This is a genomic window from Pradoshia sp. TA40_28, assembly GCF_059694525.1.
The window spans coordinates 1-115343 of sequence record NZ_JCATZO010000001.1; the positions used below are offsets into that span (position 1 = coordinate 1).

Here is a 115343-nt window from a genome sequence, read left to right on the forward strand (position 1 = left end):
CTTGCATGTATTAGGCACGCCGCCAGCGTTCGTCCTGAGCCAGGATCAAACTCTCCATAAGATGTTTGATCTAGCTATTTTTTAAAGCAAATTGACGAGATTTTAAAAATCTCTTATTTTAGACTTGCTTGGCGTTTCGTTTTGTTTAGTTTTCAAAGAACAATCTGTTTTGTTGTCGTTTCGGCGACTTAACTATCATATCAAGTTAGCAACCTTTTGTCAACAACTTTTTTTAATTTGTTTTTTATCTTTCTTTGCTTCCCTGTGTTTCTCGGTCAGCTAAATTAGTATATCAACTTATAATCGAGAATGCAATACTTTTTTATAAAAAATATAAAACAAATATAAACAGGCTTATAACCAACTATGATTAGCGGCATTCTCTCAGTTACAGTTACTATAATCTACACATTTTTATAACTCATTCTCACACTTCCATAAACAGGCCAAGTTTTATGCCCCAATGCTAAATAAACAATAATTGACGCAAATAATCTATAAAAAAACAACACCTCTTTCTATATGAAAGAGGTGTTATCAGTAAAAAACCTATTTAATACAAACGTAATGTAGTAAGTTTTTATTCTTCATCTTCTTCAGTTGGTTCCTGTAAATCAATATCTGTACTTAGTTCTGATTCTTCTCCTGATAATTCCTGTTCGTCATCCTCAGGAGATTCTTCTTCTTTTTGTACTTTGGCCACTGTGGATACAAACTGATCATCACCTGCTTCAAGTCTGATCAATTTAACTCCCATTGTATTTCTTCCTAAACGGGAAATTTGACCTACATCCATACGGATGATAACACCAGCAGCTGTAATAACCATTAGATCTTCTTCACCTGTAACAGTTTTTACAGATACTAAAGAACCTGTTTTATCCGTTATATTACACGTCTTGATTCCTTTACCGCCACGGCTTTGAATTCTATATTCTTCTTCGCCGGTCCGCTTCCCATAACCATTGCGAGTAACAATTAATATATCATCGTTTTCTTCAAGTATATCCATACCGACTACTTCATCATTCTCGCTTAAGGTAATACCCTTAACCCCGGTTGCTGTACGTCCCATTGAACGGACATCAGTTTCTGGGAAACGAATCAATTGACCTTCTTTTGTTCCAATGATAATGTTTCGAGTTCCATCGGTTAGTTTAACGGAAATCAATTCATCGTTCTCACGTAAACCAACTGCAATCAATCCGTTATTTCTTATATTGGCAAATGAAGATAATGGAGAACGTTTGGATATCCCTTGTTTAGTTGTAAAGAATAAGAACCAATCATCCACAAATTCTTCAACCGGAATAATCGCATTAACCCACTCGTCTTTATCAATTTCGAGTAAGTTTATTATCGGAAGACCTTTAGCAGTCCGTCCATATTCAGGGATTTCGTACCCCTTCGAACGATATACTTTCCCTTTATTCGTGAAGAAAAGGATCGTATCATGCGTGGAAGTTGTAAGCAGGTGTTCAACGAAATCATCCTCATTGGTGCCCATTCCCTGAATACCACGTCCTCCACGACGCTGACTTCTATATGTTGAGGCTGGAAGACGCTTAATATATCCTTTATTTGTTAAAGAGATTACGATATTTTCTTGAGGAATTAAATCTTCATCCTCAATATGCTCCAAGCCGGTCAGAACAATTTCTGTTCTTCTCTCGTCATTAAAACGTTCTTTAATCTCAGATAACTCTTCACGAATTAAGTCTAGAAGCTTTTCTTCATCGGCAAGGATTGCTCTTAACTCACCAATCAATGTCATAAGCTCATTATATTCATTTTCGATTTTATCTCTTTCTAGACCTGTTAATCGTTGTAGACGCATATCAAGGATTGCCTGAGCTTGCTTTTCAGACAATTCGAATTTAGTCATTAATCCTTCTCGGGCAATATCAGTAGTTTGAGAACCACGGATTAAGGCTATAATTTCATCAATATGATCTAGGGCAATTCGTAGTCCTTCTAAAATATGCGCTCTTGCTTCTGCTTTTCGAAGTTCAAATTGCGTTCTTCTGCGAATAATTACCTTCTGATGTTCCAAATAGTAATAAAGCATTTGTTTTAGATTCAGAACCTTCGGCTGATCATCAACAAGAGAGAGCATGTTAATACCAAAGGTCGTTTGCATAGCTGTGTGCTTATACAAATTATTTAAAAGTACATTGGCATTTGTGTCTCTTCTTAATTCAATTACGATACGCATTCCATTACGGTCTGACTCATCTCGTAAGTCTGTAATACCTTCGATTTTCTTATCACGTACCAACTCTGCAATACGCTCAACCAACTTGGCTTTGTTCACTTGGTATGGAAGTTCCGTTACAATAATGACCTGTTTGCCGTTTGATTTCTCTTCAATAAACGATCTTGCTCTTAGCGTGATAGAACCACGGCCAGTTTCGTAAGCTTTGCGAATACCGCTTCTTCCTAAAATTTGACCAGCAGTTGGAAAATCTGGTCCAGGGATAATTTCCATCAATTCCTGTATGGTGATTTCAGGGTCTTTACTTAAAGCAAGCACCCCATCAATTACCTCTCCCAACTGATGTGGAGGGATATTCGTAGCCATACCAACTGCAATTCCGGAAGAACCATTTACAAGTAGGTTAGGAAAACGTGATGGAAGTACGACAGGTTCCTTTTCTGAACCATCATAATTGTCTCGGTAATCAATTGTATCTTTGTTTAAGTCTCTAACTAGTTCCATTGATATTTTAGACATACGGGCTTCTGTATAACGCATCGCCGCAGCTGAATCACCATCAACAGACCCAAAGTTACCATGTCCCTCAACCAGCATATATCTAAGGTTGAAATCCTGAGCCATACGAACCATCGTGTCATAGACTGCCGTATCACCATGAGGATGGTACTTACCGATAACTTCACCAACGATACGTGCTGATTTCTTAAATGCTTTATCGGATGTCATACCTAAATCATTCATAGCATACAAAACACGTCTATGAACAGGTTTCAACCCGTCACGAACATCTGGAAGTGCTCTGGCTACGATAACACTCATAGCATAATCCAAGAATGATGTTCTCATTTCATGACTTATATTTATTTCTTTTACTCTCGAGTTTTCCATTTCCGCCATGGAATTACCTCCTCTTATCCGCAAAATCCAGTTATACATGTAAAAAGACAGGATAGATGTTGTCTATCCTGCAGAGAAAATGTATGGATCGCTATTCCCCAAACTCATAACAATCCCATTAAAGCCTTACTGAAAAAATTATATATCCAGATTCTTAACATGCAGAGCATTGTCTTCAATGAAATTACGACGAGGTTCTACCTTGTCACCCATTAGCATTTCAAATGTTTCATCTGCATCAATTGCATCTTCCAGGGTAACCTGCAACAACGTTCTGTGTTCCGGATCCATTGTTGTATCCCATAGTTGGGTTGCATTCATTTCTCCCAAACCTTTATAACGCTGCAGACCAGGTTTTGGCTGGCTCGGAAGTTCCTTCATGATAGTTTCCAGCTCTCGGTCATTATAGGCATATTGTATACGTTTGCCTTGCTGTATTTTGTATAAAGGCGGCTGCGCAATATAAATATAACCATTTTCAATAATCGGTCGCATATAACGATAGAAGAACGTCAGCAATAAAGTTCTGATATGGGCACCATCGACATCGGCATCAGTCATGATGACAACTTTATGATATCGCGCCTTCGTAATATCAAAATCTTCGCCAATTCCTGTTCCTAAAGCCGTTACAATCATTCTGATCTCCTGATTGCCAAGAATTCTGTCCAGACGCGCTTTCTCTACATTCAATATTTTTCCGCGCAATGGCAAGATGGCTTGGAAGTGACGATCACGGCCGGATTTTGCCGATCCACCGGCAGAGTCACCCTCAACGATATAAATCTCGCTGATGGATGGATCTTTTGAAGAACAGTCAGCTAACTTCCCTGGTAAATTGGAAATTTCCAATGCACTCTTTCTTCTTGTCAGCTCTCTAGCCTTCTTAGCCGCCGCTCTCGCTCTGGCTGCCATTAAACCTTTATCAATAATTTTTCTTGCAACACTTGGATTTTCAAGCATAAATTTCTCCATTTTTTCAGAGAAAACGGAATCTGTGATTGTCCGTGCCTCAGAATTACCAAGTTTGGTTTTCGTTTGTCCTTCAAACTGTGGATTCGGATGTTTGATTGATACAATCGCCGTTAAGCCTTCACGGACATCTTCACCGGTTAAATTCAAATCATTTTCCTTGAAAATGCCATATTTCCTTGCATAATCATTGATTACACGTGTTAAGGCTGTTTTAAATCCAGATTCGTGTGTTCCACCTTCATAGGTATGAATGTTGTTGGCAAATGAATAAATATTACTTGTAAAACTATCATTGTATTGCAAAGCAATCTCGACAGAAATACCGTCTCTTGAGCCTTCAACAAAGATCGGCTCTTCATGAAGTACCTCTCTTGTGCGGTTGAGGTGTTCAACATAGGATTTAATGCCGCCTTCATAGTAATATTCATTTTCTTTTCCATCTTCACGTTCATCCTTAATCGTAATCTTAATGCCACGATTTAAGAAGGCTAATTCTCTTAACCTAACTGCGAGAATCTCATATTCATAAATAAGAGTTTCCGTAAAAATCTCACCATCTGGTTTAAACGTAATGGTTGTACCAGTACGATCGGACTCACCTAAGATCTCAAGCTCACCTTTTGGTACGCCTCTTTCAAATCGTTGAAGATGTATCTTTCCTTCACGCTCTACTTGAACAGACAATTCCGTTGAAAGGGCATTAACAACTGAAGCCCCTACACCATGAAGACCGCCTGAGACCTTGTAGCCTCCACCGCCAAATTTACCGCCGGCATGTAAGGTAGTCATAATAACCTCTACTGCAGGACGACCTACTTTTTCATGTATACCAACAGGAATACCACGCCCGTTATCCTTTACCGTAATACTGTTATCTTTATTGATGAATACATTGATTTCATCACAATATCCTGCCAAAGCTTCATCGATACTGTTATCAACAATTTCCCAGACCAAATGATGGAGTCCTCTGGAACTTGTGGAACCAATATACATACCGGGTCTTTTACGTACTGCTTCTAGCCCTTCAAGTATTTGTATCTGGTTTTCATCATAGGATTCTTTTTGTATTTCTTTTTGCTCCATTGTCAAACCATTTCACCTACACTTTTCATGCTTTTATTTCGTATCTTATCGGTTGTGTTACAACGTAGACATTTTTGCGGATTTTCTTTTCAAAGCAGTTGATCCAATTGGTGAGAGATAGATGTGATGTGTGGTAACCACAATTGATTTTGCATTACCTTCTGTCAGATCAATGACCTTATTTTCATCTAAAAATTTTTGCAAACCAGGTGAAGCAGTTAGCATCTTGGCATCAAGTACAGTAACTAGTTCACTGATTTTAATTACAGTATCGTTTCCGACATGAAGATACATCCTAACCACCTCATTTCACTCTGGACATTGCTCCGCTTTTCACTTGAAAGGTCGCAGCTTCTCTCAATGTTCGATGATCTATTCCGTCAACACTTGTGGTCGTAACAAATGTTTGTACCTTACCTTGAATGGTATTCAGCAAATGAGATTGTCTGTAGTCATCCAATTCAGACAGAACATCATCAAGTAAAAGAATTGGATATTCATTAATTTCCGAATGGATCAGTTCAATTTCAGCTAATTTCAAAGACAATGCCGTAGTTCTTTGCTGCCCTTGTGATCCAAACGTTTGAACATCATGTCCATTTACGAAAAATTGCAGGTCATCTCTGTGTGGACCAATTAAGGTTGTGCCACGTTCTTTTTCTCTTGAACCTATTTTATCAAATTTTTCCTGAAATCTTTCTACTATTTTCGACAAATCCATAGATTCTGATACCTCTATGGATGGTTTATATTGAATATCCAATACTTCAAGTCCTCTTGAAATACCATTATGGATAGGTTTTGCCCAACTTTTAAGCAATTCAAGAAACTCAAATCTCTTCAAAAGAATTCTTGCAGCATAATGAATGAATTGTTCGTTTAGAACAGCAAGCATGGCATCATCTGATTTTTTACTCAGTTGTACTTGTCTCAAAAATGCATTACGCTGATTTAGAATTTTTTGGTATTGGTTAATGTCATGTAAATAAACAGGTGATACTTGTCCTATCTCCATATCTATAAATCGTCTTCTGATTAAAGGGCTGCCCTTAACAAGGTTTAAATCCTCAGGAGCAAACATAATGACATTCATATTGCCAATATACTGGCTTAAACGCTTTTGCTCTATATGATTACTTTTGGCCTTTTTCCCCTTTTTGGAAATAGTCAGTTCCAAAGGAAGTGATCCTCTGGTTTTTAGCACTCTTCCCTCTATTCTAGCATATTCTTTATCCCACAGAATAAGATCTTTATCATTTGAGGTGCGGTGAGACTTAGCCATTGCCAATACATACATAGCTTCCATCACGTTTGTTTTTCCCTGAGCATTCTCCCCCAGTATAACGTTCACTTTATTTTCAAACTCTGCAGTCAGATTTTCATAGTTTCTGTAATGTTGAAGACTAATCTTTTCAAGATACATATCTCAGATCCTTTACTTTAATCCGTAATAATATAGGAACCGACGTCCGGGATTTCAATACGGTCTCCAACCCGGAGTTTTTTGCCTCTGCGAACATCCAGTTCACCATTCACATATACTTCATATTCTGAAAGAAACCATTTTGCACTTCCTCCAGTGTCGATGATACTCGCTAATTTTAAAAATTGTCCGAGGGTTATATACTCGGTTTGAATACGTATTGATTCCATCATAAAATCCCACCTGTAAAAGTCTCTAAAAGTTTATTTTACTAAATAATTTGGTTTTGCACAAAAAGAACCTGTTTCGATGCTTATCTACAAACAGGTTCTTTGGATCAATAAAATTAATATGTTCTTACAGGCAATATAAGCTGCAGCATGCTGTCATCTTCTACACCTTTAAGAACAAATGGTCTCATGGCCCCGGTAAAATTAATCGTCACTTCAGTTACATCCAATGCTTTTAAAGCATCCATCATATATTTCGCACTAAAGGAGATTTTTAATTCCTCACCTTCAATCATTTGAGTAACAATTTCTTCCGTAACCGTTCCAACTTCTGGTGTATGGGAGGAAATTTCAATATAAGAATCTTCAATCGTGGAAAGCTTAACAACATTATTTCGGCTTTCTCGTGCTAATAAAGATGCACGATCAATGGCATGGAGCAGTTCTTTAGTATTGATTTTAACATCTGTTTTACTCTCGTTTGGAATTAATCGAGAAGTGTCAGGGTAATTTCCTTCTAATAATCTTGAGAAGAACAATAAATTCTTTGATTTAAACAGAACTTGATTTTCTGTAAATATAATTTTGATTTCATCATCCGTATCATCAAGAATTTTGCTTAGTTCACTTAAGCTTTTTCCAGGAACTACTACACTATAGCTGTCACCATTTCCATTAATCACTGTTTTCCTCATAGCCAGTCGATGACTGTCTGTTGCAATACAGATAAGTTGCCCATCTTCAATACGCCAGTTTACACCTGTCAACACAGGGCGTGTTTCTGAGGTGGACACTGCAAAGATTGTTTGACGAATGATATTTTTTAACAAATCGATTGGCATGGAATACATATGCTGTTCTTCCATTTGAGGAAGCTGTGGATAATCTTCAGCGTTTAATCCATTTAGTTTATATTCAGCTTTTCCTGAACGAATAATTGTTTGTAAATGTGCATATACTTCCAAATCTACTGTGCTTTCAGGAAGTTTTTTTACGATATCAGCAAAGAAACGGGCTGGTAAAACAATAGATCCAGATTCTTTTACTTCAACTAATTCATTACCGTCTTCTTCTGCTGGAATGAAAGATTCAATTGAAATATCAGAATCACTTCCAGTTAAGGTGACTCCTTCTTCATTGGCTTTAATTTTTATTCCAGTAAGAATCGGTATAGTTGTTCGAGTTGAAACGGCTTTTAGAACATCCGTTACGCTTTGGACCAGACGGTCACGCTGAATCGTAATTTTCATATGAAATCCTCCCAGTAATGATGATTGATTTTAGATACATATTTATTAATTTATTTATAAAAATAAAAGAAGAAGTAATAGTAGGTCCTGTGGAAATGTGGATAACTATACTTTTTGACTGAAAAACAGTCTATCCACATGTGGACAGACTGTGAGTAATCTTGATAGAAACTTGATTGATTATCAACAGTTAATAACTTCTTTGTTGATTAGTGACTGTTCAGTTTTAAGGTAATTTCTTTAATATGATCCTGCATCTGAGGATCGCTTTGTAGTAGCTTAGATATTTTTTCATGAGCATGTATAACGGTTGTATGATCGCGTCCTCCAAACTCTTCGCCAATCTTCGGAAGAGAATAGTCTGTCATTTCTCTGGAGAGATACATAGCAATCTGTCTTGGAAAAGCAATCGATTTTGTCCGCTTTTTAGCTTTGAAGTCATCTAATTTTATATTAAAGTATTCTCCAACCACCTTCTGAATATCCGAAATAGAAATAATTTTTGGTTTCGAATTAGGAATAATATCTTTCAGAGCTTCAGCGGCTAAATCAGCGTTTATATCCTTATTTATTAAAGAAGAATAAGCTACAACCCGTATGAGTGCACCTTCGAGCTCACGAATATTTGAATCGATTTGATTTGCGATATAAATCATGACTTCATTTGAAATATCCAAACGTTCAGCCTTTGCTTTTTTTCGCAAAATCGCAATTCTTGTTTCTAGATCCGGAGGAGTAATATCTGTAATCAAACCCCATTCGAAACGAGATCGCAACCGGTCTTCAAGCGTTGGAATCTCCTTCGGAGGGCGGTCACTTGAGATTACGATTTGCTTACTTTCCTCATGAAGCGCATTAAATGTGTGGAAAAATTCCTCCTGAGTCGATTCTTTTCCAGCAAGGAATTGAATATCATCAATTAGCAGTACATCCACACTGCGATACTTATTTCGGAAATCTTCAGCTCGATTGTCCCTGATTGAGTTAATAAACTCATTTGTAAACTTCTCAGAAGACAAATAAACGACCTTAGCTGACGGGTTGTGCTCTAATACATAGTGGCCGATTGCATGCATTAAGTGCGTCTTGCCAAGCCCAACTCCACCATAAATAAATAATGGATTATATGCTTTAGCAGGAGCTTCAGCTACCGCCAAAGAAGCAGCATGGGCAAAACGGTTTCCGGACCCGATTACAAAAGTATCAAACGTATACTTTGGTATTAATAAGGTTGATGGAATATCATGTTGCTCTTCATCTGATCTTCTAACCCTTTTAGCAGGAGCCGGTAAATCGTATTCTTCTTCCGTTTGATTATGAGGAATAATGAACTTAACTTCCAATTGCTCACCTGTAATCTCGTATAATACCTCACCTATTACATCTGAATAACGTTCTTCCAGCCAATCGCGGGCAAATTCGTTTGGTGCCACTACAGTGAGTGTATCCTTTTTTAAGGAATGAGCTTTTGTTGATTTTAGCCAGGTTTCAAAGCTTGGCTTGCTTATTTTCTTTTCTAATATTGATAATGAGTGCTTCCATAGTTCATCTATATTTTTCACTCGTCGATCCTCCTTCAAAGACAGCCAAACCACCATAAACTCGAATTAAAACAATATAAAATAGGAAATGTATAAATATAAAAAACCATGCATAAGGAATATTATGGGGATTATAAGTTTTCGACAATATCCACTCCCTGTGGACAAAGTTATACGATACTGTGCAAAATCCTATCCACATGTTATTAACACTCTGTGGATAATTATTTCTGTGGATAAGTTATTAAGAATGAAAACAAAAAATATGATATCAAAAATTCGCAGGAGTTGCAACGTTTTTTGTTGTTTATCCACAAGAAGCAGTGAATGGGGATTAAAGTTTTCCACAAGAAGTTGATTTGTGCAAAACCTGTCGAAAAGGGGTGTGGATTGTTAAAATTGACTAAGTTAATTATCCACAACCTATCCATAGACGGCAAGTTTAATTTATAAAAAGGATTTGAGTTTATGTTCATGCGTTCGTCATTATGATGAAATGAATGAGAACTTTTAGGAGTGTATGTGGTGTTTCCAAAGTATGAGTTGACAATTTGGTATCCTCATCTATATAATTGTAAAGACTGTCTTTAACTGTAATCCTCAGGGAGGTGTACTAATATGAAAAGAACGTACCAACCAAATAAACGTAAACACAGCAAAGTTCATGGGTTCCGTGCCCGTATGAGCACTAAAAACGGACGTCGTGTTCTTGCAGCTCGTCGTCGTAAAGGAAGAAAAGTTTTATCTGCCTAGACCACTGACCATTCAGTGGTCTTTTTTTAAGTTTAAGGCGGTTTTGGATGGAAATAGATCCAAAGATAATAATGGATAGATGTAAATTGATGTATTAATAAGGTGAAAATTTGTTAATGATGTACAATGGAAATATAATGGGTGTAGGGAGAAGTTGAAACCCATTTAAAAGTTGAACGTATTTGTTAAGTGCAGGTGGATAAATGAACAAAGAGCGCAGGATAAAAAAGAATAAAGAATTCCAGGAAGTATTTAAAAAGGGGAAGTCTTTTGCAAACAGACAATTTGTTATTTACGTATTTAAAAAGAGGGAACAGGCAGAATTTCGCCTTGGCCTTTCAGTAAGTAAGAAGATTGGTAACGCAGTGACACGAAACCGTGTTAAACGCCATGTAAGACAAACTTTCTTAGAACTAGAAGATCGAATCATGAAGGGAAATGACTATATTATAGTGGCCAGAAAGCCAACTTCAGAAATGGATTTTCATGAATCGAAAGCAAGCCTTATTCATGTTTTAAAACGTGCAGGAGTTTTAAAAAAAATGTAAGCGTGGCTTTTTTGTCATAAAAAGCCTAAAAACATGATAGGCATGGACATCTAAAAGATGTTAAAATACATTCATTGCATATAAGAGGTTAAAACCTTTTAAGTAGTTAGGAGGAAATAAGGCTTGAAGAAGAAACATATGCTTCTCTTTGGTTCGGTTATTTTTCTCATCGCTGTGCTGTCTGGGTGTAGCGAGGTTAATCAGCCGATCACTTCAGAGAGTTCAGGTATTTGGAATCAATACTTTGTTTATCCGCTTTCCTGGCTGATAATCAAAATGGCTGAGTTATTAGGTAATAAATATGGAATATCAATTATTATAGTCACAGTATTGGTTAGATTATTGATTTTACCATTGATGATTAAACAAATTAAAAGTACAAAAGCGATGCAAGCTATTCAACCGGAAATGAATAGATTAAAAGAGAAATATAGCTCTAAAGATGCTGAAACTCAGCAAAAGCTGCAACAGGAAACAATGGCACTGTTCCAAAAACATGGTGTAAATCCTTTAGCGGGATGTTTACCAATTTTTGTTCAAATGCCGATTTTGATTGCGTTCTATCATGCGATCATGAGAACGACTGAAATAGCTAATCATAGTTTCCTTTGGTTTGATTTAGGAGACAAGGATCCTTACTTTATTCTTCCGCTAATTGCAGGAGCGACTACCTTTATACAACAAAAAATATCCATGGTTGGACAAGAAAACAATCCACAAATGCAAATGATGCTATATATTATGCCGATTATGATTATTGTATTCGCAATTAACTTCCCGGCAGCATTATCTTTATACTGGGTTGTTGGTAATATATTCTCCATTGCCCAAACTTACTTCATTAAAGGGCCTGATTTAAAGCAAGCAAAAGCTGATAAATCAACCGGAAATGCTGGAGGTAAGAAAAAGTGAAACAAGTAACCGCTACAGCCCAGTCAGTTAATCAAGCTGTTGAAACTGCTCTTAAAGAATTAAATACAACGAAAGATAAGATTGACATCCAAGTTGTTGATGAAGGTAAAAAAGGGTTTTTAGGCCTATTCGGCTCAAGACCAGCTATTGTGAAGGTGACGGTTAAGCCTGATCCTTTGGCAGAAGCAAAACAATTCATCGAGAGAGTAGCAGAGAAAATGGGTGCGCAGGTACATGTTCATTATAAGCAAGCAGGTAAAATGGTTACATTTGAGTTATCCGGCGAGAAAATTGCTATGTTGATTGGGAAAAGAGGACAAACCTTAAATTCCCTTCAATACCTGACCCAACTTGTAGCCAATAAAAACTCTACTCAATATTTAACAGTTATGCTGGATGCAGAGGATTATCGGAGCCGAAGAAATGAAGTTTTAGCCAATCTTGCAGAGAAAATGGCAAACAAAGCTATTTATACCAAAAAAGAAGTGGCCTTGGAGCCGATGCCATCCTTTGAAAGAAAAGTAATTCATGCGGCATTGATGAATAATAAAAAAGTCAAAACGTACTCTGCCGGATCCGAACCTAATCGCCATATTGTGATTGCTTCAAAATAAATAGAGTGATTAAAATCTCCGAATGCTTTCGGAGATTTTTTTTAATGGAGCGGTTTAGGCATGAATGGATTATCTGTTTTTTTGAACTTTTATAGAGGCAGGTGTATAGATAGTCGAACGTTGTGTTAAGAAAACGCCTTAGCATAAATCGATCAACCTGCAAATCTAACTGCTGGATTAGATATTGAGGTCAAGAAAAGGAAGAATGTGCTTAGATTCTTGTTATTCACATGTGGATAAGTTAAAATTATACGTACTGCATTTTAATGATTGTGGATAATAACGGCGGATACAAAATGTCGGCCGATTTATAATAGTACTGATGATTTTTTTTGAAAGGAGTATACTTCATGGATTTTGATACAATTGCTGCGATATCGACTCCAATGGGAGAGGGAGCGATTGGGATCGTTCGTATTAGTGGCAATGAAGCAATCAATATTGCCGATACGGTCTATCGCAGTCCAAAAGGAAAAAGATTGACTGAAGTCCCAAGCCATACGATCCATTATGGGAATATTATAGACCCTAAAACGAATTCCATAATAGAAGAAGTAATGGTGACCGTTCTAAAAGCTCCAAATACGTTCACACGTGAAGATATCGTTGAGATCAATTGCCACGGTGGCTTAGTTTCCGTGAATAGGGTACTTCAACTGATTTTAAGACAGGGAGCTACTTTAGCTGAACCTGGTGAGTTTACAAAACGGGCATTTCTAAATGGACGGATTGATTTATCTCAGGCAGAAGCGGTCATGGACTTAATCAGGGCCAAAACAGATAAAGCAATGAATGTAGCTTTAGGGCAAATAGAGGGTAAACTATCAAGATTAATAAAAAACCTGCGCCAGGATATTCTTGAAACATTGGCACAGGTCGAAGTGAATATAGATTATCCAGAATATGATGATGTAGAGGAAATGACCCATCACTTATTTAAAGAACGCTGTGAAAATGTCAGTGTAGAAATAGAAAAATTACTGCAAACCAGCCATCAAGGGAAAATTTTAAGAGAAGGTATTTCAACTGTTATTGTTGGAAGACCAAATGTAGGGAAATCTTCTTTATTAAATAGTTTGGTCCATGAAAATAAAGCGATTGTTACAGATATTCCAGGAACAACAAGGGATGTAATTGAAGAATATGTTAATGTAAGAGGAGTACCGCTGCGTTTAGTGGATACTGCCGGGATTCGTGAAACTGAAGATATTGTTGAACGTATCGGAGTGGAACGTTCCAGAGAAGTATTAAAAAAAGCTGATTTGATTTTACTGGTGTTAAACCATGCAGAAGAGTTTACTGAAGAAGATCAACGATTGTTTGAAGCGGTAGATGGAATGGATGTCATCGTGCTGATTAACAAAACGGATCTTCCTGGCAAACTAGATATAAATAAAGTAAAAGCTGTCGCAAAGAACTATTCGATTATTTTAACATCGTTAAAAGAAGATAAAGGCGTTGATGACTTAGAAGAAGCCATTTCTGGCCTTTTCTTTGAAGGAAATTTAAATTCCGGCGATGCGACATATGTATCTAACGCACGTCATATTGCCCTTTTGAATCAAGCTAAAGAGGCAATTGATGATGCACTGGCTGGCATTAACGAAGGTGTGCCAATTGACCTGGTTCAAATTGATTTAACAAAATCATGGGAACTATTAGGGGAAGTTATTGGAGAAAGTGTCCATGAAAGTTTAATCAATCAGTTGTTTTCGCAGTTTTGTCTTGGGAAATAAGGAGGTAAAACAATGGCATATCATGCTGGTGAATATGATGTAATAGTAATAGGGGCAGGACATGCAGGCTGTGAAGCAGGCCTGGCCGCAGCCAGACAAGGGGCTAAAACACTTGTATTAACAATTAATTTAGATATGGTTGCGTTCATGCCCTGCAATCCTTCAGTGGGAGGACCTGCAAAAGGGATTGTAGTCAGAGAGATTGATGCTTTGGGCGGTGAGATGGGTAAGAATATTGATAAGACCCATGTACAGATGAGAATGCTCAATACAGGTAAAGGACCGGCTGTTCGTGCGTTAAGAGCGCAGGCAGATAAGTTCGCTTACCAAAATGAAATGAAAAGAACCCTTGAAAACGAAAAAAACCTAACCTTAATGCAAGGAATGGTAGACCGTTTATTAATTGAGGACGGAGAATGTAAAGGCGTCATTACGCAGACAGGTGCCATTTATCATTCAAAAGCAGTTGTTATCACAACAGGTACTTTTTTACGTGGAGAAATTATTTTAGGAGAACTAAAATACTCCAGCGGTCCAAACAATCAGCAGCCATCCATCAAGCTTTCCGAGCACCTGGAAGAACTCGGTCTTGATTTAGTTCGTTTTAAAACAGGTACACCACCAAGGGTAAACGGTGATACAATTGACTATAATAAAACGGAAATACAGCCAGGCGATGATATACCAAGAGCCTTTTCTTACGAAACAACAGCCTATATCACAGACCAATTGCCATGCTGGCTTACGTATACGAATGAAGGAACACATACAATTATAGATAATAATCTACACCGATCTCCTATGTATTCAGGAATGATTAAGGGTACGGGACCGCGTTATTGCCCATCAATAGAAGATAAAGTGGTTCGTTTTAATGATAAGCCTAGACATCAAATCTTCCTTGAGCCTGAAGGCAGGAATACAAATGAAGTATATGTCCAAGGACTCTCTACAAGTTTGCCGGAAGACGTGCAAAAAGAAATACTTGCGACTATACCAGGACTCGAAAATGTACAAATGATGCGAGCTGGTTATGCAATTGAATATGATGCTATTGTACCGACACAATTATGGCCAACCTTAGAAACGAAGAAAATTAAAAATTTATATACAGCTGGGCAGATCAATGGTACTTCAGGTTATGAAGAAGCTGCCGGTCAGGGATTAATGGCAGGTATTAACGCGGGCCGAAGAGCTCTAAACGAAGAAGAGATCATTCTGAGCCGTTCGGACGCTTATATAGGGGTTCTGATCGATGACTTAGTAACGAAAGGAACAAATGAACCTTATAGACTGCTGACATCCCGCGCTGAGTATCGTTTATTGCTGAGACATGATAATGCTGACTTGAGATTAACAGAAATAGGCTATCGTATTGGGTTGATCAGTAGTGACCGTTATGAACGCTTCTTAACTAAAAAACAAGCGATTCAGAATGAAATCGAAAGGCTTGCTACTACTATTATTAAGCCGAATGAAACGACTCAATCCTATTTGAGAGAATGGAGTAGCAGTGAGCTGAAGGATGGAATACGCGGCAATGAACTGTTACGACGGACTGAATTGACATACAAACATATCAGCCAATTAATCCCGTCTGATAATGAAGTGCCAGACGATGTAGCTGAACAAGTCGAGATACAGGTTAAATATGAGGGATACATTGAAAAATCTATTCAGCAAGTTGAAAAGCTGAAAAAGATGGAAAATAAGAGAATCCCTGATTTCATTGATTATGATGCGATCACGGGCTTGGCTTCAGAAGCACGCCAGAAGTTGAAAGAGGTCCGTCCTTTATCAATGGCACAGGCATCTCGTATATCAGGAGTCAATCCAGCCGATATTTCTATATTGCTTGTTTATATTGAACAAGGTAAAATCGCAAAAATACCCCATAACTAAGAGGTAATTAAATGAATATATCTGAATTTAAATATGCATTGGAGGAGAAGGGGATTGCTCTTTCTCCCTCTCAGCTTGAGCAATTTGAAACTTATTTTAAATTGTTGGTAGAATGGAATGAAAAAGTTAACCTGACAGCTATTACAGATAAAGAAGAAGTTTATTTAAAACACTTCTATGATTCTATTTCGCCATCATTTTTTATCGATTTTAATCAAGATATTACTTTATGTGATGTTGGAGCAGGAGCAGGATTTCCTAGCATTCCGCTGAAAATATGCTTTCCATCTATAAAATTATCCATTGTAGATTCTCTGAATAAGCGAATTACTTTCCTAAAAACGTTAACAGATGAATTGGGTCTACAGGATGTAAGTCTATATCATGATCGCGCAGAGACTTTCGGGAAATTAGCAGAACACCGCGAAAAATACGACTTTGTAACAGCTAGAGCGGTTGCCAGATTATCCGTATTGAGTGAGCTATGCCTTCCTTTAGTAAAAAAAGGAGGAAAGTTCATCGCCTTAAAAGGGGCAGGTGCTGATGATGAAGTATTGGCAGGAAAAAAAGCCCTGACCATTTTAGGTGGTAAAATGAATAAAGACTTCTATTTCCAACTTCCTAAAGAAGATAGCAAACGTCATATTATTATGATTGATAAAGTAAAGGAAACACCAAAAAAATATCCACGTAAACCAGGGACACCGAATAAGCAGCCATTAGAATAAACTTTATTGAGACGGATATTCTAAAAGACGGTATAATAAAGATAGTCATTGCCAAATTATGAGACAGTTGGAATTCATATTAATATGATTTTTGCCAATATAATTAAGCTAGTTGGAAGTTTTTTAAAGGTGGTGTAGGGATGACAAAACATCCTTTTTCACGTTTTTTTGGACTTGGAGATAAAGAAGAAAATGTAGATAGAGAACCCGAAACTGAGGCTTTAAAAGAAGAAATAAACCACGATGAAATCCATAAATTACCAATCTCTTCCATCGTTCCAAATCGTTTTCAGCCAAGAAGCATTTTCGACGATGAAAAAATTGAAGAACTGGCTCTGACTATAGAGACACATGGCATTATTCAGCCGATTGTAGTCAGGGAGATTCATGATGGCCAATTTGAAATTATAGCGGGTGAACGCCGATACCGTGCTATAAGCAAATTAGGGTGGGAAAAAATACCTGCCATTATAAATAATCTTTCAGATACTGAAACAGCTTCCGTAGCTTTAATAGAGAACCTTCAACGTGAAGAATTATCACCTATTGAAGAAGCTGTAGCATACAGCAAGTTGATTGAACTGCATCAATTAACCCAGGAAGGTCTGGCAAACAGGCTTGGAATAGGACAATCTACGGTTGCTAATAAAATTAGGTTATTAAAATTGCCGAAGGTAGTTCAGGAAGCGGTCATGCAAAAGACCATTACAGAAAGACATGCACGTTCCTTAATTCCTCTGAAGGATCCCGAAAAACAGGCAAAGCTTGTTGAAGAAATCATCGGTAAAGGATTGAATGTGAAACAGACAGAAGAGCGAGTCAGCAAACTGCTCTCAGCAGATGAAGACAAAAAGCCTCGTGCGATTCGAAAAGCATTCAGTAAGGATATGCGAATAGCTGTTAATACAATCCGTCAATCAATGAGCATGGTTAAGGATAATGGAATTAATTTAGACTCAGAAGAAGCGGAGTATGATGATTTTTACCAAATCACGATTCGCATTCCGAAAAAAAAGAAATAATAGATTCATTTATTGATAAAATGGCAATCCAGTAGGTTGCCATTTTTTTTATAATCTTACAAGAATCGATATTTCTTTTATGATATTTTAAATTATATGAACTGTGAAAAAAAGAAACATGTTAAAATAGAAACGTTATAAGTCTGAATGTAAAGTGAGGCAGGTGACAACATGGGAAAAGTAATATCTATTGCAAACCAAAAAGGAGGAGTTGGTAAAACAACAACTTCCGTTAATTTGGGGGCCTGCTTGGCGTACATAGGAAAGAAAGTTTTGCTAGTCGATGTTGATCCGCAAGGAAATGCGACCAGCGGAGTAGGGATTGAGAAAGCTGATGTAGAACAATGCATTTATGATGTGCTTATCGATGATGTTGATGTTGCAGATGTTATTAAAGCAACAAAAGTTGAAAATTTAGATGTGATACCAGCTACTATTCAACTTGCAGGTGCTGAGATAGAATTGGTGCCTACAATATCCAGAGAAGTACGCCTGAAAAGAGCGTTAGAAGCAGTCACTGATCAGTATGATTATATTATTATTGATTGTCCTCCATCTTTAGGTTTATTGACTCTCAATTCCCTGACAGCATCTGATGCTGTACTTATACCTGTGCAATGTGAATACTACGCCCTTGAAGGCCTCAGTCAATTACTTAATACAGTTAGATTAGTTCAGAAGCACTTGAACCATGATTTAAAAATAGAGGGAGTATTATTAACGATGCTTGATGCCCGTACAAACCTGGGTATACAAGTCATAGAAGAGGTTAAGAAGTACTTCCAGGATAAAGTATATAAAACAATCATACCGCGTACTGTACGTTTAAGCGAAGCACCAAGTCATGGTGAACCGATTATTATTTATGATCCTAAGTCACGTGGAGCGGAAGTATATATAGATTTGGCAAAGGAAGTGGTTGCGAATGGGTAAAGGACTGGGAAAAGGCCTTGATGCCCTTATTGCTAATATGGAAGTCAGCAAAGAAGAAGTAGTACAAGAGATTTCAATTAAAAGTTTGCGGCCAAATCCATACCAACCAAGAAAATCATTCCAACCTGAAGCCATTGAGGAGTTGAAAAATTCCATTATACAGCACGGAATTCTTCAGCCTCTTATTGTACGAAAGAGCATTATAAAAGGCTATGAAATCGTTGCAGGAGAAAGGCGCTTTCGCGCAGCTAAAGAAGCAAAATTAAAATCAGTACCTGCTGTAGTTCGTGAATTCGATGACCGACAGATGATGGAACTGGCTTTACTGGAAAATCTGCAAAGGGAAGATTTAAATCCAGTGGAGGAGGGTGCTGCTTATCAGTCCTTGCTGAGAAATCTTGATATCACACAAGAAGAATTAGCAAGGAGAATGGGAAAAAGCCGTCCGCATATAGCCAATCATATTCGTTTATTATCATTGCCTGTACAGGTTCAGGATTATATCTCTCAAGGTAAATTATCAATGGGACACGGAAGAGCCTTGCTGGGTTTAAAAGAAAAAAAGGAAATTAAGCCTTTAGCAGATAAGGTTATAAAGGATAACCTCAATGTTAGGCAATTAGAGGGGATTATTCAAAATCTAAATGAGAGTGTTCCACGTGAAACAAAACGAGTACCTTCCAAGGATCTATTTATCCAAGAAAGGGAAAATCTATTAAGAGAACGGTTCGGAACATCTGTAACTATTAAACAGAATAAAAAGAGAGGGAAAATAGAAATAGAATTTTTCTCTCAGGAAGATTTAGAAAGACTTCTGGAAATTTTAGATAAATAAAAAACCATTTTTAATGGTTTTTTATTTATAACTATAGATTTTTATCGGGTATCTTTTCTTCTTCAAAGCTCCAGTTAAAGGTAGTAGTTAAGGGATTGGCATGATTATAGGCCAATCCAGCTAAATAGATTCCTTTTGTAATTGCTTTAGCCATTTTTAAAACTAAATTTAAACGAGTGTTCTGTAGAACAAAGTACTCCATAAATCCACTAACGTTTACAATTCCCGTAATATGAGCTTCTCCAACATCAGGTAATTCTTTATTTACACCGGCACCAGGCTTTACGGGACCTTTACCAATCTGGATGATTCCTACACTTTTAACTCTACCAAGACAAGCATCTATTCCAATAATAAATGGATCTTCATGTGTACGGTGAATGTAATCAAGTTTTTCCTTTAAATTAACAGCATGGATTGGATCTTCTAATGTACCATATATATAAAAGTTGGCCAGAGTTTTTTCACTTAATAATGTTCCAATTAAAGGACCGAGTGAATCGCCAGTTGAACGGTCAGTGCCGATACAAACAATGACAACAGGACGAATTTGTTGAGAAGGGAGGATTGTTAGTAATTCTCTAGAAATAACATGGTGGGCATTCTCTTCCTCATAAGATATTCGATTTGTTGGATTGCGTTGTTCAAAAAAAGAAGGCCTCATGTTCATAATTACCACTCCTCTGCAAAAGTACTATCAGTATACGGAAAAAAAGGGGTTTTTATACACCTAACTTTAAGGTTAATCGCATCATGACAATTCCAATGTCCATTTTAACCTGGAAGGGATATAATAAATTCTTCTTTACTACACACCAAAGTATTTGATTAAACTATATTTAAAAAAGAGATAACATCTCTTTTATTATGTTGATTTATCATCTGTATACCCAACAGATAGGATTAAGGAAACATTGTGAATGATTATGTAAATAGGTATATTTGAGTATTTATATACCTATTATGAGTGAATATATTATATTTAAATAATTTGCCCATCTGTATGTTTTAAAAAACAAATACTTGTCTCTTAATAAGGTACTATGGAAGTTTCTGCAGAACTACATCTCAATAGACGCATGAACGGAAAGGTAAAAAAGTGGGGTTTATTTGGTTGTTGGTTTTAATTGGAGGTCTGGCCATATGCTGATATAATTCATTGGTATAATGGGTAAAGTTTAGATATTGGAGGATTAAAAACTATGGATGATAAGGATTTTGGATTAAATGATATAGTTGAAATGAAAAAACCTCATCCATGTGGTGTTAACCGCTGGAAGATTATTAGACTAGGCATGGATGTCCGGATAAAATGTGAGGGATGCGGCCACAGTGTCATGTTGCCTCGTAAAGACTTCGTACGGAAGATGAAAAAGGTAGTGGAAAAGCACGAAGCATAACTTCCATAAGCTTATTACGCAGCACGTGTGCTATTATATAAAGGGTCAAGGAAGTACTGAATTGAATAAGAGCGGCTTGTCTTTTAGGGGACTTGTCACTATAATTGGTAAAGGTTTATCACAATATAGTTTATTGATATATACATTTAATATGTTTTCACATAAGGAGTGAATGATGTGGCATTAACAGCTGGAATTGTAGGATTGCCTAACGTAGGAAAGTCTACTCTCTTTAATGCAATAACACAGGCTGGCGCAGAATCCGCCAACTATCCATTTTGTACAATCGATCCCAATGTAGGGATTGTTGAGGTACCGGATCATAGATTACAAAAGCTGACTGAGCTTGTAGTACCTAAAAAAACAGTACCGACTGCTTTTGAATTTACAGATATTGCAGGTATTGTTAAAGGGGCAAGCAAAGGAGAAGGGTTAGGAAATAAATTCCTCTCTCATATCCGACAGGTAGATGCGATTTGTCATGTAGTGAGATGTTTTGCAGATGAAAATATTACCCATGTTGCAGGTAAGGTAGATCCAATTGATGATATTGAAACCATTAATCTGGAATTAATCCTTGCAGATATGGAAACTGTTGAGAAACGGATTGACCGTGTTGGTAAATTAGCCAAACAAAAAGATAAAGAAGCTGTTGTTGAGTATGAGGTTCTTTCCTTACTGAAAGAAGCATTTGAAGCTGAAAAACCAGCAAGGGCACTAGAATTCACTGATGAACAGCTGAAAATAGTAAAAGGACTACATCTTCTTACTATCAAACCAGTTTTATATGTTGCTAATGTTGATGAAGATGAAGTGGCGGATGCTTCAAATAATGAATACGTAAAACAAGTACGTGAATTTGCAGCCACAGAAAATGCTCAAGTGATCGTAATCTGTGCCAAAATTGAATCTGAAATTGCAGAGCTTGATGGAGAGGAAAAAGCAATGTTCCTTGAAGAGCTTGGTATAGAAGAGTCTGGATTGGATCAGTTGATTCGCGCTTCCTATCAATTGCTTGGACTGGCCACATATTTTACGGCAGGTGTACAAGAAGTACGTGCTTGGACTTTCCGAAAAGGAATGAAGGCTCCACAGTGTGCTGGAATTATTCACTCTGACTTTGAACGTGGATTTATTCGTGCAGAAATTGTTTCCTATGATGATCTTATGGCAGCAGGTTCAATGAATGCCGCTAAAGAAGCAGGTAAAGTTAGACTAGAAGGTAAAGAATATGAAGTGAAAGATGGAGATATTATCCACTTCCGTTTCAATGTATAAAATAAGAGGACTGGTTATCAAAACCAGTCCTTTTCCCGTTATTGCAAATATAGCACTTATATGATATACTTTTAACTTGTGAGTAATTGTAAATAATTGCTCCTTGCCCAATAGGGCCGTTTAGACCAAAAGGAGGTGACAGTGATGACAAAATACGAAATTATGTATATCATCCGTCCAAACATTGAGGAAGATAGCAAAAAAGCTTTAATCGAGCGTTTTAACGGAGTTTTAGCTGACAAAGGTGCTGAAGTTCTTGAAACAAAAGAATGGGGCAAACGCCGTCTTGCTTATGAAATCAATGATTTCCGTGATGGATATTACATGATCAACAAAATCCAAGCTGAAAATGCTGAGGCTGTTCAAGAATTTGACCGTCTTGCTAAAATCAGCGAAGATATCATCCGTCATATTGTAGTTAAAGAAGAAGAGTAATAAAGACTGAACATAAATTGTTTCACATGGAACAATTTTCTAATATTAGGAGTTGATTCTGTTGATAAACCGTGTCATTTTGGTAGGTCGTTTAACGAAGGATCCTGATCTCCGCTATACTCCGAATGGTGTTCCTGTTGCAACCTTCACATTAGCAGTGAATCGTCCATTTTCAAATCAACAAGGTGAACGGGAAACAGACTTTATTAACTGTGTTGTTTGGCGCCGTCAGGCAGAAAACGCAGCTAATTTTCTGAAGAAGGGTAATCTTGCTGGAGTGGATGGACGTATTCAAACTCGTAATTATGAAGGTCAGGATGGAAAACGTGTATATGTAACAGAAGTGTTGGCAGAAAGCGTACAATTCTTAGAACCAAAAGGTGCATCTTCTGGTGACAGAAGCGGCGGAAGCCAATATGGTGGTAATGATACTAATCCATTTGGCCAGGGGAATAGCAACCAAAACCAGAATCAACGGAAGGATAGTAATTATACGAAAATAGATGATGATCCATTCAGCAGCAATGGACAAACCATCGACATTTCGGATGATGACCTTCCATTCTAACATTGATAATTTGAACGGACATATATATATAATGAAAAGGAGTGATTAATATGGCAGGCGGACGCAGAGGCGGACGTGCAAAACGCCGTAAAGTTTGTTATTTCACAGCAAACGGCATTACGCACATCGACTATAAAGATGTAGATCTTCTTAAAAAGTTTATCTCTGAGCGTGGAAAAATTCTTCCACGTCGTGTAACTGGAACAAGCGCTAAGTACCAACGTAGATTGACTATCGCAATCAAACGTGCTCGTACTATGGCTCTTTTACCATTCGTAGCAGAGGAAAAATAAGATATAATAAACAAAACGGAAAGGAGTATCCTTTCCGTTTTTTTAATTGCATGAAGGATCTTTGAGGATTGAAATGACATTTTATTGGAATATTATTCTTATATATTAAATACTGTAAATTGAGTGTCTTGTTTTTTAGATATCATTTTATTTATACTTAATAATAGTCTTTATTTTTATTTTTAGTTTTAAACAGATACAATGAAGGGTATTAATTCTTCGCTACGTGAAGGTAATTTATTACCATGTTGGTCATAATGAAGTTTTATCAAGTATAATGATAAGTAATACATAAATTGATCCACTTTGTTTAGGAGCTGAATCTATGCCATCTTATTTAAACAGGCAAGTGATCCGTTATCCCATCTATGCTTTATTAGGTGTATCTTTACTAATTATCGGAGTTCTTGCTTATTATAATTGGATATTTGCGATAGTAGCTTCTTTGCTTTTTGGCTTATTTTTCTTTCTAATATTAAAAATCGAATTTGGGATACAAAGAGAAACGGAAATCTATATTTCTACTCTCTCCTATCGATTAAAAAAAGTAGGGGAAGAAGCTCTTCTAGAAATGCCAATAGGTATTTTGCTTTTCAATGAGGATCATGTAATTGAATGGGCTAATCCCTATATGGCAAGATGCCTTCAGGAGGACACACTGGTTGGTAAGGATCTATCAGAGGTTGCCGAGCCATTAATACCTTTGGTAAAAAGAGAAGAAAGCGAAGATATTGTAGCTATTTATAATCGTAAATTTCGAATCGTTCATAAACCGGAGGAGAGATTATTATATTTCTTTGACGTTACGGAACAAACAGAAATTGAAAAAATGTATGAAGAAGAACGGACTGTTATCGGGATTATCTACTTGGATAATTATGATGATGTAACACAAGGAATGGATGACCAACGTAAAAGTAGCTTAAATAGTTTTGTAACCTCTTTGTTAAATAATTGGGCTAAAGACTATGGAGTATTTTTAAAGAGAATTTCTTCTGATCGCTTTATTGCTATTTTTAGTGAAAGCATCTTGGATCAGTTAGAAAAAACGAAATTCTCTATATTAGATGATGTACGGGAAACGACAGCTAAACAAAATGTACCATTAACACTAAGTATAGGAGTGGGCAGTGGAGTATCTGCATTACCTGATCTTGGCAGCATCGCTCAATCAAGCTTGGATTTGGCCTTGGGAAGAGGTGGCGACCAGGTTGCTATAAAACTCCCGAATGGGAAGGTCAAATTCTATGGCGGCAAAACGAACCCTATGGAAAAACGAACCAGAGTGCGTGCGCGGGTTATCTCACATGCATTGCGTGATTTAATTGCTGATAGTGATAAAGTGATTATCATGGGGCATAAGTTCCCGGATATGGATGCTATCGGGTCTTCGCTAGGAATATTGAAAATTGCTGAAATGAATAATCGCGAGGGATATATTATTCTTGATAGAAATGAACTCGATTCCAGCGTCAAGCGGCTTCTTTCTGAAGTGAAGCAAAAGCCTGAATTGGATTCTAGATTCATTTCACCTGAAAGTGGCGTTGAGTTAGTAACCGATAAAACATTACTTGTTGTCGTGGATACACATAAACCAAGCATGGTTATTGAAGAAAGACTGGTTTCCCGCACAGAAAAAATAGTTGTAATTGATCACCATAGACGCGGTGAGGAGTTTATTGATAACTCTCTCCTTGTTTATATGGAGCCATATGCATCATCAACAGCTGAATTAGTAACAGAGCTAATTGAATATCAGCCTAAGCGTGTGAAAGTTGGTATGTTGGAAGCGACGGCTTTGCTGGCGGGCATCATAGTAGATACAAAATCTTTTACCTTTAGAACAGGTTCCAGAACGTTTGATGCAGCTTCATTTTTAAGAGGGCATGGTGCAGACACAATCTTGGTGCAAAATCTTCTTAGAGAAGATGTAGATACTTACTTGAAACGTGCTAAGCTGATAGAGGATGTGTATTTCTATCATGAAGGTATTGCGATTGCTCATGGTGAAATCAATGACTATGCCGATCAGGTTTTAATTGCCCAAGCTGCTGATACATTGTTGTCAATGGATGGAGTAATCGCATCATTCGTTATATCAAGGAAATCAGAAACAAGTATTGGAATCAGTGCAAGGTCTCTTGGCGAATTAAATGTTCAGGTCATTATGGAACGCTTAGGAGGCGGAGGACACTTAACCAATGCGGCAACGCAGCTGGATGAAATATCAATGGAACAAGCAGAAGAACTGCTGAAAAATGCTATTGATGAGCTATATGAAGGAGGCATAAATACATGAAAGTAATATTTTTGAAAGATGTCAAAGGAAAAGGCAAAAAAGGTGAAATTAAAAATGTAGCAGATGGGTATGCGCATAATTTCCTTTTGAAACAGGGCTTAGCAGTAGAAGCAACTGGAAGTAACATGAAAGCATTAGAGAATCAGAAGAATAAAGAAGTACAACTGGCAACTGAAGAATTGGAAAATGCAAAAAAATTAAAAGAGCAATTAGAAAAGCTTACAATTGAATTGAAAGCAAAAACTGGTGAGGGCGGCCGAATATTTGGCTCCATTACCAGCAAACAGATTGCTGATGAGTTGCAAAAACAACATAAACATAAAATTGACAAACGTAAGATTGAATTAGAAGATGCCATTCGCTCTCTGGGACATACTAAGGTTCCAGTTAAGCTGCACCCTGAGGTAACTGCTACTTTAAATGTTCATGTGAAAGAACAATAAAACAAAATATTTTCCCAGGAAATAATTTTACCGAAAAAGTGATGAAAAGCTTATTAGCTGATTTCATCACTTTTTTTTAGTATGATAGGGATTACAATGTAAACGGCAAAAAATTTCCTATACCTATTCTCGTCATTTCCATATACAATAGAAGAGCAATTGATTTTATTTGATGAGATAAATACACGATTACGTTTAAATAGATAAAGGAGGTTTGCCGAATGAATGAGCTCTTTACTGATTTGGTTCCACCGCAAAATGTGGAGGCGGAACAAGCGGTTTTAGGAGCAATTTTTCTTGTGCCTTCCTCTTTAATACTTGCTTCTGAGATTTTACTACCAGAGGATTTTTATAGAAGTGCACATCAAAAAATCTTCCTCGTTATGTTAAAGCTAAATGATAAAGGAAAGGCTGTTGATTTAGTTACCGTAACAGAGGAACTGAGTGCAACGAAGCAACTTGAAGAGGTAGGGGGAGTTCCCTACTTAACTGAATTGGCATCATCTGTACCTACTGCTGCCAATATTGAATATTATGCCCGAATTGTAGAAGAAAAGTCTGTCTTAAGAAGATTGATTAATACAGCAACCGGCATTGTCCAGGATGGTTATACTCGTGAAGATGAAGTGGAGAATCTTTTGGGCGAAGCTGAAAAAAGTATTATGGAGGTTGCCTCCCGTAAAAATGCAGGAGCCTTCCATAATATCAAGGACGTTTTAGTTCGCACCTACGATAATATTGAGCTGCTGCATAACCGTGTAGGGGATGTAACTGGTATCCCGACAGGTTTTAATGATTTAGATCGAATGACGGCAGGTTTTCAGCGAAATGATTTGATTATCGTAGCAGCCCGTCCATCTGTAGGTAAGACAGCTTTTGCCCTTAATATTGCTCAAAATGTCGCGACTAAGACGGATGAAAATGTTGCGATTTTCAGTTTGGAGATGGGGGCAGAGCAATTAGTTATGCGTATGCTTTGTGCTGAGGGCAATATTAATGCCCAAAACCTTAGAACAGGTTCCCTGACAGATGAAGATTGGCGTAAATTAACGTTAGCGATGGGTAGCTTATCGAATACAGGGATATATATTGATGATACCCCGGGCGTTAGAATTAGTGAGATTCGTTCAAAATGCCGACGTTTAAAACAGGAACATGGCCTTGGTATGATTTTGATCGACTATCTCCAGCTTATTCAGGGGAATGGAAGATCAGGCGAAAACAGACAACAGGAAGTATCGGAAATCTCCCGTTCTCTTAAAGCCCTTGCCAGGGAGCTTGAGGTTCCGGTAATCGCTCTTTCTCAGCTTTCTCGTGGTGTTGAGCAACGTCAAGATAAGCGCCCAATGATGTCTGATATTCGTGAGTCAGGAAGTATTGAGCAAGATGCGGATATTGTTGCTTTCCTTTACAGGGAAGACTACTATGATAAAGAAACTGAAAACCAGAATGTCATCGAAATCATTATTGCGAAACAGAGGAATGGCCCAGTTGGAACGGTTCAGCTGGCATTCGTAAAAGAATATAATAAATTCGTTAACTTAGAACGAAGATTCCAGGATGATGCTATCCCATCTGGAGCATAATAAATAGACCCACCTTCATAAAGGTGGGTCTATTTATTTTACTATAATATACGAACGTAAATTGATTTTTATATATAAATGTTCGTGGTTTACTTGAAATTACCTATTATAATTGATACACTTAATTTGTTTGTTAAGCCAAAGTGCAAGATGTTGGTAAATTATTGGAGGTGTACAGAATGTCTTCAGTCGTAGTAGTAGGTACACAGTGGGGAGACGAAGGTAAAGGAAAGATTACTGATTTCCTTTCAGAAAATGCAGAAGTAATTGCCAGATATCAAGGCGGAAATAATGCAGGACATACAATAAAATTTAATGGTGAAACATATAAGCTTCATTTGATTCCATCCGGTATTTTCTATAAGGATAAAATATCGGTAATTGGAAATGGTATGGTCGTTGACCCAAAAGCACTTATTAAAGAACTTACTTATCTGCACGATCGTGGAATATCCACAGATAATTTACGTATTAGTAACAGAGCCCATGTCATTCTTCCCTATCATCTTAAACTAGATGAAGTAGAAGAAGATAGAAAAGGAAATAATAAAATAGGGACAACTAAAAAAGGTATTGGCCCTGCTTACATGGATAAAGCAGCCCGTATCGGAATCCGAATTGCCGATTTATTGGATAAAGAAGTATTTGAAGAGAAACTAACAAGAAACCTAGAAGAAAAAAATAGGATGCTGGAACGTTTCTATGAAACAGAAGGCTTTACCATGGATGATTTCTTCGAGGAATATTATGAATATGGACAGCAAATCAAACATTATGTATGTGATACATCTGTGGTATTAAATGATGCCTTAGATGAAGGACGCCGTGTTTTATTTGAAGGAGCACAAGGGGTAATGCTTGATATTGATCAGGGAACATACCCATTTGTAACATCCTCTAACCCGGTTGCCGGTGGTGTGACAATCGGTTCCGGAGTTGGGCCGTCTAAAATCAATCATGTTGTCGGTGTATGTAAAGCCTACACAACACGTGTGGGTGATGGACCATTCCCAACCGAGCTTGATGACGAGATTGGTCATCAAATTCGTGAAGTAGGAAGAGAGTATGGCACTACAACGGGCCGTCCAAGAAGGGTAGGCTGGTTTGATAGCGTGGTTGTTCGCCATGCACGTCGTGTCAGTGGAATCACTGATCTTTCCCTTAACTCTATTGACGTTTTAACAGGCATTGAGACATTAAAAATTTGTGTTGCTTATCGTCACAAGGGGAAAGTAATGGAGGAGTTCCCGGCAAGCCTTAAAGTATTGGCAGAATGTGAACCTGTCTATGAAGAGCTTCCAGGCTGGACAGAGGATATTACAGGAGTGAAGACATTGTCTGAGCTGCCTGCTAATGCAAGGACCTATTTAGAAAGGGTATCGCAATTAACGGGTATTCCATTATCCATCTTTTCAGTAGGACCAGATCGTAATCAAACGAATATATTACGCAACCCATACGGTATTTAAGAATGAATGGCTGGCAGACGAAGTGTTTGTCAGCCTTTTTACGAAATGAATCATTTTGTGAGTGTAAATTATATATGGAATTAAAGGGGTTAGACACCAGTCTAATCCTTTTTAGTATGCATCATTGTCTATATTTGGGATTTTATTTTAAAAAGATGACCTGTTTAAATAGAAATGGTAAAGTAGATTTAAGATAGGTTAACAAGCATATGACATTTTGATGTCTATCATATATATATTTTATTTTTATAAGGGAGAAACGGACTATGGATAAGAAGATATTAGTTGTAGATGATGAAAAGCCCATTGCAGATATATTACAGTTCAATTTAAAAAAAGAAGGGTTTGATGTGTATTGTGCCTATGATGGTAATGATGCCATTAAGCTGGTAGAAGAGCTGCAGCCTGATTTGATTTTATTGGATATCATGCTTCCTCAACAGGACGGAATGGAAGTTTGCAGAGAAGTACGGAAAAAATATGATATGCCAATTATTATGTTGACGGCGAAAGACTCTGAAATAGATAAGGTGCTGGGTCTTGAGCTGGGTGCAGACGATTATGTAACAAAGCCTTTCAGTACACGTGAATTAATTGCACGGGTTAAAGCAAATTTACGCAGACAAAAGCATGCTGCCAATCAACAGGAAGATAATGAAGAAACAAATGAAATTACGATTGGCAATCTGGTTATACACCCTGATTCCTATATGGTATCTAAAAGAGGAGAAACGATTGAATTAACCCATAGAGAGTTTGAGTTGCTCTTTTATCTCGCTAAACATATTGGACAGGTCATGACAAGGGAGCATCTTTTGCAGACAGTATGGGGATATGATTACTATGGTGATGTCAGAACAGTCGATGTAACGGTCAGACGTTTACGCGAGAAAATAGAAGATAATCCAAGTCATCCTGCATGGATTGTTACAAGAAGAGGAGTTGGATACTACCTCCGTCATCCTGAACAGGAGTAAAAGTTATGAGAAAAGTAGGTTTCTTTAAATCGATTTATTTTAAGTTTGTACTGATTTATGTATTGCTCATATTAGTTGCTATGCAAATTATCGGAGTTTATTTTGCACAGGGACTTGAGCAGCAGTTATTGGATAATTTTAAGAGTTCCATCCAGGAGCGGGTAACCATTTTATCCTATAGCTTGGAGAAAGAAATAACAGAAACTCGTAAAGTCGGCGAGCCTACCTTAATAGAAGATATTAAGACAACATTAGAGGGCTATTCATCCGGTGACATTACCGAGATACGGGTAATGGATCAGGACTCCAAAATCATCGGTACTTCTGATCCAGAGAAGCAGAATATTATTGGGAGCCGTTCGACCGAAAAATTAGTCATTAGTGCTTTTAATCAAGGAACTCCCCAAAAGGAAATTAGATTTGACTCACAGACGGGAAAAAGGATTCTAATTTGGTCTGAACCTATTGTGAGTGATGGACAAATTATCGGGAGTTTATATCTCAATACAAAAATAGAAAATGTCTATGCCCAATTAAAACAAATTAACACCATAATGGCGAGAGGAACCATTATATCTCTTATTGTTACAGCCTTTTTGGGTGTTTTATTGGCACAGACGATAACACGACCAATATCCGATATGCGTAAGCAAGCGTTAGCTATGTCACGGGGTAACTTTTCAAGAAAAGTTAAGATATATGGATATGATGAAATTGGTCAATTGGCAATTACATTTAATAATTTGACGAAAAAGCTTCAGGACGCACAAGCGACAACCGACGCAGAGAAAAGAAAGCTGTCTTCTGTCTTGACTAACATGACCGATGGCGTACTTACAACAGATCGCAGAGGCCGAGTTATTTTGATTAACGATACGGCATTGTCCATGTTGAAGGTTTCACGTGAAACATCCTTGTCAAAGCCAATCACAGAGGTTTTGGGTCTGGAGGACACCTACACCTTTGATCAATTGCTGAGTGAGAAGGAATCCATTATTCTTAACTACAGTAATGAGAAAAAATTGCTTTATTTAAGAGCAAATTTCTCCGTCATTCAAAGAGAAACAGGATTTATTAATGGATTAATTGTGGTTCTTCACGATATTACTGAGCAGGAGAAAATCGATGAGGAAAGAAGAGAGTTTGTTGCGAACGTTTCACATGAATTGAGAACGCCGCTAACGACGATGAGAAGTTATTTGGAGGCTTTAGCAGATGGTGCCATGGATGATAAAGAATTGGCTCCACGCTTCCTGAATATAGCTCAAACTGAAACAGAGCGTATGATTAGATTAGTCAATGATCTATTGCAGTTGTCGAAGCTGGATAATACAGATTACAAGCTGTCCACAACTTGGGTTGATTTTGGCCGCTATTTCCACAGAATTATAGATCGGTTTGAAATGTCCAAATCTCGAAATGTAACCTTCAAGCGTCTAATTCCATCAGAGCCAATAGGCGTTGAAATAGATGAAGATAAAATCACTCAGGTGCTTGATAATATTATTTCAAATGCATTGAAATATTCACCTGAGGGTGGTCAGATTACCTTCAAGCTGCAAGTGATCGGACAATTTGTTGAAATCAGTGTTAGAGATGAAGGAATGGGAATACCGAAAGAGAATGTAGCTAAGATATTTGAAAGATTCTACCGTGTAGATAAGGCTAGATCAAGAAAAATGGGCGGAACAGGTTTAGGCCTTGCTATAGCAAAAGAAATGATTGAAGCACATAAAGGTCATATTTGGGCTTCCAGTGAGGAAGGGAAAGGGACAACCATCTTCTTTACCCTCCCATATGAAACATTACAAGAGGATGATTGGGAATGAGCTGGGAAGGATTTAAAAATATCTTATTGGTGTCCCTCATTTTGATAAGCGGTCTACTGACCTGGTCCTATTGGTTTTACCAGCCAAGCTATGATGTGGCTGAAAAGGATAATTATGTACAAGAGAAAATCATCAGTAATCTTGAACCAGATGAAGTCGTAAAGCCAACAAAAATGATTTATCATAAAGATGGTTTATCCTATGGCACTAACTCAGAGGATATGATTGCACTTGCAACAAGTTCATTAAAAAAGTGGAACATGTTTAACTTTCAGGATCAATCAACAAAATATAAAAGTGCTGCGGATATCCAATCGTTCAGCGAAAAGGATGGAATCATTGAGTTGATTTTTAATGATATCGTCCCGCTAGCTTTTTATAAAAACTATTTAAAAATAGAAGACGATGAGTTGCCGGATGTCAGTTTTGACCGTATCCTTGTTCATACTGATCGGGATTCTATCTACTTTGTTTCCAATAAAAAGAAAATGGTACTGGAAACATCAGTTGATAAAAGTTTGGTTGAAACCTTTAAAAAGGAATTTGCAAGAGTGGATCTTTTGAAGCCATATAAAAAGGTAAGACTATCGAAAACGAACTCCATCTTTGTTCCATCTGGACAAGTAAAGGTAAAAGGATATGATTTTCTTACCAAAACCTCGGATGTGAATAGCTATAAAGAAGCTTTGTTTATAAGACCAAGCAGTGTCAAACAGGAAGGCGATATTTATACGGATGGATTGAGTATATTGAAAAAGAACTCAAAAACATCGATGATAGAATATAAAAATCTTGTAGTCGGAGCAAAAGAAGAGACGACGCTGGAAACTCATATCTTACAAAGAAGTATTGAATTTATTAATAATCATGCAGGATGGGATAGACGCCATCGTTACGCTTCAATGGATGAGAATAGCCGCGAAATATCTTTTCGATTGTATATCGACGGTCTTCCAGTCTTCAATGATGATGGAATGACAGAAATCAAGTTGGAATATGGGACTCAAAATGTTAAGAGATATGAACGATCCTATGTCAATCCAGCTGATGATCCTTTGGATCAAAAAGAGTTCACACTTCCTACGTCTGAAGAAGCTTTAAAGGCATTTAAGGATGATAGGAGTAAACAATTTGATGCAGATAAACTTACGGATATGACCGTTGGATATAGGTTGAATCAGTATGATAACTCAGGCACGACTCTTTTAGGATTAACACCTGTCTGGTACTATCATTATGATGGGAACTGGGTCGGAATCTCCGAAGAAGATATAGGAGGCAGTATGGATGGATTGGAATAAGACAAAAGGGCTCTTCATTGTTGTGTTTCTCATCCTAGATGTATTCCTCTTATATCAGTTCCTTGATTTTAGAGCGGCAAAGCTTGAGGTGAACAAGGAATCAACCATTGAAGAAAGGCTAAAGGCTGAGGGAATCTCTTATCATGTGGGTACTCAGGAAAGACTTAGTGAAAAGACAATAAGTGCTAAGCCTAAAGAATTCAATAAAGAGGAATTAAATACTCTTAAAGATCAAACCTTTATCATTGATAATAAAAGTATCATTCGATCGACACTTCATAAACCAATACCAATCGGTACCGGCGAAGGAAAATATTTTGAGCTTGAAAGTTTCATTAATAAAAAAGTATATTCAGGTAGTGAGTATAAATTTTGGCGTAAAGAAGATGGAAAAATAACTTATTACCAAACCTATAAGGGCCGCTTGCTTTTTAACAATAAAAACGGGGCCTTAGTATTTACGCTGAATGAAAAGGATGAAGTAGTTTCATATGTTCAAACCCTTCTAGACGATATCGAGGAATTTAATGAAAACCAAGAGATTAAACCACCCATTCAAGCAGTAGAAAGTTTATTGAATGGAGGATACCTGGCACAAGGCAGTGCGGTTTCAAAGGGAGAACTTGGTTTTTATACATTAATAGAGGTATCGGAATCGAAGGTGTTGGTTCTTGTACCCACATGGCATTTTACAGTAAATAAACAAGAGGATTATTTCGTAAAAGGCACTGATGGACAAGTATTGAATACAGAAGAAGGAAATGTAACGGAGTGAGGGAGAATGTCGATGAAATTTAGCGTTCTGGCCAGTGGAAGCACAGGAAATTCACTTTATGTAGAGTCAGGAGAACATTCCTTCCTAGTGGACGCTGGTTTAAGCGGCAAAAAAATGACCGAGCTATTAAATAAAATCAATAAAAAACCTGAAGACTTATCAGGAATTTTTGTCACACATGAGCACAGTGATCATATTAAAGGACTAGGAATCCTGGCTCGTAAATATCAGCTGCCTATTTATGCAAATGCCAACACATGGAGAGCGATGGATGGGTTAATTGGAGAAATTCCTACAGATTTAAAATTTGAATTTGGAATGGAGACCGTTAAAACATTTGGCAACCTTGATGTAGAGTCTTTTGGTGTTTCACACGATGCGGCAGAGCCAATGTTTTATGTATTCCATCAGGATGGCAAGAAGCTGGTGACAATTACAGATACAGGGTATGTAAGTGATCGGATGAAGGGCATAATTAAAAATGCCGATGTGTACATCTTTGAGAGCAATCATGATGTGAGTATGCTACGGATGGGGAGATATCCATGGAGCGTAAAGCGCCGGATACTAAGCGATGTAGGACATGTTTGCAATGAAGATGCAGCCATTGCTATGAGTGAAGTGGCGGGTGACCGGACGAAGCGCTTTTATCTTGCCCATTTAAGTAAAGATAATAATATGAAGGACCTGGCTCGTATGTCAGTCAGTCAAACGCTTGAAACAAAAGGAATCAGAGCCGGTGAACAATTTAGCCTATACGATACTGATCCAAACGAACCAACAGAATTAGTACTTATTTAACAGGGGATGTTTCCCCTGTTATTTTTTTAGGTATTAAATAAATGTTGGAAAAGCTTAGAGAATATTCATTAGTTGCCAATCATATGATTAAACGCTGCAACAAGAGTGTTCCTTTCGTTTCTGTTTGTGTTTATAAAATGGAAAACGACAAATACTAGATACGTATCGTATATAAGTAATTAGTGAAGGGAATGTTGGATATTGGGCTATTATGATCAAGATGATAATCAGTCAGAGCAACGGCAGACTAAAAGGAAAGACAACAAAGCAGGTTATTTTATTTCAGCTTTAATTGGTTCGATTATTGGGGCATTATTGGTCCTTCTAATGACAGGCAACATGAATAATAATAGTTTTAATCAGAATCATACAAACAACGGAGATAGATCATCAAAATTGACTCAAAATGTTTCGATGGATGTAACCACTGACGTGACAAAGGCAGTTGAAAAAACAGGAGATGCCGTAATAGGAATCACGAATATCCAAGGGTCCAATTTTTTTAATGAAACTCAGGAAGCAGGTACAGGCTCAGGAGTCATTTATAAAAAGGAAAATGGAAAAGCGTTTATTGTAACCAATAATCACGTGGTGGAGGGTGCCTCTTCTTTAGAAGTAACACTCGCTGATGGCACGAAAACACAAGCAACACCTCTAGGCAGCGATATATGGACAGATTTAGCAGTCATTCAAATTGCTGATAAAGGCATTGATACAGTTGCTGACTTTGGAGATTCTGATAAATTAAAGGTCGGAGAACCTGTCATTGCAATCGGAAATCCATTGGGATTAAATTTCTCAGGATCTGTGACTCAGGGAATTATCTCAGGTTTGAATAGAACGATCCCCATTGATGTGAATTCGGATGGCGTGGAGGACTGGAATGCAGAGGTTCTCCAAACAGATGCTGCGATTAATCCTGGTAATAGCGGGGGAGCGTTGGTTAATATAAGCGGCCAAGTAATTGGGATCAACTCCATGAAAATTGCAGAATCATCAGTTGAGGGAATTGGCTTATCCATCCCAATCAATTATGCCATACCGATTATTGAGGATTTAGAGGCGCATGGTAAAGTAAAACGTGCTTATATGGGAACGAGTCTGCGTTCTTTAAATGAAGTCACCAACTATCAGCGGCAAGAAACGTTAAAATTGCCTACGGATGTTACAGAAGGTGTGGTCATAACGAGTGTAGAAACAGGTTCTCCAGCTGCTAAGGCAGGTTTAAAGGAATTTGACGTCATCGTAGAGCTGGATGGAAAAAAAATTGCTAATGTACCTGAGCTCCGTAAACACTTATATGTAAATAAGCAAATTGGCGATAAAATGAAAGTAACGTACTATCGGAACGGGAACAAAGCTTCAACCGAAATGACATTGATTGAAGCCCAAATGTGATATAGTAGGTAGGGAAGCAGGGGATTCTAAAATTCCCTGCTTTAAATATGCTGTTCCATAATCGACTAGGAATTTAATCAAAAATAACAATAGAAATGGAGAATAGATATGAAAATTTATTGCTGTAAAGAACATGTAGAAATTGGACTGGATACAATCGTAGATGAGGCAGAAGTCCCGCCATTTATAAATGAGATTTCAGAGGAAGAAAATAAAGAAGTTACTAACAATTCTAAGGAATTCACCTGTGAATACTGTGGACAACCTGCTATATATATTGTGGCGAACTAATATTCGGGCACAATATGTGGATATGGGTTGTGCATATGTGGATAACTCCTGTGGATAAAATGTTTGTAAAGTGAGGGTAACATGTGAATATCTCGATTATAACTGTAGGTAAATTGAAGGAGAAATATTTAAAACAGGGAATCGAAGAGTATGTAAAAAGATTATCGGCCTATGCCAAAATAGATATTATTGAAATACCTGATGAAAAAGCTCCAGAAACATTAAGCGATTTGGAAATGCTGCAGGTTAAAGCAAAAGAAGGTGAGCGAATCCTCTCCAAAATTTCAGATGACACTCATGTCATTGCTCTCGCTATTGAGGGAAAAATGAAGTCATCGGAGGAACTGGCAGACACGATCGATAAACTCGCCACCTACGGAAAAAGTAAGGTAGCCTTTGTCATTGGCGGTTCGCTCGGCTTAAGTAAAGATGTGATGAAACGAGCAAATGATACCCTGTCCTTTTCAAAAATGACTTTTCCCCACCAATTGATGAGGTTAATCTTGGTGGAGCAAATATATAGGGCATTTCGGATTAACCGTGGGGAACCGTATCATAAGTAAGGTGTTTTATCTTAATATGTTTTTCTTCTGGAACGTATTTGAAAGAGGCTTAGTCATAGATAAAGTCCAAGTGAATTCCTGTAGAGTTGGCGTATGGCAGTTAGGGAATTAAGATTCATTTTAGGATCGTATCTTTTTCAGAAAATATAGATTACAATTTCTGTCCCAATTTAATGGTATAGTAAAAAAATAAAATATACGTTAGAGGGACAGTTATGAAAAGGAAATGGATGTTACGCTGGGCTTTTTTTATTTTTGGATTAATGGTATTGGCATTTGGGATATCGCTAACAATTAAAGGGAAGTTTTTAGGGATTGGACCATGGGATGTTTTTCATTATGGACTATTTACTAAATTCGGATTTACTATTGGGACTTGGTCGATCATAAGTGGACTATTACTTTTGTTTATCAGTTCAGCTTTCAATAAAGCATGGCCACAAATAGGATCATTTCTGAATATGATGTTGCTTGGACTATTTATTGATCTTTTTAATTGGATGATACCTAGTATTGATAATTTGATAGGAGCAACAATTGCCTTTATTATAGGTGTTGGTTTAATGGGATATGGTATTGGATTATACGTTTCTGCTGATCTTGGAGCAGGACCTAGAGATAGCTTTATGTTTTTAATTGTTGAAAAAATGGGCTGGAGTATCCCATTAGTCAGAAATGGAATTGAAGTAATCGTTTTTCTCGTTGGTTGGATGTTAGGAGGTCCTGTTGGTGTTGGAACCGTGCTCATTGCGTTTGGGTTGGGTCCGATTTTGGGCTATTCTATTCCTCAATGTAAGAAGTTGATGGCCTATTTTCTTGATCAAAAGGATCACCTGATAACGTCTTGAGTATATAAACAGATGGATTTTTTCATAAGGTGGATTTTGCAATTTTAGTACCTGATTGTTGATACCTTGTCTTACTAAATTACAAATCAAGCAAAAAGGATGTCCTGGCTTTAAGGACATCCTTTTTGTATTTATCTGATCATAATAGATAGAAGTAATCGGATATTGATTTTTGATATGTCTTTGTTCACACTACTCAAGGTCATATCAAATAATGAAACAATTAGATTATGATGTCTGATAAAAAGTATATTAAATAACTCCCTGTGCAATCATGGCATCGGCTACTTTTTTAAAGCCTGCGATATTAGCGCCTACAACCAAGTTGCCTGGGTGGCCATAGTCCTCAGCAGCTTTGACGCTGTTTTTATAAATGCTAATCATAATATCCTTCAATTTCGCATCAACTTCTTCAAATGTCCAGGATAATCGAGCGCTGTTTTGTGCCATTTCTAAAGCAGATACTGCTACACCGCCTGCATTGGCAGCTTTTGCTGGACCAAAAAGGATATGGTTATTCAAAAACACTTCAATAGCTTCAGAGGTAGATGGCATATTAGCGCCTTCACCGATGGCTTTTAGTCCATTTGCAACGAGCATTTCCGCTGATTTTTTATTAATTTCATTTTGTGTGGCACATGGCAAGGCAATGTCACATGGGATGGACCAAATGCCGGAGCATCCTTCCGTATATTGTGCCTGTGGATGTTCTTCTATATAAGCCGAGATTCTTTTCCGTTCAACTTCCTTTAGACGTTTTACGGTTTCTAGGTTAATACCGTTTGGGTCGTGTATATAGCCGTTAGAATCACTGCAGGCGACAACCTTTGCGCCTAGTTGTGCAGCTTTTTCGATTGCATAGATGGAAACATTACCTGAACCGGATACCACAACTGTACTTCCGTTAAAGCTAAGCCCTTGTTCCTTAAGCATTTCCTGTACAAAGTAAACAGTGCCATATCCAGTAGCTTCTGTTCGAGTTAAGCTTCCACCGTACCCAAGCCCTTTTCCTGTCAGGATACCCGCCTCATAGCCACCGCATATTCTTTTGTACTGTCCAAATAGGAATCCAATTTCTCTGGCTCCAACGCCAATATCACCAGCTGGTACATCTATATCCGGCCCGATATGTCTACTCAGTTCCGTCATAAAGCTTTGAGTGAATCTCATGATTTCTCCATCAGATTTCCCTTTAGGGTCGAAGTCGGCGCCACCTTTGCCTCCTCCAATCGGCTGACCGGTAAGAGCGTTTTTAAAAATCTGCTCAAAGCCGAGAAATTTAATAATACTTGCATTAACAGTGGGGTGGAATCTCAAGCCGCCTTTATAGGGACCGATGGCACTGTTATATTGTACACGGAAGCCGCGGTTTATCTGAACCTTGCCCTGATCGTCGACCCAGGGGACTCGAAAGGTAATCATTCTTTCTGGCTCTACAATCCTTTCAAGGATATTTTGCTCCATATATTCTGGATGTCTAGCCAGTATAGGGACGAGTGAATCAAAGATTTCTTTAACAACCTGATGGAATTCCTTTTCATTAGGATTTCGCTTTTTGACTGTTTCAAATACTTCATCAACATAATTTTTTGCTATAATCGCTTCTCTGTCTTTAAGATCTGTTAATACAGTCATGCTGTTTTAAGCCCTCCCTTAGGTGAACAATAAATTAGTATGTACACTTTAGCCTAATAAAGAAATGATATACCAAATTATCTGATTTTTCAAATTCATGACTAAAAATCAATCTAAACAATATAAAAATAATAGTGAAATATAACAAATGGAGCTGGAGTAGGTTATCTTAGAGTGTAAGTGGAGTTTTATGAAGTAATGAAAAGCTGGAATACACATAACCACCAAATTGGCTATGTGTATTCCAGTTTTTTTGACTTTTTACCAGGTTACTTTTCTGGTTTTAACAGGTTTAACAGTTTTCTCATTCGTAATTTATAAACTTTCATTCACTCCCAATTTGTATGAAAGACGCCTTCTAAATCCCGCCGTTCATAGGTATGGGCACCGAAGAAGTCACGTTGTGCTTGCAGAAGAGAAGCGCTGGATGTTCCGGTCCGATAACTATCGTAGTAGGTGAGGGAAGCATTTAAACATGGGAAAGAGATACCTGATTGAATGCCCTCGCACACGATTTTGCGCAAACCTTTTTGATAGTCTTGGATCTTTTTCGTAAAGTAGGGAGAGATTAATAAGTTTGCCAGGCCAGGCTGTTCTTGATAGGCCTCACTTATGGCATTTAAAAATTCTGCGCGGATGATACAGCCGCCGCGGAAAATTAACGCAATGTCCTTCAAAGGCAAATTCCAATCGTAAAGTTCAGAAGTCATTTTATACTGTGTAAATCCTTGTGCGTAGGCACAGATTTTCCCCATATATAAGGCTTGTCGAACATATTCAATCCACACATCTTTATCAAGATTATGCTGTCCCTTTTCTGGTCCTGTTAAAATAGTCTCTGCCTTTACTCGTTCCTCTTTTAAAGAAGAAATATAACGGGCAAATAAAGACTCAGTTATAATCGAGGTAGGTATGCCGTTGTCGATAGATTGAATGCTTGTCCATTTACCTGTCCCTTTTTGTCCTGCTTTATCGAGAATGACATCGACCATTGGCAAGTTGGTTAAATCATCTTTTTTCTTCAAGATTTTTGCCGTAATTTCAATTAAGTAACTCTTCAGTTCTCCTTGGTTCCAGGTTTCAAAGATATCCGCTATTTCCTCAACAGATAAGTCTAAGCTCTCTCTTAAAAACGTATAAGCCTCTGCAATTAGCTGCATATCTGCGTACTCGATTCCGTTATGCACCATTTTTACAAAGTGACCAGCCCCTTTAGGACCAATATATACACAGCAAGGTTCACCTTTAACTTGTGCAGCTATTTTCGTAAGGATAGGTGCCACTTTTTCATAGGTGCTTTTATCACCGCCAGGCATAATGGAAGGACCAGTTAGAGCACCGACTGCTCCACCTGAAACCCCAATTCCTAAGTAACTGATACCTTTTAACTTCAGTTCCTCGTATCGGCGTTCCGTATCTTCATAATGAGCGTTACCGCCGTCCATAATAATATCGCCTTCTTCAAGAAAGGGGACTAAGGAACTGATGATTGAATCAGTGGCCTTGCCTGCAGTAACCATAAGAAAGATTTTCCTCGGAGTTTCTAAGGATTGTACAAAAGCTTCTAGCTTGTAGTAGGGCTTAATTGTTTCCCCATCAAGTTTTTGTACAAGTTTATCGGTTAAATCACTTGTGTAATTATATACAGCCACTTGTTCGCCTCGACTAGCCATATTTAAAGCGATATTACTGCCCATAACGCCTAAACCAATAACACCAATTGTATTGACCATTTTTCCTGCTCCTTTTCTAAATCAATAGGCAGTAACCCTTTAAAGTGAGGTGTTACTGCCTAGAAAGAGATTACACGAATAAGCTTATCAAAAGAATAAATCCTAATCCAGCTACGGATATAATGGTTTCGAGTAAGGTCCAGGTTGCAAATGTTTCCTTCATGCTTAATCCAAAGTATTCTTTGAACATCCAGAAACCGGCGTCATTAACATGAGAGGCGATAACACTGCCTGCGCCTGTCGCAAGAACAACCAGAGCCAGGTTGACATCCGTTTGTCCCAACATCGGAATCACGAGTCCAGCTGTTGTTAATGCAGCCACTGTTGCAGATCCCAATGAAATACGTAGAATGGCAGCAATAATCCAAGCTAGCAGGATAGGGGATAAGGAAGTTCCATTGAATAATTCAGCTACATAATCGCCCACACCGCCATCAATTAAGACTTGTTTGAAGGCACCGCCGCCTCCAATAATTAGGAGCATCATTCCAATATGTGTGATCGCAACTGTACAGGATTCCATTACATTTTTAATTGGGATTTTTCTTGCCAACCCCATTGAATAAATGGCAAATAATAAAGAGATGAGCATAGAAGTGCCAGCTTCACCAATAAATCGAATAGTTGCCAGGAAACTATTATCTTCAAATCCTATCGTTTTTTGAAGAAGGGTAACAATCGTAGCAATAGACATTAGGATAACTGGAAATAAAGCAGTAAATACACTGATTCCAAATCCAGGTGTCTCTTCCAACTTGAATTCCTTGTGTTCTCCTAAAGAAGCAATATCACCGGTTTTTGTAAATGAATTTGGTACCATCTTTTTAGCAAGTTTCGTGAATACAGGTCCGGCTAAAATAACCGTCGGAACAGCCACAATAAAACCATAGAGTAATACTTCGCCAATGTTTGCGCCATATTCACCCGCAATAACAGTAGGCCCCGGATGTGGAGGTAAGAATCCATGAGTAACAGATAAAGCGGCTACCATTGGAATACCAAGATACAAAATAGAAATCTTTAATTCTCTTGAAATCGCAAAGACGATTGGAATTAATAAGACTAATCCCACTTCAAAAAAGAGGGCAACCCCGATAATAAAGGAGGCCACAACGACAGCCCATTGAATATTTTTCTCGCCAAATTTATTAACAAGAGTCATCGCAATACGTTGGGCGCCCCCTGAATCGGCAATCAACTTACCTAACATAGCTCCAAGTCCAAAGACTAATGCCAAGTGGCCGAGCGTTCCGCCTAATCCGGCTTCAATCGTAGCGACAATTTGTTCTACAGGCATTCCAAGTGCTAAAGCAACGCCGAAAGATACAATGATTAATGAGATAAAGGTGTTTAGTTTTAAGCCCATAATTAATATCAATAAAGCAACAATTCCGATTGCAACAATAACTAATGGCATTTTCAGTTCCCCCTAGTGCTGTTTGATTAAACTTCTTTGGTAGCTGGCGATACGTGAATAATCTTCTTCTAATAATCTGGATAAGCTAATAAAAATCGGCAGTAATTGTCTGTACTCTTTTGTTGCTTCTTCCTTAGGTGTGTGTTTAAAGGTGTTGCCAACCATTTCAGAAACAATTTCAAATGAGTCAATTTTTCCGGTAGCATATAAGCCCAAAATACAGGCACCTAAACATGAACTTTCATAACTTTCAGGTACGACTACCTCTGATGCAAAGATGTCGGCCATCATTTGTCTCCAAACCTCTGATCTGGCAAAGCCTCCTGTTGCTTGAATACGTGTAACTGGGCCATCCATGCATTCAATCAACGCTAGAAATACGGTGTATAGATTGTAAATAACACCTTCTAAAGCTGCCCGAATCATATGTTCTTTTTTATGTGACATGGTTAAACCGAAGAAAGATCCACGTACATCAGGATTCCATAATGGTGCACGTTCACCTGCAAGGTATGGGTGGAATAAAAGCCCATCTGAACCTGGTCTTACTCGTTCGGCAATCTTGGTTAGTACTTCATAAGGGTCAATTCCCAGTCTTTTAGCTGTTTCTACTTCTGAAGATGCAAGCTCATCCCGAATCCAGCGCAGGACCATCCCGCCATTATTTACTGGCCCGCCAATGACCCAATGTTTTTCCGTTAGGGCATAACAGAAGATGCGTCCTTTTTCATCTGTTTGCGGCTTATCAATAATCGTTCGAATAGCACCGCTTGTCCCAATCGTTACGGCCACTTCACCTTTGCGGATTGCATTTACACCTAAATTCGACAACACTCCATCACTGGCCCCAATCACAAATGGGGTTTGTGGATCGATCCCTAATTGTTTTGCTAAATCTGGATTACAGTTGCTGAAAACCCTGGTTGTGGGTACGAGTTCGGATAATAGGGAAGGGGTAATACCAGCAATTTTTAATGCTTCTTCATCCCAATCCAGTTTTTCAAGATTCATCATTCCCATGCATGAAGCAATAGAATGATCGACAACATATTGATTAAAGAATCTCTTGAAGATAAATTCTTTAATTCCAATATATTTTTTCGTTTTGGCAGCAATTTCAGGGCGTTCATTTACAATCCAGGCGATTTTACTTAATGGTGACATGGGATGAATCGGTGTTCCGGTGCGTTTATAGACTTCATGTCCATTCAACTCATCTTTAATTTTATGAGCCCATGCTTCACTGCGATTATCTGCCCACGAGATGACCGGCGTAAGCGGTTGGTCATTCTCATCCATAGCGATGACACTGTGCATGGCACTGCTAAAAGAAATAATTGATAGTTCTTTATCTGAATGGAGTTTCATAATGTTCGTTATAACCTGTAGGACAGCCTGGAAAATCTCTTCTGGATTTTGTTCAGCTGTAGAGATATCCGGTGTATAGAGCGGGTACCCACTATTTTCATACTGGATGACTTCACCTTGTTCACTAAATAACACGGCCTTGGTACTTGTGGTACCAATATCAATGCCTAACATATAGCTGCTCATTTTGTTATTCAACCCCTTTAGCTAGTATTTGTTGTGACCTCCACAGGTCATCCACTTTCCCTTAAACATCATCAAAGTTTTCATGTAAAGACTTAATCATGAGATTTCTATCTTTTGCTTTTATCGCATCAATATAGAGATCATGGTTTTTAACAATCCTAGTAAAGTCCTCATATTCTTCCTTGAATCGCATACGCATCGATAAAAGAATGAAACTTTCCATTACAGGCTTTAAATTATTCCAGATCATCAGAATGTAGGAGTGATCAATGGAGCGGATGATGGTTTCGTGGAAGAGAACGTCCTGGTAAGAAAATTCATCAGCATCCTGATATTTAATCGCAACCTTCATCATTTCTAGTATTTTGCTAAGTTCCATTGCTAGTTCAGTTGTGTCCATTCTTGCTAGACGTTCAAATACGAATGTTTCGATTAGTAGACGAACATCATATATTTCTTTGATTTCTTTTTCTGTTAAACCAATTACAACAGCACCCATTTTTTCTAAACGGATAATATTTTCAGATGCTAGTATTTTTAACGCATCACGGATAGGTGAACGGCTTACAGCAAAATCTGCAGCTAATTTATTTTCTGAAAGGGTGGTACCGCTTTCAATTATGCCGGCAATAATACGCATTCTGAGCTCATAGGCTACATGGTCTCCGGTTGAAGCTTTGGAAAGCCATTTTTTTGGATATAAAAATTCCTTCGTTTCATTCATATATTTTCACCTTTTAGAAAAATATTCAAGTATACCTGTATACATGTATTATAGTGGAAATTAATAGTAATGCAAGCGCTTTATGTAAACCACTATCAAAATTTTGAATGATTGATAAAAAGTAGATGGAGTATTCAGCAGGGGTTTTATAAAAATAATTTGTCCTTTTTTAGATAAAATTTCCCATAATCATTTTATTTTGTAAGTAATTACCTGTAAATTTATTGTATTATGATGAATGGAGAATATAAATATTCAATAGTCGGACGCAGATATTATGTCTTCCGTCTATATTTAAGGAGAACATCATGGGCTTTAAAGATGAATTTAAGCGTGAAATGAGTAACGCAATGAAAGACGTAGAAAAAGAGGTACATAGAACGTGGAAGATAGACTATAAGGGTCATTCTATTGAAATTATCAACCACATGAATGAAGAACAGCTTGTCATTGATGGAATAACCGTTGATCGGAATAGAAGGAAAAATATTATTTCACATATTATACCGTATCGAAAATTATCAGGGATCCTTGTTTTGCGGGATGGCACAAAGTGCAATATTTCCGTAAAAATTGGAGGTTATGTACGCATTAATTGTATTGTAAAAGTCGGTAAGGAAACGATTCTGGAAGAATCGCTGAAGTTAGACTTTCTTCCTTGGGAGCATAAAGAAAAGATTGTTCCGTTTATTCAACAACAAATTCAATCCCATAATAAAATAGTGGATGACCGATTACCGGATGAAGAATATTTGTATAGTGAAAACGAGCCGCGATTGGCTGCGGGTTTATCCGATCATATTGCGGATGCTAATCCTACGCCATTTTATGCGAAAAAATTGGTGAAGCTTTTTGAGGAACAAGTCAATCACCCTTCAAACAAAACAAGAAAAAACACATATGAACAAATCATTTTTGATACGATTGTCAGCTGCCAGGATGAGTTAATAGAACGGTTCCGACAGGCTCAACTGGACGAATACCTTGTACAACAAGAAGCATTATGGCTTCTTGAGCATGCAGCACATAGAGAGGTTGTGAAATTTGCAATCATCATACTCGGATGTACGAATTGCGAAGAATATAAAGATCTATTATTTTCATTAGGAAGGCACGAAGAGTTTACGTCATATGTAGTAGTTGCATTAAAAAATGGCACAATTCGGGCAAACAGCCAAATTTGGAAGCTTGCTCAGTCCGTCCATGGCTGGGGTAAAATCGCGGCTGTCGAACAATTGGAAGCTCCAACACCGGAAATTAAACATTGGTTGCTGACAAAGGGTCCTATTAACAACGTTATGGATGAATACTTAGCTTATACATGTGCTATAAAAGGCGAACTCGATGTGGCTCTATACGAAGAAACAATCACAAAAGAAGTGTATGAAGGAGCCGCTTTTATCATACAAGCACTTCTAAATGAGCAGGATCACCAAGGCATTGAAGAATATCCATATGCAAGTACGGTTCTTACACGCTTTATTCACCATGCTCGTGTACATTGCAAGACACTTGATGATTTCTATCCAGTTATTTTGATAAATGAATTTTTAGATGAATTTAAAGAAGATCAGGAAGAATACCCTAATGTCATATGGAAACAACATGAGTACTCATCTATTCAACAAGCCATTCAACTATTGATCAATGACCCTGCTTGGCCAAAGCTTGCAATGGATGAAATCCAACATGAGATCAATTTTAAAGTACTTGATATTGCTCGCTTTTATCATTTAGACGTCACTCAGCATTTGTTTGATTGGCTGGAGCAATCCCCCACAAACTGTGAAGTGTATCTAGCTATTATGGATACGGATGATCAACAGCATATTAAAAACCTCTGCACATTTGCAGAAGATCATTTATCCTTATCAAATCTTTCAAATGATGAACAAGACTGTCTGCAATTTATTATTCAAGATTTAGAAGAGCACGAAGGCGTGGGACTACCATTGCTTCAAGCTGCTCTTAGATCAGATAATGGAGCTTTACAGTACCAAGCATTAAGTGTTCTTAAAGAGTGGTCTTCTTCATTTTCGCAGCAACCTGCCGTGCAGGAAAGTATTAAACAAATCGTAAATACGACGAAGGATAAAGAGGATCGCCAGCTGGCAAAATCCCTGCTAATGAAATAAAAAGGAATACTATTCTATTTATTTAGTTTGTTTCAACTATGGGTTTGGAATAGGCAGGAGGGTGGGGAACTGCCTTAATAATTTCGTAGTATATCTATAATATAGGGTCCCAGAAGTCAGATTTAAGTTGCCTTTTGGGGTCCTATATTTATAAACTTATTTCTTCTAATAAAAAGTAGGATTAGTATCTTTGCATCGTGGCATTCAGATTATCAGCTATATTTGCTACCCGTGAACCGGCTTCGCCTATTTCCTTTAATACATCTGTGAATTTAATCATTTCCTGGTTATTTCGTTCATTTTGTTCTTTACTTGCTATGCTTGCTGCTAAAATTTCATTGAAACTTTCCGCAGTATCCTGGACATTTTGATTGGCTAATACCGTTTTAGAATTGACGTTATTTATTTGTTCGACTACCCCAGCAATTTGCTTCGTTGTGGAAACAACCAATTCCGTAATATTACTTGATGACGACTTTGTTTGCTCAGCTAACTTTCTTACCTCAGCGGCTACAACTGAAAATCCCTTTCCGTGTTCTCCAGCTCTTGCTGCTTCGATTGCAGCATTTAAAGCTAAATTCAGACAACTTAGCAATAATCCGGCCGAACTAAGACGGAATCCAGCCAAACTCCGCAATAATCCAGCCGAATTGGTTCATAATCCAGCTAATCTATATTTTAGAGATAAAAAGAGGACCCAGCTAAAGTCGTCTTCTTTAAGAGTTGTAAAGCTGATCTAAAGATGAAAAAGCTCTCCGCATTATTAACACCAAACAATGATCTTATAAGGTGTGGTTTGAGCAGGGATGCTTTTCGTAGTTGGTCCATAGATGACGATGAGGTTTCGGTTACCAATATAGTTTGAAAAGGGTTGACCATTTCTTAATAAAATAGGGGTGTACGGTGAAAGGTTTACTTGTAATTGGCCATCGCGGCTTACCAATTGGTTGTTAAAATAGTCTACTTTAATAGTTTGGTCACTACGCTCCATTACAATAATCAATGCGCGATATTGAGGAGGGTAGATTAAAGGTACAGGTGCGTCTCCATCATAATAACCGGTTATTCTATCGCTAATGTTTACAATTGCCTGATCTACGAAATAAGTGGTAGGTGAAACGATGAAATGAACGATTCCGCCATGCCCATCTTCAACTGTCATTTGTTTAAAACAGCCTTCTGCTTCTCCATTCTGCCCCATCATAAAATCATTTATCTCAGTCACGATGCCTTGAAAAGGTAGTAAATTCATCTCTAAATTCCTTCCAAATAGAGTTCTAATGCTATATGTGCCTCAGGTTTATAGTTGTTATCATTCGGGAAATTTCATTGAGTTTACAGCACCCATACAATTTATGTAACATTGCCTATAAAGGTGAATAAGTGGAGTTCTAGATTTCTAATTTGGTCAATAAGCGAGCCTTTATTTACATAGTAGGAAAATTAGCTTGGTGCAGATTAGCAAGCTCGGGTGCATACCTTTAGTCTTATTTCTGCCTAGCTATTATACTTAAGGAGTATTTCAAGATGATTTAGAAGGGAGCTTCTTAAAATGGCACAGACATTAAAAGGAAAAGTAGCGTTTATAACAGGTGGGGCCAGAGGAATCGGGAGAGCAACAGCGATAGCACTGGCAAAAGAAGGAGTAAACGTTGGATTGCTTGCGAGAACAGAGGAGACTCTTAAAAAGGCAGCTGCTGAAATAGAAAGCTTCGGCGTTAAAGCAGCGTATGCAGCTGCTGATATTTCATCAAAGGATCAAGTGGAAGCAGCGATTGAAAAGCTAACCAATGAGTTGGGAACGGCTGATATCCTCATTAATAATGCAGGGATTGCTTCATTTGGAACAATCTCAGAGATGGACCCGGAAGAATGGAAACGAATCATTGATATAAACCTAATGGGCACATATTATGTGACAAGGGCTGTGCTGCCTCAATTAATTGAAAAAAATGGTGGAGATATCATCAATGTATCTTCGACTAGTGGATTAAACGGAGCAGCTACATCAAGCGCCTACAGTGCATCGAAGTTTGCTGTCATTGGCTTTACGGAATCTCTTGCGCAGGAAGTTCGCCGTAACAATATCCGTGTATCGGCTTTAACACCTAGCACAGTGGCAACAGATTTGGCTATGGACCTGGATTTAATTAAAGAAAATAATGATTCGAAATTTATACAGCCTGAGGATCTTGCGGAATTTATAGTGGATCAATTAAAGCTGAACCCACGTGTATATGTGAAAACAGCAAGCTTTATTGCCACAAATCCATTTTAAACAAACATAGACTGGCTACGGATTAGCTACTAATCTTCTATATATTAATAGGAAATTGCGGATGTATATGAATAGAAAATAAAAAGAAGGCACCGAGTTGCCTTCTTTTTATTTTTGTAAAGAGTATGAAACTATTAAAGTACATCAATAAACCTTTGGAAAGCTTGTTTTCCTGTCAGGGTTCGTTTAAATACACCAGCGTCCTCTAAACATCTCAGGAATTTGGAGCCAACTGCTTGAGAAACGATAGTCTTTGTGGAATCTGAATCTAGTACCTTACCATGTGCTGCTTTTAGTTCATCAGCCCAAGCTTGATGATAGTCTGCCATTTCGTTTGGCTTATCAAGCAGATATTTTTCTACCTCAATGAGTTCTTTTTGCAAACGGGCCGGCAATACAGCAAGTCCCATTACTTCAATTAAACCAATATTCTCTTTTTTGATATGATGAACATCCTGATGAGGATGAAAAATGCCTAATGGATGCTCCTCACTAGTTCGATTATTACGAAGGACAAGATCAAGTTCAAACTGGCCATCCCGCATTCTGGCAATCGGTGTAATGGTGTTGTGACGAATATCTCCGGAATAGGCAACGAGATTAATAGAAGGATCGCTATAGTGAATCCATTTATTGAGTATCCGATCAGCTGCACCTGCAACTTCCTTCAGACGGACTCCTTTTATACGAATCACGGACATTGGCCATTTCACGATTTGTGCAGATATAGAAGGGAACCCTTGTATGGAGAAAGGTATTTCTTCTTCCGCACGGGCCATGGCAAATTCATATCGTCCACCTTGATAATGGTCATGAGTTAATATCGATCCGCCTACTATAGGAATATCTGCATTTGAACCCATGAAATAATGCGGAAATTTTTGAACAAATGTCAGCAGGTTGGTGAATGTTTGAAAACTGATTTTCATATCACGATGTTCACCCGATAGCAGAATACAATGCTCGTTATAGTATAAGTAAGGCGAGTATTGTAAATACCAAGCCTCATTCCCTAACGGAATACGAACCATTCGGTGATTAGAACGAGCAGGATGATTGACTCGGCCTGCATATCCTTCATTCTCGATACAAAGTAAACAAGTTGGGTAGTTAGAGGAAACAGGCTTCATTTCGCGTTCCAATGCAATTTGTTTAGGATCTTTTTCAGGCTTTGATAAATTGATAGTAATGTCGAGTTCCCCATAATCCGTCTCGACGGTATAGCTAATGTTTTTTGCGATCTGTTTCGTTTGGATGTAGTTACTATTTTTGCTTAGTTCATAAAAATGATTGGTTGCCTGATTTGGATGCTCTTTGTATTTTTGATAAAAGGTATTGTTTAACTCGGATGGCTTTGGAATAAACACATCCATTAGCTGTGCCTTTAAAATATCTTTTTCGGCCATTAAATCATCAATTATTCCAGTATTAACAGCATAATCAGTTAAAAGATCCAATAAATCTGGGATCGGCAGTTCATTCTCTGTTAGGTGTTGATAATAGCCATCTAAGTGAAGCAATGAAAGTATCTGATTTCTGGCGTATATTTCATCTACAGAATCAAGCATCTGAAGCCTTTTCGCTTGATTCAAAAGTTGCTGAACTGCTACATAGATCTCCATGATATCTTCTCCTTTTAATCTATTTATCCAAGTTACATTGTTACTTATCTCCATAACCGGCTGGGTGGGACTGATGCCATTTCCATGCATCCTCAATAATGTTTTGGATGGATGTCCGTTTTGGTTTCCAGCCTAAAATACGGTTGGCTTTCTTGGATGAGGCAATCAATGTGCTGGGATCTCCAGCTCTCTTCGGTGCTAGTTTGGCGGGAAGTTCATGGCCTGTAACCGTTCTGGCTGCTTCCACAATCTCCTTGACTGAAAAACCTGTACTGCTGCCGAGGTTAAAAATCGTACTTTCACCACCGCTTTGAAGATACTTCAAGGCTAAAATATGCGCATCAATTAAGTCCTCAACATGTATATAATCGCGGACGCAAGTGCCATCCTCCGTAGGATAATCTTCTCCGAAAATAGAAATAGACTCTCGTTGTCCTAGAGCAACTTGTAATACGACGGGTATTAAATGTGTTTCCGGATGATGGTCTTCACCAATTTCCCCGGTTGAACGGGCGCCAGCAACGTTAAAATAACGCAGCGCTACATATTTCATGTCATATGCCTTGTCACACCATTTCATCAGTTTTTCCATCGTAAGTTTTGTTTCGCCATAGGCATTTGTCGGGTTCGTCGTCATTTCTTCCGTGATCGGCATCTGCTCTTGCTCTCCATATGTAGCAGCAGTAGAGGAGAAGACGATATGCTTAACATGGAATTCGTTCATCACTTCAAGCAGTACTTGCGTACCATAGACATTATTACGGAAATACTCGAGCGGTTTTTCCATGGATTCGCCAACCAGTGAAAAGGCAGCGAAGTGAAGGACAGCGTCTACTTGTTCTTTCGTAAACACTTCTCTTAGAAAGTCCTTCTCACGGATATCGCCTTGATAAAATCTCGCATTAGGATGTATGGCATCCTTATGACCGGTTTGCAGATTATCGACCACTACTGTGTCGTAGCCTTCGTCTATTAATTGATATACAGCATGTGAGCCAATATAGCCGGCTCCCCCAAGAACTACTATACTCATACGATCGCCTCCTCGATAACTTCTTTAGTTCCATCCCCAATACTGGCAACGTAAAAATCTGCCTCATATCCAATAGCTTGCTTATAAGCTGCTCCAACTTCTTCAATGAATTTTTCGATATGGGCTGATTTAACCAATGCAATGGCGCAGCCGCCAAACCCTGCTCCAGTCATTCTGGCTCCAACTGTCCCATTCTGTTGCCATGCTGCTTCCACTAACGCGTCCAATTCTGGTCCGGTCACTTCGTAATCGTCCCGAAGTGAGATGTGCGATTCATTCATATAAAGGCCAAATTGAGTTAAATCACCAGCCTGTAATGCTTGAAAGGCTTTCTTTGTCCGTTCATTTTCATAAACCGCATGACGTGCCCGTTTTTCAATAATGGGGTCGCCAATGAGATCTTTATGCTGATTAAAAAGATTCATAGACAGTTCACCAAGAGAGGATATGTCAGTCACTTTTTGCAGGATTTCTAATGCTGCTTCACATTCGCTGCGTCGTTCATTATATTTTGAATCCGCAAGTTCTCTACGTTTATTTGTATTCATAATCACGATTTGGTGATCGTCTATATCAAAAGGGGCATATTCGTAGTGAAGAGTCTGACAGTCAAGTAGAATAGCAGATTTCTCTTTCCCCATCCCAATCGCAAACTGGTCCATTATACCGGAGTTTACTCCGATGAATTCGTTTTCTACTTTCTGTCCAATCTTTACTAACTGTACGCGATCAATCCCTAATTGAAAGACCTCATTTATCATTACGCCAATCAAAATTTCGAGTGAGGCGGAAGAAGAAAGGCCAGCTCCATTCGGAATGTTGCCATATATGAGGATATCAAGGCCATTGGGTAGTTCGTGTCCATCCTCGCTAATATACCGGATGACTCCTTTAGGATAGTTCGCCCATAAATGGGATGGTTCATACGTTAATTCATCTAAAGAGAACTCAATCATTCCTACTTCTTCGAAATTCAATGAGTATAATCGAATGGTTCTGTCTCTACGCTGTCTTGTTAACCCGTATGTGCCATAGGTGATGGCTGCTGGGAATACATAGCCGCCGTTATAATCTGTATGCTCACCAATTAAGTTAATCCGTCCAGGTGAAAAAAAAGTTCGAATGTTATCATGTATACTGCCTAAGAAAACACGTTGAAATGTTGATAATAATTGTTGATGATCCATCAGGTCACTTCCCTTTGTCATTTAAATAAAGCGTTTTGTATTATTTAGATCCTTACTCTTTGGCTTTTATACAATAATATTTCCTTTTTTTGAAAGCGTATCCAATATCATTGTATAAAAACTGGTAAAGTGAGTCAACAATTTTACTAAAAATTTTACTAGTGGTTTTTCTATATAAAAAAGCGCACAAAAATGTGCGCTTTATTTAGAGCTTTCGCGAATTTTTAGTTGAGTGGCAAGGGTAACCTTTTTTGCAATTTGTCTCCCGGTAAACTGCTCAAGCAACAAATCAACAGCGGTTTCACCCATTAATTCGGTATATACTTTAACGGTGCTTAAGGGAGGGGACATGTATTTTGAAATGCTAATATCATTTACTCCGATAATACTAACCTGATTAGGAACTTGAATGCCTGTTTCTTGAAGTGCGCGTAATGCACCAACAGCGATAGAATCATTTCCGGCAAAAAAGGCAGTGGGGAGATCTTCCTTATGATCTTTGATTGCTTGTTTCATCAGATGATAGCCATCATCGACTGAAAACTTACCTTCATAGACATAAGCATCTTGGTAAAGGCCTTTTTTCGTTAAAAATTGTTCAAAACTAACTCTTCTGAGATCATCAATCTCTGATGTTTGATCTTTATAAATTTCTCGACCACCTAAATAACCAATTTTTCTGTGTCCTTGTTCCAGAAAATAGTGTAGGACGTTTCGTGTGGCTTTTTCGAAATCAACCGTCACAGAATCGAATTGGCTGTCGTTGGGTGAACTATCTACAAACACAATTTTGTTTGTGACGTTCTTTAGTTCCTCAGCTTGATTTTCGCTAAATTTCCCGATAGCGATAATCCCCTGAATTCCTTCGTTTTGAAGGGAACGTAAAGAATCGACGGGAAAGTTAGTAGATTGAATCTTATGATACTCCAATCGCTTTTCTACACCGAGTCTGATAGCCATATAATAAAGGTCGTCCAATTCTTCTTTTTCGGTATACCAATTGACGATCCCTACTTTATAGGCGAGTGCTTTGCGCTTAGGCTTTTTTTGATAGTCTAATTCTTCTGCTGCTTCAAAAATTCGTTTTTTTGTTTCATTACTGACCGATAAAGAGTCATCGTAATTCAGAACCCTTGAAACCGTCGCTAGTGAAACTCCTACTTTATTTGCGATGTCTTTAATCGTTGCCATTGAACCGCTGCCTCCTTTCCTTACATTTAATTTAAAAATGAACTTCACATTTTGTAAGATTCACTATCCGTTTAATACAGCGCTTTCAGTATACTATACTTTTTAGTAAATTTCTTTAAGAATATATTCGTTTTATTGTATAAGAATGGGAAAGAGAATGTAATTGAAATCCCCTTAGAATAAAAGGTAAATTGGATCTAAATAGAAAGGTTCATCTAAAAAATCTAGAAGATTTCTTTTGGAAGGACTTAGCACTTTTTAAAATTATTTAGTAAAATAAATTGATTAATTTACTAAAATTTATTATGATACCCCTGAAAGCGTTTTTATTTTGAACAGCAGGGGGAGTTTACGTGCAGTGGTATATCATTCTATCATTCATCCTTTTTACAGGTGTAGTTGCCTACTATACATTTTCTAAACTTAGAAAAGAAAAAGTTGGAACGGACATATCTAAGGACAGCTATTTCTTAGGTGGAAGAAGTTTGACTTGGGGCGTTATCGGAATGTCCTTACTACTGACAAACTTAAATGCCACCCAGTTCGTGGGCATGAGCGGCCAATCTTTTGCGGGAAATATGAGTAATATGGCCTATGAAGTAACATCCGGATTTGTATTGGCGTTAGTGGCCATTTATCTGCTACCTCGCTATTTAAAACAAGGAATTACAACCATTCCTGAATTCCTAGAAGACAGATATGACAGTCAAGTTAAATCCTTTGTCTCTATTTTGTTTTTATTGGGGTATGTGTTAAACATGCTGCCGACAACACTCTATTCAGGTGCAATTGCGTTAAGCCAAATGTTCGATATTGAAAGTACGTTTCATATCAGCTACGGGGCAGGCATCTGGATTATGGTCTGGTTAATTGGAATCATCGGCTTCTTCTATGCCGTTCTGGGTGGATTGAAAGCGGTTGCGATTTCCGATACATTTAATGGAATTGCCTTGGCTATAGGTGGTTTATTAGTTCCAATCTTTGCTTTGCTTACTTTAGGAGATGGTAGCATGTCTCAAGGATTTTCTGAGTTTGTTGCGGCAACACCTGAAAAGTTTAATGCAATCGGTACCAATCAAGATGTTGTCCCATTTGGGGCAGCTTTAACCGGCCTTTTGCTGGTTAACTTCTATTATTGGGGAACGGACCAATCTATTATTCAGCGTGCTTTGGCTGCAAAGAGTTTAAAAGAAGGGCAAAAAGGGATCATGTTTGTCGGTTTATTGAAGATTTTTACGCCGATTATTGTCATTATTCCTGGTATCATGGCGTTTCAGATTATAGGTAATACAGGGGCTAACCCAGACACTATGTATTCAGCCTTGGTAACAGAAGTTATGCCAAAACCATTGATCGGCTTGTTTGCCGCCGCAATGTTTGGATCTGTATTAAGTGTATTTAATGGAATTTTAAACAGTGCTTCAACTCTTTTTGCTATCAATGTGTATGCACCAACTTTAGGAAAGAATAAATCTGACGAGGAAATTGTCAGGAAAGGTAAATGGTTCGGTGTTTTCATTGCTTTGATTTCCATGTTTATCGCGCCACTGATTATGTATGCACCAAGTGGGTTGTTTCAATATTTACAAGTCATTAACGGCTTTTTCAATGTACCGATTTTCACCATTATCTTCATCGGCTATGTAACAAAGAGGGTTCCAGCGATTGCAGCGAAAATCTCCATTACTTTCTTTATTGCAACGTATGCAATCCTACAATTGGTTATTAAACCGGAAATGAGTTTCTTATATCAATTGGCAATCCTGTTTGTCATCAGCTGTCTGCTTATGTTGGTGATCGGTAAAATAAAACCAAGAGAAGAGGTGTATGTACTCCCTAGCCGTAATCTTGTAAATCTGGAGCCATGGAGATACCGTCAGGAAGCTGCTTGGGGAATGATTTTCTGTGTCATTTCTTTCTATATCGTATTCTCAAAAATCGGCTTAGCTAGTGATCAAGGATTCGGGGTACATACTTGGAGTTGGCTAGCCGGTGCTGCTGTCATTTGTTTAATCGGTTTATTCATCACTAAGAAAATTGGAAGTAGAACAAATACAGCTAAACCTTTAGAAAAAACTACTGTTAATAAAAACGTACTGTAGTATCTTTTTAACCCATTAATCTAAAATCACTTTCCTGCGTAAGGAAGGTGATTTTTTTGCGGTCGTATAATCCTATTGGTCTGCGATCATGGATTATCCATGTTATGTAATGGGTGAGATGATAATTTGGTACAGCCATACTAGTAAGATAAATTCATAGTATTGTAAATTTATGATTTATAAACCTGTACATATGGTAATACATATTAAATGATACAAATCGTAATTTTTAGTACATAAGCATTTTAATGAGGATAAATATGATCTAATCGGATATGCAATTAAAAATTGTTAATGGAGTGAAAAACAAAGGTTTTTCAATTAAAAAGGAGACTATCGGTTTTTATGAAAAGTAATTTTTTGTTGGTCTTTTTTTGTAGTACTTTTGTTTATGAACAAAAGTAGATGGGCTTATGATGGTGACGCTTCCTTGATTTTCAATATCATTCAAAGTGGAATTTTAATTCTGTTTTTATCGTTCTTTGCAAAGACTACAGAAATTGCTTCTAAGACTTCCGAGTTTTAGAGGCTTTTTTATTATTTAGAATTGGTGGGTATGTAAGTTTAATGGAGGTGGCTGGTCTTTTAGATCTGTGATGAGATGACGGAGATCAGAAAGCTGCTCTAAATAGGTAGGCTGAAATGATGCGTAAGCATGTATTCCTTACTGGGCCATATAACATAGAAAACTTAAGTCAATTTTCATATTTTGCACATTTTATTGTAAATATTTTGTAAAATATAATAAAAAAGGAAGTGGGGTGATAACTTTGAATAAAACCAAGAAAATCATGATTGGTGTGACTGCAACTGCACTTACGATTGGCCTGGTTAGATGTGGAACGACAAATGCTGACCTTCCTCCAAAACCAACGGATCAAAGCTGTGGGGATTGGGACTGGGATGATGAGGATGGCGTGTGGGAATGTGATGATTATAGCTCGGGTCATTATGGCCATTATTATTATGGCGGTACATACTATAGGGATAAAAGTTCGCTTCTGAATAATAACGCCTATAAATCTTATAAAAATAGTTCTTCTTTTAAAGGAGGAATTAAGGCAAGTTCAGGATTTGGGAGCGGGACGAAAGTTTTTGGAGGTTAGTTTTTGGAAAGGGAGGATTTATATGAATTTATATCTTAATTTCTTATCATACATGGGAGTAGCATTGTTATTACTTGCTGCAGGAATCGCGCTATTTATTATTACTACACCTAAGCTGAGGGAGTTCAAGTTGATTGCTGAAAAGAATTCAACCGCAGCCATGTCACTCGGCGGTAAAATCGTCGGGTTAGCTATTGTGCTTGGGTCCGCAGTCGAATATTCAGTATCACTAGTGGATATGTTGATCTGGGGAGTTATAGGAATCGTCTCACAAATTGTTGTATTCTTGCTCGCGGAAGTTCTTACGATCCGTTTTAGTATCCATCAGGCAATTGAAGAGGATAATCAGGCAGTTGGTATTATGCTGATCTCATTGTCACTTGCTGTTGGGTTAATATTGGCGAAATGTCTATCCTATTAAATGAGGAAGGGAAGTAGAGATGAAGCAATTAACATATTATCTTGATAAAGGGCATGGACTGTATGAACCATTTTACCAATACAGTCTCCCAGCCATTGGTGTAGATGAGTGTTATGCCAGACAGCTATGCGCTTATTTCATTATAAGGGGAACACAATACGAGCTTACATCAACTGAAATGGCTGGTGAAGAGGAAATCCTTGTGGTTAAAGAAATGGGCAGGAATTTGCAAGGGGAGAATGAAAAAAACTACCGTGGTCAAGGAATTCATATAGAGTTTCGAAACCCTGAATTACGAGAAAACTATAGGCTGCTTTCCTGCATCCCCTGCGATACTCATTATGATGTCCTGCGTTATCTTTTGAAGGATACTGTGGATGTACCGGGATTCGGTCAGATGAATGTGACATCTACTGAGGTGGATGAGGATCGAGGCGTATATGTGATTTATGTTAAGGAGATCAATGATGTTGACGAATAGCTATCATGAAAGACGACAACAGTTTTATAGAAACATAGAAAGTTTTTGGGCAGATCTTTATGGCGAGGAATATGCCCTGTATGATATGCAGTTGGTAAGCCGACAAGAGGAGGCTACTATTCGCCAGATCACTGAACGGATCGGCAAGGTATTTACGAAAACAGCCTCGCTGTTGCGTGAAGTTCCGGATGAAACATTTCTTGAGATGGGATTTCCGAAAGAGACACTTTCCTTTTTAAGGCTTAAAACCCTTCCAGTCGAGAGCGTCATTGCGCGGCTGGATCTTATTCCGTTTGGGGATGGATATAAGTGCATTGAGATTAATTCTGATACGCCGACATTTATTAAAGAATTGTTTCATGTGAACGGCAGGGTTTGCAACGAGTTTGGTGTAAAGAATCCAAATGAAGGATTGAATGAGCAGTTGTTTAAGGCGGTCCAATATAGTATCAGCCAAAGTAGTAAAGAGGTACCTCCACATATCGTGTTCACTGCTCATGAGGATAATCTGGAGGATCGAGAGACAGTTCAGTATCTTAAACAGGCTGTACCGTCATCTAAGTTCACTCCCTTACATAAGCTGCAAATTCAAAGAGGTGTGGGACTGTTCGATGAGAGTGGAGTCAGGATTGACATCCTCTATCGGCAGACTTTTCCGATTGAAAACGCCATTATGGATCAGGACGAAGAGGAGAATCCAATTGGCTTATGGTTGCTTGAATTGGTCGAAGAAGGGAAACTGTCTATCCTGAATCCACCATCAGCTTTCTTACTGCAAAACAAAGCCGTTCAGGCTGTTATTTGGGGGTTGCATGAAGAAATGCATCCTTTTTTTACAGATCAGGAGCACCAATGGATTGAAGATTATTTCCTGCCTTCGTATCTTGAAGCCACCCCTTTTTTAGATAGACGGTTGCCTTATGTGAAAAAGCCTGTTTTTGGGCGTGAGGGAGACACGGTAGAAATTTTTCATGAGGATGGCCGATTAAACTACGCCGATAGTCAAAAATCATACACAGCATACCCTTCGGTTTACCAACTTTATGTTGAGCAGCCTGTGGTACATTTTCAAAGCGAAAAGGGGCAGCAAAAGGGGAGACTTCTCTTAGGAAGCTTCCTGCTAAACGGGGAATCATCTGCTTTCGGCTACAGAGTTGGCGGTATGATTACCGATAATCTTTCCTATTACCTTCCTGTTGGAATCGGTGTTTGATCGAATATGTGACTATCTTTTTTAGCCACTGAGGAATGCCTTTTGGGAGGGATTCCTTAGTTTGTTAATTCCAATGTTATTATAATCTGATATCTCCTGATGGATAAATACCATACCACTGACAGGGGGGAAAGGTTAAAATAGGTGGGAGGAGGGATTTAGCATGGAATATCGAAAATACGAAAAGAGGAAAAACTGGATCTTTAGAGTAGTTCTTCTGTTACTCGCGGTATCAGTCATTTATGCCATATATATGATGGTTAACGCCCCGTCAGGCGTTGCTAAAAATGAATATGACCGAGTAAAAAGCGACTATGTACTGATGATTTTGCAATGCTTAGTAGGATGTATAGTCATCTTCCTGCCATCTAAACTCGAACATCGTTTCCGCATTGATATACCGAATATCATGGAAATTATGTACTTTATATTTTTATTTTGTGCAATCTATCTTGGCGAGGTTCGCAATTTTTATTATAAGATTCCATACTGGGATTTAATCTTACATTGCTTTAGTGCGGGTATGTTAGGAGCTTTAGGATTTGTCATTGTCAATTTCCTTAATGATACTAAGAAAACGATTGATTTAAGTCCTTTTTTTGTGGCCTTATTCGCCTTTTGTTTTGCCATAACTTGTGGAGCCATTTGGGAAATTTACGAGTTTTTTGCAGATGGAGTATTGGGAACAAACATGCAAAAATTCATCACAGGAGAAGGGGCTGTGCTGATTGGCAGGGATGCTGTCACGGATACGATGGGAGATATCATTGTAGATGCCCTTGGTGCCTTTACGGTCACAACAATTGGGTATATTAATCTGAAAAAGCGGTATAAAAGCGAAGCTGAAAGTAATGAAGATGAGCAGCTATTGGATAAATCAATAAAGACTGGCTCCTGATATCATAGTATGATCAATTGATCTACGGATACGGTACTCAGCAGTCTATGGAAGAACGGGGAGAGATTATTTATATCTTTCCCTTATTTTATGGTTAATTTTTGAATAGAGGCACATAGATGAAATCATCTTTATCACCCAAAGAACATCCACTGGTTTGAATACGAAGGAAGTGGGGTTGGAAAGATAGTAGGGCATCTTTTCCCCATAAAATATAACAGAGCAAGGAGTGAGCTGAATGGGTAACCAGTTGGAAGTTGCAACATTCGCAGGAGGTTGCTTTTGGTGTATGGTATCACCATTCGATGAACAGCCTGGCATTATAAAAGTGGTATCGGGTTATACCGGTGGTCATACAGAGAACCCCACTTACGAAGAGGTTTGCAGTGATACAACGGGCCATTATGAGGCTGTCCAAATCACATATGACCCTGATAAAATGTCATATGAAACATTGCTTAAACAGTATTGGCAGCAAATCGATCCGACCGATGCCGGAGGGCAATTTAATGACCGGGGCCATTCTTATCGGACCGCGATCTTTTATCATACTGAAGAGCAGCATCATTTAGCTATCAGCTCAAAGAAAGAGCTGGCCGAAAGCGGGCGCTTCCAGAAAGAAATTGTGACGGAAATTCTCCCAGCTGGTCCGTTTTACAGAGCAGAAGAGAAGCACCAGCATTATTATAAGAAGAATCCTTTTCACTACAATCTATATAAAGAAGGGTCCGGAAGAGCTCGTTTTATCAGGGAGAATTGGAAGAATACAAAAAGTGATGAACAGCTACGAAAAGAATTAACACCTATTCAATATGAGGTCACAAGAAATAATGCGACAGAGCCACCATTTCAGAATGAGTATTGGGATAATAAGCAAGAGGGAATTTATGTGGATATCATCTCGGGTGAACCTTTATTTAGCTCACTCGATCAATATGATGCCGGCTGTGGTTGGCCTAGTTTTACGAAACCAATCCAAAGAAACGAAATGGAAGAAAAGCTTGATACTTCGTATGGGATGAGGAGAATTGAAGTAAGGTCTAAAACATCAGATTCACATCTGGGCCATGTTTTTGATGATGGGCCTGGTCCGGACCGAGCTCGTTATTGTATTAATTCTGCAGCACTCCGATTTGTGCCTAAAGACCAGTTGGAAGAGAAGGGGTATGGGCAGTACAGAAGTTTATTTGAAAAGTAAAAAAAGGACTGATTTAAATAGTAAGGACCCCTAAAAATAAGATTCAAACTCTAATTTTTAGGGGTCACTTTTTTCTGTTAAGGATTTCGCAGACCTTTTATTTTCTTAATTTACTTTTTGAATTCTGCCTTCTATTTTATATTCGAAAGGAGAAGGTAAGGTTTTTACATAATCAACGGTCGCATCTAAATCAACTGGACCAACTTCCATATCTGTCGATAGCTTACCAAAGCTCGTGCTGATATTTCCATACATATAGTTATTAATGACTGCTGTATATTCCTTAGTAGGATCCACTTTACTGCCATCAGGTAAGAGGATATCGATGACTTTACCGGTTTTCGCTTGGTCATCATACGTGTACGTATATTTAAAACCGGATACATGATAATCTAAACCTCTTGCTGTAATTTGCTCATTTAAAACAATTTCTAAATCAGCTCCGCTAAGCTTTACTTTGTTTAATACATTACCAAATGGCTGGATGGCGAATAAATCACCAAATGTCACTTCGCCTGCGTCTAATGGAGAACGTACACCGCCGCCATTCATTAAGGCGAAATCTGAATCCATGGCTACCTTCATACCATCAGCAATCAAGTTTCCTAAGGCAATATCACTGAGCTCTCTTGTTGTAGTTGGATAACTTTTTTCAAGAGAAGAGGTATTTTGACCAATTATTTGCGCCTTAATAGGTTCCACTCGATCAGCGTATTTTTTTAAGATGGATGTTACTTCAGGATCAGGAGTAACATCTTTTTGATAAACGGTTTTAATTTCTCCTATTTTGCTGATGATATCGCCTGTTAGTGGATCAATCGTGACATCTACATCAGAAAAAGCATTTCCGTAGGAATAAGCTTGAACAATTAATTTTTGATCAACAACGCGGTTCACATTTACATGGTTATGCGCTGCGAAAATAACATCAACTTCATCATTAATCTGCTCTGCAATCCGGCTCGCATCGAAGGAATCGGTATAGCCAGTTTGCGTTGCGGGATTATGGGCAAGTACGATAATGGCCTCAATTCCTTGTTTCATAAGTTCGTCCGTATATTTATTGATGGCCGCTACTTCATCTGTGATTTTTAATGTTTCATTCCCTTTAGTAACGATCATCGTAGGAGTTTCCTGTGTCACAACGCCAATGACGCCAATCTTCTCACCCTCAGCCTCTAAAACTGTATAGGGTTGAGTGATTAATTTGCCATCCCTGGTATCAAAAGCATTGGCTGCAACTAACGGAAAGTTCATTCCGTCATAGTCAGCGTTTCCTTTAGGGTGATCACCGCCATTCATCATCCTTTTTAGTTCATCAATTCCCTCATCAAACTCATGGTTGCCGAATGTTCCTGCATCAAATCCAATTGCTTCTAGAATTTCAATGGTAGGCTCGTCTTGAAACAAGGCAGAGACTAATGGGCTTCCGCCAATCATATCTCCTGCATGCACCAAAAAGGTGTTAGGATTTTTAGCTTCTTCTTGCTTTAATGCTGCAGCCGTATATTGTATCGGCCCTGTGGGTAAGTCCCCAACTTTAGTGACTGTATCCAATTGTCCATGTAAATCATTTAAACCCAGTAACTGAACATTGACTCCGCGATTTAGATCAATTTTAAAGATTCCAAAGCCTTTAGCGTCTGTTTTACCACTGTAAGTGAATGGTGTTTGATCCGTAATATATTCTTCTGCCTTTGGTGAGGTCGTAAATGTGACATTCACATCAGAAGAAATCGGAGCAATAGACCAGTTGCGGTCAGCTGTTGGTGTGATTTCTTTTACTTCAGAAATATAATCCATTAGAACTTGGCGGTTTTCATCTGCAGAATCAATGACAAGTTCACTGCCTTTTAATCCTGGGAAGTTACCTCCGCCACCTGCACGATAGTTGTTAGTGACAACGACAAATTCCTGATTCGGATCAACCGGACTGCCATTGTACTCCAGGTTGATAACACGGCTTGAATCTGGATTGATAAGAGTGCCGTTTGCCGAATATTTTGGAGCCTTTGTTACATCAATTTGATAATTGACGCCATCAATAACATCAAAATTATAGACCGCAAAGGATGGATTCAATAGTTCTTGTTCACTTGTTTTGGCAGGATCTATTGTATTAAACTTACCTGCGGACATTTCAATCCATTCTTTTACAACGGAGCCTTTGATTTTAACGGCCTTTAATGTATTGTCATAAAGATATAAATCACCAGCGCTTCGGATGGTTAAATCACCTTTTTTAATATCTGTAAACTCATCAACACCGTTTCGGCCAGCTTTAAATGGAGCTCCAACCGATAAAATAGGAAGGTCTTTTAATTCTGGCTTATTTAATTCGATGTATTTTTCTGCGTACCATTTTTGTGCGTTCGTAACGACCTGAACAGATGGATCATCTTGAACCAGTGCGAAATAGCTGTAAATGTCGTCAGTGGTTGTACCGATAGGTGTATTTATATATTTCAACGTACCTTCGTGATCCTTTTGGATAGCACGAACGATGGATTTATCAGGTTGTACGGACTCGTCGACACCCCTTGTGGATGATTGAGATTGGGACACTTCCCACTCACTCTTTACTTGTTTTAATGTTAAATCAATAATCCCAAGTGCAGCACCGCCATATCCTGCTTGAACAGCCGGTACGCCGTTGATGGTTCCTTTCGTATTATCAACACCAGGAAGTGGGCTTCCTTTAGAATCTTTAAATAAGGCATCTAAATCAGCAACTGTCTTTGCTGGGAACACTTTATGTGTGTGTGAAAAAGTAATGGCATCAATACCAGATACTTTACTTAAAGCATATACAGTATCTTCGGTATTATCGCTAGTTCCGCTAAAGCCGGAGTGAGCCATAGCAATAATGACATCAGCTCCTCTTTTCTCCATGATCGGAATATATTTTTTAGCAGTTGCTACAATATCCTTTGTAATGACCTTGCCATCAAGATTAACCTTGTCCCATTCATTGATTTGCGGTGGAACAAATCCAATATAGCCAATTTTGATGATTTTGGTTTTTCCAGATTGATCTTTTACTTTTTTGTTAACGATTTTATAGGGCAGAAATTTATTAATATCATTACGTGGGTTATTATCATGATCATCAATGTATACGTTTGCATTTATGACCGAAAAATCAGCGTCATTATATACTTCATTCAGATATTTCAACCCATAGTTAAACTCATGATTTCCAAGAGTTGCTATATCGTAATCCATGATATTCATAGCCTTTATGGCTGGATGTGTTTCTCTTTTTTCTAACGGATCGATTTTTGCTTTATATGTGCCAAGAGGTGTCCCTTGAATAAGATCACCATTATCAACTAATACTGAGTTTTTAACTTCTGAACGTGCCTTTTTTACAAGAGTAGCTGTTTTGGCTAATCCTATCTTAGGAGCAGAGCTATCTTTATAATAATCGTAGCTTAGAAGATTAGTATGAATATCTGTCGTTTCCATAATACGAAGTTCAACTTGTGGTTGTTCCTTAGGTTTATGTGGTTTGTGCTTAGTGGCTTCTGCTTCACTTGTCATAAAAGAGGTTGCTGCTAAGCCGATTGCCAATGTACTTGATAAAACGATACGACCTTTAATACTGCTCCATAGTTTCATACGAGGCACCTATCCTTTGTATTTTTTGAGAGTTTTAGGCTCCACTTACAAATATATCAAATTTCTTATAACTTAAGGATAGGTAATGGAAATAACAGGATAAAAATACCACTAAATAAAAGTGATAAGGTGAAAAAACCAGGTAGTATGACTTAGTGGATTTTAAATTTATAGGTAATTTGGAAGTGCTTACATTTTGCTAGTGAGAGAAGAGAAAGAGTGATAGATAGTAAATACTAGAAGATATAGAACTGTCTATTGTTAGATTGTGATCAACACATAAAAAGGAATCGTAGCTAGTAAACCTGATCTCTGTTTTACCAAGGTTGTACTCAAGTTTACATGGAGATAGAAAAGAATGTACCTGTCATTTACTCCATGTGTATATCGGAAGCCTCCGAATGATAGGTTCCGAAAACCCACTTTATTGGAAGTGTCGTTAGTAATATTCTTGATTACGGAACAGCTTCGGAGGCTTATAGGGAGATACATTCTTAGTCTATGTAGTCTCTCCGACCCTCTTTTTTATGCTCCTCGAAAGTTACAGAAAGTGGTTGATGAATATGTCCTTTACTATATTATATAGTCTGTTCTTTTCCTTAATAATGGGAATATGACGTTTACGTCAAAAGAGCTACATATTCATAGAAATACGTTGCAATACGCAATACTGTTTGAACAAAATTAAGGAGATCACGAATATGGATTCAAAACGACTATTCGAATTGCTTTTAGTTGATTTGGATCTTGTTGAGAATGTAAAATTGCTCTTTTTTAAAGCCTAACAGACCTGTTAGATTTTTTTAGTTGGATAATAAATTAGTAAAGAAAATAGAATGCCAGTCATGAAAAGTTTGTGAATTCATAGTGAAAAAAATTAACCTAGATAACAAAACTGTTATAGTTTTGTTTTTAGACAGGTGATACAGTTTGTGAAAAATATCACATGTTTTTGAAAGTGTTTTCATTGCTTTCACAATCGTATTTCATTAAGTATACTTGTATACAACTATATATATCAACGGATTAATTCGGTCCGTCGAGGATTAAATAGTGAATTATTTCACAAAGTTTTTTTGAAATTTCCACTAGACTGTTATAGTGTTTTTGTTCTATACTGTATCTGTGAGTTGAATATATAACTAAAAAAAGATTGCTCATTTTTGAAAAGGAGTGTGTGAAAAATGAAAAGTGTAGTATCAACTTTTGCTCTTAAATCAGCTACATTATTGGTCGTTTATGCAGCTATGCATATCTTCATGTAATAAGGCATCAGATAATAATAAAAAGATAGGAGGAAGAAAAGAATGAAAGCATTAGGAATTGTTTTTGGATTTAAATTTGTAACAATGGCTGTTATGTTGTTTGTTTAATTTAGTCAACCAAAGCAGCTATTTACTAAACCTAAAACAAGGGAGGCTCTTATATGAAAGCAATCGTGATAACCTTTGTCTCTAAAGTTGCTACTTTAGGAACGGTGTATACTGCATTACATGCCTTCATCTAAATAGAGTAGACGAAGGCGCTTAGGGTATACACCATAATCTTCATAAACAAAATACAAGCAAGTGTAAAAAATTCTTCGATATATTATCTTCATAAAAAAGCTCCCGCTATTCAAAGCAAGAGCTTCAAAATCCTTACTATAAAGATTCTTTTATGATTTTCTTATAATATGAAACGGATAGGATCCCAAATATTGAATAGAGTGCAGTATATAAAATCATTACGACCAGCATGGGTGTCCAAATCTTAGTCCCAAAGAAAAACCAGCCTGACTTAACTGCATAATAGCTATGGCAAAGGCCCAAAACCAGTGGTATTCCAAAATTGAATAATTGTTTCAGCTGAATCCCTTCTAAAAGATCCTGTTGAGTATATCCGAGCTTTCGTAAAATAGAGAAGTTTAACTTTTCATCTTCACTTTCACCCATTTGTTTAAAGTAAAGAATGCAACCCGATGTGATTAGGAATGTTAATCCTAAAAAGCCGACAATGAACATTACTAATCCCATTGATTTTTTATTATCCTGAGTGTTATTAAGACGAGATTCATGTGTGTCATCCTGAGTAACTAATTGGTTGAATAGTCTATTTGCTTCAGAAAGTTGTTCATGATCCGTTATATGAATCCCAATATAGATTGATTCATCACCATGGATAGCCGGGCCTATATCGTTCTTTAGCCTATGAAAAACGGATTCATCTACAACGACAGCAGGTAATCCCCCACTTGAAAAATTCCAGGAGATCACATAATCTCTCTTTAGGCCCCTGAATTTTTGATCAATCTTGATAGTTTTCCCTGTTAATTGTATATTTCCCTCATCCTTAAAACCGATCATGTTTTTCAGCATATCGCTATAACCGGTGAAATAAGCTTCATTGGCAGATAAATTTACATGATCAATTGCCTTTTCGCTGATAACAGGCATTGGCATGGCATCCGGTTGATAATCAAGGATATCAAGATTGGTTTTTAAAATGTGTTTAACATTAATTCTCGCTTGAATAACCTCAATTTTCTTTTCATTAAAGGTAACGCCACTGTCATGAAGGACATTTGTAAAATGATCGGCATCTTTTTCATTCGTGAATGAGAAGTCTGCTGGAACATTATTCTTTGCTGTTTTCTCTGTTGAATAGAAGGAGATATAGCATAATGAGAGTAAGCCAATTGCAAGTGCTGATACGGTTGTAATAATCGTTAATAACAGAGCATTCGATTTCATCCGGAACATGATAGATGAGAGAGATACAACCTCATACACATTTAAATAACCATCTTTCTTTTTACGAATACTATTTAAAATAAAGGTCACAGAGCCTTTATAAAACAAATAGGTTCCACCTATTACAGCCCCAAGAATGTAAGCCATTACTCCAAATAACTCATTGCTAGTAGTAAAATCACCATCTAAAAGTTGAGTTGAAAGATAGTAGCCAGAACCTACTAATAAAATACCAAGCATACCAATGATAATTTCAAATTTAGATATTTTTTTGACTTTCACTTCAGCGGAAGAAGTTACTCTAAATAATGATAATATAGTTTGTCTTTTAATGAAGAGATAATTTGATAACATGATTAGTAGATAAATCACACTGAACACAATAATGGTTTGGATTAGCGCTTCTCCTGAAAAACGAAGAGTAGCTATATCCTCGACACCAGTTAATTTAATGAGTATAAGCATAATCAGCTTTGAAATGGAGAATCCAATAAAAATACCTACCACCAATGAACCAAAGTAGAGAATCGTATTTTCCATATTCAAAATACGGAATATTTTCGATTTCGTCATACCGATTAACTGGAATAGACCAATTTCTTTGCCCCGCCGTTTAATAAAAATACTATTGGCAAAGAGCAGGAATACAAGTACGATGCTAATGAGCAAAATAGATCCTACTTGAAGTGCAGCTCCGCCTTTTATCGAACCTTTGGCAGCATCCATTGCTGGGTCATACTGCAGAGTAACAAATGAAAAGTAAAGGGCAACACTGAAAACCAAGGCAAATACATAAAGATAATAGTTATTTATATTTTTTTTGAGGTTTCTCCATATGAGTGTTTTAACGCTCATCCTTAACACCGCCTAAGATCCCTTGTGTTTTGATAATTCCTTTGAAGAAGGATTCACGATCTTCCTGGCCCTTTGTTAGCTGTGTATAGATCTGTCCATCCTTGATAAAAACAACTCGATTGCAATAACTGGCTGCTACAGGGTCATGTGTAACCATAACAATTGTTGCATTCCTTTTTTGATTTAATTGACTTAGTTTATTTAACAGGTCGGATGCTGATTTAGAATCAAGAGCACCTGTAGGTTCATCGGCAAAAATAATACTTGGTTCATGGATAAACGCTCTTGCTGCAGATGTTCGCTGCTTTTGGCCTCCGGAGAGTTCATTTGGGTATTTATCCTTCAGGTCAAGGATGCTAAGGTCCTTTGCTACTTCATCAAACTTCTTAATAGCTTCTTTTTTCGATAAGCCGCTAATGGATAACGGTAAAAGAATATTTTCCTTAACGGTTAAGGTATCTAATAGATTATATTCCTGAAAGATAAAGCCAAGATGGTGCTTACGGAATTCGGCCAATTTCTTTTCCTTCATTGCTGTCATCTCTGTTTTATTTATCATGATGGTTCCTTTGCTGACTGTATCAATTGACGATAATACATTCAGTAATGTCGTTTTTCCTGAGCCAGAAGCGCCCATTATTCCAACAAATTCCCCCGTTTTTATAGAAAGATCAATCCCTTTCAAAACCTCTTGTTTAGTAAATTTACTGCCGAATAATTTATAGACTTTATGTGCCTCTAATATATTCATATGGAATCCATCTCCCCTTAATTGATATCTTCATTATATAGAGGCTGTTCTATTCAAATCCTTCTATTCACCGAACAAAATAGAAAAGCATGTGACATTCCTGTCACATGCCGATGACCTCAACGATATCATTTTGCTTTGGAAAGGTTAGGGTGAATTGTGTGCCCTCACCTGGTTTTGATTCGACGTCTATCTCAATCAGTAAAGATGTGGCAGCTTTCTTGGCTAAATATAAACCCATGCCAGTGGCAGCATGGTTAGTATGTTCGACTGCAGAGGTATAACCTTTATCAAATATGCGAGGCACGTCTTTTGGGTCAATTCCACGTCCGTTATCTTGTACGATTAAAATCGTATGGTTATTCTCGAGTTGGCAGCTTGAAAGGGTAATATCAGAATCATGGCTATATTTGACTGCATTCGTTAATAACTGTCTGATAATAAAGCTCAACCACTTGGCATCACTTAAAACGGCGGTGCTGTTTAATTGGAGGTCAAAGCCTATCCCTTTTTGCATACACCAACTCTGCAATTCTCTTATTTCTCTATAGATAATCGCTTGTAAGTCTAGGGTCTCTATTAAAAGGTCATTTTCAATAAATTGAAGTCGCTTTTGGAAAAGTTGAGAATCAAGCAGATGTTGAATTCTCATCCATTCATAGGTTAGCTCAGATTTTGTTCGTTCATCCTCTAGGCGATCAATGATTAAATGCATAGCTGTTAGTGGAGTCTTAACCTCGTGAATCCAGGAAAGTAAATCGTCTTTTTCTTGTTCAAGTAAGGTTTGACTATGTGCAGATGTTTGTTTCAGATGCTCAGTTTGATTCAATATACTAGTTAGAACCATACGTTCAAAAGGGCTTTTGGCATCCGGTAAAGTGGAGATATCTAAATCAGTCTCCCATTTAGCTAAAACTCTATAAAAGCGTGTTTCTGACCTATAGCGAATAATCATAAAAATGGTAAAAATAATCGCAGATAAAAAGACGATATAAGCGATTGAATGAAAAGGAATGGCCTGGTCGATATAAGCCACAAAGAGTAGGAATAGATGAGTAGACAGGAATAAAATGATCCAGCTTCGTCTTTCAATTAAATAGCTTTTGATCATATAGAGTCTGCCTTCTCTTTTGCCATGTATCCTTGACCTACTTTTGTTTCAATAAAATGTCCGAGTCCAAGTTCATCAAGCCTTTTTCGCAGGCGGTTCACATTTACGGTTAGTGTATTATCACTTACAAAGCGCTCATCATCCCATAGACTGCGAATTAAACGAGCTCTACTGATAATTTTATTCGTATGATCGATTAGCTGCTTTAGTATGAAAATTTCATTTTTTGAAAGTTCTATTGAGCCGATTTCGTTTTCAACCGTATTCTTTTCATAATTAATCGTTGCTCCGCACCAAATTTTCAGCTGTGCCTGATCAGCATTATAGTGATAAACCCTTCGTAGTATGGCTTGAATCTTCGCAACTAGCACATCAAAGTGAAAGGGTTTCTGTATAAAGTCATCGGCGCCAAGCTGCATAGACATAACCATATCAGTAGGGTGGTCTCTGGATGATAAAAATAGAATGGGTACACTTGAGTGCGTTCGAATCAGCCGACACCAATGAAAACCATCATATTTAGGCAATTGAATATCAATTAGGACTAAGTCAGGCTGAACATTCGTGAATTCATTAAGTACCTCTCCGAAATCTTGAACGCCATACACTTCATAGGACCATTGTGTTAACCTGTCTTTAATTTCTTTAAAGAGGCTGGTATCATCTTCAATTAATAAAATTTTAAACATAGCCATCACCGTTCTTTATTTATTATTGCGACCAGTAGGATAAGAAACTCGAACTATTTTTAAGGGATAGGTGTTTATCATGTAATGTTCGTGATGCATCAGTTTATATACATATAAGTGTACTATAAAAGTGATTGGGAAATACAAAAAGGAGAACAAGCATAAGTGCCTGTTCTCCTTTTTGTAAATTAACCAAAGATAATAACAAGGATCCCAACGATAAAACAGTAAATAGAGAAATAACCTAATTTTCCTTTTTTCATAATATCCATAAACCAGCGCAGTGAAAAATAGGAGGCAATAAGGGATGCCAAAAAGGCTAACGCATACGGTATAAGCAATCTCCCTAAATTAGGGTCGTTCACCATATCTGTTACTGAAAAGATCATCCCGCCAAGGCTGATAGGGATATATAAGAAAAACGAGAATTTCAATGCGGTTTCACGATTCATGCCCATCGCCATAGAAGATACGATAGTCGCACCAGAACGGCTGATTCCAGGGATTAAAGCAACAGCCTGTGATAATCCCACAATAATAGCATCTTTAAATGTCAATTCTCCTTCAGCTTTTCTACCTTCAAAATTACGGATCAGCCATAGGGCAATACCGGTAATGATCAACGTAAAGCCAATGACACGCACACCTTTAAAAATAGAGGCAATCTGATCCTCGAAGAAGAGGCCAATAAATGCGGCTGGAATGGTAGCTACAATCAGGTAAAGAATGAAATAGAAGTCCTTTTTCATAGCAGTCGTTTTATCCGATACAGTCAAATAAGAGAATCCGTTTTTTATCAGCTTCATTAAATCAGCTCGATAAATAAAGATAACAGCCAGCAGGGATGCAAAGTTTACAAACAGCTCAAAGCTTAATCCCGGAATGTTAATTCCGAAAAAATGCTGAAAAATAACTAGGTGGCCGCTTGAAGATACAGGGATTGGCTCGGTAAATCCTTGCAGTAATCCTAAAAAGATGAATTTTATTATTTCAATAAAACTAAAATCCATAGTAACACTCCTATTTTATAGCTTCCTTTAATTATGATACTAAAATAATAATATCATTTAGAGACCGGTCTGAAACTGGAAAATTCAGAAAGTAGGGGAGAGCAGATTTATAATAAAGTATATTTTGCACCTAATGGCTCTTTTTATGAATATATTCATGGCTTTATGTAAGGTAGAGAATGTGACCTTATGTAAAGTACATTAAAACAAAAGTAGCAGAATAATTAATATCGGAGCCCTCTGAGCATAAATAGGATCAGGTTAAGAAACCGTGTAAAGAATGGATGAAGTGTTTATAACAAACTTGTGAGTGGGGGTGATCGTTAGGCTTCCGAAGATCATGGTTGGCTTCTTATGATGGGTGAAATGGTAGGGCTGCTACATAAATTAAGCCTTTTGTGTATGGGGAAAATTTTTCTGGAATATTTGCATTTTTGTAAGGTCGTTTAAATCAAAAATATAATAAAGAAGGCACAGATTATAATCTGTGCCCTTAACTTTTATAAGACTTTATCAAGGAAATCCTTAGTACGTTCATTTTGCGGATTGGAGAAGATCTCTTCCGGTGTTCCCCTTTCGACGACATAACCGCCATCCATAAAGATAACCTGATCGGCTACTTCACGGGCAAAGCCCATTTCGTGGGTTACAATCACCATGGTCATACCCTCTTGTGCAAGCTGTTTAATAACATTCAGAACCTCACCGACCATTTCGGGGTCTAGTGCACTCGTAGGCTCATCAAACAGCATGATGTCAGGGTTCATGGCAAGAGCTCGAGCAATCGCAACACGTTGTTTCTGGCCGCCGGACAATTGAGCAGGCATAGCATTGGCTTTATCCTCAAGACCAACACGAGTCAATAGTCTTAGACCCGTTTTTTTCGCTTCCTCTTTTGTGGCTTTATTGAGCTCAATGGGAGCCAGTGTGATATTATCAAGCACCGTCATATGCGGGAAGAGATTGAAATGCTGGAATACCATACCGATGTTTTCCCTGACCTTATTGATGTCTGTATTCTTATCCGTTAAATTTTTATTATCAATCGTCACTTCGCCTTCATTTACTTCTTCAAGTAAATTGAGGCAGCGTAATAGAGTACTTTTACCGGATCCGGAAGGGCCGATTAAACAAACAACTTCGCCTTCTTTAACTTCAAGACTGATCTCTTTTAGTACTTCCAGTTTCCCGTATGATTTTTTTAAGCCTTTTACTTTAAGCTTTCCCATTTTGGATCTTCCTTTCCATACGGTTTGATACCTTAGTTAAAATCATAATTATGATAAAGTAGATAAAACCTACAATCAGCCACATTTGGAAGGACTCCAGATTTCTGGCAATAATGATTTTTCCGCTTTGAGTTAATTCGTTAATACCAATGATGGATAGGATAGAGGTATCCTTCAATGTAATGATAAATTGGTTAATGATAGATGGAATCATTAAACGGATCGCTTGTGGAAGGATAACCTTTGCCATAGCTTTTTTATAAGGAAGGCCAAGGCTTCGAGCAGCTTCCATTTGTCCTTTATCAACTGATTCGATACCACCACGTACAATTTCAGCCATGTAGGCACCGGCATTTAAGCTTAAAGTAATAATACCGGCAGCAACGGCAGATATTCGGAAGTCAAGCGCAGCAGGAATACCAAAGTAGATAAAGAATGCTTGAACAATTAGTGGAGTTCCTCTAAAGATATCTACATAAATGACTCCAATTGCTCTTAAGACTTTGAGATGGGACACGCGCATTAGACCAAATATAATTCCCAGTATACATGCGATAACAAGAGACACGACAGTCAGGATAAGAGTCATTTGAAGACCCTTTAAAAGACTTGGCATGCTTGATTCTAATAGGCCAAAGAAACCATTATCAGTATCTGTACTTTTTTCTGCTTTTAAGTACTTATCCATGATTTCCTGATATTCGCCCGATTCTTTCAGGTTGGCAAGACCTGCATTGAATTGCTCAATCAATTCTGCATTTTGCCCTTTAGCGACAGCAAACCCATAGGAGCCGCCTTTTTCTTTTTCGGTTACAATTTCTAAACCATTGCCTTGTGTAACTCCGTATGCAAGGACAGGGTAATCATCAAAAACAGCTGAAGAGTTACCTGTTTTCACATCGTCATACATATTGGCGGAATCATCAAAGGTTACCGTTTTGAAACCATATTTATCTTTTATGCTCTCTGCAAAACTGGCACCTTCAGTACCTGTTTTAATCGCTACCTTTTTCCCCTTTAAATCTTCATAGGATTTAATCTCTTCATTACCCTCGGCAACGGCCATTACAACACCGGATTCGAAGTAGGGTTTGGAAAAATCAAATTTTAATTCTCTTTCGTCTGTTATACTCATACCGGCAATAACGCCGTCAACTTGATTGGACTCTAGTGCTTGTACAGCTGCATTAAATCCAAGCGGTTTAATTTCTACTTCAAACCCTTGATTTTCAGCTATAGCATTAAGTAAATCAATATCAATACCGACAAATTCGCCATTCGTATCCTGGAATTCAAATGGGGCAAATGTAATGTCAGTTGCAATCTCATATTTTTTTCCTTCTGCTTTTGTGTTTAAAGCAGGGAATATAAATGAAGCAATCATGACAATAGCCATTGCTGTTAAAAGTGTGAATTTTGAAAATCTCTTCATTATGAGCCTCCTTCATATAAGTAACGTTTAAAAACCCTCTATGTCCATTTTGGGCGGGTTAAAAGGGAAGTTTTAAATCTTATGACAGAATGTATGTATCTCTATGAGTATATATAAAGATACGGTTTTTTTGCAATCAATACTTACCAAATAATATTAGATTAATATAAGATTTCCATGTATTTATTGCAAAGAAATAGATGGTATAAAGGGTGGGGAAACAAAAAAGAGCAGTATATACTTACTTTAATCTAAAAAATATATAGAGTTTTGTAAATGGAAAGTACTTCCGATATATTATCTGAAAATAATCTGATTCACAGTTTACTCCTGATTTATGTATGGAAACAGCCGGGAAGATTTTAGATCATGTAAGCATGAATGGGCAAAATTTTTGTTATAGTATGAGTTCATTAATTTGAAATTTACTTCCCTTATACAAGCTCCTAATTACAAACAATCCCCATTTTTGTCATACTCGTTAACTTAAAGGACCTCCTTTATATGTCAGCATTATCTATTATGAGTATTTATGACTAACTTTATTTACCCTGTTTAACACAATTCTAACTATATATTTAACAATAATTTAAAGGGGTCTTAAGATTCCTCCTGCGAGCATGACCGTACTTAAAGAAAATAGATCAATCCAATGGGAGGATGATCTATTTTCACTGAGTATATATTATTGTAAATTTTTTATAATAATACTGTTCACAGGTAAAAAGTTTTCCCCGGTATCCATGTACGTAACAGAAACCTGATCATTTTCCTGTAAGTATATGATCAAAGGGTCTTTTTCAGAGGACATATTGTAGCTTTGGCCGTTGTCCAGAAGGAAAGAAACAACGGTATATTCACCCGATTTTTCCTTATAGACTCTGACAACTTTCCCATCTACTTTCTTCTCTTCACTCGTAGAAGTGCCATTGACCGTTCCACCGCCTTTTTGAAGCGCCGTTTTGTAAAGCTTTAAGGCCTCGTTAGGTGTAGATCCATAAGCAGTGATTTCAGGATTGGCTGCAGATACAATGAAATAATTTTGTAAAAATCCATTGGAATCGAGCACTCCCGTTAACCAGCTGGCTTCACCATAGAAATTATAAATGATAGGCATTTTGCCTTCCCATTTCTTTTCTATAAATTTTTTCTCGATAATTTGCAAGGCACCTTGTGAATCCATATAGGACTCCTCCGTATTGCCTGTATAATAGACAGCTTTTCCCGTTCTGGAATTTGTGAGCGCATAACCGAGCATCGAATCTACGCCTTCTTTTGGACTTGTGAAATCAGTGAAATAATACATTTCTCCATTTTCATCAAAAATTGGACTGACATTCGCCTCGGTACCTTCATCAGATGGAAGTTTAACGTCTGATTTTCCAAATAGGCTATTCCAAAATCCATGGACATAATTTCCGAAGTAGCTATTTTGCGTACTGACAACCTCCGGGGCAACTGCTCCATCAATAAATTCAGGTGCATCATTAATAGAATAGGATTTGGACTTCCCAGTTTTGGCATCCATCACGACAACGCCTTTCACCTTAAAACCATTCCTGGCAGAGACAAAATCACCATATGAGCGAATATAAAAAGGGGCTCCGTTATCATCTACTTCAAGCTGGGCATCGCCGTAGAATATATACGATGGATACTGTAGGCGTATACGACGTTCTGTTTCTTTGTTAAAGAATGCAGAGGGAGTGTATAGCATTTCTGCCTCTACAAATTTAGGATTAGCCGAAGAGTCTGTCGCACTCAGCATAAAGTATCCGGGAGTTTCTTTCCCTTTTAACCATTTGAAAAATCCGGAAAATTCGACTGGGGCAATATAAACATACTCCCCATTTACTTTTTGGATTTGCAAATTCCCTAATTCATAGTAACTCGTATTAGGTACCTGGCCAAACGCTTTTTTCATTTTATTGCGTGCGTATTGAGGCGGTACGCTAGCTGGCTTTTTATTCTCATCAAATGTTTGTATTTCTTCTTTGACCTCCATTTTGGCGATCTTAAACTTTTCATCGGCGTTGAATAGAAAAGCAGTTAAAAAGTAGAGTCCGACAAGCAAACTACCCGCGAATAAAACACCTTTAATCTTTCTCTCCATACCTGTAGCAAGCAGTGAGCCCAACAAGGTTAGTATGATTAAGAAAATCCACAGCGAGGAGATCGTTTGATCCAACAAGGTGAAGTAATAAAATAAAAATGCACCAATCATAATCAATGCAGCTAAACTGACAAAAACAAGCAGTTTTGTTTTGCCCTTCATGTGGATATGTAATTTTTCATTATTTTGGAATGGCACAAGAATAAGTGCCGAAATAATCCCGATGATGATGGAATAGATGAAGATGTTTCCCACTAGATAACCTCCTTGGTTTTTTATGTAAATCCCCTTAGTAACCTATACGATTAAAAAGCTGTAATGATTCATTAATCATAAAGAATGATCAAAAGCTATAGATAAAACATAGAGGATAGTTATAGTATAAACCAAAATTAATTATACTTTCTGAATATTTTGATTGACATTAACAAACAGGATAGGATATAGTTGGAAACATCAAATTTAATTGAATAGCAAGCGATTCTTATCGAGAGAAGTGGAGGGACTTGGCCCTATGATACTTCGGCAGCGGATTTTTACTTAGGTAAAAATACTGTGCTAAATCCAACAAACGACTGTTTGATAGATAAGAGGAAGCTTTAAGTGGACATATTTCCAATCATTTTTATGCATATGTTCATACGAAGCCTCTTCTGTCTATGACAGAAGAGGCTTTTTGCATTTCGAATTTCATAAGACCTGGAGGAGAGAACATGATTGAGTTTCGAAACGTAAAAAAATCATATCAAGCAAATGGACAGACGGTTGAAGCGTTAAAAGGAGTTCATTTGACAATTGATAAAGGAGATATATATGGCGTAGTAGGATACAGCGGTGCCGGAAAAAGTACTCTTTTGCGGTTGGTTAATATGCTGGAACGTCCTACTGAAGGAGAGGTTCTTGTTAACGGTAAATCGTTTACGAAATTAAAATCTAAGGAATTGAGGGCAGAAAAAAAGAAAATCGGTATGATCTTTCAGCATTTTAATTTACTCCAGTCCAAGACAGTATTTGATAATGTAACTATTCCGTTGAAACTATCCGGTACAGGTAAACAAACAATTCAAAAGAGAGTCCTGGAGTTACTGGAGTTCGTTGGTTTATCAGATAAGGCTCGCAGTTATCCGGAAGAATTGTCAGGAGGACAGAAGCAGAGGGTTGGAATTGCGAGAGCTCTGGCCACAAACCCATCGATTCTATTATGTGATGAAGCTACATCCGCATTGGACCCACAAACGACAAGTGATGTTTTAAAGCTATTGAAAAGAATAAACCGTGAATACAACATAACCATTTTGCTCATTACACATGAGATGTCAGTGATTAAAGAAATCTGTAATAAGGTCGCTGTCATGGAAAATGGAAGGGTGGTTGAGCAGGGCCCTGTTATTGACGTTTTTTCTAAACCGCAAACGGAGACTGCCAAACGATTTGTTAGAACAGTCATTCATGATGAAATACCACAAAGCTTTTTGAAATCCTTAAAGGAAAAGAATCCTGCCGTCTGGAAGCTGAATTTTTTGGGGTCGTCTTCAGGCAAGCATCTTCTCTCAACGGTAGCCAAAAGCTTTGATGTTCATTTAAGTGTTCTTTCTGCCAATATTTCTGAAATACAGGAAACACCTTTCGGCAATTTAATCGTGGAGGTTATAGGAGAAACAACTGAAATAAGAAAGGCATTTGATTACATAGTGAATGAGGATGTTATCTTGCAGGAGGTGAAACTGCCATGAATGAACAGGTATTGGGAATGGAAATTACGCTTGAACAATTACTGATTGGCTTCAGTGACACGCTCTATATGGTTTTCTTTTCATTACTATTCTCAGCCATTATCGGATTGCCTTTAGGGATATTACTCGTCATCACAAGAAAGGGACATATCCTGGAGAATGCATGGGTGTTTAATATATTGAACCCGGTTATCAATATATTACGTTCGGTCCCCTTCATTATCTTATTAGTGGCTTTAATCCCATTTACAAGATTCGTTGTTGGATCGGCGATTGGGACGAATGCGGCAATTGTACCGCTTGTGTTTTATGCAGGTCCCTATATTGCCAGATTGGTTGAAAATTCATTATTGGAAGTTGATAAAGGAATCATTGAAGCAGCTCAGTCAATGGGAGCTACAGTATGGCAAATAATTTTCCGCTTTTTGCTACCGGAAGGACTTAGCTCTCTTATTCTAACATTTACAACAGCAACAATCGGTCTGGTCGGTGCCTCAGCTATGGCAGGGGCGGTAGGGGCCGGAGGTGTCGGAGATCTTGCTCTCACCTATGGATATCAGAGATTCGATACAATCACCATGATTGTAACGGTAGCCGCACTTGTGATTATTGTGCAGCTTTTACAAACTTCAGGCAATACAGTGGCAAGAAAAATAAGAAGACGATAAAGAAGGAGATGGATAGAATGAAAAAGTTTTTTCTTACTATTTTAATAGTGGCATTCACAATCATAACAGCAGCGTGCGGAAGTGAATCAAAAGGAAATGCCAAAGAAGGAAGTTCCACTATTAAGGTGGGAGTTAGCAGTGGGGACAGGACATGGGATTATATTGCTGAACTTGCCAAAGAGAAGGGACTTGATATAGAACTGGTGAAATTCAGTGATTATATACTGCCAAACACAGCTTTAAATGACGGGGAAATAGATGCGAACGCATTTCAGACAATCTCATACTTTGATGAACAGATTAAGGAAAGAAATTTGGCTATTGAACCTATTGGAGCTACTGTTATTGCGCCAATGGGAATCTATTCAACTAAACATAAAAAATTGGATGAGCTGCCGAAAGGAGCAACAATAGCCGTTCCTAATGAAGGGACCAATCTAGGGCGAGCGTTGTTGCTATTACAGGAAGCAGGTTTCATCACATTAGAAGACAATTTTAATGGGGTTGGCTCTATCGATAAAATTAAAACCAACCCTAAAAATATTAAACTTGAACTAGTAGCAGCCGGTAATACACCGCGTTTTCTAGAAGATGTAGATGCTTCGATTATCAACAATAACTTTGCGGTTGAAGCAGGATTAACATTAAAAGATACTTTGTTCCATGAAAGTGAAACGGCTAAACCATATATTAATATTATCGCCGTGAAAAAAGGGAATGAAGACCGCGCTGACTTAAAAAAACTGGTGGAAATTTACCAATCAAAAGAAGTAGAGGATTTTATTAATAAAACATTTAAAGGGAATACCATTCCGGCTTTCGTATCATTGGAAGAATTGGTTGATTATCAGGATGCCTGGACCAGTCCGGCAGTGCAGCAATGAATTACTTCGGAAACTAACATAGGTATAAGATTATTGGAAAGATTGGAGGCAGAGTAATGATTAAAAATGATAGTCGCATCTTTCATAAAGAAATGATTAATGGATATATCGATCAACAGGCTAACAACTATATAAATATAAGCCATCATATCCATGCCAATCCTGAAATAGGGAATGAAGAATTCTTAGCTTCAGAGACACTTACCAATGTATTGATTGAAGCTGGCTTTGAGGTCACACGTGATATTGCCGGGCATGAAACTGGTTTTATAGCGAGGAAGTCATCATCAAAACCAGGACCTAGGATTGCTTTTCTCGCTGAATATGATGCCCTGCCCGGTCTTGGCCATGCTTGCGGCCATAATATCATCGGGATCACGAGCGTGGCAGCAGGAATTTCACTTGGATTAGTACTAGAGGAAATTGGAGGAACGGTTCTCGTTTATGGTACACCGGCAGAAGAAGGAGGCGTAAATGGCAGTGCGAAAGGCAGTTATGTGAAGCATGGATTGTTTGAAGGAGTGGATGCAGCGATTCTAATCCATCCATCAGGGCAAACCGGAACGACTCAACCATTTTTGGCTGTTAACCCCCTTGATTTTCATTTTTACGGAAAAGCTGCTCATGCTTCAGCTGCTCCTGAGGAAGGAATCAATGCTCTGGATGCAGTTATTCAGTTATTTAATGGGATTGGGGCCTTAAGACAACAATTACCGACTGATATAAGGGTACATGGCATTATTCGAGATGGAGGAGATGCACCTAATATCATTCCTGAATATGCCTCTGCAAGGTTTTATATAAGGGCATCAACCTGGAAGAGATGTGAAGAAATTTCAGAAAGAATTATTAAGATTGCCAAAGGTGCAGCACTGGCAACAGGGAGCCAAGTAAAAATCAATCGATTTCAAAATGAAGTTCATGACTTTGTTATAAATTCGACTCTCGATGAGATTCTACGAGAGGAACTGACTGATCTTGGTGAAGATGTCGTCCAAGGCAAGCGAAATGCATCCGGTTCAACCGATGCAGGTAATGTGAGCCATATCGTACCGACAGCGCATCCTTTTATAAAAATCGGCCCGGATAACCTTATAGGTCATACAAAGGAATTTAGAGAATGTGCTGTATCAGAAATGGGTGATCAAGCCATCCTTACAGGGGCAAAAGCATTGGCTAATACCGGATATCGCCTTCTGACAGATCAGGCATTACTAAAGCAGATTAAAGAGGAATTTCTTAAAGGTACGGGGAAAGAATTCTAACGTGCCCCAATGGATTATCTACTATTATCCCGTACCGTACCTGTTTAATAAAATGAGCTTCCACCGTCCGGTTTTGATTATGGTCATTTAAATTCACAAGAAATTAATCCCATAAAATTGAAAATAAGGTAAAATTAACTTATGTACATTTCGAATTACCAATCGTGAGAAACAGGGGAGTGAATCAAGAATGGCCATACTCATTACAGGCGGAGCTGGTTATATAGGCAGTCATGCGGCTGTTGAATTTTTAAATGCGGGCTATGAGATTGTCGTACTGGATAATTTGTCGAATAGTCATATCGAAGTAATTGATAGAATTAAAGAGTTGACGAGTAAGGCCTTTCCTTTTTATAAAATGGATGTACTAGATGTTGAGGCAGTTGACCAACTGTTTCATCTATATGATATTGATTCAGTTGTTCATTTTGCCGGCTTAAAAGCAGTTGGTGAGTCTGTTTCGGCTCCTCTGAACTATTATGATAATAATGTAACAGGTACGATTAAATTGTGTGAGATAATGGCGAAGCATCATGTGAAAAAGCTGGTGTTCAGCTCGTCTGCCACAGTGTATGGCATGCCGGATCGTGTACCAATTGATGAGAATTTTCCGTTATCCGCAACGAATCCATATGGTCGTTCAAAAATAATGATAGAGGACATTTTGCGTGATCTGCATGTTTCAGATCCATCATGGAGTATCGCTTTACTAAGGTATTTCAACCCTATTGGTGCACATGAAACTGGAAGAATCGGTGAGAGTCCTAGTGGTATTCCGAATAATTTAATGCCGTATATCACTCAGGTCGCCATTGGAAAAAGGGATCAATTAGTGGTGTTTGGAAGCGATTATGAAACCCATGACGGTACGGGTGTCCGCGACTATATTCATGTAGTTGATTTAGTAAAGGGCCATCTAAAGGCCCTGCAGTACTTGGAAAATAAGTCTGGGGTAGAAGCATTTAACCTTGGGACTGGAAACGGGTGGAGCGTCCTCGATTTAGTGAAGGCATTAGCAGATGTCAGCGGGAAGGAAATCCCGTACGAAATAGTGGATAGACGATCTGGTGATGTAGCAGTATGTTATGCCAATACTAATAAGGCTTTAACTATCTTGGGCTGGAAGGCCCAAAAAAGTCTGGCAGATATGTGCGCGGATTCGTGGAATTGGCAAATGCAAAACCCAAGTGGATATGATCAGGCAATTAAACAATTATAATGAAGAGGATAGAGTCGGTGGTTTTTAATCGATTCTATTTTTTTGAAACGGATGGTCAGTATTCGTCTTACATGTATTAATGTTGCTATCATCTATACATACAATAACCTTTTAGATAAACGAGGAAGAGGTGGATTCGTTGAAAATAGCCTGTGTACAAATGAACATCGCGTTTGGAAAGCCGCGTGAAAATTTTAATCGTGTAAAGGATTTTATAATAGAGGCTGCCGAAAATGGTGCGGAATGTATTGTATTACCTGAAATGTGGAATACAGGCTATGCCCTGCAACAGTTGGAGGAACTAGCAGACCTTGAAGGGGAGGAAACAAAAAAACTACTTTCCTCATTGGCATCAAAATATGGTGTTTATATTGTGGGCGGCTCTGTATCTGTGAAAACATCGGAAGGGTATTTTAATAGAATGTATGTGTTTAATCGCATAGGGGAGATCCTTTCTGAGTATGATAAAGTCCATCTTTTTAACGTGATGGATGAACAACTATATCTTAATGCAGGACAAAAGGAAAATGTATTTATGGTGGATGAGAATCTATGCGGCGGCTTGATTTGCTATGATATTCGCTTTCCAGAATGGGTTCGGAAGCATGCTTTAGCAGGTGTGAAACTGCTGTTCGTAGTGGCAGAATGGCCCGAAACGAGAGTAGACCATTGGATAACGCTGTTAAAGGCACGCGCCATTGAAAACCAGCTATTCATTATAGCGGTCAACCGGGTGGGAAAAGACCCTCATAATACATTCGCCGGACATTCCATAGTCATCGGTCCATGGGGTGATACGATTACAATCGGAGATACAGAGGAATGTATCCAGTATGCCGAATTAAACATAGAGGAAGTAGATCAGGCCAGAGCCCGCATCTCTGTATTTAAGGATCGAAGAGAAGATTTATATGAAAGAAAATAGAACCCGGTCTAATAAAAAGGAGACTCTTCCAAAAAGAGCCTCCTTTATTTATTATTTATCTAAAGATTCTAAAACAAGGTCAATTGTTTTATCATTGGCTGTTCTAGCATTAGTTGTCCAGTTTGATGAATCCTCAAACATGTAAACATTCCCCTTTTGGACAGCCGGAATAGATTTGTAAATGGAGCTATTCTCCAATGTTTCGATTCCTGCCTCACCACTTGCCGCAGCGATAAAGAGGTGATCTGCATCCAAATCTGCCAACGCCTCGAGTGAAGTAGCCTGCCATGTAACCTGTGCTTCACCAAGATCACTAATATAAGTAGGCATTTTGATTCCTAAGTCTTGATAAAGAACGTTTGAAGCGTAACGATCGCCTTCGAATACAAAGTACTGTCCGCCAGTTACCCAAATAAGAGCGGCTGACTCATTTCCGATTTTTTCTTGGATTGTTGATTTAGCTTCTGCAGTTTTATCTTCATAGCTTTGAATCGCTTCTTTTGCTTGCTCTTCTTTACCGAACAACTCGCCCATTTTTGTCAGTAAAGTTCTCCAGTCAGCCGTATCTTCTTCCTTAAATACATAGGTAGGAGCTACCTTTTTGTATTCCTCATATTGCCCTTCCTGAATAGCAGCTTCCGATTCAAACATAATTAAGTCCGGTTCAGCTTCAATCACATCTTCAATCGGCATATCCCAAGAAATTAATGGAACATCTTTTAAATCATCCTGTAAATATTCATGAACAGATGTACCAATTGACCATTGTGCAGCTGGTGTAATGCCCAAAGTAACTAAATAATCCTCTAAATTAGGTGCAAGAATCCTTTCAGGGTTTGCCGGGAGGCTCATTTCACCGATTGCATCTGTAACTTTCTTTTCGGATTTTCCTTCGTCAGCTGTATCATTGTCCTTTGAGCCACAGGCTGCAAGCAATAAAACAGTACATAGCATGAATGCGAGAAGGCGCATGTATTTATTATTTATTACCATTGCTATATCCTCCTTTAGTATGTAAAATAAATTCATCTCAATAATGATAATCATTCTCACTTATGGAGTCAACGGAAATTCATACCTATCCGTTTTATGGTAACAATAGAAGGGTGTATTCCGTTATAATGCTTTTTATAATGAGAAAAGATTTTGAAGGACTGAACATACGTGCAGAAGAATGCTGATAGAAATAATGCATCTCGCAGGAAACGAATTAGTATGATTCTTCCTGTGTCTTTTTTATTACTTATAGTCATTTTTTTTATTTCATTAATCATTGGAACAAAAACAATAGAACCATCAATCGTATGGGAAGCTTTGATCCACCCGAATTCAGAAAATGTGACCCATCAGATTATTTGGGAAATCAGATTGCCACGGGCACTAATGGCGTGCTTTGTGGGTGCGTACTTAGCTATATCAGGTGCGGTTATGCAGGCGTTAACAAGAAATCCTTTGGCTGAGCCATCCCTTTTGGGAGTATCCAATGGGGCTGCGTTCGCCCTAGTTTTATCATTAACGATTTTCTCAGGATTATCCATAATGGGTTCAATCATCGCTTCCATGATTGGAGCAGGATTGGCTGTACTATTGGTATTTTCTTTGTCTGCCTTATCCAGAGGAGGGGCTACACCGGTAAAGCTAGCTTTGGCAGGTATGGCAACAGGGATGTTTTTAAGTTCTCTAACAACCAGTATGGCTTTATATTTTGATGTCACCAAAAATATTAGCTTCTGGTATGCAGGAGATTTAGCTAATAGCCAGTGGCAGGAAGTAAAAATAGTAGCGGTCGTTGGATTGATAGGATTACCAATTTTACTCGCCATCGCACATTCGTTAACCTTATTATCGCTTGGTACATATGTGACGAAGGGGCTTGGGATTAACATAAAGCTAGTCCATATACTAGGAATTATTGTTATTCTATTGCTTACTGGAAGTTCGGTTGCAGTCTCTGGAACGATTGGGTTTATTGGTTTGGTCATTCCTCATATTACAAGGATGCTTATTGGGGTTGATTATAGAAAATTACTTCCTCTTACAGCTGTGTTGGGCAGTGTTTTGTTATTATTGGCTGACGTTGCCTCAAGAATGATTAATCCGCCTTATGAAACTCCTGTTGGCGTTATGACAGCACTTATAGGAGTCCCTTTCTTCCTCTACCTTGTTCGCAGTGAAGGGAGGAAATTATTTTGATGAACAACGCTAAATTGGTAAGAGTATGGACAGTTCTGTTCATTCTGATTATCATCGCCAGTTTAATCAGCTTGAACGTGGGGACAGTCAGTATTTCACCAGCAGAAGTGTGGCAGACGATTATCGGAAATGGGACAGATAAACAAGAGCTGGTTTTATTTGAGATTCGATTGCCGGCTATTGTGCTGGCGATTCTGGTGGGAACCGGAATGGCTGTATCCGGGGCGGTATTGCAAACAGTAACTCAGAATGAACTGGCTGAGCCTGGAATTCTAGGTATTAACGCTGGAGCTGGATTGGCTGTATTAATCTATATTACCGTATTTCAATCTACTATTGGCAGTCAGAGCTTGGTAGGTACATTTATGATGCCTTTATTTGCTTTTACCGGAGCATTACTGACAACTGTACTAATATTGGTATTATCCTGGAAGAAAGGGCTACATACGATACGCCTTCTACTTGTCGGGATTGGCATTAATGCTGGATTTGCAGCCGTTTTAACAGCGATGCAGCTGCGATTGAATCCTCATGACTTCATGAAAGCGATGGTCTGGTTATCTGGCGACCTTTGGGCTATACAGTGGAAATATGTGTGGGCCCTGCTGCCGTGGTTTTTAGTCTTATTACCATTTATTCTTTTTAAATCACACACACTGAATGTATTAAATCTTGGCAGTTTGGTATCGTCTGGACTGGGGATTCGTACAGAAAAGGAGCGTTTAGTTCTAATCGGAGCTGCAGTTGCCTTGGCAGGATTAGGTGTAACAGTTGGTGGAGGCATAGCTTTCCTTGGTTTGATAGCACCGCACATTGCAAGGAAGCTTGTTGGACCAAAACATGGGGCACTCTTACCTACTGCCGCCATGATTGGAGCCTTTGTATTGTTGCTATCAGATATGTTGGGCAAAAATATGCTCAAGGTAGATATTCCTTCAGGAGTTATTGTCTCCATTATTAGTGCTCCATATTTTATTTATCTTTTAATGAAATCGAAGTAGGGGAGGGCGATCCTATTGGAATTGTTAGCTCGGAATTTAAAAATAGGCTATGACGGTAATGTGATTGTTCCATCATTGAATTTGGAAATAAAAAAAGGAGCAATTACAGCGATTATTGGACCAAATGGCTGTGGGAAATCGACCATTTTAAAAACGATGGGAAGGTTGCACCCTGCAATGAGCGGATCTGTTATTTTGGATGGAAAAGAAATAAAGAATACGCCCACAAAGGAAGTTGCCAGGAAAATGGCGATCCTGCCCCAATCACCGGAAGCTCCTGGCGGCTTATCGGTTGTTGACCTGGTTTCCTATGGGAGAACTCCATATCAGGGTGGGTTTTCACGTTTAAATGAACATGACAGAGAGATGGTCGATTGGTCGATTCGCGTTACTGGGTTAACTGATTTTAAAAATCAATCAGTGGACTCTTTATCTGGTGGGCAACGTCAGCGTGCGTGGATTGCGATGGCGATTGCTCAGGAGACCGGATTATTGCTTTTGGACGAACCAACCACATATTTAGATTTGGCTCATCAGTTGGAGGTTCTTGAACTTCTTAAAAAACTTAATCGTGAGGATGGGCGAACGATTGTTATGGTGATTCATGACTTGAACCATGCGAGCCGATTTGCAGATAAAGTGGTTGCTATTAAAAATGGGCAATTGGTTTTACAGGGGAGTCCGGAGGAAGTGATGAATGTGGATGTATTAAAAGAGGTATTCCAGATTGATGCTTCCATTGTGAAGGATTCAAGAACCGGTAAACCGGCGATTATTTCGTATGATTTAGTTAAATAGTAATCATGAGATAAAAAGAGTAAGAGGGGACTGGATAGACATGAAACATCGCGAAATAAGATGTTTTTGTCTATCCAGTCCCCTGTAATATGAACTCTGATAAATGAACGTTTAAATAACTGTTTTAGTGCCGAAGGTATTAGCTCATTTTTTTGTATAGCTATTATTCTTCTGGGTCTGGCTTGGCCCATACAGAAACACTGCCTCCATTAACTGGAAAGGTTGCCCAGCCTTCTTCATCAATTTCGATTTCATCTGACCGGTTATTGGTGAAATCCGTCCATCTTTCGCCAGCTCTTTCTGCTCCTACAAACATTCTTTTTTCACCTTCATCACCGTTTGAGATGACAACTGCACATCCTGAATTTTCCCTCTCTTCAATCCCCATTCTTACCCATCCAATTGTATTGGGATGATCGAAGTAATCGACTTGTTCTCCATAAGCCTTATGGACTCTTGCGTAAAGGAGAGGATCAATCAGTTTATTTTTTCTTCCAACCGGATTCTCGCCGCCAACTCCATAATAATCACCATAGAAAACACATGGGTAGCCATCGTGACGTAATAAAATAAGTGCATAAGCTGATGGCTTAAACCAATCTTCGACCCATGATTCCAACGATTCTTCCGGTTGTGAATCATGATTATCTACAAATGTGACAGCGTTTAATGGATTGGATTCTACAAGGGTATCCTGAAAAATAGTCGTTAAATCAAAATCGCGTCCCATTTGAGAGGCTTGATGCAATTTATAATGAAGAGGAACGTCAAATAGATCGAGTGTATGATCAATGTTCTCCAGGTATTCTTGGCAAGCCTTCAAATCAGGATTCCAATACTCTCCTACCATATAAAAGTCATCACCATGGGTCTGTCTCATTTCAATGCCAAATTCTTTAATAAACGTATAGTCAATATGTTTAACGGCATCTATGCGGTAACCATCACACTTAATGGTATCAGTGAGCCACTTACCCCAATTCTTCATTTCCTCTCGTACATCAGGATGACGATAATCAATGTTTGCAAACATTAAGTAATCGTAGTTTCCAAACTCTTTATCCACATGTTCGTTCCAGTCTTTATTTTCACCAAGAATTTTAAAGATTCCTGTTCGAATCGTTCCTTCATCATAGTCAGTCCCATTGAAGTGGACCATATTCCACTTAAAATCAGAATAGGTGTCGCCGCGTCCGGGAAAATTGAATTTTGTCCAACCATCAATATCAAATGGTTCTGAAATTTCCACTGTTCGATCATTCTGATCGACCTCAATAACTTTGAACCTCTCTGTATCGTCTGCACCAGCTTTATGGTTCATGACGATATCTGCATACACACAAATCTCATTTTCTTTGCATGCTTCAATAGCTTCTATTAATTCATCTTTCGTACCATACTTTGTTCGAATAGAACCATTTTGGTCAAATTCGCCCAAATCATATAAATCATATATTCCATAACCTGTATCTTCAGGTGTTTGTCCTTTAGTTGGGGGTGGGATCCAAACAGAATCTATTCCACTGTTCTTTAAAACGGGTGCTAGTTCTTTTAAACGTTTCCAGTGCGTGCCGTCAGGTAAAATATGCCACTCAAAAAATTGCATCATCGTATGATTTTGCCCCATTTTTACCACCTCACATCTCTCTCTATTAGCGTGCTTCAACTAATAAAACAATATTTACCTATTTACCCATAAAGCATACCTTTAGAAACATTAATTTAAATATAATTTTAGAATCTCAAAAAAGAACGGATAGGGACCTTGATACCACCTATTCCGCGGCTATCCCGTGGCTATGGCCGACCTATGACCTGGCTATCCCCCCGGTAAAGGCGTCCCAAAGCCCGGTGAAAGGGACTTTACCCTGGCTATGAGTGGCCTATGCCCTGGCTATCCCCGGGTAAAGGCGTCCCAAAGCCCGGTGAAAGGGACTTTACCCTGGCTATGACCGGCCTATGCCCAGCCTATCCCCAGGTAAAGCCACTCCAAAGCCAGGGTAAAGGTGTACGAAAGCCCGGTAAAAGGGACTATATTCTGGCTATGGCCGACCTATGAACCACCTATGAACCGCCTATGACTCAACTATCTCCCGGACAAAGTACACCATAGCCCTAGCAATGGTAAGAAGGGGATGCAACAGAAATGATACCCATAAACGAATGATATGCCATATAAGGAATAAGTGGGGCTGGCTTCGGGCTTCCCTTTGTTGGATGGCGATTAATTTCTACAGATGTGTGAAATAAATAATTTGCAAATGGAAAGGTGACCATTTTATGGTAAAATATTAAAAATGTAAGCGGATTAGAACAGGTAAATAAGAATTGGGATGGTGAGGGTATGGAAACAAGAGCTCAGAATCAAGTAAATCTTTATAAGGAAGGCCAGCGAGATAAAGGCCGGCTGCTAATTAGTTGTCCCGATCAGCCTGGAATTGTAGCAGCTGTATCTGATTTCTTGTTTAAACAAGGCGCCAATATCCTTGAATCCAACCAATATTCAACGGACAACAATGCGGGGACATTTTTCATGAGGATTGAATTTGAGTGCCCAGATCTGGATAAAAAAGAGATTAGATTGAAAGAAGGATTTCTTTCAATAGCGAATAAGTTTAAGATGAAATGGGATATTATTTTTAACTATCATATAAAGAAAACAGCTATATTTGTTTCGAAGGAGCTTCATTGTTTACGAGAACTATTATGGGAATGGCAATCAGGCGATTTAATGACAGAGGAACCGATTGTAATCAGTAATCACATGGATGCCAAAGAGTTAGTAGAATCGATGCATATCCCTTTCTTCTATATACCTGTGACAAAAGAAACGAAGAACGAAGCGGAGGAAAAGCAGAAGGAGCTGCTCGATCAATATGAGATTGACTTAATCGTGTTAGCACGCTATATGCAAATCCTATCTCCAAGCTTCGTTAAAAGGTTTAAGAATAGAATTATTAATATACATCACTCCTTTTTGCCTGCATTTATGGGAGCGCGTCCATATGAAAGAGCATTTGCGCGCGGGGTAAAATTGATTGGAGCTACCAGTCACTTTGTAACAGATGAATTGGATGAGGGCCCAATTATTGAGCAGGATATAATGCGAGTGAATCATCAGGATGATATTCAACAGTTAAAGAAAATAGGGCAGACAATAGAAAGAAGTGTGCTGGCGAGAGCTGTAAAATGGCACTTACAGGACCGAATTATTGTACAAGGAAATAAAACAATCGTATTTTAGACATTGAATTAAAAATAAGTTTAAAGAAAATAGGTAGAAGCTAGGGGTACGATATGGAAGCAGATAAAAAAAATAAAGTGGTAGAAGCGGCCAAGCTTTATTATTTACTAGATTATACACAGAATGAAATAGCAAAAAAACTCGGTGTATCAAGACCCACTGTATCACGCATGCTCCAAACGGCTAAAAAGGAAGGAATTGTCCAAATCAAAATAAGTGATACTGAGGAAAATATGGAGAGTCTGGAGGCTGCGCTTGAGAAAAAGTATAGGCTGAAAAAGGCAGTGGTTACACCAGTACCCCAACATGAAGATCACATAATTAAAACAACTATTGGACTAAAGGCAGCTGAATATCTTGATACAATCGTCAAAGATCATGACATCATTGGGGTAACGTGGGGAACAACTCTCTACCATGTTGCAGTGGAGTTGAAGAAGAAACTAGTGAATAATGTTAAGATTGTGCAGCTTAAAGGCGGGATTAGCCATTCTGAGACACACACCTATGTGTCCGAGATTCTTTATTTGTTCGGTAAGGCTTTCCATACCACACCCCTTCATTTACCCCTGCCAGCGATTGTGGATCAGGTAGTTGTTAAACAGGCGATGATGGCAGATCGTCATATTAAAAGAATTATTGATACTGGTAAAGAAGCGAACATTGCCTTATTCACATGTGGGCCGGTTAAATCAGATTCTCTGCTCTTTAAACTGGGCTATTTTACGGAAGAAGATGTAGAGATGCTTTATTCCAAAGCCGTTGGAGATATTTGTTCACGCTTTTTTGATAAGGATGGGGAAATTTGCAATGATTCGTTGAATGAACGAACATTGGGAATTGACTTGGAGGAGCTCAAGGAAAAGGAATATTCTATATTGGTTGCTGGAGGGTCCCAAAAGGTAGATTCAATCCATGGGGCGCTAAAGGGTGAATTCGCTAATGTATTGATAACAGACCAATATACGGCCAGATTTATTTTGGATAAATAAAACAAGAAAGTGAATACGGTTTTAACCTCCTGTTTATATTAATAGGAGGTTTTCTGTGTAAAAAAATGGATTTAAGAGGTTAAATAGAGTGTAATAGAATATTTTACATTTGTTCACACTTTAGTGTTACTTTTGTTCAATTAATATGGTATAGTTAGTTTTGTAAGTGCTACCAATATTTTCACTTGCATGATTGATCTAAGTAAGGGTGGCTATTTTACGATAATTCATTAAATGAGGTGTTAGATCATGAGAATGGTTGACGTTATTGAAAAGAAGCGTAACGGTCATGAGTTAAATAGAAGTGAAATCCAGTTTGTTATTGAAGGATTTACGGATGGAAGTATACCGGATTATCAGATGTCAGCATTTGCAATGGCGGTTTATTTCAAGGGTATGACTCAGCAAGAAAGAGTTAACTTAACTGAACTAATGGTTGAATCAGGAGATCAAATTGATCTATCACAAATAAATGGCGTAAAAGTAGACAAGCATAGTACGGGTGGTGTTGGTGACACAACTACACTTGTATTGGCACCTTTGGTAGCAGCACTTGGAGTACCGGTTGCGAAAATGTCTGGTCGTGGTTTAGGCCATACAGGTGGTACGATTGATAAATTGGAAGCTGTTCCTGGTTTTCATGTGGAAATCTCAAATGAAGATTTCATCAACCTCGTTAATACAAATAAAATCGCTGTTATTGGACAAAGTGGTGACTTAACACCTGCAGATAAAAAGTTATATGCCTTACGTGATGTTACGGCAACAGTTGATTCTATTCCTCTAATTGCAAGCTCGATTATGAGCAAGAAAATTGCAGCAGGAGCAGATGCTATTGTTCTAGATGTTAAAACAGGCGACGGGGCATTCATGAAAAACCTTGACGATGCAAAAGAATTGGCAAGGGCAATGGTTGATATCGGTAATGGAGTTGGCAGAAATACAAAAGCAATTATCTCCGATATGAGTCAACCACTTGGATTTGCAGTAGGAAATGCACTGGAAATCAAAGAAGCGATCGACACATTGGTTGGTAAAGGTCCGGCTGATTTGCATGAACTATGCTTAACGTTGGGAAGCCACATGGTTATACTAGCTGGTAAAGCTGAAACAACTGAAGAAGCACGTGGCATGCTTGAGGAAGTTATGCATAATGGAAAAGCGCTTGAAGTATTCAAGACATTCCTTGCTTCTCAAGGTGGAGATGCATCTGTTATCGATGATCCATCCAAACTTCCGACTGCTAAATACCTAATTGAAGTTCCGGCAAAATCATCTGGATATGTTTCTGGCATTCAGGCTGAGGAAATTGGTGTTGCTGCCATGATGCTTGGAGCTGGCCGTGCTACGAAGGAATCTGTCATTGATCTGGCTGTTGGAATTGTATTGAATAAGAAAGTCGGAGATCAAGTGGCGGAAGGCGAATCACTTGTAACTGTACACACAAACTCAGAAGACATTGCAAGCGTATTAGAAAAGATATATGGGGCATACAGCATCAGTGATGAAGAAGTACCAGCTCCAACATTAATATATACTGAAATTCATTAATTTAAGATTTGGAAGGCAGGAAATAGTAAATGACTACAAAATTAACATCTTTAATCGACCATACATTATTAAAGGCAGATGCCAGAGAAGAACAAGTAACGACAATTGTTGAGGAAGCAAAAGAACATAAATTTGCATCTGTATGTGTAAATCCAACATGGGTTAAAAAATGTGCAGAAATGCTTAAAGACACACCAGAAGTAAAAGTATGTACCGTTATTGGTTTCCCATTGGGAGCAAATACTTCTGAAGTAAAAGCATTTGAAACAACGAATGCGATTGAAAATGGTGCGGATGAAGTGGATATGGTTATCAATATCGGAGCTATGAAAGATGGCCGTTATGATGTCGTTGAAGCTGATATTAAAGCAGTAGTCGATGCAGCAAAAGGTAAAGCACTAGTAAAAGTTATTATCGAAACATGCTTGCTAACAAAAGAAGAAATTGAAAAAGCGTGTCAGCTGGCTGTATCTGCTGGTACAGACTTTGTTAAAACATCAACTGGATTCTCTACAGGCGGAGCAACAGTGGAAGATATTGCCCTTATGAGAAAAACAGTTGGAGCTGAAATCGGTGTGAAAGCTTCTGGCGGTGTGAGAAGTCTTGAAGATGCAAAAGCAATGACAGAAGCTGGTGCTACTCGTATTGGTGCTAGTTCTGGGGTTTCAATTGCTAAAGGTGAAACAGCAAACACAGACTATTAAGTAGTAGAAGAAGCGTGTGGGAGGCCCCAAATGGATAAAGATAGTTTAATTCAAGAAGCAATCGAGGCACGGAAACAGGCATATACACCTTACTCTAAATTTAAGGTAGGTGCAGCTGTTTTAACTGCAGATGGGCAAGTTTTCCGTGGGTGCAATATTGAAAATGCCTCTTATGGGCTAACAAATTGCGCTGAACGAACAGCCATATTTAAAGCCGTTTCAGAGGGCGAACCAAAGGTTGAAGCGATTGCTATTGTCGCTGATACAGATGGTCCGGTATCACCATGTGGAGCCTGCCGACAAGTAATCGCTGAGTTTAGTGATAGCAATACAAAAGTCTATTTATCGAACCTCAAGGGAGACTTGTTGGAAACTTCAATTGCAGAATTACTACCAGGATTTTTTAAATCAACGGACATGGGGAAATGATTTAATTCAACTATAAAGTGCAGTTTTCGGCTCCAATCTCCAAACATATTTGGAGCCGGATTCTGTGAAATAGAATGGGTTTTTAAGTTAAGGTGTACCAAAATAATCTAAGCATCTTAGTGGAGGAATTATGTTGAAATATCTAATTTCAATCATCGGGTTATTGGCAGTGGTAGGGTTAGCTTTGTTAGTGAGTTCAAACAGGAAACAAATCAAGTATAAATATATTGGATTAATGGTTGTTATTCAAATTGCATTAGCAGCTTTATTATTAAATACCAAATTCGGATTCGTTTTAATCCAAGGTATTGCCTCTGTATTTGGACATTTACTAAAATTTGCAGAAGCAGGAATATCATTTGTATTTGGCGGATTGGCAAATGAAGGAGAAGCACCATTTTTCCTTACAGTTTTATTGCCAATTGTTTTTATATCTGTATTAATCGGAATATTACAGCATTTTAAAATTCTTCCTTTTATTATGAAGGGAATTGGCCTTCTGTTAAGCAAAGTGAACGGAATGGGTAAACTAGAATCCTATAATGCAGTAGCTTCAGCGATGGTTGGGCAATCAGAGGTATTTATAACAGTGAAAAAACAATTGGGGCAGTTACCGCCTCACCGTTTATATACTTTATGTGCATCAGCTATGTCGACCGTTTCTATGTCAATCGTCGGTGCATATATGACAATGATTGATCCTAAATATGTAGTAACCGCTTTAGTGGTCAATCTATTTGGTGGATTTATCATTGCTTCACTGATCAATCCTTATGAAGTAGATGATAAAGAAGATATTCTCGTTGTTACAGAAGAAGGAGAAAAACAAACCTTTTTCGAGATGATAGGCGAATATATTATGGACGGCTTTAAAGTAGCAGTTACCGTAGCAGCTATGTTGATTGGTTTTGTTGCATTAATGGCATGTATAGATGCCTTGTTTGATATGACAATCGGAGTTTCCTTCCAACAAATATTAGGATATATTTTCGCACCATTTGCCTTTATTATGGGTATACCATGGAGTGAAGCAGTATCTGCAGGTGGTATCATGGCTACAAAACTAGTAACGAATGAGTTTGTTGCGATGATCAGCCTGACAGAAATAGCGAATACATTCAGTGAACGTACTCTTGGGATCATCTCTGTTTTCCTTGTATCCTTTGCAAACTTCTCCTCGATTGGAATCATTTCGGGAGCGGTAAAAGGGTTGCATGAAAAACAAGGAAATGTGGTCGCACGCTTTGGTTTGAAATTACTATTTGGAGCCACTCTTGTAAGCGTATTATCAGGAATCATCGTAGGGTTGGTTCTTTAATCATATAAATATAGTAAAAGCAGATTCGAATAGAATCTGCTTTTTTTAGTATGGAATAGAATATTCCCTTATGGTTATCGATGTCTTACCTTTAATCTAGACAATAAGCCTTATCCCTTTGAAGGATTTATAGTTGTATAATTTGGTGTTTTTCCGATACTGAAGGCAATGCAATACTGAGCTGCATAATAGGTTGTCATAATCCAGATATGTGAGTGAGATACATCAGATATAAACATATTCCAGGATAGTATAGTATCAGAAATCATGAAAAGCAGACTCCCGCAAATTGCATACAAATTTCCGGTCATAAAGGCTGCCCATGCCATCATAGAGATCGCACCAATATAGAAGATGATAGGAATAACCAATTCATCATTTCCTGCCTGCTGCAGGGCGTTTATCAGTTTATTACCGATTATAAAGTCAAAAGCAAGAAGCGGAAAGATTGATAAAAAGCGAAGTTTTGAAAAATTCCACTGTTTTAGAAATCCTGCAATATAAATGAGATGCCCTATCAAAAAAAAGCTCAGTCCAATGATAAACCAGTGAAGCAGTCCATCACCGAGCATACAAAAAAACAGTCCGATCATGATAAGTCTTTTATTTTTCTGAACCCCATCAGATTTTTGAAGAAAGGCAAAATAGATAATCATCCACATGGGAATCAATTTAAATAGTAATTTGAGTCCAAGGGGTTCAGATGGAATGAAAAAAATATAAATAATACTCATTACTAAGATGAAAAGAGAAAGTAGTTTAATCTTCATATAATTCCCTCCTTCCTGAGAATTTACCATAATGTATTTGACGGAGAAAGTGGAAAATCCTTCATTATATTCATGTATAGTTTGGGAAGATAAGCAGTTTTCGTTATACTGTAAGTATAAAAGTTTAAAAGAGAGTATGTGAATTAAATTGAGTTCAGGTCAAAAGGAAATAATTTGTGAAATAAAACCAAGAGACAGTAAAAAAATAAGAAGTGGGTTTCCATTGATATTGAAGGAAGCAATAGTGGCTCCTCAAAAGCTACAGGAGGAAGGCCAGATTCTTAAACTTGTTGATGCCCAGGGCCGTTTTGTTGCAAAAGGCTATTTTGGTAAGCAAAACAAAGGATATGGCTGGGTATTAACCAGACAGGAGAATCTTTCTATTAACCAGGCATTTTTTGATGATAAGATTCGGAAAGCACTTGATAACCGAGCGCACTATTACAGCAATGAAGATACAACAGCTTTCCGTGTGTTCAATAGTGAGGGTGACGGAATCGGTGGAGTCATCATTGATTATTATGATGGATATTATGTCATTCAATGGTATAGCCAGGGTATTTACACATTTAAAGAGTATATTTTAGAGTCTCTGCGCAGGTTAACAGATTTTAAAGGGATTTATGAAAAAAAGCGTTTTGATACAAAAGGAAAATATATAGAAGATGATGATTTTGTTGAAGGTCAAAAAGGTGAGTTTCCTATTATCGTTAAAGAAAATGGTGTAAACTTTGCTGTTAATCTAAATGACGGAGCTATGGTAGGTGTTTTCTTAGATCAGCGTGATGTCCGTAAAACGATTCGGGACCGTTATGCAAAGGGAAAGACAGTTGTAAATATGTTTTCCTATACTGGAGCTTTCTCCGTGTTTGCTGCACTTGGCGGAGCTAAAAAGACAACCAGTGTGGACCTTGCCAATAGAAGCCGAGCAAAAACGATTGAACAGTTCAGTGTGAATGGAATTGACTATGAAGCGCAGGATATTATCGTAGAGGATGTCTTTAAGTATTTTAAATATGCAAGAAGAAAAGAGTTAAAGTTTGATATGGTCATTCTCGATCCGCCAAGCTTTGCTAAGTCTAAGAAATTTACTTTCAGTGCGGCAAAGGATTACACAAATTTGCTGAAGGAATCGATTGAGATAACAGAAAAAGGCGGAATGATTGTTGCCTCAACCAACTGTAGTCTGTTTGGAATGGATAAATTCAAATCCTTTATCGATACGGCATGTAAGGAAATGAACCAGAAATATAAAATTGTTGAAGAATTTTCATTGCCGGATGATTTTAGAACGATTGAAGAGTATCCAGAGGGTAATTATTTAAAAGTAGTGTTTATCCAATTAAGCAAATGATAAAAATAGCCTCGTATCCCAATGGAGATACGAGGCCATATCTGTTTAGAAAAACAAAGCTCCTAAGGCAAAGCCGGTAATAAGGCCAAGTCCTACCGGGTAGCCCCAGCCACCGCCCCAGCCCCAGCCACCGCCCCAATAGCCATAGCCATGCTGTCCGCCATGAGGCTTAATCCATACATGGGTTCTAGTGACTCTTGTGATAGTGCCTCTATGAACACGATTATGACGGTCAGTAATACGCACATTTCGTCCAATATGTTTATTGCAAAGGTTGTAGTAATTCATCCACCTGATGCCCCTTTCAAATAATGTTTTCTCTGTATTGTATTGATAGATGGACAACTTGACTGTTTGTTTACCTAAAGGGACGATAAAAAATTCGATATTGGAGATATGAACCAAAATAAAGAAGGGACCATAAAATGTGGAAAACAATGACAGAGGTGTAAAATGGCCAAATTTACGTATATGGATTTGCTATCTAAACTTGGAATAGGAGGGGCGCATCCGGGTGGGTTAAAAGCAACAGAAATGATGCTGAAAAAGGAGTCTATTCAGCAAGATACTGTCATTTTGGATGCAGGATGCGGCACGGGACAAACCAGTGCCTATTTGTATAATACCTATCATGCGAACATGATTGCGCTCGATGCCCACCCAGTCATGATAGAGAAGGCAAAGAATCGATTCATACAATTAGGCTTACCTGTGCAGGTTATAGAAGCCTCACTGGATGCCATTCCGTTAGAGGATCAATCAGTTGATTATTGTCTAGCTGAATCCGTGCTATCCTTTGTTGACATCGAGCCAGTTCTGAATGAAATTAAAAGGGTATTAAAGCCTGGTGGTGTATTATATGCCATTGAACTAACTATGCAAAAGACTCTTACTGAAACAGAACAAAAACAGATTGAGCTGTTTTATGAATTTCGGCAGATGTGGAAAGAGGATAAATGGAAAGAAGCCATGAAAAAGGCTGGGTTTGTAGATGTAGAAATTAGAGCATTACCCTCCTTTTATGAGGACCAGGAGCCCCTGACAGAATTTCAGCCATCAGAGGAAGTTCCTGATGCTTTATATGATTTATTGGAAGAGAATGAAAGGTTATTGCTTCAATACCGTGAAGCAATGGGGTACCGCGTGATTTATGCACAAAAATAGTACTGCAACAGGTAAAATATAGATCTTTGTTCTCCTCCTATCGGCTCCTTTCCATGCTACTTTGGCTGGATTCTTCTCCAATTTGGCTGAATTTTTCTCTATTTCGGCTGAATCCGCTGTAGTTCAGCTATCTATAAGCGATTTTGGGAGATACTAAAGAAAGAAAAGCCCCTTAACTCTTATAAGTTAAAGGGGCTTTAAAAGGTACAATTGATGTTTTGCTACATTCGAAGTAGCTATTTATGCTTTAGCTGTTTTACTAAGCGAGTTTTGCAACCAGTTTTTACCCTCAACCAGACGAGCTACCAGCATCGCACATACTGTGTTTCCAGTTGAATTCAACAATGTTGCAGGAATATCAATAATCGTACTGATCACAGCAATAATTGGAAGAACCTCAGGTGAGAAACCAAATACGGAAAGAATCAGCATTTCTCCAATCATACCTCCACCTGGAATAGCGCCCATTACGGCACCTACAAGGAAGGAGACAGCAAGAATACTTAAAATGCTTGATACACTTGTCATGTCTTTACCGAAGAGGCTGAATAAAAAGACGATCTTCAGGACTCCGCCAAATACAGACCCATCCTTATGTGTATTAGCACCAAGGGGGATAACCGTTTCAGCGATATCGTCCGGAACGCCAATCTTTTTCGTAGCTTCTAAATTGATTGGAATACAGGCAGCACTTGAACATGTCGCAATGGCTGTAATAGAAGGAGGAAGGGCATTCTTCCAAAATATATTAATCCCATTCTTGCCGGCTGCTATATAAGCATATAAGGTAAAGAAACCAAAGAAATAAATAATACTTAAAATCATATAGAGAACAAATGAACGGGCATAACCTTCCAAAATTTGTGGTCCAAGCTCACCAATAATGGTGGCAAAATAACAGCCTAATCCGATTGGTGCGTAGTACATCACAATTTTGACAACCTTCATTAATACTTCAGTTCCCGAAGTCATTAGCTGTGCAACCGGACGGCCTTTTTCCCCAGCCATGGCTGTAGCCAATCCAACTAAAACCGAAAATACAATTAACTGCAAAATATTGGACTTAGATAATAGTTGTGAAAAATCACTAACCGTAAAGGTATTAACTAATTGGCCCAGTAAAGAGATTTCTTCCGTTTCTGGAACTTCAGCGGTTGACATTAATTCCTTTATGGATGATACATCTGTATCTCCAATTGGGTTTATAACAGTTGTACCAAGGAAGCCTAGTACAGCAGCGATAAGGGCTGTTGTGAAAAACACAATAACAATACTGCCCATGATTTTTCCGAGACGCTTCATTTCACTCATATTTGCAATAGCGGAAGTGATACTGAAAAACACTAACGGAACTATAATCATGAATAATAAGTTCAGAAATAAATCCCCGAATGGTTTAATAACTGCTATATCGGGACCGATAAAATATCCGGCTAACCCGCCAATCGTGATAGCCAGCAGTAGTATGATGGAACCTTTATAATTTAAAAAAATTTGTTTCATTCTTTTCACTGCCTCTCGATAATTACTACTATAAGCATACTTGACTATTTTACCACGTTCTATGAAAATATTGCTTAAAAGATGGTAAAAAGTGCTCTTAAGCAGGAGGAATGTAATGCTTAAATTCGATAGACAGCAATCAGAGAGAAGAGGAGTCCTAAATCAGGAAATAAAAGTATTTCATATTAAGGACCAAATTGTGAATGAGTTTGAATACCATTATCATGATTTTAATAAAATCATTATCTTTATTAAAGGAAATGTCACATACATGATAGAAGGGAAGGCCTATAAACTAAAGCCCTGGGATTTGCTCATCATTGGTCATGGACAAATTCATAAGCCCATAATAGATCCAACGGAAGAATATGAGCGTTTTATTATTTGGTTTGACCCAGCTATGGTTACCAAGCATAGCTGGGACCATACCAATTTATTAATGTGTTTTGAATTGGCTGCCCGCCGTGAGATTAATCTAATGCGAATTTCGAATGATCCGCTGACAAAGATTAAAAATATTGTGCAAGACTTAATAGAGGCTGAACAAGAGCCGGCATTTGGGCATGACATTTTAAAATCATCCCTGTTATTACAACTATTGATCATCCTTAATCGCCTTTTTGTCCTTGATGAAGCGACAAGCCATTCGCAGGATATTCTTTATGATAAGAATATAACGGAAGTCTTAACCTATATAAATCAGCATTTAAATGAGGATTTATCCATACCAGTATTGGCTTCAAAATGCTTTTTAAGTAAGTATCACTTAATGAGAAAGTTTAAATCCTATACAGGATACACGCTTCATCAGTATATATTGCAGAAAAGGTTATATCATGCAAAATCCATGCTATCGAATGGTGAATCGATGACACATATATCCCAAAAAGCTGGCTTTAATGACTACTCAACCTTTGTCAGGGCCTTTAAAAAGGAGTTCGGGCTGTCGCCTAGGGAGTATTTAAAAGAATTTACTTATGAGTAACAGACATAAAATTTTGGTATTATGAAGCATACAAAAGGACCGTTGATGACAACGGTCCTTTTGCATGTTTTAGATGTTTTATAATTTAAATGAACTTTTCAAGGATACGATTAAATTGAAAACTAAATGATCAGCTGTTGTATCTTTCTTGTCGACATTAAAGTACCCATGGCGGAAGAATTGGAATTTCTCATTTGGTTGAACATTTTTCATATTAGGTTCAACAAATCCGTTTTCAATGATTAAGGAATTCGGATTCACATGATCAAGGAAACTGCCGTCTTCTTCCACTTCTTCATCAAGAATGAGCGGTTCATACAAACGGAATTCAGCTGGAACAGCTTGCGTCGCTTCAACCCAGTGAATCGTACCTTTCACTTTACGGCCAGTGAAACCTGTTCCACTCTTCGTTTCTGGATCGTAGGTACAGCGTAATTCAATTACATTGCCTTCCTCATCTTTGATGACTTCTTCACATTTAATGAAATAAGCATGCTTCAGGCGTACCTCATTTCCAGGGAAGAGACGGAAATATTTCTTTGGAGGATTTTCCATGAAGTCCTCTTGTTCAATATAGATTTCTCTTGAGAATGGAATTTTACGCGTGCCCATCTCAGGATTCTCCGGGTTGATTTCAGCATCCAGCATTTCAACTTGTCCTTCTGGATAGTTGGTAATGACAACTTTTAATGGTTTTAAAATTCCCATTGTTCTTGGTGCCTTTAGTTTTAAATCTTCTCTTACGAAGTGTTCAAGCATTTTCTCATCTACAATACCGCTTGTTTTGGCTACACCAATTTCACGGCAGAAATTGCGGATAGATTCGGGAGTGTATCCTCTTCTACGTAGGCCGGAAATAGTCGGCATCCTTGGGTCGTCCCAGCCATCTACATAGCCTTCTTCAACCAATTGCTTCAATTTACGCTTGCTCATAACGGTATTTGTTAAATTCAAACGGCCAAACTCATACTGCCTTGGTGTGCTTTTCATTTCACATTCTTTAATAACCCAATCGTAAAGCGGGCGCTGATCTTCAAACTCCAACGTACAAATGGAGTGAGTGACGCCTTCAATTGCATCCTCGATTGGGTGAGCAAATGCATACATCGGATAGATACACCATTTATCACCTGTGTTATGATGAGTAACATGTGCAATTCGATAGATAACCGGGTCACGTAAATTGATGTTTGGCGAGCTCATATCAATTTTGGCACGCAGAACCTTTTCACCATTACCGAATTCACCATTACGCATACGTTTGAATAGATCTAAATTCTCTTCAACAGAACGGTTACGATAAGGGCTTTCTTTGCCTGGCTCAGTTAAAGAACCGCGATATTCACGTATTTCATCTGCTGTTAAATCGTCAACATAAGCTAATCCTTTTTCAATTAACAAGATTGCACGATTATACATTTCCTCAAAGTAGTCAGAGGCAAAGAAGAGGTTGTCCCAGTCAAATCCGAGCCATTTGACATCTTCTTTGATAGACTCTACATACTCCGTATCTTCTTTCAACGGGTTTGTATCGTCAAAACGAAGATTTGTTTTTCCTTTAAATTCATCAGCAAGTTCAAAGTTTAGAACTATAGATTTTGCATGTCCAATATGCAAGTAACCATTTGGTTCAGGGGGGAAACGCGTAATAATTTGATCTGTTTTCTCTGAATTTATATCATCGATAACGATGTTACGAATAAAATTTGACGTATTGTGCTCCACCATCTTCAACCTCTTTCGCATAAACTAGTAGTTTCATTCTAATGGAAATATTCCCATGTCGCAAGAAGCCTAAAAATAATTACATTTTCACTTTTTGTGCGTTCTTTTAATATAGTAATTTTATTGTTTATATGTAGTATAACTGTATTTTCTTCTACTAATACATCATATTGCTTAAAAAATATAGCCTGGAGCAGGTCGCTCAGGCTATAAGGTGGTAATATATTACATTTTTCTGCTATTTATGTGGCTATATCTGTATTGGCAGTAGGTGTATAGTTGGCAATTTCCAGCACAATCGGGCTTCCTTCTAAAATAGAGCCCGCCTGAGGAATGGTAATCACTAAACTGCCTACACCTTTAGCGCCTGGTGTATAGACATAAATCCCGTCCATTTGCAGAACACCATTTATATATAATTTAGTAGTGGAGTCACCGGGATTTAGTACTGGTAAGGCTGGTGTTGTGTTTCCGGAATCATCAAAAAATTGAGCGGTATCAATTGTTAGTGTAGCTCCTGCGGCAACATCACCTGTAGTGACAGAAAAAAACTTTGTATTTACAGGAGTTACTGTTGTAGTGGTTACAGCATCAATAGCCAGTTTCATAATTGCTAAAGGCAAGATAATCGCTCCCTTCTAGAGGTCATTTGAAATATCTTTATTCACTAAATTATTTACCACTGTATATATATGAAAAAGATGTAAAAAGGTTTGCTGATAATATCCTTAGTGAAATAGGGGACTTGCGACCACTTAGGAGTGTGAAGAGATTATGAGGAATGGGAAGGTAATGAAAAAAACGGATATCGATCGTTATAGTTATACCTCATCGTTGCCAAAGCCATTACTTATTTGTCCTACGGTGAAGACAGAAACGTACAGGTATAAACTTCCGGGGAATGTGGAGCTTTATGAATTTTATATGAATGCTAAAGAAAATCAGCGTGTGTTCTCCTACTGTGACCAGGTGAACGAGTATCGGAGTGGCAGAATCCCTTCGCCTGAGGATGTATCCTATATGAATCTATTTATTAATGGAGTCCTGCAGCCAGCTAAAAATTATGAGGTAGTAAAAGACCAATTAATCTTAAATACAGTGGACCTTCCGTTAGAAAAAACAATCTTAATCCTTCAAATGGTTAAGGTTTAAAATCTTAAATACCAGTTGTTTTAGGAAGGAGAGAGAGTTCTTTGGAATAAGCCGGAACCTCTCCTTTATTGATAATCATCGTTTGGCATATGTATAATAAGAACCATACAAGTAAGCGTATAGACAGGAGAATATAATGAGTACAAATGATTTTATGGTCAATGAGTTAATAGATGGATTAAAAAAACAATGGGAATTATCCGGATTTAAAGAAGCAACGACGGTTCAGAAAGAGACATTTGTCCCGATCTATGAAGGGCGTGACCTACTGGCAGAATCTCCGACAGGAACCGGGAAGACGCTTGCTTATGTCCTGCCCATCCTAAATAAAATAAAAGCGGATGAACAAAAAGTACAAGCTGTTATTCTAGCTCCATCAAGAGAGCTTGTTATGCAGATTTTTGAAGTGGTACAAGCATGGGCAAAAGAAACAGGAATCACGGCTGCATCGTTTATTGGCGGAGCAAATCCAAAGCGTCAACTGGAGAAGCTAAAAAAACATCCTCATATTGTCATCGGAACACCAGGCAGACTTGAAGAATTAATTAAGCAAAAAAAGCTAAAAATGCATGAAGTGAAAACAATTGTACTGGATGAAGGGGATCAGCTCATGATTCCGGAACATTTGCCTACAGTTGGGACAATCATTAAGAGTACAATGAGAGATCGTCAGGTCGTTCTTTTTTCTGCTACGCTGCCGGCTGGATTAGAGGAAGAAGCAGACCAATGGATGAATGATCCTGTTAAGGTGAGAGTTAAAAAGGAAGATACAGTACAATCGAAAGTGGATCACATATATTTTGTCACCGAGGCGCGTGATAAAATTTTCATCCTTGAGAAACTGGCAAAAATGGCTGATATGCGAGCTCTTGTCTTTGGTAAAGATATTGGAAATCTGGATGTTATGGCATCGAAGCTTCGATTTAAGGGAGTAGATTTAGGTGTCATTCATGGTGATTCTAAGAAAATGGACAGAGAAGCAGCGATACGTGAATTTCGTCGGAAAGAGTCAACCATATTGCTAGCTACAGATGTGGCAGCGAGGGGTTTGGATATAGAAGGATTACCTACTGTCATCCATGTTGATTTTCCTGAAACGATTGCACAATATATACACCGATCAGGAAGGACTGGCCGCCAGGGAGCAAGTGGAACAGTCATTTCGATTGTAACTGCGCGTGAGGAACGTGAATTAAAGAAATATGCGCGCGAATTGAACATATCCGTTCATAAAAAAGAACTGTTTAAAGGGAAAATTGTGGATACTCGGCCTGTTTATGATCAAAAGCCAAAATTCACAAAGAAAAAATCAAATCCAGGTAATAGAAAATAAGTAAGGAAGGGCTGGCCTGAACGGGTACAGCCTTTTTTTCTTATATAGGGAAAGAGTCATGCATAAATAATGAAAAGCGGTAAAAACTAGGTGCAGAATCTAGTGAAGGAGTGGAAATAATGAAAAAATGGTCTCTGCTTTTGATCATGGCGTTTATGCTAAGCATGACATCCATTGGATTAACGAATACGGTCGTAAAAGCGGCAGAAAACAGTGATAAACAAACAAGGCCAGCATTAACCGAGCAACAAAAATCAGAGCTGGCTGCGATGCATAAAGAAGTGCATGAGAAGGAAAAGGCTATTATTGCAAAGTATGTAGAATACGGTGTGATGTCCCAGGAAGCTGCTGATATGTTAACAAATCATATGAATAAACGATTTGAAAAGATCCAGGAAAATGGCTACATCCCGCCTCACCATTTTGGGAACGGGCATCCTGGCAAACCGCCACATGAAAATAGTCCTGATATTGATTCAAATGATTAACAAGATTGTTCTACCTCTAAAGGTTACTCATATCTTTAGAGGTATTTTTGTGTTTTCCTTCTCTTGCAAATTTAAAACTCCGCTTTTTATAAAGACATTTTTCATCTACCTTTATAAACTCAAGATTCACTTTTTAATATAATTTAGGCTAATATAAGAATTTTTCAAATAATACTTACATAAATTAATGAATGCGTTATAATTGAGAAGGTACTAGTGCAACCGGTTGCACGACTTGGGAAGCCTATATATGACTAGTAAACATAAATGATCGAGTGAAGATAGAAAGGGGCACTACATGAAAAGGCTGTTTTCAATAAATCCGTGGAAAATCATTGAAGAAGAGATACATAAAGAAGATTTTAGACTAGCTGAAAGTATGATGAGCCTTGGCAATGGACATATGGGGCTAAGAGGTAATTTTGAAGAAACCTATACAGGTGATACCCATAAAGGAACATATGTAGCAGGTGTATGGTATCCAGATAAAACCAGGGTTGGCTGGTGGAAAAATGGGTACCCTGATTATTTCGGTAAAGTCATCAACACAATCAATTTTATTGGAATCCGTGTTTTTATAGGTGAAGAGGAAATTGATCTTAATAAGTCAGAAATTATGAACTACCGCCGTGAGCTGGATATGAAAAAGGGTGTTCTGACAAGATGCTTTACCATTTCACACGCAGGAAAAGAAACAGCTGTGGAAGTAGTCCGCTATCTATCAATCGCTGAGAAGCAATTAGCCGTAATTAAGTATGCGGTTAAACCGATTAACCATGATAGTGCGATTACATTTATTCCTTATTTAGACGGAGAAGTCCGTAATGAAGATTCCAATTACGAAGAAGACTTCTGGAACTATATATCTTCCAGCTCATCTGAGCTCACAGGTCATTTGGTTATGCAAACAAATGAAAACCCTTTCGGAACGGATAGATTTACTGTTTCTGCAACGATGGCCCTTGAAGTAGATGGCAACACAGCTACGATTAGTCCATTCGAACATGAAGAATATATAGATAATAAGATTGAGGTTTCAGCGGAAGAGGGCAAAACAGTTACCTTAACCAAATATGTAGCCATTACAACAGATCGTGACCATGATGCGGAATTTCTCAGTGAAAAGGGCTTGGAAATTGTCCATACAGCTATGCAGCAAGGCTATGAGGCTTGTTTGCAGGCGCATTGTGAACAGTGGGCAGAGCGCTGGGACTTGGCCGATGTTCAAATTGATGGAGATATGGAAGCACAACAGGGAATTCGTTTTAACTTATTCCAATTGTTTTCAACCTATTATGGAGAAGATGCTCGTTTAAATATCGGACCTAAAGGATTCACAGGAGAGAAATATGGCGGTGCAACGTATTGGGATACCGAGGCCTATGCCATTCCATTATATTTGGCAACAGCTCAGTCGGATGTGGCTCGTAATCTCTTAATCTACCGGCATGCTCAATTAGAGGGAGCTTATCTTAACGCTGAAAGACAGGGTCTAAAAGGGGCATTATTTCCAATGGTGACTTTCACGGGAGTAGAGTGCCACAATGAGTGGGAAATTACGTTTGAAGAAATTCATCGTAATTCGGCAATTGCCTATGCGATCTATAATTATGTGAATTATACCGGAGATAAGAGTTATTTGAACGAATATGGCATAGATGTGCTGGTCGGTATTTCACGCTTCTGGGCTGATCGTGTTCATTACCATAAAAAGAAGGATCAATATATGATTCATGGAGTAACAGGCCCTAATGAATATGAAAATAACGTCAATAATAACTGGTACACAAATACAATGGCGGCATGGACGTTAGGTTACACGCTTGAAGTCATTACTTATTTGAAAGAAAATGGGCACGAAGCTAGATTTTCAGATTTGTTCATTACGGAAGAAGAACTGAATAACTGGCAGGATATCAAAGAAAAAATGTATTATCCATATGATGAGGAAAATAAGGTGTTTGTTCAGCATGATACATTTATGGATAAAGATTTGATGCCAGTTTCTGGGTTAAAGCCTGAAGACCGTCCGTTAAATCAAAAATGGTCATGGGATAAAATTTTGCGCAGCTGTTTTATCAAGCAAGCGGATGTCCTGCAGGGTATTTATTTCCTTAATAATAAATATACACGTGAAGAAAAACGCCGAAACTTTGAATTCTATGAGCCTATGACGGTTCATGAATCCTCCCTATCTCCATGTATTCATGCCATCCTTGCTGCTGAGCTTGGAATGGAAGAGAAAGCGTATGAAATGTATACAAGGACAGCTCGGCTTGACTTAGATAACTATAACAATGACACGGAGGATGGCTTGCATATCACAAGTATGACTGGTTCCTGGTTAGGGATTGTACAGGGATTTGCGGGTATGAAAACATTTAATGAAGAACTTTCCTTTGCGCCATTTATCCCGGCGGCTTGGGACCGATATACTTTTAACATTAATTATAGAGAACACCATTTAACCATTGAAGTGAATAAGGATGAAGTAAGCATTTCTCAAACTGGACCGGGTATGAAACTTAACGTATACGGCCATGAGCTCGAATTACCTGTTGATGGTGTAGTGAAAGTACCGCTAGAGAGGGAGGAGACAATCGCGTGAGTAAGGAATTAAAAGCGTTCATCTTTGATTTGGATGGTGTTATTACAGATACAGCAGAATATCATTATCTTGCCTGGAAACAGCTTGCGGGTGAGTTGGGGATTGAGTTCACCAGAGCGGATAATGAAAGATTAAAAGGGATCTCCCGCATGGAATCTCTAGAAATCATCCTGGAAATTGGGAATAAACAATTTTCCTATTCAATGGAAGAAAAGGAAAAGCTGGCTGCACAGAAAAATGAGCATTATGTGGAGCTGATTCAGCAAATTACGCCGAATGATATCTTACCTGGCATTAAGCAGCTAGTAATGGACATTAAAGATGCTGGCTATAAGTTGGGCCTTGCTTCTGTCAGTAAAAATGCACTGGCTGTGATGAACTCTTTGCAGCTGAGCGACCAATTTGATTATATGGTGGATGCGCATACGATTAAAAAAGGAAAACCAGATCCGGAAATCTTCCTAAAAGCTGCTGAAAAGCTAGGAGTTCCAGCAGATGAATGCATTGGGATTGAGGATGCTGAGGCTGGTGTTGAAGCCATTAAGAGTGCGGGTATGTATGCTGTTGGCGTAGGCTCTAAAGATCAGCTGTCTAAAGCAGACCTCCTATACAGTCATACCAATCTTTTATCAATGGACGAATTAATAAGGGAATATCAAAAATAAGCTAAGGAAAGGGCGTCCCGGTTTGGGGCGCTTTTTTGATACGGGTTACTGATATTTACAACAAAAGGGGAGCAAGCAGAGATTCCTGATGAATCTATTGATTGGAATAGATTCTGGTGTAGCTCAGGTGATTGGGCTAGTTCCGAAGCAGTATTTCCGGATTCAAAACAAAGAAATAAAAAATAGGGAATTAGCGAAGTATCTGGCTAATTCCCTATATTTTTTTTTAATCTAGTTTGATTCCTTTTAATAAATCTGCAAAAGGATTATTAATTGGTTCAGCTTCTTTTTCTTGTTGTTTCAAGTACTTTTGTACAGTTCGTTTATCCACTTTTCCGCCAGATTCTTTTTTACGTCTCGCTTCAAAGGCAGATAATTTTTCGCGATATCCACATTTACAAGTGAATAGCTGTCCTTCACCTTCGCCGCGGAGTTCCATTTTCTTTTTACATTGTGGACACCGTGCGTTAGTGACACGCGATACGTTCTTTCTATGACCGCATTCCCGATCTTGACAGACAAGCATTTTCCCTTTCTTGCCGTTTACCTCTAGCATTGGCTTTCCGCAATCAGGGCAAGACTTTGTGGAGATATTGTCGTGTTTGTATTTTTTGTCGCTGGCTTTGATTTCTGCGACAATTTCTTTTGTATGCTTCTTCATCTCATTGATGAACACATCTTTTTTCAATTTTCCTTTAGCGATTAGCTCAAGTTTTTGTTCCCAATCAGCAGTAGTCAATGGGGATTTTAATTCTTCAGGTACTAAATCCAGTAATTGGCGACCTTTAGAAGTAATATAGATTTCTTTTCCACCACGTTTTTCTAACAGAAATGAATTGAATAACTTATCAATAATATCACCGCGAGTGGCTACTGTACCAAGTCCGCCAGTTGATTTGAGCGTGTCTGCAAGCTTCTTATCATTTGTTTTCATATATTTTGTAGGGTTTTCCATGGCAGATAATAAAGTTGCCTCCGTAAAACGGGAAGGTGGCTTTGTTTGCCCAGATGTTTGAACGATTACCTGTGTTTTCAATACATCGCCCTTTTGAATTTTCGGTAATAATTGTTCCTTTACATCATCAGATGAATCGTCATCCTCAAAATGATTTTCGTATACTTCTTTCCAACCAGCCTGAATAACTGTTTTTCCGCGTGCGATAAAGGATTCAGTACCAATTTTCGCTTGTACTGTTAATTGCTCAAATTCATGGGCTGGGTATAGTACGGCTAAGAATCGTTTTACGACTAGATCATAAATTTTGCGTTCCTTATCCGTAAAGGCGGCGAAATTAACATAGCCTTCCGTTGGAATAATGGCATGGTGGTCACTTACCTTACTGTTATCGACGAAAGCTTTTGTCGCCTTGATTGGTTTACTCGCAATCTTGTTGGCTAACTTGCGGTATTCTGTGCCGCCAATTGCTTTTAAGCGCTCAGGAATCGTACTAACGATGTCTGAAGATAAATAACGTGAGTCTGTACGAGGATAGGTTAAAACTTTATGCTGCTCGTATAGTTTTTGCATAATATTTAGTGTTTCTTTAGCCGAATAACCAAAGATTTTATTCGCATCACGTTGCAGTTCTGTTAAATCATAAAGAGAAGGTGCGAAGGTCTTCTTAGCTTTACGGTCAATGGATACAACCGTCGCATCTTTGCGTCCAAGCGATTGAACGATCGCATCTATTTTTTCTTTATTAAAATGACGACTATTCCCATTGGCATCTTGCCAAGTCAATTTAAGTCCATCTGTCTGAGCTTCAATGCCATAATAGGTTTGAGGTTTGAAGCCTTTTATTTCATCTTCACGTGCTGCAACCATGGCAACTGTTGGTGTCTGTACACGACCACAATTTAATTGAGCATTAAATTTAGTTGTTAATGCACGAGTTGCATTCAAACCGATATACCAGTCTGCTTCAGAGCGTGCTACAGCTGAAGCATATAAGTTTTCATAATCTTTACCAGGCTTTAAGTTATTGAATCCATCTTTAATCGCTTTATCTGTTACAGAGGAAATCCATAGACGTTTGATTGGCTTATGAACTTTTGCTTTGTCTATAATCCAACGTGCAACTAATTCTCCTTCTCTCCCTGCATCAGTAGCCACGATTATTTCATTCACATCACTGCGGCTTAACTGTGTTTTTACCGCATTAAACTGCTTACCAGTTTGCTTCATAACAACTAATTTCAGGCGTTCTGGTAGCATAGGAAGATCTTCTAGATTCCATGCTTTATATTTATTATCATAAACCTCAGGATCGGCTAAAGTTACTAAATGTCCGAGGGCCCAAGTGACGATATATTTATTTCCTTCAAAAAATCCATTGCCTTTCTTTGTACACTTCAAAACATTTGCAATATCACGTGCAACGGAAGGTTTTTCAGCAACGACTACACTTTTTGCCATACTTCGAAAACTCCTTTACTGACTATGTACTGTTTAATATACCACAGTTTCGTTGGTGGAAATGTATAGACACCCTCATTGGCCATCCTAGTAGACATGCTTGTTTTAGAATACCAATTTCGTTTTGACCGTTATTTTAGCTTTTATTTCTAGGATTGTTTTTCTATATTCGAATGTATTTTTATTCTATTGTCTTTGTTTGATTGTTTGCAGCTTTTTCCATCGTCCAGAAAATGTCGAGCTTTAAAGGACGTTTTCAAAGCATAAGTACCAACATGTTTTTAAGAGTGGCATCCAAATGAATCGAAAAAGCAGAATGGAGAGGCATCTGATTTTCAGTCACTTTGCTTGTCAAATACTCCAAAAGTTTCATTTTGTGTTAATATATAGATTATTTTATTTTAGTTTTACACTTTTATGGTATATTTATTACATTTTGGATTAGTTTAATTTGTTTAAATTGTTTGTTAATTAACGCGGTATATGATACGATAAGAACAGCTAAAAGGTTTGAAGATCAAAAAAATTTTTACAGTCTTTAAGTACATGCTTAGACAGAAAAGGTTTTTCTGGTTTTCTACTTTTAAAAATTTTCACTAAAAGTTAGGAGGCCAAAAAAATGGTCGGAAAAGTAAAATGGTTTAATGCAGAAAAAGGTTTTGGTTTCATCGAACGTGAAGATGGTGACGATGTATTCGTACACTTCTCTGCAATTCAAGGTGAAGGATTCAAAACTCTTGAAGAAGGTCAAGAAGTTGAATTCGAAATCGTAGATGGAAATCGCGGACCACAAGCTGCAAATGTAGAGCGTATCTAATTAAATTAGAAACCACTGGGTACAATCCTTTATGGATTGTGCCCTTTTTTATTGGTATGTAAATAAGCATAAGTTTCGCCAAGATGGAGCAGATTAAGTGAGGATATAATCTGTAATCAAAGGGCGGAATAGGATATGAAAAAAGCAGCAGTTAAAGGAAATCCCGAAAAAAAGAAACTGCAGTGGTGGCAGCTCTCCTTAATAGGTGTGGGCTGTACAATTGGAACTGGTTTTTTCCTTGGTTCCGGATTAGGAATCAGGCTTGCTGGTCCATCTATATTAATTTCGTTTTTACTCGCAGCATGTACGACCTATATCGTATATGAGGCTTTGGCAAAAATGACGCAAAAAGACCCCCAAAAAGGATCCTTTCGTACATATTCACGTAAAGCGTTTGGACGCTCCTTTGGATTCTTAAATGGTTGGGTTTACTGGTTTTCAGAAATGCTTATTATGGGAAGCCAATTAACAGCTTTGTCTTTGTTTTCAAGGTTTTGGTTTCCTGAATTTCCTTTATGGATATTTGCGGCCATCTACGGAGCACTTGGTCTGATTGTGATTATTATTGGTGCAAAGCTATTTGAACCGATGGAGAATGTCAGTGCCATTGTTAAAGTGTCTGCAATTTTGATGTTTGTCATTATTGTGATTCTTGGTTTGTGTGGAGTGATTGATGGAAAAGGCTCGTTAGATTTCCCTTCAACAGTCAAGGAGATTTTTCCGACAGATTGGAAGAAGATTTGGTCATCTCTCGTTTTTGCTTTCTTTGCCTTTGGAGGCATTGAAGTACTTGGAATTATGTCTATGCGATTGGAGAAGAAAGAGGATGCTCCAAAAGCAGGAAGAGTTATGATTTTAGCGTTAACCGTCATTTACATTATATCACTTGGCTTAGTTGTGATGCTGCTGCCATGGAATAAGGTGAATTTAAATGAAAGTCCATTCTTAACAGTTCTGAACTATTATCCATTTAGGTTTATTACGCATATTTTTAATGGAGCCTTAATCATTGCTGGATTTTCAACAATGTCTGCTTCCCTTTTTTCCGTTGGCAATATGCTGACGACATTAGCGGAGGACCGAGACGCACCGAAAGTACTAGGCAAAAAAGGGAGATTTGCAATCCCTCTGCCTGCTTTTGCTGTAACAGTGACTGGCTTGCTTATCTCAATCGTTTTATCACGCGTGATGCCTGATAAGGTATATGAATATTTCACTACTGGAGCGAGCTTATTGATCCTGTACAATTGGATATTGATTCTGTTAACGTATTCCAAGCTTGCTGACCTGAAAATAAAAGATAAGATAAAACGTAATATAGGACTTCTCTTTATTACGACGGCTATTGTAGGGACGGTCATTGAAAAAGACACGCGTATGGGCTTTTTCGTAAGTTTAGCTTTTGTTTCTTTTGTTGGTCTGCTTACCATTATTATGGCGATCATTCGAAAACGAAAAAGACCTATAACAAAACGAAGGATCCATAATTAGCGATTAGATAAGAGATTGAATACCCATAACTCCAAAATAAATCCCAAATCCTACTAAGGAAATTCCGGATATGATTGATATTCCTGCCAACAGCTTATTGGTTAAATAGCGCCTAAAAATGGATGCCATCATTGCCATTGAAAGGTCCCAAATAAAGATACCGACAAGGATAGCCAGACTGTTAATGATGACTTGTTGATTAGATATGTGAGTGACTGTTTTAGCGAGGACTGAACCATAGATGCCAAGCCAAAACAAGATAGATAAAGGATTCCATAACGACATGAAAAAGCCAGAGCGAAAGGAACGTGAAATTTCTT

At 38.1% G+C, this 115343-nt stretch carries 98 protein-coding genes, 1 rRNA gene, 2 pseudogenes and 1 riboswitch (1 of these 102 running past the window's edge); of the genes and pseudogenes, 63 read left to right on the top strand and 38 right to left on the bottom strand.

What is annotated here, in order from left to right:
* The 8 genes from AC58NB_RS00005 to dnaA form a co-directional block, all read right to left on the bottom strand.
* Positions 1–61, bottom strand: a 16S ribosomal RNA gene (locus AC58NB_RS00005); the annotation flags it as partial.
* Positions 62–580: 519 nt separating this feature from the next.
* Positions 581–3115 (bottom strand): DNA gyrase subunit A, encoded by a 2535-nt coding sequence (gene gyrA, locus AC58NB_RS00010; RefSeq protein ID WP_497424760.1) that lies wholly within the window; start codon positions 3113–3115, stop codon positions 581–583.
* Between the two features lie 138 nt (positions 3116–3253).
* Entirely contained in the window at positions 3254–5176 is a 1923-nt protein-coding gene (gyrB, locus tag AC58NB_RS00015; protein ID WP_497425138.1) for a DNA topoisomerase (ATP-hydrolyzing) subunit B, read from the bottom strand.
* 57 nt (positions 5177–5233) lie between these two features.
* On the bottom strand, positions 5234–5470 hold the full coding sequence (gene remB, locus AC58NB_RS00020; RefSeq protein WP_497424761.1) for an extracellular matrix regulator RemB: 237 nt from the start codon (positions 5468–5470) through the stop codon (positions 5234–5236).
* Positions 5471–5480: 10 nt separating this feature from the next.
* The gene (gene recF, locus AC58NB_RS00025) at positions 5481–6599 is read right to left on the bottom strand and encodes a DNA replication/repair protein RecF (RefSeq protein ID WP_497424762.1); all 1119 of its coding nucleotides are present in this window, start codon (positions 6597–6599) and stop codon (positions 5481–5483) included.
* A 17-nt stretch (positions 6600–6616) separates the two neighbouring features.
* Positions 6617–6832, bottom strand: a complete 216-nt coding sequence (yaaA, locus tag AC58NB_RS00030; protein ID WP_497424763.1) for a S4 domain-containing protein YaaA — start codon at positions 6830–6832, stop codon at positions 6617–6619.
* Positions 6833–6945: 113 nt separating this feature from the next.
* The gene (gene dnaN / locus AC58NB_RS00035) at positions 6946–8079 is read right to left on the bottom strand and encodes a DNA polymerase III subunit beta (protein WP_497424764.1); all 1134 of its coding nucleotides are present in this window, start codon (positions 8077–8079) and stop codon (positions 6946–6948) included.
* A gap of 209 nt (positions 8080–8288) precedes the next feature.
* Positions 8289–9641, bottom strand: a complete 1353-nt coding sequence (gene dnaA / locus AC58NB_RS00040) for a chromosomal replication initiator protein DnaA (protein WP_497424765.1) — start codon at positions 9639–9641, stop codon at positions 8289–8291.
* Positions 9642–10238: 597 nt separating this feature from the next.
* Here dnaA and rpmH point away from each other — a divergent pair.
* From rpmH to AC58NB_RS00090, 10 genes are all read left to right on the top strand, one after another.
* Complete coding sequence (gene rpmH, locus AC58NB_RS00045; RefSeq protein ID WP_066109727.1) at positions 10239–10373, top strand: 50S ribosomal protein L34; 135 nt, start codon at positions 10239–10241, stop codon at positions 10371–10373.
* A 203-nt stretch (positions 10374–10576) separates the two neighbouring features.
* Positions 10577–10921, top strand: a complete 345-nt coding sequence (gene rnpA / locus AC58NB_RS00050) for a ribonuclease P protein component (protein ID WP_497424766.1) — start codon at positions 10577–10579, stop codon at positions 10919–10921.
* Between the two features lie 138 nt (positions 10922–11059).
* Positions 11060–11833, top strand: coding sequence for a YidC family membrane integrase SpoIIIJ (gene spoIIIJ, locus AC58NB_RS00055; RefSeq protein ID WP_497425139.1), 774 nt, complete (start codon positions 11060–11062; stop codon positions 11831–11833).
* Positions 11830–12447, top strand: coding sequence for an RNA-binding cell elongation regulator Jag/EloR (jag, locus tag AC58NB_RS00060; RefSeq protein ID WP_497424767.1), 618 nt, complete (start codon positions 11830–11832; stop codon positions 12445–12447). Before spoIIIJ ends, jag begins: the two co-directional genes overlap by 4 nt.
* A 350-nt stretch (positions 12448–12797) precedes the next feature.
* Positions 12798–14183 (top strand): tRNA uridine-5-carboxymethylaminomethyl(34) synthesis GTPase MnmE, encoded by a 1386-nt coding sequence (mnmE, locus tag AC58NB_RS00065; RefSeq protein ID WP_497424768.1) that lies wholly within the window; start codon positions 12798–12800, stop codon positions 14181–14183.
* Between the two features lie 12 nt (positions 14184–14195).
* Positions 14196–16085 (top strand): tRNA uridine-5-carboxymethylaminomethyl(34) synthesis enzyme MnmG, encoded by a 1890-nt coding sequence (mnmG, locus tag AC58NB_RS00070; RefSeq protein ID WP_497424769.1) that lies wholly within the window; start codon positions 14196–14198, stop codon positions 16083–16085.
* Positions 16086–16096: 11 nt separating this feature from the next.
* Positions 16097–16813, top strand: coding sequence for a 16S rRNA (guanine(527)-N(7))-methyltransferase RsmG (gene rsmG / locus AC58NB_RS00075; protein ID WP_497424770.1), 717 nt, complete (start codon positions 16097–16099; stop codon positions 16811–16813).
* 140 nt (positions 16814–16953) lie between these two features.
* Entirely contained in the window at positions 16954–17835 is an 882-nt protein-coding gene (gene noc / locus AC58NB_RS00080) for a nucleoid occlusion protein (protein ID WP_497424771.1), read from the top strand.
* A 171-nt stretch (positions 17836–18006) separates the two neighbouring features.
* On the top strand, positions 18007–18768 hold the full coding sequence (locus tag AC58NB_RS00085) for a ParA family protein (RefSeq protein WP_497424772.1): 762 nt from the start codon (positions 18007–18009) through the stop codon (positions 18766–18768).
* Complete coding sequence (locus AC58NB_RS00090) at positions 18761–19603, top strand: ParB/RepB/Spo0J family partition protein (RefSeq protein WP_497424773.1); 843 nt, start codon at positions 18761–18763, stop codon at positions 19601–19603. Before AC58NB_RS00085 ends, AC58NB_RS00090 begins: the two co-directional genes overlap by 8 nt.
* A gap of 31 nt (positions 19604–19634) precedes the next feature.
* Here the strand turns inward: AC58NB_RS00090 and yyaC are convergent, their stop codons facing one another.
* The gene (yyaC, locus tag AC58NB_RS00095) at positions 19635–20273 is read right to left on the bottom strand and encodes a spore protease YyaC (protein WP_497424774.1); all 639 of its coding nucleotides are present in this window, start codon (positions 20271–20273) and stop codon (positions 19635–19637) included.
* 532 nt (positions 20274–20805) lie between these two features.
* Between yyaC and AC58NB_RS00100 the strand changes: the two genes are divergently transcribed.
* The 18 genes from AC58NB_RS00100 (at position 20806) to AC58NB_RS00185 (ending at position 38157) form a co-directional block, all read left to right on the top strand.
* Positions 20806–21003 (top strand): DUF951 domain-containing protein, encoded by a 198-nt coding sequence (locus AC58NB_RS00100; protein ID WP_497424775.1) that lies wholly within the window; start codon positions 20806–20808, stop codon positions 21001–21003.
* A 177-nt stretch (positions 21004–21180) separates the two neighbouring features.
* The gene (gene ychF / locus AC58NB_RS00105) at positions 21181–22281 is read left to right on the top strand and encodes a redox-regulated ATPase YchF (RefSeq protein WP_497424776.1); all 1101 of its coding nucleotides are present in this window, start codon (positions 21181–21183) and stop codon (positions 22279–22281) included.
* A gap of 141 nt (positions 22282–22422) precedes the next feature.
* Positions 22423–22716 (top strand): 30S ribosomal protein S6, encoded by a 294-nt coding sequence (gene rpsF, locus AC58NB_RS00110; protein ID WP_497424777.1) that lies wholly within the window; start codon positions 22423–22425, stop codon positions 22714–22716.
* 61 nt (positions 22717–22777) lie between these two features.
* The gene (ssb, locus tag AC58NB_RS00115; protein WP_497424778.1) at positions 22778–23284 is read left to right on the top strand and encodes a single-stranded DNA-binding protein; all 507 of its coding nucleotides are present in this window, start codon (positions 22778–22780) and stop codon (positions 23282–23284) included.
* Positions 23285–23334: 50 nt separating this feature from the next.
* Entirely contained in the window at positions 23335–23577 is a 243-nt protein-coding gene (gene rpsR / locus AC58NB_RS00120) for a 30S ribosomal protein S18 (protein ID WP_066109691.1), read from the top strand.
* Between the two features lie 325 nt (positions 23578–23902).
* Entirely contained in the window at positions 23903–25876 is a 1974-nt protein-coding gene (locus AC58NB_RS00125) for a DHH family phosphoesterase (protein WP_497424779.1), read from the top strand.
* Positions 25873–26319: a 50S ribosomal protein L9 gene (rplI, locus tag AC58NB_RS00130; protein WP_497424780.1), complete on the top strand. Its 447-nt coding sequence runs from the start codon at positions 25873–25875 to the stop codon at positions 26317–26319. Before AC58NB_RS00125 ends, rplI begins: the two co-directional genes overlap by 4 nt.
* 221 nt (positions 26320–26540) lie before the next feature.
* Positions 26541–27905, top strand: a complete 1365-nt coding sequence (gene dnaB / locus AC58NB_RS00135) for a replicative DNA helicase (RefSeq protein WP_497424781.1) — start codon at positions 26541–26543, stop codon at positions 27903–27905.
* A gap of 179 nt (positions 27906–28084) precedes the next feature.
* Positions 28085–29374, top strand: coding sequence for an adenylosuccinate synthase (locus tag AC58NB_RS00140; protein WP_497424782.1), 1290 nt, complete (start codon positions 28085–28087; stop codon positions 29372–29374).
* A gap of 266 nt (positions 29375–29640) precedes the next feature.
* Positions 29641–30351 (top strand): response regulator YycF, encoded by a 711-nt coding sequence (gene yycF, locus AC58NB_RS00145; protein ID WP_497424783.1) that lies wholly within the window; start codon positions 29641–29643, stop codon positions 30349–30351.
* A gap of 5 nt (positions 30352–30356) precedes the next feature.
* Positions 30357–32180, top strand: coding sequence for a cell wall metabolism sensor histidine kinase WalK (gene walK / locus AC58NB_RS00150; protein WP_497424784.1), 1824 nt, complete (start codon positions 30357–30359; stop codon positions 32178–32180).
* Entirely contained in the window at positions 32177–33481 is a 1305-nt protein-coding gene (locus tag AC58NB_RS00155; RefSeq protein ID WP_497424785.1) for a YycH family regulatory protein, read from the top strand. The genes walK and AC58NB_RS00155 overlap by 4 nt, the downstream gene beginning before the upstream one ends.
* On the top strand, positions 33468–34256 hold the full coding sequence (locus AC58NB_RS00160; RefSeq protein ID WP_497424786.1) for a two-component system regulatory protein YycI: 789 nt from the start codon (positions 33468–33470) through the stop codon (positions 34254–34256). Before AC58NB_RS00155 ends, AC58NB_RS00160 begins: the two co-directional genes overlap by 14 nt.
* Positions 34257–34262: 6 nt before the next feature.
* Positions 34263–35057 carry an MBL fold metallo-hydrolase gene (locus tag AC58NB_RS00165; protein WP_497424787.1) on the top strand — a complete coding sequence of 265 codons (795 nt, stop codon included), beginning with the start codon at positions 34263–34265 and terminating at the stop codon, positions 35055–35057.
* A 201-nt stretch (positions 35058–35258) separates the two neighbouring features.
* Positions 35259–36455, top strand: a complete 1197-nt coding sequence (locus AC58NB_RS00170; protein ID WP_497424788.1) for a S1C family serine protease — start codon at positions 35259–35261, stop codon at positions 36453–36455.
* 108 nt (positions 36456–36563) lie between these two features.
* Positions 36564–36746, top strand: coding sequence for a CxxH/CxxC protein (locus AC58NB_RS00175; RefSeq protein WP_497424789.1), 183 nt, complete (start codon positions 36564–36566; stop codon positions 36744–36746).
* An 83-nt stretch (positions 36747–36829) separates the two neighbouring features.
* Positions 36830–37309 carry a 23S rRNA (pseudouridine(1915)-N(3))-methyltransferase RlmH gene (gene rlmH / locus AC58NB_RS00180; RefSeq protein WP_497424790.1) on the top strand — a complete coding sequence of 160 codons (480 nt, stop codon included), beginning with the start codon at positions 36830–36832 and terminating at the stop codon, positions 37307–37309.
* Positions 37310–37524: 215 nt separating this feature from the next.
* Positions 37525–38157, top strand: coding sequence for a YczE/YyaS/YitT family protein (locus tag AC58NB_RS00185; RefSeq protein WP_497424791.1), 633 nt, complete (start codon positions 37525–37527; stop codon positions 38155–38157).
* A 252-nt stretch (positions 38158–38409) separates the two neighbouring features.
* On the opposite strand, the gene gdhA is transcribed toward AC58NB_RS00185, so the two are convergent.
* The 5 genes from gdhA to AC58NB_RS00210 all read right to left on the bottom strand — a co-directional run bounded on the left by gdhA (position 38410) and on the right by AC58NB_RS00210 (position 45220).
* Positions 38410–39792, bottom strand: a complete 1383-nt coding sequence (gene gdhA / locus AC58NB_RS00190) for an NADP-specific glutamate dehydrogenase (RefSeq protein WP_497424792.1) — start codon at positions 39790–39792, stop codon at positions 38410–38412.
* Between the two features lie 329 nt (positions 39793–40121).
* A complete protein-coding gene (gene gnd, locus AC58NB_RS00195) occupies positions 40122–41525 on the bottom strand; it encodes a decarboxylating NADP(+)-dependent phosphogluconate dehydrogenase (RefSeq protein WP_497424793.1) in 1404 nt (467 codons plus the stop codon).
* A 70-nt stretch (positions 41526–41595) separates the two neighbouring features.
* A complete protein-coding gene (locus AC58NB_RS00200; protein WP_497424794.1) occupies positions 41596–42942 on the bottom strand; it encodes a GntP family permease in 1347 nt (448 codons plus the stop codon).
* A 12-nt stretch (positions 42943–42954) separates the two neighbouring features.
* On the bottom strand, positions 42955–44496 hold the full coding sequence (gene gntK / locus AC58NB_RS00205; protein ID WP_497424795.1) for a gluconokinase: 1542 nt from the start codon (positions 44494–44496) through the stop codon (positions 42955–42957).
* Positions 44497–44557: 61 nt separating this feature from the next.
* On the bottom strand, positions 44558–45220 hold the full coding sequence (locus AC58NB_RS00210) for a GntR family transcriptional regulator (RefSeq protein ID WP_497424796.1): 663 nt from the start codon (positions 45218–45220) through the stop codon (positions 44558–44560).
* Between the two features lie 308 nt (positions 45221–45528).
* Between AC58NB_RS00210 and AC58NB_RS00215 the strand changes: the two genes are divergently transcribed.
* Entirely contained in the window at positions 45529–47355 is a 1827-nt protein-coding gene (locus AC58NB_RS00215; RefSeq protein ID WP_497424797.1) for a hypothetical protein, read from the top strand.
* Between the two features lie 181 nt (positions 47356–47536).
* On the opposite strand, the pseudogene AC58NB_RS00220 reads toward AC58NB_RS00215, so the two are convergent.
* Together AC58NB_RS00220 and AC58NB_RS00225 are read right to left on the bottom strand one after the other, a co-directional pair.
* A pseudogene (locus AC58NB_RS00220) lies at positions 47537–47932 on the bottom strand (methyl-accepting chemotaxis protein); the annotation flags it as partial.
* Between the two features lie 186 nt (positions 47933–48118).
* Positions 48119–48607 (bottom strand): hypothetical protein, encoded by a 489-nt coding sequence (locus tag AC58NB_RS00225; RefSeq protein WP_497424798.1) that lies wholly within the window; start codon positions 48605–48607, stop codon positions 48119–48121.
* Between the two features lie 300 nt (positions 48608–48907).
* Between AC58NB_RS00225 and AC58NB_RS00230 the strand changes: the two genes are divergently transcribed.
* Positions 48908–49633, top strand: coding sequence for a 3-ketoacyl-ACP reductase (locus tag AC58NB_RS00230; protein ID WP_497424799.1), 726 nt, complete (start codon positions 48908–48910; stop codon positions 49631–49633).
* Between the two features lie 134 nt (positions 49634–49767).
* On the opposite strand, the gene galT is transcribed toward AC58NB_RS00230, so the two are convergent.
* From galT to AC58NB_RS00250, 4 genes are all read right to left on the bottom strand, one after another.
* Complete coding sequence (gene galT, locus AC58NB_RS00235; RefSeq protein WP_497424800.1) at positions 49768–51255, bottom strand: UDP-glucose--hexose-1-phosphate uridylyltransferase; 1488 nt, start codon at positions 51253–51255, stop codon at positions 49768–49770.
* A 40-nt stretch (positions 51256–51295) separates the two neighbouring features.
* The gene (gene galE / locus AC58NB_RS00240; RefSeq protein WP_497424801.1) at positions 51296–52288 is read right to left on the bottom strand and encodes a UDP-glucose 4-epimerase GalE; all 993 of its coding nucleotides are present in this window, start codon (positions 52286–52288) and stop codon (positions 51296–51298) included.
* Positions 52285–53475: a galactokinase gene (locus AC58NB_RS00245; protein WP_497424802.1), complete on the bottom strand. Its 1191-nt coding sequence runs from the start codon at positions 53473–53475 to the stop codon at positions 52285–52287. The genes galE (AC58NB_RS00240) and AC58NB_RS00245 overlap by 4 nt, the downstream gene beginning before the upstream one ends.
* Before the next feature lie 201 nt (positions 53476–53676).
* Entirely contained in the window at positions 53677–54666 is a 990-nt protein-coding gene (locus AC58NB_RS00250; RefSeq protein ID WP_497424803.1) for a LacI family DNA-binding transcriptional regulator, read from the bottom strand.
* Between the two features lie 353 nt (positions 54667–55019).
* On the opposite strand from AC58NB_RS00250, the gene AC58NB_RS00255 reads away from it, so the two are divergent.
* From AC58NB_RS00255 to msrA, 7 genes are all read left to right on the top strand, one after another.
* Entirely contained in the window at positions 55020–56768 is a 1749-nt protein-coding gene (locus AC58NB_RS00255; RefSeq protein ID WP_497424804.1) for a solute:sodium symporter family transporter, read from the top strand.
* Positions 56769–57538: 770 nt separating this feature from the next.
* Positions 57539–57874, top strand: a complete 336-nt coding sequence (locus AC58NB_RS00260; protein WP_497424805.1) for an aminotransferase yhxA — start codon at positions 57539–57541, stop codon at positions 57872–57874.
* A 22-nt stretch (positions 57875–57896) separates the two neighbouring features.
* Entirely contained in the window at positions 57897–58295 is a 399-nt protein-coding gene (locus tag AC58NB_RS00265) for a DUF350 domain-containing protein (RefSeq protein WP_497424806.1), read from the top strand.
* A 19-nt stretch (positions 58296–58314) separates the two neighbouring features.
* Positions 58315–58776, top strand: coding sequence for an RNA helicase (locus AC58NB_RS00270; RefSeq protein ID WP_497424807.1), 462 nt, complete (start codon positions 58315–58317; stop codon positions 58774–58776).
* A complete protein-coding gene (locus tag AC58NB_RS00275; protein WP_497424808.1) occupies positions 58763–59989 on the top strand; it encodes a glutathionylspermidine synthase family protein in 1227 nt (408 codons plus the stop codon). Before AC58NB_RS00270 ends, AC58NB_RS00275 begins: the two co-directional genes overlap by 14 nt.
* A 163-nt stretch (positions 59990–60152) precedes the next feature.
* Complete coding sequence (locus AC58NB_RS00280; protein ID WP_497424809.1) at positions 60153–60887, top strand: DUF2238 domain-containing protein; 735 nt, start codon at positions 60153–60155, stop codon at positions 60885–60887.
* Between the two features lie 238 nt (positions 60888–61125).
* Positions 61126–62085, top strand: coding sequence for a peptide-methionine (S)-S-oxide reductase MsrA (gene msrA / locus AC58NB_RS00285; RefSeq protein WP_497424810.1), 960 nt, complete (start codon positions 61126–61128; stop codon positions 62083–62085).
* 105 nt (positions 62086–62190) lie between these two features.
* Here the strand turns inward: msrA and AC58NB_RS00290 are convergent, their stop codons facing one another.
* The gene (locus AC58NB_RS00290) at positions 62191–65706 is read right to left on the bottom strand and encodes a bifunctional 2',3'-cyclic-nucleotide 2'-phosphodiesterase/3'-nucleotidase (protein ID WP_497424811.1); all 3516 of its coding nucleotides are present in this window, start codon (positions 65704–65706) and stop codon (positions 62191–62193) included.
* 598 nt (positions 65707–66304) lie between these two features.
* On the opposite strand from AC58NB_RS00290, the pseudogene AC58NB_RS00295 reads away from it, so the two are divergent.
* Positions 66305–66394: pseudogene (locus AC58NB_RS00295) on the top strand (helix-turn-helix domain-containing protein); the annotation flags it as partial.
* 955 nt (positions 66395–67349) lie between these two features.
* On the opposite strand, the gene AC58NB_RS00300 reads toward AC58NB_RS00295, so the two are convergent.
* From AC58NB_RS00300 to AC58NB_RS00335, 8 genes are all read right to left on the bottom strand, one after another.
* Positions 67350–69293 (bottom strand): ABC transporter permease, encoded by a 1944-nt coding sequence (locus tag AC58NB_RS00300; RefSeq protein WP_497424812.1) that lies wholly within the window; start codon positions 69291–69293, stop codon positions 67350–67352.
* Positions 69283–70044: an ABC transporter ATP-binding protein gene (locus tag AC58NB_RS00305; protein WP_497424813.1), complete on the bottom strand. Its 762-nt coding sequence runs from the start codon at positions 70042–70044 to the stop codon at positions 69283–69285. The genes AC58NB_RS00300 and AC58NB_RS00305 overlap by 11 nt, the downstream gene beginning before the upstream one ends.
* A gap of 103 nt (positions 70045–70147) precedes the next feature.
* Positions 70148–71155, bottom strand: coding sequence for a sensor histidine kinase (locus AC58NB_RS00310; RefSeq protein WP_497424814.1), 1008 nt, complete (start codon positions 71153–71155; stop codon positions 70148–70150).
* Entirely contained in the window at positions 71152–71844 is a 693-nt protein-coding gene (locus tag AC58NB_RS00315) for a response regulator transcription factor (protein ID WP_497424815.1), read from the bottom strand. Before AC58NB_RS00315 ends, AC58NB_RS00310 begins: the two co-directional genes overlap by 4 nt.
* 188 nt (positions 71845–72032) lie before the next feature.
* Positions 72033–72854, bottom strand: coding sequence for an undecaprenyl-diphosphate phosphatase (locus tag AC58NB_RS00320; protein ID WP_497424816.1), 822 nt, complete (start codon positions 72852–72854; stop codon positions 72033–72035).
* Positions 72855–73354: 500 nt separating this feature from the next.
* Entirely contained in the window at positions 73355–74083 is a 729-nt protein-coding gene (locus tag AC58NB_RS00325) for an amino acid ABC transporter ATP-binding protein (RefSeq protein ID WP_497424817.1), read from the bottom strand.
* The gene (locus AC58NB_RS00330; protein ID WP_497424818.1) at positions 74070–75515 is read right to left on the bottom strand and encodes an amino acid ABC transporter substrate-binding protein/permease; all 1446 of its coding nucleotides are present in this window, start codon (positions 75513–75515) and stop codon (positions 74070–74072) included. The genes AC58NB_RS00325 and AC58NB_RS00330 overlap by 14 nt, the downstream gene beginning before the upstream one ends.
* A gap of 685 nt (positions 75516–76200) precedes the next feature.
* Entirely contained in the window at positions 76201–77883 is a 1683-nt protein-coding gene (locus AC58NB_RS00335) for a YrzE family protein (RefSeq protein ID WP_497424819.1), read from the bottom strand.
* A gap of 226 nt (positions 77884–78109) precedes the next feature.
* Positions 78110–78221: riboswitch (SAM riboswitch) on the top strand.
* Positions 78222–78341: 120 nt separating this feature from the next.
* Between AC58NB_RS00335 and AC58NB_RS00340 the strand changes: the two genes are divergently transcribed.
* The 6 genes from AC58NB_RS00340 to AC58NB_RS00365 all read left to right on the top strand — a co-directional run bounded on the left by AC58NB_RS00340 (position 78342) and on the right by AC58NB_RS00365 (position 84322).
* Positions 78342–79361, top strand: a complete 1020-nt coding sequence (locus AC58NB_RS00340; RefSeq protein WP_497424820.1) for a methionine ABC transporter ATP-binding protein — start codon at positions 78342–78344, stop codon at positions 79359–79361.
* Positions 79362–79378: 17 nt separating this feature from the next.
* Entirely contained in the window at positions 79379–80029 is a 651-nt protein-coding gene (locus AC58NB_RS00345; RefSeq protein WP_497425140.1) for a methionine ABC transporter permease, read from the top strand.
* Between the two features lie 17 nt (positions 80030–80046).
* Entirely contained in the window at positions 80047–80913 is an 867-nt protein-coding gene (locus AC58NB_RS00350; RefSeq protein ID WP_497424821.1) for a MetQ/NlpA family ABC transporter substrate-binding protein, read from the top strand.
* Positions 80914–80969: 56 nt separating this feature from the next.
* The gene (locus tag AC58NB_RS00355; RefSeq protein ID WP_497424822.1) at positions 80970–82178 is read left to right on the top strand and encodes a M20 family metallopeptidase; all 1209 of its coding nucleotides are present in this window, start codon (positions 80970–80972) and stop codon (positions 82176–82178) included.
* A gap of 190 nt (positions 82179–82368) precedes the next feature.
* Complete coding sequence (gene galE, locus AC58NB_RS00360; protein ID WP_497424823.1) at positions 82369–83397, top strand: UDP-glucose 4-epimerase GalE; 1029 nt, start codon at positions 82369–82371, stop codon at positions 83395–83397.
* Between the two features lie 139 nt (positions 83398–83536).
* Entirely contained in the window at positions 83537–84322 is a 786-nt protein-coding gene (locus tag AC58NB_RS00365) for a carbon-nitrogen family hydrolase (RefSeq protein WP_497425141.1), read from the top strand.
* 51 nt (positions 84323–84373) lie between these two features.
* Here AC58NB_RS00365 and AC58NB_RS00370 read toward each other — a convergent pair whose 3' ends face one another.
* A complete protein-coding gene (locus AC58NB_RS00370; RefSeq protein WP_497424824.1) occupies positions 84374–85315 on the bottom strand; it encodes an ABC transporter substrate-binding protein in 942 nt (313 codons plus the stop codon).
* Between the two features lie 171 nt (positions 85316–85486).
* Between AC58NB_RS00370 and AC58NB_RS00375 the strand changes: the two genes are divergently transcribed.
* The 3 genes from AC58NB_RS00375 to AC58NB_RS00385 are packed head-to-tail and all read left to right on the top strand — an operon-like array spanning position 85487 to position 88314.
* Positions 85487–86515, top strand: coding sequence for a FecCD family ABC transporter permease (locus AC58NB_RS00375; protein WP_497424825.1), 1029 nt, complete (start codon positions 85487–85489; stop codon positions 86513–86515).
* Positions 86515–87516: a FecCD family ABC transporter permease gene (locus AC58NB_RS00380; protein ID WP_497424826.1), complete on the top strand. Its 1002-nt coding sequence runs from the start codon at positions 86515–86517 to the stop codon at positions 87514–87516. The genes AC58NB_RS00375 and AC58NB_RS00380 overlap by 1 nt, the downstream gene beginning before the upstream one ends.
* A 15-nt stretch (positions 87517–87531) precedes the next feature.
* Positions 87532–88314: an ABC transporter ATP-binding protein gene (locus AC58NB_RS00385; protein WP_497424827.1), complete on the top strand. Its 783-nt coding sequence runs from the start codon at positions 87532–87534 to the stop codon at positions 88312–88314.
* A 163-nt stretch (positions 88315–88477) separates the two neighbouring features.
* Here AC58NB_RS00385 and AC58NB_RS00390 read toward each other — a convergent pair whose 3' ends face one another.
* A complete protein-coding gene (locus AC58NB_RS00390) occupies positions 88478–89941 on the bottom strand; it encodes an alpha-amylase (RefSeq protein ID WP_497424828.1) in 1464 nt (487 codons plus the stop codon).
* A 717-nt stretch (positions 89942–90658) separates the two neighbouring features.
* Here AC58NB_RS00390 and purU point away from each other — a divergent pair.
* The 6 genes from purU (at position 90659) to AC58NB_RS00420 (ending at position 96552) form a co-directional block, all read left to right on the top strand.
* Positions 90659–91558, top strand: a complete 900-nt coding sequence (purU, locus tag AC58NB_RS00395; protein ID WP_497424829.1) for a formyltetrahydrofolate deformylase — start codon at positions 90659–90661, stop codon at positions 91556–91558.
* 53 nt (positions 91559–91611) lie between these two features.
* The gene (deoR, locus tag AC58NB_RS00400; protein ID WP_497424830.1) at positions 91612–92550 is read left to right on the top strand and encodes a DNA-binding transcriptional repressor DeoR; all 939 of its coding nucleotides are present in this window, start codon (positions 91612–91614) and stop codon (positions 92548–92550) included.
* 249 nt (positions 92551–92799) lie between these two features.
* Positions 92800–94101 carry a pyrimidine-nucleoside phosphorylase gene (locus AC58NB_RS00405; RefSeq protein ID WP_497424831.1) on the top strand — a complete coding sequence of 434 codons (1302 nt, stop codon included), beginning with the start codon at positions 92800–92802 and terminating at the stop codon, positions 94099–94101.
* A 29-nt stretch (positions 94102–94130) separates the two neighbouring features.
* Positions 94131–94805 (top strand): deoxyribose-phosphate aldolase, encoded by a 675-nt coding sequence (deoC, locus tag AC58NB_RS00410; protein ID WP_497424832.1) that lies wholly within the window; start codon positions 94131–94133, stop codon positions 94803–94805.
* A 30-nt stretch (positions 94806–94835) separates the two neighbouring features.
* Entirely contained in the window at positions 94836–95234 is a 399-nt protein-coding gene (locus AC58NB_RS00415; protein ID WP_497424833.1) for a cytidine deaminase, read from the top strand.
* A 133-nt stretch (positions 95235–95367) separates the two neighbouring features.
* Complete coding sequence (locus tag AC58NB_RS00420; protein ID WP_497424834.1) at positions 95368–96552, top strand: NupC/NupG family nucleoside CNT transporter; 1185 nt, start codon at positions 95368–95370, stop codon at positions 96550–96552.
* Positions 96553–96662: 110 nt separating this feature from the next.
* Here the strand turns inward: AC58NB_RS00420 and AC58NB_RS00425 are convergent, their stop codons facing one another.
* Positions 96663–97322, bottom strand: a complete 660-nt coding sequence (locus tag AC58NB_RS00425) for a lysoplasmalogenase (protein WP_497424835.1) — start codon at positions 97320–97322, stop codon at positions 96663–96665.
* A gap of 169 nt (positions 97323–97491) precedes the next feature.
* Between AC58NB_RS00425 and AC58NB_RS00430 the strand changes: the two genes are divergently transcribed.
* Positions 97492–98676: a class I SAM-dependent rRNA methyltransferase gene (locus tag AC58NB_RS00430; RefSeq protein WP_497425142.1), complete on the top strand. Its 1185-nt coding sequence runs from the start codon at positions 97492–97494 to the stop codon at positions 98674–98676.
* 45 nt (positions 98677–98721) lie between these two features.
* Here the strand turns inward: AC58NB_RS00430 and AC58NB_RS00435 are convergent, their stop codons facing one another.
* Complete coding sequence (locus tag AC58NB_RS00435; protein WP_497424836.1) at positions 98722–98964, bottom strand: hypothetical protein; 243 nt, start codon at positions 98962–98964, stop codon at positions 98722–98724.
* A gap of 165 nt (positions 98965–99129) precedes the next feature.
* Between AC58NB_RS00435 and AC58NB_RS00440 the strand changes: the two genes are divergently transcribed.
* Positions 99130–99840, top strand: coding sequence for a class I SAM-dependent methyltransferase (locus tag AC58NB_RS00440; RefSeq protein ID WP_497424837.1), 711 nt, complete (start codon positions 99130–99132; stop codon positions 99838–99840).
* Between the two features lie 240 nt (positions 99841–100080).
* Here the strand turns inward: AC58NB_RS00440 and AC58NB_RS00445 are convergent, their stop codons facing one another.
* On the bottom strand, positions 100081–101343 hold the full coding sequence (locus AC58NB_RS00445) for a dicarboxylate/amino acid:cation symporter (RefSeq protein WP_497424838.1): 1263 nt from the start codon (positions 101341–101343) through the stop codon (positions 100081–100083).
* A 115-nt stretch (positions 101344–101458) separates the two neighbouring features.
* On the opposite strand from AC58NB_RS00445, the gene AC58NB_RS00450 reads away from it, so the two are divergent.
* Entirely contained in the window at positions 101459–102328 is an 870-nt protein-coding gene (locus AC58NB_RS00450) for an AraC family transcriptional regulator (protein WP_497424839.1), read from the top strand.
* A gap of 78 nt (positions 102329–102406) precedes the next feature.
* On the opposite strand, the gene AC58NB_RS00455 is transcribed toward AC58NB_RS00450, so the two are convergent.
* Positions 102407–104056 carry a glutamine--tRNA ligase/YqeY domain fusion protein gene (locus tag AC58NB_RS00455; protein ID WP_497424840.1) on the bottom strand — a complete coding sequence of 550 codons (1650 nt, stop codon included), beginning with the start codon at positions 104054–104056 and terminating at the stop codon, positions 102407–102409.
* 239 nt (positions 104057–104295) lie between these two features.
* Positions 104296–104676 carry a DUF4183 domain-containing protein gene (locus AC58NB_RS00460; protein WP_497424841.1) on the bottom strand — a complete coding sequence of 127 codons (381 nt, stop codon included), beginning with the start codon at positions 104674–104676 and terminating at the stop codon, positions 104296–104298.
* 169 nt (positions 104677–104845) lie between these two features.
* Here AC58NB_RS00460 and AC58NB_RS00465 point away from each other — a divergent pair, with 169 nt between their 5' ends.
* The 5 genes from AC58NB_RS00465 (at position 104846) to pgmB (ending at position 110299) form a co-directional block, all read left to right on the top strand.
* A complete protein-coding gene (locus tag AC58NB_RS00465) occupies positions 104846–105205 on the top strand; it encodes a DUF4183 domain-containing protein (RefSeq protein ID WP_497424842.1) in 360 nt (119 codons plus the stop codon).
* Between the two features lie 136 nt (positions 105206–105341).
* The gene (locus AC58NB_RS00470) at positions 105342–106538 is read left to right on the top strand and encodes a DEAD/DEAH box helicase (RefSeq protein ID WP_497424843.1); all 1197 of its coding nucleotides are present in this window, start codon (positions 105342–105344) and stop codon (positions 106536–106538) included.
* A gap of 119 nt (positions 106539–106657) precedes the next feature.
* Positions 106658–107026, top strand: a complete 369-nt coding sequence (locus AC58NB_RS00475) for a YckD family protein (RefSeq protein WP_497424844.1) — start codon at positions 106658–106660, stop codon at positions 107024–107026.
* A gap of 298 nt (positions 107027–107324) precedes the next feature.
* Positions 107325–109634, top strand: coding sequence for a glycoside hydrolase family 65 protein (locus tag AC58NB_RS00480; RefSeq protein WP_497424845.1), 2310 nt, complete (start codon positions 107325–107327; stop codon positions 109632–109634).
* Complete coding sequence (pgmB, locus tag AC58NB_RS00485) at positions 109631–110299, top strand: beta-phosphoglucomutase (protein ID WP_497424846.1); 669 nt, start codon at positions 109631–109633, stop codon at positions 110297–110299. Before AC58NB_RS00480 ends, pgmB begins: the two co-directional genes overlap by 4 nt.
* Positions 110300–110525: 226 nt before the next feature.
* On the opposite strand, the gene AC58NB_RS00490 is transcribed toward pgmB, so the two are convergent.
* Positions 110526–112715 carry a DNA topoisomerase III gene (locus AC58NB_RS00490; RefSeq protein ID WP_497424847.1) on the bottom strand — a complete coding sequence of 730 codons (2190 nt, stop codon included), beginning with the start codon at positions 112713–112715 and terminating at the stop codon, positions 110526–110528.
* Positions 112716–113334: 619 nt separating this feature from the next.
* Here AC58NB_RS00490 and AC58NB_RS00495 point away from each other — a divergent pair.
* Both AC58NB_RS00495 and AC58NB_RS00500 read left to right on the top strand, forming a co-directional pair.
* The gene (locus AC58NB_RS00495) at positions 113335–113532 is read left to right on the top strand and encodes a cold shock domain-containing protein (RefSeq protein WP_066109465.1); all 198 of its coding nucleotides are present in this window, start codon (positions 113335–113337) and stop codon (positions 113530–113532) included.
* A gap of 135 nt (positions 113533–113667) precedes the next feature.
* Complete coding sequence (locus tag AC58NB_RS00500; protein ID WP_497424848.1) at positions 113668–115023, top strand: amino acid permease; 1356 nt, start codon at positions 113668–113670, stop codon at positions 115021–115023.
* Between the two features lie 3 nt (positions 115024–115026).
* Here the strand turns inward: AC58NB_RS00500 and AC58NB_RS00505 are convergent, their stop codons facing one another.
* Positions 115027–115343, bottom strand: the 3' portion of a protein-coding gene (locus tag AC58NB_RS00505; protein WP_497424849.1) for a LysE family transporter. 307 nt of this gene lie beyond the right edge of the window; 317 of the gene's 624 nt are visible here — the last part of the coding sequence; its start codon lies beyond the right edge, outside the window; its stop codon occupies positions 115027–115029.

Excerpts from the sequence above, each read along its gene's own strand:
- AC58NB_RS00320 (WP_497424816.1), bottom strand. The coding sequence starts at position 72,854 with ATGGATTTTAGTTTTATTGAAATAATAAAATTCATCTTTTTAGGATTA.
- dnaB (WP_497424781.1), top strand. The coding sequence starts at position 26,541 with ATGAATGAGCTCTTTACTGATTTGGTTCCACCGCAAAATGTGGAGGCG.
- galT (WP_497424800.1), bottom strand. The coding sequence starts at position 51,255 with ATGGAGATCTATGTAGCAGTTCAGCAACTTTTGAATCAAGCGAAAAGG.
- AC58NB_RS00480 (WP_497424845.1), top strand. The coding sequence starts at position 107,325 with ATGAAAAGGCTGTTTTCAATAAATCCGTGGAAAATCATTGAAGAAGAG.
- recF (WP_497424762.1), bottom strand. The coding sequence starts at position 6,599 with ATGTATCTTGAAAAGATTAGTCTTCAACATTACAGAAACTATGAAAAT.
- AC58NB_RS00355 (WP_497424822.1), top strand. The coding sequence starts at position 80,970 with ATGATTAAAAATGATAGTCGCATCTTTCATAAAGAAATGATTAATGGA.
- AC58NB_RS00475 (WP_497424844.1), top strand. The coding sequence starts at position 106,658 with ATGAAAAAATGGTCTCTGCTTTTGATCATGGCGTTTATGCTAAGCATG.
- AC58NB_RS00415 (WP_497424833.1), top strand. The coding sequence starts at position 94,836 with ATGGATAAAGATAGTTTAATTCAAGAAGCAATCGAGGCACGGAAACAG.
- rpsR (WP_066109691.1), top strand. The coding sequence starts at position 23,335 with ATGGCAGGCGGACGCAGAGGCGGACGTGCAAAACGCCGTAAAGTTTGT.
- AC58NB_RS00160 (WP_497424786.1), top strand. The coding sequence starts at position 33,468 with ATGGATTGGAATAAGACAAAAGGGCTCTTCATTGTTGTGTTTCTCATC.
- mnmE (WP_497424768.1), top strand. The coding sequence starts at position 12,798 with ATGGATTTTGATACAATTGCTGCGATATCGACTCCAATGGGAGAGGGA.
- AC58NB_RS00440 (WP_497424837.1), top strand. The coding sequence starts at position 99,130 with ATGGCCAAATTTACGTATATGGATTTGCTATCTAAACTTGGAATAGGA.
- AC58NB_RS00350 (WP_497424821.1), top strand. The coding sequence starts at position 80,047 with ATGAAAAAGTTTTTTCTTACTATTTTAATAGTGGCATTCACAATCATA.
- purU (WP_497424829.1), top strand. The coding sequence starts at position 90,659 with ATGGAAACAAGAGCTCAGAATCAAGTAAATCTTTATAAGGAAGGCCAG.
- yaaA (WP_497424763.1), bottom strand. The coding sequence starts at position 6,832 with ATGATGGAATCAATACGTATTCAAACCGAGTATATAACCCTCGGACAA.
- gdhA (WP_497424792.1), bottom strand. The coding sequence starts at position 39,792 with ATGACTGTATTAACAGATCTTAAAGACAGAGAAGCGATTATAGCAAAA.
- deoC (WP_497424832.1), top strand. The coding sequence starts at position 94,131 with ATGACTACAAAATTAACATCTTTAATCGACCATACATTATTAAAGGCA.
- AC58NB_RS00175 (WP_497424789.1), top strand. The coding sequence starts at position 36,564 with ATGAAAATTTATTGCTGTAAAGAACATGTAGAAATTGGACTGGATACA.
- AC58NB_RS00250 (WP_497424803.1), bottom strand. The coding sequence starts at position 54,666 with ATGGCAACGATTAAAGACATCGCAAATAAAGTAGGAGTTTCACTAGCG.
- AC58NB_RS00165 (WP_497424787.1), top strand. The coding sequence starts at position 34,263 with ATGTCGATGAAATTTAGCGTTCTGGCCAGTGGAAGCACAGGAAATTCA.
- AC58NB_RS00425 (WP_497424835.1), bottom strand. The coding sequence starts at position 97,322 with ATGAAGATTAAACTACTTTCTCTTTTCATCTTAGTAATGAGTATTATT.
- AC58NB_RS00340 (WP_497424820.1), top strand. The coding sequence starts at position 78,342 with ATGATTGAGTTTCGAAACGTAAAAAAATCATATCAAGCAAATGGACAG.
- AC58NB_RS00370 (WP_497424824.1), bottom strand. The coding sequence starts at position 85,315 with ATGGTAATAAATAATAAATACATGCGCCTTCTCGCATTCATGCTATGT.
- AC58NB_RS00300 (WP_497424812.1), bottom strand. The coding sequence starts at position 69,293 with ATGAGCGTTAAAACACTCATATGGAGAAACCTCAAAAAAAATATAAAT.
- AC58NB_RS00270 (WP_497424807.1), top strand. The coding sequence starts at position 58,315 with ATGAAGCAATTAACATATTATCTTGATAAAGGGCATGGACTGTATGAA.
- AC58NB_RS00225 (WP_497424798.1), bottom strand. The coding sequence starts at position 48,607 with ATGAATTTACTACCTTTTCAAGGCATCGTGACTGAGATAAATGATTTT.
- gnd (WP_497424793.1), bottom strand. The coding sequence starts at position 41,525 with ATGGTCAATACAATTGGTGTTATTGGTTTAGGCGTTATGGGCAGTAAT.
- AC58NB_RS00455 (WP_497424840.1), bottom strand. The coding sequence starts at position 104,056 with ATGGTGGAGCACAATACGTCAAATTTTATTCGTAACATCGTTATCGAT.
- dnaN (WP_497424764.1), bottom strand. The coding sequence starts at position 8,079 with ATGAAAATTACGATTCAGCGTGACCGTCTGGTCCAAAGCGTAACGGAT.
- AC58NB_RS00230 (WP_497424799.1), top strand. The coding sequence starts at position 48,908 with ATGGCACAGACATTAAAAGGAAAAGTAGCGTTTATAACAGGTGGGGCC.
- AC58NB_RS00315 (WP_497424815.1), bottom strand. The coding sequence starts at position 71,844 with ATGTTTAAAATTTTATTAATTGAAGATGATACCAGCCTCTTTAAAGAA.
- AC58NB_RS00495 (WP_066109465.1), top strand. The coding sequence starts at position 113,335 with ATGGTCGGAAAAGTAAAATGGTTTAATGCAGAAAAAGGTTTTGGTTTC.
- gntK (WP_497424795.1), bottom strand. The coding sequence starts at position 44,496 with ATGAGCAGCTATATGTTAGGCATTGATATTGGTACCACAAGTACCAAG.
- AC58NB_RS00470 (WP_497424843.1), top strand. The coding sequence starts at position 105,342 with ATGAGTACAAATGATTTTATGGTCAATGAGTTAATAGATGGATTAAAA.
- noc (WP_497424771.1), top strand. The coding sequence starts at position 16,954 with ATGACAAAACATCCTTTTTCACGTTTTTTTGGACTTGGAGATAAAGAA.
- AC58NB_RS00280 (WP_497424809.1), top strand. The coding sequence starts at position 60,153 with ATGGAATATCGAAAATACGAAAAGAGGAAAAACTGGATCTTTAGAGTA.
- walK (WP_497424784.1), top strand. The coding sequence starts at position 30,357 with ATGAGAAAAGTAGGTTTCTTTAAATCGATTTATTTTAAGTTTGTACTG.
- AC58NB_RS00155 (WP_497424785.1), top strand. The coding sequence starts at position 32,177 with ATGAGCTGGGAAGGATTTAAAAATATCTTATTGGTGTCCCTCATTTTG.
- AC58NB_RS00465 (WP_497424842.1), top strand. The coding sequence starts at position 104,846 with ATGAAAAAAACGGATATCGATCGTTATAGTTATACCTCATCGTTGCCA.
- AC58NB_RS00100 (WP_497424775.1), top strand. The coding sequence starts at position 20,806 with ATGGATGATAAGGATTTTGGATTAAATGATATAGTTGAAATGAAAAAA.
- yycF (WP_497424783.1), top strand. The coding sequence starts at position 29,641 with ATGGATAAGAAGATATTAGTTGTAGATGATGAAAAGCCCATTGCAGAT.
- yyaC (WP_497424774.1), bottom strand. The coding sequence starts at position 20,273 with ATGAACATGAGGCCTTCTTTTTTTGAACAACGCAATCCAACAAATCGA.
- rplI (WP_497424780.1), top strand. The coding sequence starts at position 25,873 with ATGAAAGTAATATTTTTGAAAGATGTCAAAGGAAAAGGCAAAAAAGGT.
- AC58NB_RS00210 (WP_497424796.1), bottom strand. The coding sequence starts at position 45,220 with ATGAATGAAACGAAGGAATTTTTATATCCAAAAAAATGGCTTTCCAAA.
- mnmG (WP_497424769.1), top strand. The coding sequence starts at position 14,196 with ATGGCATATCATGCTGGTGAATATGATGTAATAGTAATAGGGGCAGGA.
- AC58NB_RS00380 (WP_497424826.1), top strand. The coding sequence starts at position 86,515 with ATGAACAACGCTAAATTGGTAAGAGTATGGACAGTTCTGTTCATTCTG.
- AC58NB_RS00275 (WP_497424808.1), top strand. The coding sequence starts at position 58,763 with ATGTTGACGAATAGCTATCATGAAAGACGACAACAGTTTTATAGAAAC.
- gyrA (WP_497424760.1), bottom strand. The coding sequence starts at position 3,115 with ATGGCGGAAATGGAAAACTCGAGAGTAAAAGAAATAAATATAAGTCAT.
- msrA (WP_497424810.1), top strand. The coding sequence starts at position 61,126 with ATGGGTAACCAGTTGGAAGTTGCAACATTCGCAGGAGGTTGCTTTTGG.
- galE (WP_497424823.1), top strand. The coding sequence starts at position 82,369 with ATGGCCATACTCATTACAGGCGGAGCTGGTTATATAGGCAGTCATGCG.
- AC58NB_RS00185 (WP_497424791.1), top strand. The coding sequence starts at position 37,525 with ATGAAAAGGAAATGGATGTTACGCTGGGCTTTTTTTATTTTTGGATTA.
- AC58NB_RS00290 (WP_497424811.1), bottom strand. The coding sequence starts at position 65,706 with ATGAAACTATGGAGCAGTATTAAAGGTCGTATCGTTTTATCAAGTACA.
- AC58NB_RS00500 (WP_497424848.1), top strand. The coding sequence starts at position 113,668 with ATGAAAAAAGCAGCAGTTAAAGGAAATCCCGAAAAAAAGAAACTGCAG.
- AC58NB_RS00345 (WP_497425140.1), top strand. The coding sequence starts at position 79,379 with ATGGAAATTACGCTTGAACAATTACTGATTGGCTTCAGTGACACGCTC.
- AC58NB_RS00140 (WP_497424782.1), top strand. The coding sequence starts at position 28,085 with ATGTCTTCAGTCGTAGTAGTAGGTACACAGTGGGGAGACGAAGGTAAA.
- gyrB (WP_497425138.1), bottom strand. The coding sequence starts at position 5,176 with ATGGAGCAAAAAGAAATACAAAAAGAATCCTATGATGAAAACCAGATA.
- AC58NB_RS00090 (WP_497424773.1), top strand. The coding sequence starts at position 18,761 with ATGGGTAAAGGACTGGGAAAAGGCCTTGATGCCCTTATTGCTAATATG.
- AC58NB_RS00215 (WP_497424797.1), top strand. The coding sequence starts at position 45,529 with ATGGGCTTTAAAGATGAATTTAAGCGTGAAATGAGTAACGCAATGAAA.
- AC58NB_RS00390 (WP_497424828.1), bottom strand. The coding sequence starts at position 89,941 with ATGGGGCAAAATCATACGATGATGCAATTTTTTGAGTGGCATATTTTA.
- AC58NB_RS00305 (WP_497424813.1), bottom strand. The coding sequence starts at position 70,044 with ATGAATATATTAGAGGCACATAAAGTCTATAAATTATTCGGCAGTAAA.
- AC58NB_RS00085 (WP_497424772.1), top strand. The coding sequence starts at position 18,007 with ATGGGAAAAGTAATATCTATTGCAAACCAAAAAGGAGGAGTTGGTAAA.
- AC58NB_RS00325 (WP_497424817.1), bottom strand. The coding sequence starts at position 74,083 with ATGGGAAAGCTTAAAGTAAAAGGCTTAAAAAAATCATACGGGAAACTG.
- spoIIIJ (WP_497425139.1), top strand. The coding sequence starts at position 11,060 with ATGCTTCTCTTTGGTTCGGTTATTTTTCTCATCGCTGTGCTGTCTGGG.
- AC58NB_RS00490 (WP_497424847.1), bottom strand. The coding sequence starts at position 112,715 with ATGGCAAAAAGTGTAGTCGTTGCTGAAAAACCTTCCGTTGCACGTGAT.
- galE (WP_497424801.1), bottom strand. The coding sequence starts at position 52,288 with ATGAGTATAGTAGTTCTTGGGGGAGCCGGCTATATTGGCTCACATGCT.
- rpmH (WP_066109727.1), top strand. The coding sequence starts at position 10,239 with ATGAAAAGAACGTACCAACCAAATAAACGTAAACACAGCAAAGTTCAT.
- AC58NB_RS00445 (WP_497424838.1), bottom strand. The coding sequence starts at position 101,343 with ATGAAACAAATTTTTTTAAATTATAAAGGTTCCATCATACTACTGCTG.
- rnpA (WP_497424766.1), top strand. The coding sequence starts at position 10,577 with ATGAACAAAGAGCGCAGGATAAAAAAGAATAAAGAATTCCAGGAAGTA.
- AC58NB_RS00200 (WP_497424794.1), bottom strand. The coding sequence starts at position 42,942 with ATGCCATTAGTTATTGTTGCAATCGGAATTGTTGCTTTATTGATATTA.
- AC58NB_RS00125 (WP_497424779.1), top strand. The coding sequence starts at position 23,903 with ATGCCATCTTATTTAAACAGGCAAGTGATCCGTTATCCCATCTATGCT.
- AC58NB_RS00310 (WP_497424814.1), bottom strand. The coding sequence starts at position 71,155 with ATGATCAAAAGCTATTTAATTGAAAGACGAAGCTGGATCATTTTATTC.
- AC58NB_RS00330 (WP_497424818.1), bottom strand. The coding sequence starts at position 75,515 with ATGAAGAGATTTTCAAAATTCACACTTTTAACAGCAATGGCTATTGTC.
- AC58NB_RS00245 (WP_497424802.1), bottom strand. The coding sequence starts at position 53,475 with ATGGATCATCAACAATTATTATCAACATTTCAACGTGTTTTCTTAGGC.
- AC58NB_RS00435 (WP_497424836.1), bottom strand. The coding sequence starts at position 98,964 with ATGAATTACTACAACCTTTGCAATAAACATATTGGACGAAATGTGCGT.
- rsmG (WP_497424770.1), top strand. The coding sequence starts at position 16,097 with ATGAATATATCTGAATTTAAATATGCATTGGAGGAGAAGGGGATTGCT.
- remB (WP_497424761.1), bottom strand. The coding sequence starts at position 5,470 with ATGTATCTTCATGTCGGAAACGATACTGTAATTAAAATCAGTGAACTA.
- AC58NB_RS00265 (WP_497424806.1), top strand. The coding sequence starts at position 57,897 with ATGAATTTATATCTTAATTTCTTATCATACATGGGAGTAGCATTGTTA.
- AC58NB_RS00405 (WP_497424831.1), top strand. The coding sequence starts at position 92,800 with ATGAGAATGGTTGACGTTATTGAAAAGAAGCGTAACGGTCATGAGTTA.
- deoR (WP_497424830.1), top strand. The coding sequence starts at position 91,612 with ATGGAAGCAGATAAAAAAAATAAAGTGGTAGAAGCGGCCAAGCTTTAT.
- AC58NB_RS00450 (WP_497424839.1), top strand. The coding sequence starts at position 101,459 with ATGCTTAAATTCGATAGACAGCAATCAGAGAGAAGAGGAGTCCTAAAT.